The organism is Ruegeria sp. AN11 (assembly GCF_056536005.1).
The window spans coordinates 452,814-563,108 of the sequence record NZ_JBQFJD010000001.1; the positions used below are offsets into that span (position 1 = coordinate 452,814).

The 110,295-nt window shown below is 58.4% G+C and carries 115 protein-coding genes, 3 tRNA genes and 1 riboswitch (1 of these 119 cut by a window edge); of the genes, 56 read left to right on the plus strand and 62 right to left on the minus strand.

Annotated elements, in window-relative coordinates:
• Positions 1-25 precede the first annotated feature (25 nt).
• The 12 genes from ACR3EQ_RS02195 to ACR3EQ_RS02250 all read right to left on the minus strand — a co-directional run bounded on the left by ACR3EQ_RS02195 (position 26) and on the right by ACR3EQ_RS02250 (position 11,149).
• On the minus strand, positions 26-295 hold the full coding sequence (locus ACR3EQ_RS02195; protein ID WP_480491731.1) for a DUF2160 domain-containing protein: 270 nt from the start codon (positions 293-295) through the stop codon (positions 26-28).
• 143 nt (positions 296-438) lie between these two features.
• On the minus strand, positions 439-1,236 hold the full coding sequence (locus ACR3EQ_RS02200) for a carbohydrate ABC transporter permease (RefSeq protein ID WP_170616650.1): 798 nt from the start codon (positions 1,234-1,236) through the stop codon (positions 439-441).
• Positions 1,233-2,096: a carbohydrate ABC transporter permease gene (locus ACR3EQ_RS02205; RefSeq protein ID WP_170616648.1), complete on the minus strand. Its 864-nt coding sequence runs from the start codon at positions 2,094-2,096 to the stop codon at positions 1,233-1,235. Before ACR3EQ_RS02205 ends, ACR3EQ_RS02200 begins: the two co-directional genes overlap by 4 nt.
• Positions 2,093-3,169: an ABC transporter ATP-binding protein gene (locus ACR3EQ_RS02210; protein WP_480489651.1), complete on the minus strand. Its 1,077-nt coding sequence runs from the start codon at positions 3,167-3,169 to the stop codon at positions 2,093-2,095. The genes ACR3EQ_RS02205 and ACR3EQ_RS02210 overlap by 4 nt, the downstream gene beginning before the upstream one ends.
• Position 3,170: 1 nt before the next feature.
• Entirely contained in the window at positions 3,171-4,220 is a 1,050-nt protein-coding gene (locus ACR3EQ_RS02215) for an ABC transporter ATP-binding protein (RefSeq protein WP_170616644.1), read from the minus strand.
• 62 nt (positions 4,221-4,282) lie between these two features.
• Complete coding sequence (locus ACR3EQ_RS02220) at positions 4,283-6,022, minus strand: ABC transporter substrate-binding protein (RefSeq protein ID WP_170616642.1); 1,740 nt, start codon at positions 6,020-6,022, stop codon at positions 4,283-4,285.
• 296 nt (positions 6,023-6,318) lie between these two features.
• Positions 6,319-6,393, minus strand: a tRNA-Glu gene (locus ACR3EQ_RS02225).
• A 22-nt stretch (positions 6,394-6,415) separates the two neighbouring features.
• Positions 6,416-6,490: transfer RNA gene (locus tag ACR3EQ_RS02230), tRNA-Glu, on the minus strand.
• Between the two features lie 109 nt (positions 6,491-6,599).
• On the minus strand, positions 6,600-8,342 hold the full coding sequence (recJ, locus tag ACR3EQ_RS02235) for a single-stranded-DNA-specific exonuclease RecJ (protein WP_170616640.1): 1,743 nt from the start codon (positions 8,340-8,342) through the stop codon (positions 6,600-6,602).
• Positions 8,343-8,435: 93 nt separating this feature from the next.
• The gene (gene glpX, locus ACR3EQ_RS02240; protein ID WP_170616638.1) at positions 8,436-9,419 is read right to left on the minus strand and encodes a class II fructose-bisphosphatase; all 984 of its coding nucleotides are present in this window, start codon (positions 9,417-9,419) and stop codon (positions 8,436-8,438) included.
• A 70-nt stretch (positions 9,420-9,489) separates the two neighbouring features.
• Entirely contained in the window at positions 9,490-10,776 is a 1,287-nt protein-coding gene (locus ACR3EQ_RS02245; RefSeq protein WP_480489652.1) for a homoserine dehydrogenase, read from the minus strand.
• 124 nt (positions 10,777-10,900) lie between these two features.
• A complete protein-coding gene (locus tag ACR3EQ_RS02250) occupies positions 10,901-11,149 on the minus strand; it encodes a hypothetical protein (RefSeq protein ID WP_170616634.1) in 249 nt (82 codons plus the stop codon).
• Positions 11,150-11,249: 100 nt separating this feature from the next.
• On the opposite strand from ACR3EQ_RS02250, the gene ACR3EQ_RS02255 reads away from it, so the two are divergent.
• Positions 11,250-11,837: a TetR/AcrR family transcriptional regulator gene (locus ACR3EQ_RS02255; RefSeq protein WP_170616632.1), complete on the plus strand. Its 588-nt coding sequence runs from the start codon at positions 11,250-11,252 to the stop codon at positions 11,835-11,837.
• Positions 11,838-11,852: 15 nt separating this feature from the next.
• Here the strand turns inward: ACR3EQ_RS02255 and ACR3EQ_RS02260 are convergent, their stop codons facing one another.
• Positions 11,853-12,764: a pirin family protein gene (locus tag ACR3EQ_RS02260; protein ID WP_170616630.1), complete on the minus strand. Its 912-nt coding sequence runs from the start codon at positions 12,762-12,764 to the stop codon at positions 11,853-11,855.
• A 159-nt stretch (positions 12,765-12,923) separates the two neighbouring features.
• Between ACR3EQ_RS02260 and ACR3EQ_RS02265 the strand changes: the two genes are divergently transcribed.
• Entirely contained in the window at positions 12,924-13,394 is a 471-nt protein-coding gene (locus ACR3EQ_RS02265) for a hypothetical protein (protein WP_170616628.1), read from the plus strand.
• 1 nt (position 13,395) lies between these two features.
• Here ACR3EQ_RS02265 and ACR3EQ_RS02270 read toward each other — a convergent pair whose 3' ends face one another.
• Genes ACR3EQ_RS02270 through ACR3EQ_RS02280 form a run of 3 tightly spaced genes read right to left on the minus strand, consistent with a single transcriptional unit; the run spans position 13,396 to position 16,131 of the window.
• Positions 13,396-13,950: a pilus assembly protein gene (locus tag ACR3EQ_RS02270; RefSeq protein ID WP_170616626.1), complete on the minus strand. Its 555-nt coding sequence runs from the start codon at positions 13,948-13,950 to the stop codon at positions 13,396-13,398.
• Positions 13,951-13,963: 13 nt separating this feature from the next.
• Positions 13,964-14,497, minus strand: a complete 534-nt coding sequence (locus ACR3EQ_RS02275) for a TadE family protein (RefSeq protein ID WP_170616624.1) — start codon at positions 14,495-14,497, stop codon at positions 13,964-13,966.
• Positions 14,494-16,131 carry a Tad domain-containing protein gene (locus tag ACR3EQ_RS02280; protein WP_170616622.1) on the minus strand — a complete coding sequence of 546 codons (1,638 nt, stop codon included), beginning with the start codon at positions 16,129-16,131 and terminating at the stop codon, positions 14,494-14,496. The genes ACR3EQ_RS02275 and ACR3EQ_RS02280 overlap by 4 nt, the downstream gene beginning before the upstream one ends.
• 330 nt (positions 16,132-16,461) lie before the next feature.
• Between ACR3EQ_RS02280 and ACR3EQ_RS02285 the strand changes: the two genes are divergently transcribed.
• From ACR3EQ_RS02285 to rpoD, 4 genes are all read left to right on the plus strand, one after another.
• The gene (locus ACR3EQ_RS02285) at positions 16,462-17,892 is read left to right on the plus strand and encodes a Glu/Leu/Phe/Val family dehydrogenase (RefSeq protein ID WP_170616620.1); all 1,431 of its coding nucleotides are present in this window, start codon (positions 16,462-16,464) and stop codon (positions 17,890-17,892) included.
• A gap of 136 nt (positions 17,893-18,028) precedes the next feature.
• Positions 18,029-18,325 carry a hypothetical protein gene (locus tag ACR3EQ_RS02290; protein WP_170616618.1) on the plus strand — a complete coding sequence of 99 codons (297 nt, stop codon included), beginning with the start codon at positions 18,029-18,031 and terminating at the stop codon, positions 18,323-18,325.
• A gap of 78 nt (positions 18,326-18,403) precedes the next feature.
• Entirely contained in the window at positions 18,404-20,353 is a 1,950-nt protein-coding gene (dnaG, locus tag ACR3EQ_RS02295; protein ID WP_480489653.1) for a DNA primase, read from the plus strand.
• 114 nt (positions 20,354-20,467) lie between these two features.
• Positions 20,468-22,456, plus strand: a complete 1,989-nt coding sequence (gene rpoD / locus ACR3EQ_RS02300; protein WP_170616614.1) for an RNA polymerase sigma factor RpoD — start codon at positions 20,468-20,470, stop codon at positions 22,454-22,456.
• 185 nt (positions 22,457-22,641) lie between these two features.
• Here rpoD and ACR3EQ_RS02305 read toward each other — a convergent pair whose 3' ends face one another.
• Positions 22,642-23,664, minus strand: coding sequence for an AraC family transcriptional regulator (locus tag ACR3EQ_RS02305; protein ID WP_170616611.1), 1,023 nt, complete (start codon positions 23,662-23,664; stop codon positions 22,642-22,644).
• Between the two features lie 446 nt (positions 23,665-24,110).
• Between ACR3EQ_RS02305 and ACR3EQ_RS02310 the strand changes: the two genes are divergently transcribed.
• The 4 genes from ACR3EQ_RS02310 to ribD all read left to right on the plus strand — a co-directional run bounded on the left by ACR3EQ_RS02310 (position 24,111) and on the right by ribD (position 26,630).
• Entirely contained in the window at positions 24,111-24,509 is a 399-nt protein-coding gene (locus tag ACR3EQ_RS02310) for a hypothetical protein (protein ID WP_480441964.1), read from the plus strand.
• An 18-nt stretch (positions 24,510-24,527) separates the two neighbouring features.
• The gene (locus ACR3EQ_RS02315; RefSeq protein ID WP_170616680.1) at positions 24,528-24,941 is read left to right on the plus strand and encodes a secondary thiamine-phosphate synthase enzyme YjbQ; all 414 of its coding nucleotides are present in this window, start codon (positions 24,528-24,530) and stop codon (positions 24,939-24,941) included.
• Between the two features lie 121 nt (positions 24,942-25,062).
• A complete protein-coding gene (nrdR, locus tag ACR3EQ_RS02320; RefSeq protein WP_039525240.1) occupies positions 25,063-25,533 on the plus strand; it encodes a transcriptional regulator NrdR in 471 nt (156 codons plus the stop codon).
• Positions 25,530-26,630, plus strand: coding sequence for a bifunctional diaminohydroxyphosphoribosylaminopyrimidine deaminase/5-amino-6-(5-phosphoribosylamino)uracil reductase RibD (gene ribD, locus ACR3EQ_RS02325; protein WP_480489654.1), 1,101 nt, complete (start codon positions 25,530-25,532; stop codon positions 26,628-26,630). The genes nrdR and ribD overlap by 4 nt, the downstream gene beginning before the upstream one ends.
• Here ribD and ACR3EQ_RS02330 read toward each other — a convergent pair.
• The 3 genes from ACR3EQ_RS02330 to ACR3EQ_RS02340 all read right to left on the minus strand — a co-directional run bounded on the left by ACR3EQ_RS02330 (position 26,627) and on the right by ACR3EQ_RS02340 (position 31,146).
• Complete coding sequence (locus tag ACR3EQ_RS02330; RefSeq protein ID WP_480489655.1) at positions 26,627-28,633, minus strand: capsular polysaccharide biosynthesis protein; 2,007 nt, start codon at positions 28,631-28,633, stop codon at positions 26,627-26,629. The genes ribD and ACR3EQ_RS02330 overlap by 4 nt on opposite strands.
• 3 nt (positions 28,634-28,636) lie before the next feature.
• Entirely contained in the window at positions 28,637-29,770 is a 1,134-nt protein-coding gene (locus ACR3EQ_RS02335; protein WP_480489656.1) for a polysaccharide biosynthesis/export family protein, read from the minus strand.
• A gap of 80 nt (positions 29,771-29,850) precedes the next feature.
• A complete protein-coding gene (locus ACR3EQ_RS02340; RefSeq protein WP_480489657.1) occupies positions 29,851-31,146 on the minus strand; it encodes a capsule biosynthesis protein in 1,296 nt (431 codons plus the stop codon).
• 141 nt (positions 31,147-31,287) lie between these two features.
• Here ACR3EQ_RS02340 and ACR3EQ_RS02345 point away from each other — a divergent pair, with 141 nt between their 5' ends.
• From ACR3EQ_RS02345 to ACR3EQ_RS02365, 5 genes are all read left to right on the plus strand, one after another.
• Positions 31,288-31,875 (plus strand): riboflavin synthase, encoded by a 588-nt coding sequence (locus ACR3EQ_RS02345; protein WP_480489658.1) that lies wholly within the window; start codon positions 31,288-31,290, stop codon positions 31,873-31,875.
• A 115-nt stretch (positions 31,876-31,990) separates the two neighbouring features.
• Complete coding sequence (gene ribB / locus ACR3EQ_RS02350; protein WP_480489659.1) at positions 31,991-33,112, plus strand: 3,4-dihydroxy-2-butanone-4-phosphate synthase; 1,122 nt, start codon at positions 31,991-31,993, stop codon at positions 33,110-33,112.
• A gap of 2 nt (positions 33,113-33,114) precedes the next feature.
• Positions 33,115-33,666, plus strand: a complete 552-nt coding sequence (locus ACR3EQ_RS02355) for a 6,7-dimethyl-8-ribityllumazine synthase (protein WP_480489660.1) — start codon at positions 33,115-33,117, stop codon at positions 33,664-33,666.
• The gene (gene nusB / locus ACR3EQ_RS02360) at positions 33,663-34,145 is read left to right on the plus strand and encodes a transcription antitermination factor NusB (RefSeq protein ID WP_170616592.1); all 483 of its coding nucleotides are present in this window, start codon (positions 33,663-33,665) and stop codon (positions 34,143-34,145) included. Before ACR3EQ_RS02355 ends, nusB begins: the two co-directional genes overlap by 4 nt.
• Positions 34,146-34,204: 59 nt before the next feature.
• Positions 34,205-34,510: a hypothetical protein gene (locus ACR3EQ_RS02365; protein ID WP_480489661.1), complete on the plus strand. Its 306-nt coding sequence runs from the start codon at positions 34,205-34,207 to the stop codon at positions 34,508-34,510.
• A gap of 215 nt (positions 34,511-34,725) precedes the next feature.
• Here the strand turns inward: ACR3EQ_RS02365 and ACR3EQ_RS02370 are convergent, their stop codons facing one another.
• Positions 34,726-35,151 (minus strand): SRPBCC family protein, encoded by a 426-nt coding sequence (locus ACR3EQ_RS02370; protein ID WP_480489662.1) that lies wholly within the window; start codon positions 35,149-35,151, stop codon positions 34,726-34,728.
• Positions 35,148-35,468 (minus strand): metalloregulator ArsR/SmtB family transcription factor, encoded by a 321-nt coding sequence (locus ACR3EQ_RS02375; protein ID WP_170616585.1) that lies wholly within the window; start codon positions 35,466-35,468, stop codon positions 35,148-35,150. The genes ACR3EQ_RS02370 and ACR3EQ_RS02375 overlap by 4 nt, the downstream gene beginning before the upstream one ends.
• 113 nt (positions 35,469-35,581) lie before the next feature.
• Between ACR3EQ_RS02375 and ACR3EQ_RS02380 the strand changes: the two genes are divergently transcribed.
• On the plus strand, positions 35,582-36,013 hold the full coding sequence (locus ACR3EQ_RS02380) for an MmcB family DNA repair protein (RefSeq protein ID WP_480489663.1): 432 nt from the start codon (positions 35,582-35,584) through the stop codon (positions 36,011-36,013).
• A 4-nt stretch (positions 36,014-36,017) separates the two neighbouring features.
• On the opposite strand, the gene ACR3EQ_RS02385 is transcribed toward ACR3EQ_RS02380, so the two are convergent.
• Complete coding sequence (locus tag ACR3EQ_RS02385; RefSeq protein WP_170616580.1) at positions 36,018-36,206, minus strand: DUF6324 family protein; 189 nt, start codon at positions 36,204-36,206, stop codon at positions 36,018-36,020.
• A gap of 77 nt (positions 36,207-36,283) precedes the next feature.
• Here ACR3EQ_RS02385 and ACR3EQ_RS02390 point away from each other — a divergent pair, with 77 nt between their 5' ends.
• Positions 36,284-36,766, plus strand: coding sequence for a GNAT family N-acetyltransferase (locus tag ACR3EQ_RS02390; protein ID WP_170616578.1), 483 nt, complete (start codon positions 36,284-36,286; stop codon positions 36,764-36,766).
• Positions 36,767-36,813: 47 nt separating this feature from the next.
• Positions 36,814-36,890 (plus strand) — tRNA-His (locus tag ACR3EQ_RS02395).
• A 113-nt stretch (positions 36,891-37,003) separates the two neighbouring features.
• Here the strand turns inward: ACR3EQ_RS02395 and ACR3EQ_RS02400 are convergent.
• From ACR3EQ_RS02400 to ACR3EQ_RS02435, 8 genes are all read right to left on the minus strand, one after another.
• Positions 37,004-37,810 (minus strand): ABC transporter permease subunit, encoded by an 807-nt coding sequence (locus ACR3EQ_RS02400; protein WP_170616575.1) that lies wholly within the window; start codon positions 37,808-37,810, stop codon positions 37,004-37,006.
• Positions 37,807-38,694 carry an ABC transporter permease subunit gene (locus ACR3EQ_RS02405; protein WP_170616573.1) on the minus strand — a complete coding sequence of 296 codons (888 nt, stop codon included), beginning with the start codon at positions 38,692-38,694 and terminating at the stop codon, positions 37,807-37,809. The genes ACR3EQ_RS02400 and ACR3EQ_RS02405 overlap by 4 nt, the downstream gene beginning before the upstream one ends.
• Before the next feature lie 82 nt (positions 38,695-38,776).
• Complete coding sequence (locus ACR3EQ_RS02410; protein ID WP_170616571.1) at positions 38,777-39,526, minus strand: transporter substrate-binding domain-containing protein; 750 nt, start codon at positions 39,524-39,526, stop codon at positions 38,777-38,779.
• Between the two features lie 33 nt (positions 39,527-39,559).
• Positions 39,560-40,336, minus strand: coding sequence for an ATP-binding cassette domain-containing protein (locus tag ACR3EQ_RS02415; protein ID WP_170616569.1), 777 nt, complete (start codon positions 40,334-40,336; stop codon positions 39,560-39,562).
• A gap of 125 nt (positions 40,337-40,461) precedes the next feature.
• Positions 40,462-41,214: a PhnD/SsuA/transferrin family substrate-binding protein gene (locus tag ACR3EQ_RS02420; RefSeq protein WP_170616567.1), complete on the minus strand. Its 753-nt coding sequence runs from the start codon at positions 41,212-41,214 to the stop codon at positions 40,462-40,464.
• Positions 41,211-41,648: a tellurite resistance TerB family protein gene (locus tag ACR3EQ_RS02425; protein WP_170616564.1), complete on the minus strand. Its 438-nt coding sequence runs from the start codon at positions 41,646-41,648 to the stop codon at positions 41,211-41,213. Before ACR3EQ_RS02425 ends, ACR3EQ_RS02420 begins: the two co-directional genes overlap by 4 nt.
• 20 nt (positions 41,649-41,668) lie before the next feature.
• Complete coding sequence (locus tag ACR3EQ_RS02430; protein ID WP_170616560.1) at positions 41,669-42,118, minus strand: tellurite resistance TerB family protein; 450 nt, start codon at positions 42,116-42,118, stop codon at positions 41,669-41,671.
• A 42-nt stretch (positions 42,119-42,160) separates the two neighbouring features.
• A complete protein-coding gene (locus ACR3EQ_RS02435) occupies positions 42,161-42,454 on the minus strand; it encodes a DUF1330 domain-containing protein (protein ID WP_170616557.1) in 294 nt (97 codons plus the stop codon).
• Positions 42,455-42,718: 264 nt separating this feature from the next.
• Here ACR3EQ_RS02435 and ACR3EQ_RS02440 point away from each other — a divergent pair, with 264 nt between their 5' ends.
• Entirely contained in the window at positions 42,719-43,516 is a 798-nt protein-coding gene (locus tag ACR3EQ_RS02440) for a peptidoglycan-binding protein (RefSeq protein ID WP_170616555.1), read from the plus strand.
• 47 nt (positions 43,517-43,563) lie between these two features.
• On the opposite strand, the gene ACR3EQ_RS02445 is transcribed toward ACR3EQ_RS02440, so the two are convergent.
• Together ACR3EQ_RS02445 and secG are read right to left on the minus strand one after the other, a co-directional pair.
• The gene (locus ACR3EQ_RS02445) at positions 43,564-45,207 is read right to left on the minus strand and encodes a CTP synthase (RefSeq protein WP_170616552.1); all 1,644 of its coding nucleotides are present in this window, start codon (positions 45,205-45,207) and stop codon (positions 43,564-43,566) included.
• A gap of 160 nt (positions 45,208-45,367) precedes the next feature.
• A complete protein-coding gene (secG, locus tag ACR3EQ_RS02450) occupies positions 45,368-45,733 on the minus strand; it encodes a preprotein translocase subunit SecG (RefSeq protein WP_170616550.1) in 366 nt (121 codons plus the stop codon).
• Positions 45,734-45,883: 150 nt separating this feature from the next.
• Here secG and nthA point away from each other — a divergent pair, with 150 nt between their 5' ends.
• From nthA to ACR3EQ_RS02475, 5 genes are all read left to right on the plus strand, one after another.
• Positions 45,884-46,498, plus strand: coding sequence for a nitrile hydratase subunit alpha (nthA, locus tag ACR3EQ_RS02455; protein WP_170616548.1), 615 nt, complete (start codon positions 45,884-45,886; stop codon positions 46,496-46,498).
• On the plus strand, positions 46,495-47,172 hold the full coding sequence (nthB, locus tag ACR3EQ_RS02460; RefSeq protein WP_170616546.1) for a nitrile hydratase subunit beta: 678 nt from the start codon (positions 46,495-46,497) through the stop codon (positions 47,170-47,172). The genes nthA and nthB overlap by 4 nt, the downstream gene beginning before the upstream one ends.
• Positions 47,169-47,498 (plus strand): nitrile hydratase accessory protein, encoded by a 330-nt coding sequence (locus tag ACR3EQ_RS02465; RefSeq protein ID WP_480489664.1) that lies wholly within the window; start codon positions 47,169-47,171, stop codon positions 47,496-47,498. Before nthB ends, ACR3EQ_RS02465 begins: the two co-directional genes overlap by 4 nt.
• Before the next feature lie 218 nt (positions 47,499-47,716).
• On the plus strand, positions 47,717-49,012 hold the full coding sequence (locus ACR3EQ_RS02470; RefSeq protein WP_170616541.1) for an adenylosuccinate synthase: 1,296 nt from the start codon (positions 47,717-47,719) through the stop codon (positions 49,010-49,012).
• Positions 49,012-49,254: a DUF2842 domain-containing protein gene (locus tag ACR3EQ_RS02475; RefSeq protein WP_170616529.1), complete on the plus strand. Its 243-nt coding sequence runs from the start codon at positions 49,012-49,014 to the stop codon at positions 49,252-49,254. Before ACR3EQ_RS02470 ends, ACR3EQ_RS02475 begins: the two co-directional genes overlap by 1 nt.
• A 128-nt stretch (positions 49,255-49,382) precedes the next feature.
• Here ACR3EQ_RS02475 and ACR3EQ_RS02480 read toward each other — a convergent pair whose 3' ends face one another.
• On the minus strand, positions 49,383-51,008 hold the full coding sequence (locus tag ACR3EQ_RS02480) for a hypothetical protein (protein ID WP_480489665.1): 1,626 nt from the start codon (positions 51,006-51,008) through the stop codon (positions 49,383-49,385).
• A 123-nt stretch (positions 51,009-51,131) separates the two neighbouring features.
• Here ACR3EQ_RS02480 and ACR3EQ_RS02485 point away from each other — a divergent pair, with 123 nt between their 5' ends.
• A complete protein-coding gene (locus tag ACR3EQ_RS02485) occupies positions 51,132-51,839 on the plus strand; it encodes a thiamine diphosphokinase (protein ID WP_480489666.1) in 708 nt (235 codons plus the stop codon).
• On the opposite strand, the gene ACR3EQ_RS02490 is transcribed toward ACR3EQ_RS02485, so the two are convergent.
• From ACR3EQ_RS02490 to ACR3EQ_RS02505, 4 genes are all read right to left on the minus strand, one after another.
• A complete protein-coding gene (locus ACR3EQ_RS02490; protein ID WP_480489667.1) occupies positions 51,784-52,698 on the minus strand; it encodes a DMT family transporter in 915 nt (304 codons plus the stop codon). The two genes, ACR3EQ_RS02485 and ACR3EQ_RS02490, sit on opposite strands and share 56 nt — an antisense overlap.
• Positions 52,699-52,736: 38 nt before the next feature.
• Positions 52,737-53,153, minus strand: a complete 417-nt coding sequence (locus tag ACR3EQ_RS02495) for a GFA family protein (RefSeq protein WP_170616520.1) — start codon at positions 53,151-53,153, stop codon at positions 52,737-52,739.
• A gap of 98 nt (positions 53,154-53,251) precedes the next feature.
• Positions 53,252-54,625, minus strand: coding sequence for an L-serine ammonia-lyase (locus ACR3EQ_RS02500; protein WP_170616518.1), 1,374 nt, complete (start codon positions 54,623-54,625; stop codon positions 53,252-53,254).
• Position 54,626: 1 nt separating this feature from the next.
• Positions 54,627-55,328 carry a glutathione S-transferase family protein gene (locus ACR3EQ_RS02505; RefSeq protein WP_170616516.1) on the minus strand — a complete coding sequence of 234 codons (702 nt, stop codon included), beginning with the start codon at positions 55,326-55,328 and terminating at the stop codon, positions 54,627-54,629.
• 167 nt (positions 55,329-55,495) lie between these two features.
• Here ACR3EQ_RS02505 and rpiA point away from each other — a divergent pair, with 167 nt between their 5' ends.
• The 6 genes from rpiA (at position 55,496) to ACR3EQ_RS02535 (ending at position 61,686) form a co-directional block, all read left to right on the plus strand.
• Positions 55,496-56,284 carry a ribose-5-phosphate isomerase RpiA gene (gene rpiA, locus ACR3EQ_RS02510; RefSeq protein ID WP_480489668.1) on the plus strand — a complete coding sequence of 263 codons (789 nt, stop codon included), beginning with the start codon at positions 55,496-55,498 and terminating at the stop codon, positions 56,282-56,284.
• A gap of 129 nt (positions 56,285-56,413) precedes the next feature.
• On the plus strand, positions 56,414-57,772 hold the full coding sequence (gene gor / locus ACR3EQ_RS02515) for a glutathione-disulfide reductase (protein WP_170616512.1): 1,359 nt from the start codon (positions 56,414-56,416) through the stop codon (positions 57,770-57,772).
• A gap of 72 nt (positions 57,773-57,844) precedes the next feature.
• Entirely contained in the window at positions 57,845-58,990 is a 1,146-nt protein-coding gene (hflK, locus tag ACR3EQ_RS02520; RefSeq protein WP_170616510.1) for an FtsH protease activity modulator HflK, read from the plus strand.
• Entirely contained in the window at positions 58,990-59,868 is an 879-nt protein-coding gene (gene hflC, locus ACR3EQ_RS02525; RefSeq protein ID WP_170806106.1) for a protease modulator HflC, read from the plus strand. The genes hflK and hflC overlap by 1 nt, the downstream gene beginning before the upstream one ends.
• Positions 59,868-60,062 (plus strand): DUF2065 domain-containing protein, encoded by a 195-nt coding sequence (locus ACR3EQ_RS02530; protein ID WP_170616506.1) that lies wholly within the window; start codon positions 59,868-59,870, stop codon positions 60,060-60,062. Before hflC ends, ACR3EQ_RS02530 begins: the two co-directional genes overlap by 1 nt.
• A gap of 181 nt (positions 60,063-60,243) precedes the next feature.
• On the plus strand, positions 60,244-61,686 hold the full coding sequence (locus ACR3EQ_RS02535; RefSeq protein WP_170677677.1) for a Do family serine endopeptidase: 1,443 nt from the start codon (positions 60,244-60,246) through the stop codon (positions 61,684-61,686).
• A 223-nt stretch (positions 61,687-61,909) separates the two neighbouring features.
• Here the strand turns inward: ACR3EQ_RS02535 and ACR3EQ_RS02540 are convergent, their stop codons facing one another.
• The 5 genes from ACR3EQ_RS02540 to ACR3EQ_RS02560 form a co-directional block, all read right to left on the minus strand.
• Positions 61,910-62,578, minus strand: coding sequence for a Crp/Fnr family transcriptional regulator (locus tag ACR3EQ_RS02540; RefSeq protein ID WP_170806107.1), 669 nt, complete (start codon positions 62,576-62,578; stop codon positions 61,910-61,912).
• Between the two features lie 159 nt (positions 62,579-62,737).
• Positions 62,738-63,343, minus strand: coding sequence for an inner membrane-spanning protein YciB (locus ACR3EQ_RS02545; protein WP_170616502.1), 606 nt, complete (start codon positions 63,341-63,343; stop codon positions 62,738-62,740).
• Between the two features lie 16 nt (positions 63,344-63,359).
• Entirely contained in the window at positions 63,360-64,262 is a 903-nt protein-coding gene (locus ACR3EQ_RS02550; protein ID WP_170616500.1) for a DMT family transporter, read from the minus strand.
• A gap of 88 nt (positions 64,263-64,350) precedes the next feature.
• Positions 64,351-65,541 (minus strand): signal recognition particle-docking protein FtsY, encoded by a 1,191-nt coding sequence (ftsY, locus tag ACR3EQ_RS02555; RefSeq protein WP_480489669.1) that lies wholly within the window; start codon positions 65,539-65,541, stop codon positions 64,351-64,353.
• A gap of 58 nt (positions 65,542-65,599) precedes the next feature.
• Entirely contained in the window at positions 65,600-66,238 is a 639-nt protein-coding gene (locus ACR3EQ_RS02560) for a lysoplasmalogenase (RefSeq protein WP_170616496.1), read from the minus strand.
• A gap of 142 nt (positions 66,239-66,380) precedes the next feature.
• Here ACR3EQ_RS02560 and ACR3EQ_RS02565 point away from each other — a divergent pair, with 142 nt between their 5' ends.
• Positions 66,381-66,776 carry a hypothetical protein gene (locus ACR3EQ_RS02565; RefSeq protein ID WP_480489670.1) on the plus strand — a complete coding sequence of 132 codons (396 nt, stop codon included), beginning with the start codon at positions 66,381-66,383 and terminating at the stop codon, positions 66,774-66,776.
• A gap of 8 nt (positions 66,777-66,784) precedes the next feature.
• Here the strand turns inward: ACR3EQ_RS02565 and ACR3EQ_RS02570 are convergent, their stop codons facing one another.
• A complete protein-coding gene (locus ACR3EQ_RS02570; protein ID WP_480489671.1) occupies positions 66,785-67,426 on the minus strand; it encodes a glutathione S-transferase family protein in 642 nt (213 codons plus the stop codon).
• A gap of 3 nt (positions 67,427-67,429) precedes the next feature.
• Positions 67,430-68,914: an exodeoxyribonuclease VII large subunit gene (xseA, locus tag ACR3EQ_RS02575; protein WP_480489672.1), complete on the minus strand. Its 1,485-nt coding sequence runs from the start codon at positions 68,912-68,914 to the stop codon at positions 67,430-67,432.
• A 75-nt stretch (positions 68,915-68,989) separates the two neighbouring features.
• Between xseA and purD the strand changes: the two genes are divergently transcribed.
• On the plus strand, positions 68,990-70,252 hold the full coding sequence (gene purD / locus ACR3EQ_RS02580) for a phosphoribosylamine--glycine ligase (RefSeq protein ID WP_480489673.1): 1,263 nt from the start codon (positions 68,990-68,992) through the stop codon (positions 70,250-70,252).
• Between the two features lie 117 nt (positions 70,253-70,369).
• Here the strand turns inward: purD and ACR3EQ_RS02585 are convergent, their stop codons facing one another.
• Both ACR3EQ_RS02585 and ACR3EQ_RS02590 read right to left on the minus strand, forming a co-directional pair.
• Positions 70,370-71,092 (minus strand): FG-GAP repeat domain-containing protein, encoded by a 723-nt coding sequence (locus ACR3EQ_RS02585; RefSeq protein ID WP_170616486.1) that lies wholly within the window; start codon positions 71,090-71,092, stop codon positions 70,370-70,372.
• On the minus strand, positions 71,092-71,415 hold the full coding sequence (locus ACR3EQ_RS02590) for a 2Fe-2S iron-sulfur cluster-binding protein (protein WP_039534845.1): 324 nt from the start codon (positions 71,413-71,415) through the stop codon (positions 71,092-71,094). The genes ACR3EQ_RS02585 and ACR3EQ_RS02590 overlap by 1 nt, the downstream gene beginning before the upstream one ends.
• Positions 71,416-71,542: 127 nt before the next feature.
• Between ACR3EQ_RS02590 and ACR3EQ_RS02595 the strand changes: the two genes are divergently transcribed.
• Together ACR3EQ_RS02595 and ACR3EQ_RS02600 are read left to right on the plus strand one after the other, a co-directional pair.
• Entirely contained in the window at positions 71,543-71,914 is a 372-nt protein-coding gene (locus tag ACR3EQ_RS02595; protein WP_170616484.1) for an OB-fold nucleic acid binding domain-containing protein, read from the plus strand.
• A gap of 234 nt (positions 71,915-72,148) precedes the next feature.
• Positions 72,149-72,640, plus strand: a complete 492-nt coding sequence (locus tag ACR3EQ_RS02600) for a hypothetical protein (RefSeq protein ID WP_170616482.1) — start codon at positions 72,149-72,151, stop codon at positions 72,638-72,640.
• Positions 72,641-72,709: 69 nt separating this feature from the next.
• Here ACR3EQ_RS02600 and ACR3EQ_RS02605 read toward each other — a convergent pair whose 3' ends face one another.
• On the minus strand, positions 72,710-73,408 hold the full coding sequence (locus ACR3EQ_RS02605; RefSeq protein WP_170616480.1) for a glutathione S-transferase N-terminal domain-containing protein: 699 nt from the start codon (positions 73,406-73,408) through the stop codon (positions 72,710-72,712).
• A 118-nt stretch (positions 73,409-73,526) separates the two neighbouring features.
• Positions 73,527-73,604: riboswitch (SAM riboswitch) on the plus strand.
• A 64-nt stretch (positions 73,605-73,668) separates the two neighbouring features.
• On the opposite strand from ACR3EQ_RS02605, the gene metZ reads away from it, so the two are divergent.
• Positions 73,669-74,859: an O-succinylhomoserine sulfhydrylase gene (gene metZ / locus ACR3EQ_RS02610; RefSeq protein WP_170616478.1), complete on the plus strand. Its 1,191-nt coding sequence runs from the start codon at positions 73,669-73,671 to the stop codon at positions 74,857-74,859.
• 45 nt (positions 74,860-74,904) lie between these two features.
• Here the strand turns inward: metZ and ACR3EQ_RS02615 are convergent, their stop codons facing one another.
• Positions 74,905-75,687, minus strand: a complete 783-nt coding sequence (locus ACR3EQ_RS02615; RefSeq protein WP_170616675.1) for a HalD/BesD family halogenase — start codon at positions 75,685-75,687, stop codon at positions 74,905-74,907.
• Positions 75,688-75,959: 272 nt separating this feature from the next.
• Between ACR3EQ_RS02615 and folE2 the strand changes: the two genes are divergently transcribed.
• The 4 genes from folE2 (at position 75,960) to ACR3EQ_RS02635 (ending at position 81,080) form a co-directional block, all read left to right on the plus strand.
• Entirely contained in the window at positions 75,960-77,063 is a 1,104-nt protein-coding gene (gene folE2, locus ACR3EQ_RS02620; protein ID WP_170616475.1) for a GTP cyclohydrolase FolE2, read from the plus strand.
• Between the two features lie 275 nt (positions 77,064-77,338).
• Positions 77,339-78,007 (plus strand): hypothetical protein, encoded by a 669-nt coding sequence (locus ACR3EQ_RS02625; protein WP_170616473.1) that lies wholly within the window; start codon positions 77,339-77,341, stop codon positions 78,005-78,007.
• A 50-nt stretch (positions 78,008-78,057) separates the two neighbouring features.
• Positions 78,058-79,506, plus strand: coding sequence for a TrkH family potassium uptake protein (locus ACR3EQ_RS02630; RefSeq protein WP_170616471.1), 1,449 nt, complete (start codon positions 78,058-78,060; stop codon positions 79,504-79,506).
• Positions 79,506-81,080, plus strand: coding sequence for a thiamine pyrophosphate-binding protein (locus tag ACR3EQ_RS02635; RefSeq protein WP_170619754.1), 1,575 nt, complete (start codon positions 79,506-79,508; stop codon positions 81,078-81,080). The genes ACR3EQ_RS02630 and ACR3EQ_RS02635 overlap by 1 nt, the downstream gene beginning before the upstream one ends.
• 65 nt (positions 81,081-81,145) lie before the next feature.
• Here the strand turns inward: ACR3EQ_RS02635 and ACR3EQ_RS02640 are convergent, their stop codons facing one another.
• Positions 81,146-82,885, minus strand: coding sequence for a serine protease (locus ACR3EQ_RS02640; protein WP_170616467.1), 1,740 nt, complete (start codon positions 82,883-82,885; stop codon positions 81,146-81,148).
• Between the two features lie 205 nt (positions 82,886-83,090).
• On the opposite strand from ACR3EQ_RS02640, the gene ACR3EQ_RS02645 reads away from it, so the two are divergent.
• Positions 83,091-84,020: a glycine--tRNA ligase subunit alpha gene (locus ACR3EQ_RS02645; protein ID WP_170616465.1), complete on the plus strand. Its 930-nt coding sequence runs from the start codon at positions 83,091-83,093 to the stop codon at positions 84,018-84,020.
• Between the two features lie 8 nt (positions 84,021-84,028).
• On the opposite strand, the gene ACR3EQ_RS02650 is transcribed toward ACR3EQ_RS02645, so the two are convergent.
• Positions 84,029-84,661, minus strand: coding sequence for a MarC family protein (locus ACR3EQ_RS02650; RefSeq protein ID WP_170616463.1), 633 nt, complete (start codon positions 84,659-84,661; stop codon positions 84,029-84,031).
• 71 nt (positions 84,662-84,732) lie between these two features.
• Between ACR3EQ_RS02650 and ACR3EQ_RS02655 the strand changes: the two genes are divergently transcribed.
• The 8 genes from ACR3EQ_RS02655 to glmM all read left to right on the plus strand — a co-directional run bounded on the left by ACR3EQ_RS02655 (position 84,733) and on the right by glmM (position 95,654).
• Positions 84,733-85,278: a DUF6446 family protein gene (locus tag ACR3EQ_RS02655; RefSeq protein ID WP_170616461.1), complete on the plus strand. Its 546-nt coding sequence runs from the start codon at positions 84,733-84,735 to the stop codon at positions 85,276-85,278.
• A gap of 10 nt (positions 85,279-85,288) precedes the next feature.
• Complete coding sequence (gene gltS, locus ACR3EQ_RS02660; RefSeq protein ID WP_480441938.1) at positions 85,289-86,500, plus strand: sodium/glutamate symporter; 1,212 nt, start codon at positions 85,289-85,291, stop codon at positions 86,498-86,500.
• 9 nt (positions 86,501-86,509) lie between these two features.
• A complete protein-coding gene (gene glyS / locus ACR3EQ_RS02665; RefSeq protein ID WP_170616457.1) occupies positions 86,510-88,729 on the plus strand; it encodes a glycine--tRNA ligase subunit beta in 2,220 nt (739 codons plus the stop codon).
• Positions 88,730-88,772: 43 nt separating this feature from the next.
• A complete protein-coding gene (locus ACR3EQ_RS02670; RefSeq protein WP_170616455.1) occupies positions 88,773-91,334 on the plus strand; it encodes a pyruvate, phosphate dikinase in 2,562 nt (853 codons plus the stop codon).
• A gap of 186 nt (positions 91,335-91,520) precedes the next feature.
• Positions 91,521-92,162 carry a cell wall hydrolase gene (locus ACR3EQ_RS02675; protein ID WP_170619755.1) on the plus strand — a complete coding sequence of 214 codons (642 nt, stop codon included), beginning with the start codon at positions 91,521-91,523 and terminating at the stop codon, positions 92,160-92,162.
• Positions 92,163-92,358: 196 nt separating this feature from the next.
• The gene (locus ACR3EQ_RS02680) at positions 92,359-93,279 is read left to right on the plus strand and encodes a dihydroneopterin aldolase (RefSeq protein WP_480489674.1); all 921 of its coding nucleotides are present in this window, start codon (positions 92,359-92,361) and stop codon (positions 93,277-93,279) included.
• Entirely contained in the window at positions 93,276-94,274 is a 999-nt protein-coding gene (gene folP / locus ACR3EQ_RS02685; protein ID WP_170619756.1) for a dihydropteroate synthase, read from the plus strand. The genes ACR3EQ_RS02680 and folP overlap by 4 nt, the downstream gene beginning before the upstream one ends.
• A gap of 36 nt (positions 94,275-94,310) precedes the next feature.
• Entirely contained in the window at positions 94,311-95,654 is a 1,344-nt protein-coding gene (gene glmM / locus ACR3EQ_RS02690) for a phosphoglucosamine mutase (protein WP_170616447.1), read from the plus strand.
• On the opposite strand, the gene ACR3EQ_RS02695 is transcribed toward glmM, so the two are convergent.
• Positions 95,651-96,553, minus strand: coding sequence for a DMT family transporter (locus tag ACR3EQ_RS02695; protein ID WP_170616445.1), 903 nt, complete (start codon positions 96,551-96,553; stop codon positions 95,651-95,653). The two genes, glmM and ACR3EQ_RS02695, sit on opposite strands and share 4 nt — an antisense overlap.
• A gap of 79 nt (positions 96,554-96,632) precedes the next feature.
• On the opposite strand from ACR3EQ_RS02695, the gene ACR3EQ_RS02700 reads away from it, so the two are divergent.
• Together ACR3EQ_RS02700 and ACR3EQ_RS02705 are read left to right on the plus strand one after the other, a co-directional pair.
• Positions 96,633-96,947 (plus strand): metalloregulator ArsR/SmtB family transcription factor, encoded by a 315-nt coding sequence (locus ACR3EQ_RS02700; protein WP_170616443.1) that lies wholly within the window; start codon positions 96,633-96,635, stop codon positions 96,945-96,947.
• The gene (locus tag ACR3EQ_RS02705; RefSeq protein ID WP_170616441.1) at positions 96,940-97,395 is read left to right on the plus strand and encodes an SRPBCC domain-containing protein; all 456 of its coding nucleotides are present in this window, start codon (positions 96,940-96,942) and stop codon (positions 97,393-97,395) included. Before ACR3EQ_RS02700 ends, ACR3EQ_RS02705 begins: the two co-directional genes overlap by 8 nt.
• Before the next feature lie 45 nt (positions 97,396-97,440).
• Here the strand turns inward: ACR3EQ_RS02705 and ilvC are convergent, their stop codons facing one another.
• Positions 97,441-98,463 (minus strand): ketol-acid reductoisomerase, encoded by a 1,023-nt coding sequence (gene ilvC / locus ACR3EQ_RS02710; protein ID WP_170616439.1) that lies wholly within the window; start codon positions 98,461-98,463, stop codon positions 97,441-97,443.
• A 131-nt stretch (positions 98,464-98,594) separates the two neighbouring features.
• Here ilvC and ACR3EQ_RS02715 point away from each other — a divergent pair, with 131 nt between their 5' ends.
• Positions 98,595-99,050 (plus strand): Lrp/AsnC family transcriptional regulator, encoded by a 456-nt coding sequence (locus ACR3EQ_RS02715; protein WP_170616437.1) that lies wholly within the window; start codon positions 98,595-98,597, stop codon positions 99,048-99,050.
• Positions 99,047-99,505: an Lrp/AsnC family transcriptional regulator gene (locus ACR3EQ_RS02720; RefSeq protein ID WP_170616435.1), complete on the plus strand. Its 459-nt coding sequence runs from the start codon at positions 99,047-99,049 to the stop codon at positions 99,503-99,505. The genes ACR3EQ_RS02715 and ACR3EQ_RS02720 overlap by 4 nt, the downstream gene beginning before the upstream one ends.
• Before the next feature lies 1 nt (position 99,506).
• Here ACR3EQ_RS02720 and ACR3EQ_RS02725 read toward each other — a convergent pair whose 3' ends face one another.
• On the minus strand, positions 99,507-100,208 hold the full coding sequence (locus ACR3EQ_RS02725; RefSeq protein WP_170616433.1) for a GntR family transcriptional regulator: 702 nt from the start codon (positions 100,206-100,208) through the stop codon (positions 99,507-99,509).
• A 234-nt stretch (positions 100,209-100,442) separates the two neighbouring features.
• Here ACR3EQ_RS02725 and ACR3EQ_RS02730 point away from each other — a divergent pair, with 234 nt between their 5' ends.
• On the plus strand, positions 100,443-101,570 hold the full coding sequence (locus tag ACR3EQ_RS02730; protein WP_480489675.1) for an aminotransferase class V-fold PLP-dependent enzyme: 1,128 nt from the start codon (positions 100,443-100,445) through the stop codon (positions 101,568-101,570).
• A gap of 15 nt (positions 101,571-101,585) precedes the next feature.
• Here the strand turns inward: ACR3EQ_RS02730 and ACR3EQ_RS02735 are convergent, their stop codons facing one another.
• The 3 genes from ACR3EQ_RS02735 to ACR3EQ_RS02745 form a co-directional block, all read right to left on the minus strand.
• Complete coding sequence (locus ACR3EQ_RS02735) at positions 101,586-102,782, minus strand: UbiH/UbiF family hydroxylase (protein WP_170616429.1); 1,197 nt, start codon at positions 102,780-102,782, stop codon at positions 101,586-101,588.
• A gap of 74 nt (positions 102,783-102,856) precedes the next feature.
• Positions 102,857-103,105, minus strand: coding sequence for a hypothetical protein (locus ACR3EQ_RS02740; protein ID WP_170616427.1), 249 nt, complete (start codon positions 103,103-103,105; stop codon positions 102,857-102,859).
• 87 nt (positions 103,106-103,192) lie between these two features.
• A complete protein-coding gene (locus ACR3EQ_RS02745) occupies positions 103,193-103,837 on the minus strand; it encodes a pyrimidine 5'-nucleotidase (protein WP_170616425.1) in 645 nt (214 codons plus the stop codon).
• Positions 103,838-103,937: 100 nt separating this feature from the next.
• On the opposite strand from ACR3EQ_RS02745, the gene ACR3EQ_RS02750 reads away from it, so the two are divergent.
• Positions 103,938-104,585 carry a GntR family transcriptional regulator gene (locus ACR3EQ_RS02750; protein WP_170616423.1) on the plus strand — a complete coding sequence of 216 codons (648 nt, stop codon included), beginning with the start codon at positions 103,938-103,940 and terminating at the stop codon, positions 104,583-104,585.
• A 2-nt stretch (positions 104,586-104,587) separates the two neighbouring features.
• On the opposite strand, the gene ACR3EQ_RS02755 is transcribed toward ACR3EQ_RS02750, so the two are convergent.
• The gene (locus ACR3EQ_RS02755) at positions 104,588-106,468 is read right to left on the minus strand and encodes a glycosyltransferase (RefSeq protein ID WP_480489676.1); all 1,881 of its coding nucleotides are present in this window, start codon (positions 106,466-106,468) and stop codon (positions 104,588-104,590) included.
• Between the two features lie 80 nt (positions 106,469-106,548).
• Positions 106,549-107,715, minus strand: a complete 1,167-nt coding sequence (gene carA / locus ACR3EQ_RS02760) for a glutamine-hydrolyzing carbamoyl-phosphate synthase small subunit (protein WP_480489677.1) — start codon at positions 107,713-107,715, stop codon at positions 106,549-106,551.
• Between the two features lie 183 nt (positions 107,716-107,898).
• On the opposite strand from carA, the gene ACR3EQ_RS02765 reads away from it, so the two are divergent.
• The gene (locus ACR3EQ_RS02765) at positions 107,899-108,378 is read left to right on the plus strand and encodes a GatB/YqeY domain-containing protein (RefSeq protein WP_170616417.1); all 480 of its coding nucleotides are present in this window, start codon (positions 107,899-107,901) and stop codon (positions 108,376-108,378) included.
• 16 nt (positions 108,379-108,394) lie between these two features.
• On the opposite strand, the gene ACR3EQ_RS02770 is transcribed toward ACR3EQ_RS02765, so the two are convergent.
• From ACR3EQ_RS02770 to ctaD, 3 genes are all read right to left on the minus strand, one after another.
• Positions 108,395-108,898 carry a DUF2244 domain-containing protein gene (locus ACR3EQ_RS02770; RefSeq protein ID WP_480491733.1) on the minus strand — a complete coding sequence of 168 codons (504 nt, stop codon included), beginning with the start codon at positions 108,896-108,898 and terminating at the stop codon, positions 108,395-108,397.
• Positions 108,899-108,943: 45 nt separating this feature from the next.
• Positions 108,944-109,543, minus strand: coding sequence for a 2-hydroxychromene-2-carboxylate isomerase (locus tag ACR3EQ_RS02775; protein WP_170676584.1), 600 nt, complete (start codon positions 109,541-109,543; stop codon positions 108,944-108,946).
• A gap of 144 nt (positions 109,544-109,687) precedes the next feature.
• Positions 109,688-110,295, minus strand: the 3' end of a protein-coding gene (gene ctaD / locus ACR3EQ_RS02780) for a cytochrome c oxidase subunit I (protein WP_170616413.1). It continues 1,051 nt past the right edge of the window; only the last 608 of its 1,659 coding nucleotides appear in the window; its start codon lies beyond the right edge, outside the window — the gene reads right to left on this strand; the stop codon is at positions 109,688-109,690.

Here is a 110,295-nt window from a genome sequence, read left to right on the forward strand (position 1 = left end):
GCATCCTTTCGCTGTTTCGCAAAGCTTAAACTTTCCAGAAGACGAAAATGCCCCATCCGACGGACAGGAAAAGTGGTGTCCAGACGGGCTGACCCACGAGGCCCAGCCAGGCAAGAAAGATATAGGCCGAGCCCAGCAGGGTAATAAACAGCCTGTCGCCCAGCGTGGTGGTCAGCCCCAGCACGCCGCGCCGTTCGATACCGTCGCGGAATTTGAACCCTTCCAGCAGGCCAATCAGCGCAATGGCCGAGAAGATGCCGACGAAAACAGCCAGCGTGGCAGGGGTCCAGGCCATCCAGAAGTCGGGCCACAGGGGGTCAGTCCACGAAAACCCTTTTTCCTCTTGCTGGCCGACATTGCCCCAACCGGCCTTCGCCTGTGCAAGGGCCGACGACGGCAGGAAGGGAAGGGTGAGAAGGAGTTTGCGCATATCGAACCTCACACACGTCCCATCGCGAAACCGCGCGCGATGTAGTTGCGGACAAACCAGATGACGATGGCACCGGGGATGATTGTAAGCGTCCCGGCTGCCGCAAGCAGGCCCAGTTCATACCCGGCACTTGAGGCGGTGCGCGTCATCACGGCGGCGATGGGTTTGGCCTCGACCGCAGTCAGGGTCTTGGCCAGCAGCATTTCAACCCACGAGAACATGAAGCAGAAGAACGCAGCAACGCCCACGCCTGCCTTGATGTTGGGCAGAAAGATCGTGACGAAAAAGCGCGGGAAGGAATAGCCGTCGACATAGGCGGTCTCATCCAGCTCTTTCGGGATGCCGCGCATGAACCCTTCCAGAATCCACACGGCCAGCGGCACGTTGAACAGCGTATGCGCCAGCGCCACGGCCAGGTGCGTATCGAACAGACCGATCGAGGAGTAGAGCTGGAAGAACGGCAGCGCAAAGACCGCAGCCGGTGCCATCCGGTTGGTCAGCAGCCAGAAAAACAACTGTTTGTCGCCCAGAAAACGATAGCGCGAAAAAGCATAAGCGGCTGGCAGGGCAACGCAGACAGAAAGTACTGTGTTCAGAGTCACATAGGTGATCGAGTTGATGTAGCCCCAGTACCATGTCGGATCGGTGAAGATGGTGATGTAGTTCTCCAGCGTAAAGGTCTGGGGAAACAGGGAAAAGCCCGACAGGATCTCGTTCGTGGTCTTGAATGACATTGCCACCAGCCAGTAGATCGGCAGCATCAGGAACGCGATATAAAGGATCGGGATGATGGACCGCTTCTTCATTGCGCGTCATCCTTTGTCATCAGAGTGTAGAAGACCCAAGAGACCAGTAGCGTGATGGCGAAATAGATCAGGCTCATCGCGGCCGCAGGGCCAAGGTCGAACTGTCCCAGCGCGATTTTCACAAGGTCGATCGACAGCAGGGTGGTTGAGTTGCCGGGGCCGCCACCAGTCAGAACGAACGGTTCGGTGTAGATGTTGAAACTGTCCATGAAGCGTAGCAGCACGGCGATGGTCAGGACGGTTTTCATCTTGGGCAGCTGGATATATCGGAACACAGACCAGGGGCTGGCGCCGTCGATCTTCGCAGCTTGATAGTAGGCGTCCGGGATCGACACCAAACCCGCGTAGCACAGCAGAACCACCAGCGAGGTCCAGTGCCAGACATCCATGATGATGACAGTGATCCAGGCCGATAGCGGCTGTTGCGTCATGTCATAGTTGATGCCCAGAACGTCATTCAGAAAATACCCCAGCAGACCGATCTTTGGCAGGGTGAAAATGTTCCACATCGACCCGACCACGTTCCATGGGATCAGCATCGGAAGGGCCATCAGTACCAGGCAGACCGGCACCCAGAAGCCTTTGCGCGGCATCGACAGGGCAACGATGATGCCCAGCGGGACTTCAATCAGCAGGATCAGCGCGGTGAACAGGAATTGCCGTCCAAGCGCGGCCTGAAACCGGTCGGACCGCAGGATTTGTTCAAACCAGCCAAGGCCTTCCCAGAAGAACTGGTTGTTGCCGAATGTTTCCTGCACCGAGTAGTTGACCACCGTCATCATCGGAACCAGCGCGTTGAACGCGACCAGCGCCAGCACAGGCAGGACAAAGAACCACGCTTTTTGGTTTTCCGTTCTCATTGCGCCCGCTCCTGAGTTGCGATCCAGCCGTCGCGATAGACGCGGGATTGTTCGGGTTTGAATTGCAGGAAAACCTGTGACCCGGGTTCGGGCACACTATGTTCGGTCACCGCCTTGAGGGCAGTAGTGCCGACCATCGCGCTGATCACATAGTGACGGCCGATGTCGGCGACTTTCGTTACGTGTGCGGGAATGCCGGTGTCGCCAAATCCAACATACTCGGGCCGGATACCCAAATCGGTGCGGCCCCCATCACCATGAGTTGGGCCTTCCAGCATTACCTCATGGCCTTCAAAGATAGCACGGTCGCCTTTCGCCTCGCAGGGCAGGACATTCATGCCGGGTGAGCCAATGAAGTGGCCGACAAACGTGTGCTGAGGGCGTTCGAACAGTTCGACGGGCGTGCCAATCTGAACCACTTCGCCTTCCTGCATCACCACCACCTCGTCCGCGAAAGTCAGAGCCTCGGTCTGGTCGTGGGTTACGTAGATCATTGTCGCTTTGACGCGCTGGTGCAGTTCTTTCAGCTTGGACCGAAGCTTCCATTTCAGATGCGGGTCGATCACGGTCAAGGGTTCATCGAACATCACCGCATTCACGTCGTCGCGCACCAATCCGCGGCCCATCGAGATCTTCTGCTTGTTGTCCGGGCTCAGACCCGAGGCGCGGGTGCCCAGCATATCCGTGACGTCCAGCATCTCGGCAATTTCATCGACACGGCGCTTGATCGTGGCAGCATCCACGCCCCGGTTCTTCAGCGGAAAGGCCAGGTTCTCGCCCACGGTCATTGTGTCGTAGATCACCGGGAACTGGAACACCTGCGCGATGTTGCGCTGATCGGGGGGCAGGGCCGTTACGTCGCGGTCGTCGAACAAAATCTGCCCCTCGGACGGTGTCAGAAGGCCCGAGATGATGTTCAGCAACGTAGACTTGCCGCAGCCCGACGGGCCCAGCAGCGCATAGGCTCCCCCATCGCGCCATGTCACGTCAATTTCCTTCAGCGCATAGTCTTCCGGGCCTTTCGGCGCGGGCATATAGCTGTGTCGAAGGTTTGAAAGTTTGATCTGTGCCATGTCAGGCTACCCTTTTGCCGTCTTGGCCGAAATACCGGCAATGGGCCGGGTTCATGTAGAAACTGTGATCCTCGCCCACCCGATAAGGGTGCACACCGGCGGCCAGCGAAACCCAAGCGTCGTTCCCATGTTGGAAATGCGCGCTGGAATCCGAGCCCGACAGCTCTGTCACGATCACGCGCCCGGTCAGTTCCACATCCGCGTCTGTGGTGCGGAACGGGGTCACACGGTGCGGGCGCACGGCGACCATGTAATCTCCGTCGGCCATGTCAGTGACCGGCCAGCCGCCGCCGCCCGCCAGATGTGCCTGGGCACCGGAAACCGTAATGTGCGCCACATTGATCGGCGGGTCCGAGAAGACACGCGCCGCCGCGATGTTTTCCGGGTTGCGATAGATGTCGGCGGTCGGCCCAAACTGGGTCACGCGGCCGTCTTCCATCAGTGCGGTGTAGCCGCCCAGCAGCAACGCCTCTTCGGGTTCCGAGGTGGCATAGACCACGACCGCGCCACGCCCTGCAAACAGGTCGGGCAGTTGCTCGCGCAGTTCTTCGCGCAACTTGTAGTCCAGGTTTGCCAGCGGTTCGTCGAGGAAGACGGCGCGGCTCTCTTTCGCAATGGCACGCGCCAGTGCGGTCCGTTGTTGTTGTCCACCCGACAACTCATGTGGGCGGCGGTGCAGCATCGGGCGCAGTTGCAGCAGGTCGGCCGCTTCTTCAACGCGGCCTTCGACTTCGCTTTTCGCCATACCCGCCACGCGCAGCGGCGAGGCGATGTTTTCGAAAACGGTCATATGCGGATAGTTCACGAAGAACTGGTGCACCAGGCTGATCTGACGCTTCTGCGTGTTCAGTCGCGTGACATCCTGCCCATCCATCAGGACCCTGCCCGAGGCTATCGGGTCCAGCCCGGCCATCATCTTGATCAGAGAGGTCTTGCCCGAGCCGGTTGCACCCAACAATACATTGAAGTGGCCTGTATGAAGGGTCAGGTTTGTGGATTTGATATGGATGACGTTGCCGACCCGTTTGGTGGCATCTTGAAGTTCGATCATCTGGGAAACTCGCGGGGCATTTTAGGGTAGGCCGGGCTTAAACCCGGCCTACGATGTTGCTGTTACTGGGACTGCCAGCGCTTAACCAGTTCGTCATAGTTGACGGTCTGGCCCTGCGGCTTTTCGTTCTCCAGCTTGGCCTTGGGCGAACCCGCTTTTTCCAGCCAGAAGGACGCATCCTGCGGCTCGTTCAGGCGCGGGCCGCAGCCACCGTAGACACCGGCGCTTTCATCCGCGGCCTGCATACGGGCCATGGTGATGTCCATCTCTTCAGCCAGACGGTCCATCGCCTCTTGCGGGGTGAAGGCGCCCGAGTTCACGTCACCGATTTGCTGCCACCAGATCTGGGCCAGCTTCGGATAATCCGGAACGTTGATGCCGGTCGGCGACCATGCCACACGGTCAGGCGAGCGGTAGAACTCGACCAGACCACCCAGCTTGGGTGCGCGCTCGGTGAAGGACTCGTGGTTAACCGAGCTGTCGCGGATGAAAGTCAGACCCACATGGGACTTCTTCACATCGACAGTCTTGGACGTCACGAACTGGGCATAAAGCCACGCTGCCTGAGCACGATCCTCGGGAGTCGACTTCAGGAAAGTCCAGGAACCCACGTCCTGATACCCAACCTTCTGGCCTTCTTCCCAGTAGGGGCCGTGCGGGCTGGGCGCCATCCGCCACAGCGGCGTGCCTTCGTCATCCACGGTGTTGTTGCCTTCGGACTTCGGCTTCACCATGTCGGCGGTGAATGCGGTGTACCAGAAGATCTGCTGGGCCACGTTGCCTTGGCTCAGCGCCGGCAGCGACTGGTAGAAGTCATAGGACGCCGCACCCGGAGGCGCATAGTTGCGCAGCCATTCGTCCCATTTGCGGATCGCGTAGACCGCAGCCGGACCGTTGGCAGCACCACCGCGCGACACCGAAGCGCCAACTGGGTTACAGGTGCCCGCTTCCATGCGGATGCCCCATTCGTCGACCGGAATACCGTTCGGCTCACCCTTGTCGCCGGCACCAGCCATTGACAGCCAGGCGTCAGTCATACGCCAGCCCAAGTCAGGCGCGCGTTTGCCGTAGTCCATGTGGCCGTAGATCGCGACGCCATCGACTTCTTTCACGTCGTTGGTGAAGAATTCGGCGATGTCTTCGTAGGCCGACCAGTTGACCGGAACACCCAAGTCATAGCCATACTTTTCCTTGAACGCGGCCTTGTTGGCTTCATCGTCGAACCAGTCTTTGCGGAACCAATAAAGGTTTGCGAACTGCTGGTCGGGCAACTGATACAGCTTGCCATCCGGACCGGTGGTGAACTGAATGCCCATGAAGTCATCCAGATCCAGCGTCGGCGAGGTTGTCGCCGCCCAGTCGCCGCCCATCATGTCGGTCAGCGGATAGGCCAGTTGCAGGCGGGAATGGGTGCCGATCAGGTCACTGTCGTTGACGTAGCCGTCATAGAGGTTCCGGCCGGTCTGCATCTGAGTCTGAACGGCCTGAACCACTTCGCCTTCACCAAGGATCTGGTGATTGACCTTGATTCCGGTGATCTCTTCGAATGCCTTGGTCAGAACCTCGGATTCATACGAGTGAGTGGGGATGCCTTCAGACAGGACGTTGATTTCCATGCCCGCGTAAGGCTGTGCAGCTTCGATGAACCACTGCATTTCAGCCATCTGTTCGTCTTTCGACAGGGTCGATGGCTGGAATTCGTCGTCGATCCAGCGTTGTGCTGCGGCTTCGTCGGCCCAAGCAGGACCGTGCCCCGCAATGACGGCAGCCGCCGCCACTGCGGAAAGTAGATGTCTCCGCATCTGTCTCCTCCCAAAAATTTATGGTTCTCCGGTGGGAACCGGATGTCAGATACCATCAGCGATTTTTCGCGCGCCTGTCAAACTAATTTTTTAGTAAATGAAAATGCAGATGCGTAACTCTTTGTTTTTATTATATTGAAAGAGGAATTCGGGAGGGGTCACGGCAAGGATTGCTGACTTCGCCGGAATCGGGAAAGAGCACTCAAAGTCCGGAGAACAACTGACCTAACCTCAAGTGAACCAGCGACCAGGCGCCAGATATTTGGTTCTGAAACTTTGATTAAGGAAAGTGCAAATGGCAGCCCGTAGGGGAATCGAACCCCTCTTTCCAGGTTGAAAACCTGGCGTCCTAACCGATAGACGAACGGGCCACTTGGTCCAGTCAAGCACAAGTGGCAGCCCGTAGGGGAATCGAACCCCTCTTTCCAGGTTGAAAACCTGGCGTCCTAACCGATAGACGAACGGGCCACGCTGGCTTGTGGAGGGCCTTTTACGGTTTACCTCCCACCCCCGCAAGCCGAAAAACGCAGGGATGTGAAACTTTTTTGGCGGTGCTTTCAGGGTCAGGAAACAGCCTTCAATTTACCTCGGCAGCATCCTCAAGCCGAAGCTGAACGTTTTGACGTCCGCCCCATGTGTTGACCTCAAGTCGGCCCGCGAAATGAAAGCGGGCTCCTCCGTGATTCAACAGCTTCTCGCCCATGGGGCCGTCGAACGCACCAAATGCAATGGCGTCCAGACCGCCGTTCAGCCCATCGGACAATGAAAGCTTGAGGTGCGTCTCGCCGACGCGTTTGGCAAACCGCACCTGAAGCTCAGGCAGGGCATAACGCGGGGCAGGGGCGCTGGCGCCGAACGGGCCGGCCTTTTCGATCTGTTCGATCAACTCGACCGAGGCCGCTCCGGGCATCAACGCACCGTCCAGCTTCAGATCCGCCGGGCCGCCCTGACCGGCCCCCTGTTTGGCCAGCAATTCACTCAGCCGTTCCATCGCCGCGTCCAGTTTATCGCGCATGACCGTCAGACCCGCCGCCATCTTGTGGCCACCGCCCTTGACCAGCAGACCCTCGGCGGCAAGCTTCTGGATCGAAGCACCCAGATCGATGCCCGATACGGATCGACCAGACCCCTTGCCCTCATCCCCGTCAAAGCCGATGACAATGGCAGGGCGGTTCGCCATTTCCTTAAGGCGAGAGGCAACGATGCCCACGACGCCGGGGTGCCAGCCTTCACCCGCTGCCCAGACCAGCGGCGCATCCAGTCCGCGTTCTTCCGCCTGATCAAGCGCAGCGGCACGCACCGCGTTTTCAATATCACGCCTTTCGGTGTTCAACTCATCCAACCGCTGCGACAAGGCCTCGGCCTCTGCTGTCGATTCCGTGCTCAGCAGGCGGGCACCCAGATCGGCCTGACCAATGCGACCACCGGCGTTGACACGAGGCCCCAGCAGAAACCCCAGATGATAGGAATTGGGTGCCGCGTCCATGCGGGACACATCCGACAGTGCAACAAGCCCGGGGCGTTGACGTCTGGCCATGACCTTGAGTCCCTGACGAACAAGGGCCCGGTTGGCACCGATCAAAGGTGCTACATCCGCAACCGTCGCCAGGGCGACCAGATCCAGCATCGACATCAGGTCCGGACCTTTGATACCGGCGTCGCGCAATTGCCGCCCGGCCTCGACCAGCATCAGGAAAACGACACCCGCCGCGCAAAGATACCCCAGATCGCCACTTTCATCCTGCCGGTTCGGGTTCACGATCGCGGCGCAGTCGGGCAGGGTTTCTCCGCCAAGGTGGTGGTCCAGAACGATCACATCCGCGCCGTTGGCTGCCGCGATGGGCTCATGGCTCAGCGTTCCGCAATCGACACAAATGATCAGGTCGTGTTCAGCAGCCAGCGTCTGCATGGCAGGAACATTTGGCCCGTAGCCTTCGTCGATGCGGTCCGGGACATAAAGCGTGGCGCTGATCCCCATCTGTCGCAGCCAGACCAGCAACAATGCGGCCGAGCTTCCGCCGTCCACATCGTAATCCGCGAACACGGCGATCCGTTGCCGCGCCCTGACGGCCTGTAGGAACCGCGTTGCTGCCTTCTCCATATCCAGCATCGAACGCGGGTCCGGCAGCAGTTCTTTCAGCTTGGGCTCAAGAAATCCTGCTGCTTCCATCGCTGGCACGCCGCGCCGTGCCAGCACCTGACAGACAGCGCGGGGCAACCCGGCCTGCTGCACCAGCATTTCTGTTGCCCGCTCGATGTCCGGCGTAGGTCCGATCCAGCGGCGTCCGGTCAATGACTGCTCGACCCCAAGAAAGCTCATCCCATGCCCCTTATGCGCCAAGGCCGGACCCTCGCGGACCCGGCCTCTTCATCTTTTTACAAATACTCCCGCCGGAGGCAGCGGCGCAAGCCGCTATGCGTCGCTATGTGGCCACATCGGTGTACGATAGGACATACGCCGCACCGAACCGGTTTTCGACCGCATCAGCAAAGTGGTCGTTTCAACCCAGCCCGGCTCGCGTTTGATACGCGGTAGCAGTGAGCCGCCGGTTACACCGGTCGCAGCAAAAATCACGTCCGCTGTCACCATTTCGTCTCGCGCATAGACGCGATCCAAATCGGTAATACCTGCCTTGGCGGCGCGGCCACGCTCGTCATCGTTGCGGAACAGCAGGCGGCCAAAGATCTGCCCGCCCATGCATTTCAGCGCAGCTGCAGCCAGAACGCCCTCGGGTGCGCCGCCCTGGCCCATATACATATCGATGCCGGTTTCTTCGCTTTCTGCGCAGTGCATGACACCGGCCACATCACCGTCAGTGATCAGCCGGATCGAGGCTCCGGTGTCACGAACTTCGGCAATCATGGCCTCATGACGCGGGCGCTCCAGAATACAGACGGTGATGTCCGCCGGATCACAGCCTTTGGCCTTTGCCAGCGCTTCGACGCGTTCCCGCGGGCTCATGTCCAGATTGACGACGCCTTCCGGGAACCCTGGGCCAATGGCCAGCTTATCCATGTATACGTCCGGGGCATGCAGCATCGACCCGCGCGGGCCCATTGCGATCACGGTCAGCGCGTTCGGCATGTCCTTGGCGGTCAGGGTCGTGCCCTCAAGCGGGTCCAGCGCAATGTCGACGCCGGGGCCGTTTCCAGTGCCGACTTCTTCGCCGATAAAAAGCATCGGCGCTTCGTCACGCTCACCTTCGCCGATCACGACGACACCTGCGATGTCCAACAGATTCAACTGCTCACGCATTGCGTTGACGGCGGCCTGATCGGCAGCCTTCTCATCGCCTCGTCCGACAAGCGAGGCGGATGCAAGCGCGGCCTGTTCAGCCACACGGGCAAGGCCCAAAGAAAGCATTCGGTCGTTGAAATCGGTCTTGGCAGCGTTCATGTGTCGGTATCCTTGGGTCAATAAAGGCGTTCTGTCCGGCATAGCCTGCGTCTGGCACAGGCCGCAAGGGTCAAACCTCTTCGATGCGCAGCGCGACAGGTTCCCCCGAAACCACGTCAGTGGACCTGAACCCCTCCAGCGCCACATCAAGTGTCGCGCGCGTGGTCTTGTGAGTTACAATCAGGACGGGTGCCGTGTTTTCAGAATGGGCATACTGGCGCATCCGGTCGATGGAAACTCCGGCATCACCCAGAATGGCCGCAACTTTCGCCAGCGCACCGGGTTTGTCCAACAGGGCAAGGCGAAGGTAATAGGGCGCGGGCAATCCGGTTCGCGCAGGCGTAGCCTCTTGCAGCGTCGAGGCCGGTCGGCCGAATGTCGGAATATGCAATCCGCGTGCCAGATCACAAACGTCACCCATGACAGCGCTGGCGGTTGGGCCTTCACCGGCACCGGGTCCGCGCAGAACAACTTGCTCGATCGAGTCACCCTCGATCACCACCATGTTGGTGCCGCCTTCCAGTTGCCCCAGAGGTGAGCCGCTTGGCACCAGGCAGGGCTGCATGCGCTGTTCCAGTCCGCGCCGGGTACGCTGTGCCACGCCCAGCAGCTTGATCCGGTATCCCATGTCGTCCGCCTGATGAATGTCATCCAGGCTGATATGCTGAATACCCTCGATTTCGATCCCGTCGAAATTCGGCTTGGTTCCAAAGGCAATCGAGGACAGAAGCGCCAGTTTATGGGCCGCGTCAATGCCACCCACATCCAGATTAGGGTCAGCTTCCAGATACCCCAGTTGGGCGCATTCTTCGAACAGCGCGTTGTATCCCAATTCCTGGGACTGCATCCGGGTCAGAATGTAATTGCAGGTTCCGTTCATCACGCCCATGACACGGGTGATGTCGTTCCCGGCAAGCCCTTCGGTCAGGGATTTGATCACAGGTATGCCACCCGCGACCGCCGCCTCGAACCGGATGACACGGCCTGCGGCTTCGGCCTGCTCCGCCAGTTTCTGACCATGGACGGCCAGCAGCGCCTTGTTGGCGGTTACCACGTCTTTACCGGTCTCCAGCGCCGCCTCGACCGAGGCCAGAGCCGGGCCGTTCTCGCCCCCCATAAGCTCGACATAAACGTCAATGTCGTCTCGGCGGGCCAGCGCGACAGGATCACTTTCCCAAGCGTAGTCGGACAGGTTGACACCGCGATCCTTGCCGGAGTCCCGGGCGGAAACGGCCACGATTTCAATTGGTCTGCCGGTCCGGGCCTGCAACAGATCCGCATGTTTGCGGACGACCCGGATCACACCCACGCCGACGGTCCCCAAGCCAGCAATTCCCAGCCGCAGCGCCTGTGTCATTCGGTGGATTCCTTTCCGCTCGTATTCGCCAGTCTGGATTTTTCATCCGTCAGGCGCTGCCTTAGCGGGTTCATGGGGTCGGTGCAATGCGTCAGAGGACAGCGCGGCCAATGAAATCCGGCAATCAGTCGATTTCTGCGTTCTGAAGTGCCTGCGCTTTATTCGCCAGCGCTTCGGCACGCGCATTCAGGTCCTCTTCGACCTCGGCCGCTTCGCTTACGGGATCAACCGGTGGGCCCAACGCTTCGCTCAGTGGGATCAAGCGGGGAAACGTGGACTTGCGCACGGTTGGCGACTCGCTGCCTTCCAGCTCAGGAATGTCCGCGCAGGCGGCGAAGACAAGCATCAAAAACAGCAGGGGCAGGGGTTTCATGACAAGCCGGTTGTTGTTGCAGTCGCCATTGTGATGCACCTTTTGCCCGTTCGGTTCAAGCGGGGTTCTATTTGAACAAACGTTCAGATACTGTCGGCCTATGGCTCGTACCCAAGGTTCACACTCTGACATAACCGGCCCGCGGATCCGCAAGGCAGCGTTGGCTTTGTTCGCCCGACATGGGTATGCGGCGGTTTCAATGCGCCAGATCGCGTCCGAGGTCGGTGTGCAGGCCGGTGCTTTGTATAACTACACCCCAGATAAGCAAAGTCTGCTTTTCCGTCTGATGCGTGACCATATGCAGGAGCTTCTGTCGGCGTATGAGGCACAGGACAAATCCGAAGATCCACGCGATGCCTTGCGCCGCTTTGTCGGATTTCACATTCGCTTTCACCTGGAACGCCCGGACGAGGTGTTCATAGCGTATATGGAGTTGCGAAACCTGACGCCCGAGAATTTCACGGAAATCGAAGATCTGCGCCGCAGGTACGAGGATTCACTGGAAGGTATTCTGCGTGACGGTCATGTCGCCGGCCTGTTCAAAGTACCCGACACCAGGATCGCAAGCTTTGCTGTGATCGCAATGCTGAATGGTGTGATGACCTGGTATCGGGCAGGCGGGAGGTTGTCACTGGATCAGGTCGAGCAGATCTACTGGGACATGGTCTGTCGCGCCGTTGCGACGTGATCTGCCCGCCCGTCCTTAGTGTGCTGGCCGGATGAAGGTTCCGTTTCGAAGCTCTTCAAAGGCTTGTTTCAGCTCGGCCCGGGTGTTCATGACGATTGGCCCGTGCCAGGCGACCGGTTCGTTGATCGGCGCACCGGAGATCAGCAGGAACCGAACTCCTTGCGGCCCCGCCTGAACCGTAATTTCGTCGCCAGACCCAAAGCGGACCAGCGTCCGGTTGCCTGACATGTCGCGAATGTTGACCTCTTGCCCCGCCACCTCTTTTTCCAGCAGAACGCCGGTGGGTTGTGACGCGTCGGCAAACGCGGCCTGACCATCGAAAACATAAGCGAAGGCCCGGCGATAAGTGTCTATGGGAAAAGTTTTTTTGACGCCTGCCGGGATGCGGATATCCAGGTATTGCGGATCAGCCGCAATGCCGTCGACAGGGCCGGTTTTCCCCCAGAACGTACCCACGATCACACGAACCGTGGTGCCGTCATCATCCGTGATCTCGGGGATTTCCCGGCTTTGAACGTCCTGATACCGGGGTGCAGTCATCTTCTGGTCAGAGGGCAGGTTTCCCCACAACTGGAACCCATGCATCTGACCACTGGCGTTTCCATGTGGCATTTCCTGATGCAATATCCCCGAACCTGCCGTCATCCACTGCACGTCACCGGCGCCAAGTGTTCCGGTGTTGCCCAGTGAATCCGAGTGTTCGACGGTCCCGGACAGAACATAAGTAATGGTCTCAATTCCGCGATGCGGATGCCACGGAAATCCTGCTTGGTAGTCCTGCGGGTTCTCATTCCTGAAATCGTCGAAAAGAAGAAATGGGTCGAGTTCGGACGGGTCCTGAAACCCGAAGGCACGATGCAAATGCACACCGGCGCCTTCCCGTGTTGGAACGGATTGTCTGGTTTCCAAAGTAGGCCTGAGGGACATTTTTGCCTCCTGATTTACATGACAACCATGTAATTTGTGCGCCTGCGCGGTCAATTGACAAAAACGCGCGCGCAATGTGCGACGCCGCGCAGGTCGGGACCCCCTGTCCATTATTTCGCAAAGCAGGTAAGGGAAGTCGAGGCAAAGAAAGAGGGCCCCATGCAGGACGAAGTGCTGGCAACAGTTCAGGCATCATCACCCAGACGATGGGCAGGTGTAGGAATGCTGGGCACAGTTGGAGCGTTGGTACTTTACGTCGCCTTGGCGGCACCACCTGCCTTGGGATGGCAGGTTTTCCTTTTCGTGATCGCGGGCGGGGCGTTCTGGCTGGCACATCGCATGTGGCACGCCACAACAGACCGTATCGAACTGACTCGAGCTGAGTTGCGCACCGGAGCGGGGCAGGTCATTGCCAATGTCGAAGATATTGAAACTGTTGATCGCGGCGTGTTTGCCTTCAAACCATCAAACGGGTTTCTTGTTCGCACGACCGGCAAGGGAAAAAACACCTGGGCGCCAGGCCTTTGGTGGCGATTGGGTCATCGTGTGGGGGTCGGCGGCATGACTGCCGCCGCCGAGACCAAGTTCATGTCCGAAATGTTGTCCGCACTTCTGGCTGAAATGGATTGACCTAGACCGAGGCCGCAATTTCGTTGGTAAAACGCGGGCGAGTAAAGACAAAGTTTTCGAAAGTAACTCCGGTTGCGAATTTAAATCCCGTGTAAAAAATCGGAACGTATTCATTTGACGTTTCAACCAGAATCAAAGTGTCTTGGTTGGGCATCGGCGGAAGCTGGGACCGAATTTCGTGAATGCTGTCATCTGTCCACTTGACGTCATAGCCGCGAGTCGACGACCACCGCACATAGTGGCGATCATCTTCTTCATCGAAAACAATCAGCGAAACACGCAAATTCATTTGCGAATTATTGTTGACCATCTTCTCCATCAATTCGTGCAGAGAATCTATGTAAACATCTGTAATAGTTTGAGTTTCACGAGAGATAAGATCGCTTACGGTAAATGCGGCCTTCAGATTTGACGCGCTTTGACGGAAGCCTTCGAACGCGACGAAGGTCATCGATACCGTCCAGAACAGTAGTGGAAAGACCATGATGGCCTCTACGGTAATAATACCACGTTCATCCCGCCGAAACGATTTCAGACACTTTGCCATTTTTGTCATGATCGACGTCATCTTACAAAGGTTCCTGTACGAAGGCTGTCGTAGCCGTTAGCGCATATTGACCGGTTTCATCCACGAGGGTTTTGCCGATTGTCGAGGTCGGAAACACCGGATCAATCCGCGCGCATGCCCGCAGGATCATCAATTCATTGGATTGACCATTGGTGAAGTTCAGAACAGGATCTACCTGTTCGGAGTTGTCCGTGCAGTCAGGTGTATCGGACAGCACGACCCCGGTGAAGGCACTCTGACGGATCATCTCTAGCCGAAGGTTGGAGGAGCAGTTTTTGATGAACTGAGCCCGTGAACAAATGGTGTCTTTTAGTTCGTCGTGCTGCGGATTATTCCCTGTTCCAAGTCGAATGTCGCGAACGGTCTGGTCAACAGCACGTTCCAACATACCCTGCTGTGTCGTCAATAATGTCAGTTCTGCGCCTGCTAGGATGAAAAACATGAACGCCGGAAAGATAATAGCGAATTCAATCGTGGCGTTTCCATCTTCAGACCCAAATAACCGGTGCATCAGCGGCAAAATACTCTGAGTCATTGTGTCAACCTCAGTTTGCGGATCGATGATGCGATCGAAGAAAAGGCGTCTTCAAGCGACAGTCCGCTCACGTCGTAGACATGGCTGTGCGAGCTAGCGCAGTCCCGAAGAACCCGATAGCCACTTCTTGGTGCTTCGAAGGCGATACCATATACGATAATGCCCTCGTCTTTTGCTGCGTCACAGATGTGTTTGGTGTGCTGGTTCTTGGCAGCGGTTTCTACTTTGGAGAACGCTGCAGAGTACCACTCAGCCCAGGCACTGGACTGCCAGTAGTAGTTGTAATTGGCGTTCCAAGCCAAAGACACACGGTTGAACAGTTGCGGGTATGTCAGGCGGAAAGCCGTACCCACCTCTTCGTTGTCGGCAGTTTCGGGCTCAGGGTTGCCGAACGGATGGTCTGCCCACTGGTCTTGCTGAGGCCAGAAAAAGTTCGGCTGTCCCTGCGAGTGATAAACGGTGTATTCTTCTGCTTCGGGGTTGTACCATACGTCCGACATACCTTCCCTCAGTGACGGATTCAGCATGTACTGATCGGTGTTCTTTCCATCGGTCATAACGATCACAATTTTCAGAACGTCCGAGTCATAGTTTGTCGGACGATTCGCAAACTTGGAAGGGACTATTGTCTTCGGCGCATATGCCGCATCCGTTTCAAGGGACAGATCGGAGACAATACCGCTCATGCCGGGATCAAGAAGCGCAACGCCCCATTTCATTCCAACATCAATCGACGTGTTTCCGCCGGGTGAAAGAAGTGCGATCTGGTCAAGCAATTTGCCCAGGTCATCCGTGACAGGTGTGATCGCGCTGCCGGCGCGGACAGGGCAAACAGGCAGAGTGATCGAACCCTCAGAATAAGTGAACGGGTCAAAATGCGCTGTCCGTTCCAGCCTGTCACCCCGCAGGAGATCGGAATCACTGTATTGCTCAGGGATAAAATTCACGCAGTGCGAATAGCTATGCTCCTGCGTGACATTCGTGAATTGGTCCAGCAGGGAAGCGCCCGCATTAACCTGCGTCGCATAGGGTATAAGCGAGATCGATATCTGGCTTTCACCTGGTTTGTCGAGCATCAGTTTAACGAAATCAGATGCTGCTTCTTTCAGAACATCGATTTTGCTGATCCCCGGGGTGGCCGAATTTTCGGACATTGAACCCGAAATATCGAGAACCAGCGAAATTTCAACGGCTCCGATTGATTCTTCAGCGGCGCTGGCTGCGGTCGCGGTCAAAGTTTTGATACCTGACAGGGCCATGAAATTTGTCGGTATCACTGCTTCGGCCGTCGCATAAACTCTTCGCGTACCAAAACTGTCTTGTACGTCGACGGTCTTGAGATTTTCCAAAAGCCCTGCCTTGTCGAGATAGGACTCAACAACGGTCTTCGGGCTTTCTTTCTGATCCAAATCGGCTGCGGCGAGAACGGCGCGGTCCAGAGTGGCCTGTAGTTTGGCTCTGTCGCGTTCATGGTTCATTAAATCGACGCCGACACCCGCTGCGGCCAACATTCCCAAAAAAACAAACAGCACAAAATATGAAAATGTGCCGTCTTCATTTTCGACGAACTGCCGCAACGTGGAAGATTTGCGTTTCTGCAAAATGCTACCGGCAATAAGCGAGAACTTTTTCATTTTGATGCCTCCGCTTCGCACATAACGTGTGCGACATAGGAAAATAAAATTGGGTTAAAGCTAGCTTTGAAACATGGCGTCAATTGGGCAAAAAAGGCCTGGTTTTGACCTTTTCGCCACTCAAGTGAGGATAATATAGGTATGCTAAAGGGTCTGTTTGTGTTTTGGCGACAATCTCCTGCAACTCGGCCAAACCAAACGACTCAGTAACAGTTGCGCATACGCCTTGAGGGCATTCTTATTAAAAAAGTGCAGTTGGGCGTTGCGGCTTTCCATGAAGGGTGCGACAAAAAGTCGTGACATATGTCAGTTTCCGGTACGGAGGAATTTATGACCGGCATTATTGAACCCAGCTTTCGTAAAAGTGTTGACCTGATGTTCAACAGGGCCGCGTCCCTAATGGATCTGCCGCCGGGACTTGAAGAGAAGATCCGGGTGTGCAACGCCACATATACCGTCCGTTTCGGTGTGCGCCTGCGCGGTGATATCCATACATTTACCGGATACAGGTCGGTCCATTCCGAACACATGGAGCCGGTCAAAGGCGGTATTCGCTATGCCATGGAAGTCAATCAGGACGAGGTCGAGGCGCTGGCTGCCTTGATGACGTACAAGTGCGCGCTGGTCGAGACGCCGTTCGGGGGCTCCAAAGGCGGCTTGTGTATTGACCCGCGTCAGTATGAAGAACACGAACTGGAACAGATCACCCGACGGTTTGCCTATGAACTGGCAAAACGCGACCTGATCAACCCATCGCAGAACGTGCCCGCCCCGGACATGGGAACCGGCGAGCGTGAGATGGCCTGGATGGCCGACCAATACGCGCGCATGAATACGACGGATATCAATGCGCGTGCTTGTGTGACGGGCAAGCCTCTCAACGCGGGTGGTATCGCGGGGCGCGTCGAAGCAACCGGTCGCGGAATTCAGTATGCGCTGCGTGAATTCTTCCGGCACCCGGACGACATCGAGAAGGCCGGCTTGTCCGGAAGTCTGGATGGCAAGCGCGTGATCGTTCAGGGGCTTGGAAACGTGGGCTATCACGCCGCAAAGTTCCTGAGCGAGGAAGATGGCGCGCGCGTTATCGGGATCATTGAGCGGGACGGTGCCCTGCACAATCCGGATGGCATCGACGTTGAATCGGTGCGGAACTGGATTGTGAAGCATGGCGGCGTCAGCGGCTATCCGGATGCGGCGCATACCGCAGAGGGCGCTGCCGTCCTTGAGGCCGAATGTGACATTCTGATCCCGGCGGCACTGGAAGGTGTCATCAACCTTTCCAACGCAGAAAGGATCAAGGCGCCGTTGATTATCGAGGCCGCGAATGGTCCGGTGACTGCCGGTGCGGACGATATCCTTCGGAAAAAGGGCGTCGTTATCATTCCGGACATGTACGCAAACGCGGGCGGTGTGACCGTTTCTTATTTCGAATGGGTCAAGAACCTGAGCCATATCCGGTTTGGGCGGATGCAGCGCCGGCAGGAGGAAGCTCGCCACGAACTGATTGTCAGCGAACTTGAGCGGCTGGACAGATATCTGGGCGACGCGTGGTCAATGTCCCCGAACTTCAAGTCCAAGTACCTCAGGGGCGCGGACGAACTGGAACTGGTTCGCTCGGGGTTGGATGACACGATGCGTATCGCCTATCAGTCGATGCGTGAGGTCTGGCACAACCGCGATGATGTCGAGGACCTGCGGACTGCGGCGTATATCGTCGCCATCGACAGAGTTGCCAAAAGCTATCGGGCCAAGGGACTTTGATGCATTGAGGCGATCCGGGCGCAAGGTAACCCGGGTCGCCTCCGATCAATTCAACGAATTCGGGAAATCGGTTGTGGCGGGCGCTTTGGCGCACAGGTAAGTTGCCGCGAGTGAAACGAATCCCGGGGGACTTTCAATGTTGCGCATCGCCATCGCCGCCATTCTTTTGGCAACGCCTCTGGCCGCGGCTGAGACCAAAGAACAAAGCTGCAAGTATCAGGCCGACGTGGTGGCCGCTATTCAGAACGCCCGCCTGGATCGCGTCAAGGAACGCGATGTTGCGAAGGCGGTCGCTGACAGCGGCCCGACCTGGCCCGAAAACTACAATGCAGCGATTCCGTTGATCACCCCTTGGGTGTATGAGCAAAAGATGCGCGACGTTCGCAAAAAGGATCTGGGCGCGGCCTGGCTGGAGCTATGTCTTCAGCAATAATCCACAGCTGGCTATATTCCTTGTGGATAAGCGCGCCATCCTCTTGGCGCGCGTTTTCATTTCTGGCAGGTTCGACACATGTCATTGCCCCCCGGTTTCCTGGATGAATTGCGCACCCGGCTAAGCCTGTCTCAGGTCGTCGGACGCAAAGTCATGTGGGATCAGCGCAAGTCCAATCAGGGCAAGGGTGACATGTGGGCGCCGTGCCCGTTCCATCACGAAAAGACGGCTTCGTTTCATGTCGACGACCAGAAGGGGTTCTACTACTGCTTCGGATGCCACGCCAAAGGCGACGCGATCAGTTTTGTGAAAGAGACCGAGAATGTCTCGTTCATCGAAGCAGTCGAGATTCTGGCGCGCGAGGCGGGTATGCCCATGCCGCAACGCGACCCGAAAGCACAGGAAAAACAGGACCGCCGCGCGCAACTGGCTGATGTGATGGAGCAGGCCGCCCAGTTCTTTCGCCTGCAACTCAAGACCGGGGCAGGTGGGGCCGCGCGGGATTATCTGACGCGTCGCGGGCTTAACGAACAGGCGTTGGACCGGTGGGAAATCGGCTTTGCCCCGGATGGCTGGCAAGCGCTGTGGGATCATCTGCGGGGCAAGAACGTGGCCGAGGATCTGATCCTCGGGGCCGGGCTGGCCAAACCCTCGAACAAGGGCAAGAAGCCCTATGACGCATTCCGCAACCGGATCATGTACCCGATCCGTGATCCTCGCGGGCGTTGCATTGCGTTTGGTGGCCGCGCGATGGACCCCAATGACAACGCGAAGTACCTGAACTCGCCCGAGACGGAGTTGTTCGACAAAGGCCGGAGCCTTTACAATCAGGGTCCCGCGCGGCAGGCGGCCGGGAAGGGGCAGCCCCTGATCGTGGCCGAAGGCTACATGGATGTGATCGCGCTGGCCGAGGCTGGATTTGAGGCGGCGGTTGCGCCGCTGGGAACCGCGATTACCGAACACCAGCTACAACTGCTGTGGCGCATCTCGGATGAACCGATCATTGCGCTGGATGGCGACACGGCCGGCCTGCGGGCGGCGATGCGGGCCGTCGATCTGGCTTTGCCGCTTCTGGAAGCCGGAAAATCCCTGCGCTTTGCACTGATGCCCGAAGGCAAAGACCCCGACGATCTTTTGCGCGCCGAAGGGCCTGCGGCTGTGCAGGCCGTGTTGGAAGGTGCCATGCCCATGGTCAAGCTACTGTGGCAGCGTGAGACCGAGGGAATAGTTTTCGACAGCCCGGAGCGTAGAGCGGGTTTGGAGCGTGCTCTGAAGGACAAGACGGCGTTGATCCGAGATGCATCAATACGCTCTCATTATGAACGGGAAGTCAAAGACCTGTGCTGGCAGCTTTTCCGTCCGCAACGCCAACCGCAAAACCGCCAATGGCAGTCGGGCGGCAAATGGAAGCCACAAAAACAGCCTGCTTCGCCGGGCGCGCGCGCCTCGTTTCTGGCCTCGTCCGAGAATGCAGATATCCAGATGCGCGAAGCGGTCATTCTGGCCATCGCCATTCTGAACCCCAAGGTTGTCGTGCAGTTCGAACACCAGTTGGAGGAGATGGACTGCCACGATCCAGACCACTCGGCGCTGCGCGAGGTCATCCTGCGCCACGCAATTGATGACCCGGACAATCTGAAAGATCACATAGTGGGAACTTTGGGGGCCGAACCCCTTGAAAACCTTCTGGCCCTTCGCCATGTCGCAGTCATCCCCTGCGTGCACAAACCGGGCGACGTGGAAAAGGCCGAGATGACGCTGGCCGAGGAACTCGCAAAAATCAAAGCGCTCCGGGGGTTGGATGCTGAGATTGCCGAAGCTGCGGAGGAACTGTCCGAACTGGCAGATGAGGCGCTGACCTATCGGCTGGCGCAAGCCGCCGAAGAGCGCAACCGTACAAGCCGCAGCCAGAATGAGGACAGGGCCGTTTTTGACATCGCCGACAACGGCGCGCGGATCAACCGCGACGAGAAAGACGCGTTCGAGGCCATCATGTCCGGCATCAAATTCGAACGGAAACGCCGCTAAAGTGATGTTTTCGTAAGGCACTGGAAAAGAAAAACGGGTAAACGGGTGGCCGAATCACTTCTACGCGCTAATGATTCGGTTCAAACGAATCACCCATCCCTGCAGGAGCATTGAATGGCCGCCAAAGACACGTCCGAAGATCGCAAATCAGACGAGCAGGAACAGGAAATCTCGCTGGACATGAGCCAGGCCCAGGTCAAGAAGATGATCGCCGAGGCCCGCGAGAAGGGCTACATCACCTACGACCAGCTCAATCAGGTTCTGCCGCCTGATCAGGTCAGTTCGGAACAGATCGAAGACGTTATGTCGATGCTGTCCGAAATGGGCATCAACATCATCGAAGATGAAGAGGCCGAAGAAGAAGAGAACAAAGGCTCGACCGAGCTGACCACAACGGAAAGCAACCGTGAGGTTGCGTTGTCGGGTGCCGCCACCGAGAAACTGGATCGCACCGACGACCCCGTGCGCATGTATCTGCGCGAGATGGGCAGCGTCGAACTGCTGAGCCGGGAAGGTGAAATTGCAATCGCTAAGCGGATCGAAGCCGGCCGCAACACGATGATCGCCGGTCTATGCGAAAGCCCGTTGACCTTCCAGGCCATCACCATCTGGCATGACGAACTTTTGTCCGAAGACATTCTGCTGCGCGACGTCATCGATCTGGAAACCACGTTCGGCAACCAGATGGACGAGGACGGCGATGTCGAGGAGCCGGTGGTGGACACGTCAGCGGTTCAGGCTGCCAAACCCGCCAAAGACACCGGGCCCGAGCTGGACGCGGATGGCAACCCAATTGCCACCGACGACGACGACGATGAAGACGAACAGGCCAACATGTCGCTGGCGGCGATGGAGACGGCGCTGAAAGAGCAGGTTCTGACCACGCTTGAGCGGATTTCGTCTGATTTCGCGATGCTGTCCGAAATGCAGGACAGCCGTATTTCGGCAACGTTGAATGAAGATGGATCTTTCACCGCCAAGGATGAAGAGACCTACCAGAAGTTACGGGCCGAGATCGTTGTGCTTGTGAATGGTCTGCACCTGCACAACAACCGGATCGATGCGCTGATCGACCAGCTTTACGGCATCAACCGCCGCGTCATGTCGCTGGACAGTTCGATGGTGAAGCTGGCGGATCAGGCGCGTATCAACCGCCGTGAGTTTATTGATGAGTATCGTGGTCGCGAACTGGATCCGAACTGGCTGGCCGAGATGGCCGAAAAACCGGGCCGCGGCTGGCAGATGTTCATCGAACGCTCGACCGACAAGGTCGAGGAACTGCGTAACGATATGGCTCAGGTCGGGCAATATGTCGGTCTGGACATCAGCGAATTCCGCCGCATCGTTCAGCAGGTTCAAAAGGGCGAGAAAGAGGCACGTCAGGCCAAGAAGGAAATGGTCGAGGCCAACCTGCGCCTGGTGATCTCGATTGCCAAGAAGTACACGAACCGTGGCCTGCAATTCCTTGATCTTATTCAGGAAGGGAATATCGGCCTGATGAAGGCGGTCGACAAGTTCGAATACCGTCGCGGCTACAAGTTCTCGACCTATGCGACCTGGTGGATCCGTCAGGCGATCACGCGCTCGATCGCGGATCAGGCGCGCACCATCCGTATTCCGGTCCACATGATCGAAACGATCAACAAGCTGGTTCGCACCGGTCGCCAGATGCTGCACGAAATCGGTCGCGAGCCGACGCCGGAAGAATTGGCCGAAAAGCTGCAGATGCCGCTGGAAAAGGTTCGCAAGGTGATGAAGATCGCCAAGGAACCGATCAGCCTTGAGACGCCGATCGGCGACGAAGAAGACAGCCAGTTGGGCGATTTCATCGAGGACAAAAATGCCGTGCTGCCGCTGGACAGCGCCATTCAGGAAAACCTCAAGGAAACGACCACACGGGTTCTGGCCTCGCTTACCCCGCGTGAGGAACGCGTTCTGCGGATGCGCTTTGGCATCGGTATGAACACAGACCACACGCTGGAAGAGGTTGGCCAGCAGTTCAGCGTGACGCGCGAACGGATCCGCCAGATCGAGGCGAAAGCGCTGCGCAAGCTGAAGCATCCCAGCCGGTCAAGAAAACTGCGGTCCTTCCTGGATCAGTAACTACAAAGGCGCCCCGATCGAGGCGCCTTTTTCTTTTCCCGGGGCGTTCACATCTTGTTGTCCTGTCTGAAAGTCAAATTGGCGAGAACTCACAAGAAGAGGGACAGCGGGATTTCTATATCCGTCTGGTCCACTCATGGGACGGGCCGGGGCGTGATGGTCTCATCGATGACCCCCGGCTACGCTCAAACGCGGTTCAGCGGGCGATCGACGCGGCCGCGAAATGTGGTCGGAGGCTGGCCGGTCCAACGTTTGAACGCCGTCGAAAACGCGGCCTGATCGGCATACCCCAGAGAATAAGAAATCTCGGACAGGTTCATCCCGTTTCGCAGAAAGGTCTGCGCAAGATCACATCGCAGGTCTTCAACGATGTTGCGATAGCTGGTCCCTTCATCGGCCAGCCTGCGGGCCAGTGTGCGAGGGCTAAGACCCAAATCGGCAGCTGCCTGATCTGCCTGGATAATGTTTCCGGGCAGGGACCGGGTGATCAGTCCTTCAACCCTTGCGCGTGTCTTCTGCCTTTGGGATTGCCGGTCGGCCAGCAGACGCTCGGCATAATCAAGCAGATGGGCGCGCAGTGTAGGGTCGTAAGTTGGAATTGGAAGATCAAGCGAGGACAGAGACAGGACGATGCACATCCGTTCGGCGCCGAAAACTACTGGAAACCCTCCTATTTTCTCATATTCCGGCGCGCGTTGACCGATTTCGTGCTGAAAGCGCATCTCGACGGGGTGAAAATCTGACTGGGTCAGGGCGCGCAGTCGGGCTATGGCCGCAAATAGCAGGAACTCGGTGCGTCTGTGGTAGCGGGAATAACTGGCGTCCTTCCAGTCGATTTCAAACACTGCCGAGTCGTCTGAAAGGCGCAGATTGAAAATCAGTGCAGGATCAATCATCCAGTGAAAGTAACACGTGTTCTCAATGGCTTGGCGCAAGTTCCTGGAGTATTTACTGATATAGGCCGTAAGAGTAGATGACTCATCAAATCGGATGCCTGCCCGGGCGGCGAAAGTGATGTCATTGACCGCATCGCATGCATACCGGACGAACTGGGCTTCTTTTATTGCATGATAAGTGGTTGCCGGCGGGGCAATTCCAGCCCGACTGAGCCCGCTTTGCCGCAGGACGTGATCCGTAAGCGCAGTTTGTCCGGTTTCTTCGTCCAGCGTCTTGGCCAATCGCTGAATGCGGCAAATATCAACTTCCATGGCTCGGCGTAATCCGTTCTCAAATCTGAAGCTGATCTTAATACCAATGATGAGCCGCGCACCAACTTTTGTGGCGGAAGCCGAGTTCTGAGGGGCGGATTTCGGTGCGATTGGCAAATTCACACAAGGATTTGACTGGTGTGCACATGACCGAGTTTTGACAATTCTTATGTACATATTGCTGTCGGGTCCGCGCCTTTTGGGGAAGAGGCCAGAGCCCAGAGAGCCGGACTACCACCCCGGTTCAAAGGGTTCCCCGACACGCTGCACCCACAAGATCGTTTTCTTTTTATTGAGTTTTTTGGCTTGGCCGGAATATGCTTGGGCGGGTCCGGGGCACCGGTTCACAGATTTTGGCTGCGCGTCTGAATAGATCGTGAGGACCACTGTTCCGCCGATTCTGGCATACTAGTCTATGCGGCAGTCAGAAACAGGAAAGGTCGAAAATGATGAAACGGGTCATGACTTCAATGGTTCTTGCCACTGTGGCGATTTCCGCTCCGATGACAGCCGGGGCCGCGCCCAACGGGTTTCAGACGGTCGCCGTCAACAATTCGGTTTTTGAGGTGATCCCAAGAGCACGCCAGGATGTAGACGGTTATTGGTGCGCCGCGGCCGATTTCGCGCGTCGGACGCTTGGGGCCGGTTGGCAGCAACGGGTGTATGTTGTCCGGGGTTATGGCCCAAGCGAGGCGACAGGTCGCCGAACGGCTGTTCAGTTTTCCCTGACACCACCGAAAAACGCACCTCAGCAAAGCAGTGTGTCGCTTGGCTTTCAGGTTGGTGAAAGCATGTCAGTTCAGGGCGCAAATGGACGGTGTAACCGCCGGCAGTTCATAAACTAGGTAATGGTAAGCAGAGCTTTGCAGATCGAATTCACCATCTCAACGCGCGGCGCCGGTCTCTATGAATTTACAGGCGACGTTTGCCGATGGGTGAATTCGGTTGCGGGCGACGGTTTGCTTACGCTGTTCGTCAGGCATACATCCTGCTCTCTGCTTATTCAGGAAAACGCGGATCCCGAGGTTCAGACCGATCTGCATGCGTTCTTTGAACGGCTCGTGCCTCCGTCAGATCATCCTTCGATGGCATATTTGAGGCACACCTACGAAGGCCCTGACGACATGCCCGCACATATCAAAGCGGCCCTTATGCCGGTTTCACTTTCCATACCTGTTGCGGCGGGGCGGCCTGTGCTTGGGACGTGGCAGGGGATCTATCTGATCGAACACCGTACTGCACCGCATGAACGTCGGGTCGCTGCACATTTTGCATGACCCCTTTATATTGCGGTGAAAAATTCCGACTACCCAAACCCTAGCGGCTGCCCTATAGTTGTGGATAAGTAAGCCGCAGCGCTTACAAAAAGAGGCGGAACAAGGGACGAGGAGACGGCGGATGCGCTGCCCGTTTTGCGGAAATATCGATACTCAGGTCAAGGATTCACGCCCGGCAGAGGATCACGTCGCGATCCGCAGGCGGCGGTTCTGTCCGGCCTGTGGCGGACGCTTTACCACCTATGAACGGGTGCAGTTGCGCGATCTTGTGGTGATCAAGACCAACGGCAAGCGCGAGGATTTTGACCGGGATAAACTGGAGCGTTCGATCCGGATCTCGATGCAGAAACGCCCCATCGATCCGGACCGGATCGATCAGATGATCTCGGGTATCGTGCGGCGCCTGGAAAGCATGGGCGACACGGATATCCCGTCCAACAAAATCGGTGAAATCGTCATGGAAGCGCTGGCCCGGATTGATACGGTGGCGTATGTTCGCTTTGCGAGCGTTTACAAGAATTTCCAGGCGGCCGATGATTTCGAGGAGTTTGTCCACGAACTGCGCCCGCCGCAGCCTTCGACGGACGAGTGAGCGAAACAGATAAGCGATATATGGCGCTGGCTTTGTCGTTGGGTCAGCGCGGACAGGGCACGTGTTGGCCCAACCCTTCCGTAGGGTGTGTCATCGTGCGTGATGGCCGGATCGTCGGTCGCGGGTGGACGCAGCCGGGCGGGCGCCCTCATGCCGAGACCGAAGCCCTGAAACAGGCCGGAGATGCCGCGCAGGGCGCAACGGCCTATGTATCGCTGGAACCTTGTGCCCATCATGGCAAAACACCCCCTTGCGCGCAGGCCCTGATTGACGCCGGTGTGGCGCGGGTCGTTTCAGCTATCGAAGACAGCGACCCGCGTGTGGCCGGGCAGGGCCTGGCCATGCTGCGTGAGGCCGGTATCAAAGTGATAACCGGCGTGCTGGATGAACATGCGGCCAAGGCCCATGCGGGTTTTTTTCTGAAGACCGAACAGGGCCGCCCATTCGTGACGTTGAAACTGGCCAGCAGTTTTGACGGTCGGATTGCAACGTCCAGCGGTCATAGCCAGTGGATTACCGGACCCGAAGCGCGGCGTCTGGTCCACGCCATGCGGGCGCTACACGACGCGGTACTGATCGGCGCAGGCACCGCGCGTGCGGATGACCCATCCCTGACAGTGCGTGATCTGGGCATTGCGTCACAGCCGGTTCGGGTCGTTGTATCGCGCCATCTGGACCTGCCGCTGATGGGGCAGCTTGCGCGCACGGCCTCTGACGTTCCTGTCTGGATATGTCACGGCCCGCATCCGGATCCGGATCGTGCCAATGCCTGGCAGGGCATGGGCGCGCGCCTGATCCCGTGTGCATTGCAGGAACACCACATTGATCCGGCGGACCTGTTGCAGCAGCTTGGACATGCCGGCCTGACACGTATCTTTTGCGAAGGCGGTTCCGCTCTGGCCGCGTCGTTACTGGCGGCGGATCTGGTCGATGAACTGGTCGGGTTCAGTGCCGGGCTGACCATCGGTGCGGAAGGCCTGTCTGCGATTGGGGCGCTGGGTCTTGATAAACTGAACGAAGCGCCTCGGTTCGACCTGATCGAAACACGCGCTGTTGGCGCCGATATTTTGCATCGCTGGTCGCGGGCCTTGCGCTAGCGCCCGCGCCACAGGTGAGCATGGGTTGCGAATGCACCCTGAAGCTTTGACAGCAGACGATTCAAAGGCCCGTGTGGAGCATCATACCCCTCGGCCAGTCGTTGCAGTACGACCTCAACCGGGCAGGGCTGGCCCGTTTTCGGATCAAGATAGCGGGGGTAGTCGATAAGGACCGCATGAACCAGGCCCGACAGACTGGGTCGCGCGCCTCGCCGGGCGGGAACTGTGCCCAGATCCTGCGTCAAACCCCATCCTGCATAGAACGGCGCGCCGAGCGTTGTCACCGGGACACCACGCAAAAGGGCCTCGAACCCCATGAGTGACGTCATGGTCCAGACCTCATGTACCTGTGGCAACAGAATGCCCGGGTTTGTGTGCGGAACAATGAAATCTGCCTGACCTTCGGCTTCGATTGCGCCTTCCCGAAGACCCGCCTCGACATCTGGATGAGGTTTGTAAATCAGGATCGCGTCCGGGTTTGCTTCACGCGCAGCCCTTAGCAGGTCCATATTCGTGCGCACCGCTCCACAGCCCAGCAGGATGGAGGCGTCGTCCTCGACCTGACCCGGGATCAGGATGCGGTGCCCGTCCGGCAAATCGGGCGGGTGGGTGCCGGTATTGTATTTGCTCAGACTGTTCGAGATGATTTGGGCAACCAACCGCTCGGCCCGGAGCGCCTGATCGGGCCGCAGGTTTTCCCGGGCCGTGATCAGGTTTTCCAGTTGGCTGGGGCGCGTCGGGTCATAGTAAATTCCCAGATCGTCCGTCACCAGCGACAGCGGAGGCACAAGATTGGCGCCCAGCCCCCGTGATCGCAAAAAACCGTCTTCAACCCTGGTAACGCCGTCCAGATCCCGCGCCTGATTGGCCCACACCATATGAGGCCGTTGCGAAGCGCCAGGAGGATCGGCAGTGAAACGAATTTTGCGCTGTTGGCCGAACATCCGCTGCAGGTGCGGTCGTTTCCACAGTCGCATGCCCGATGCGGTCCAGCCGCCATGATCCTGCCGCCAGGCGCGTGACTGCGCCTCGAGCGTGTTTAACAGGGTCTCAAGCTCGCACAACTGGTCGCGGTACGGATCGTACCATGTTGGATAAAGCAGCATCGCAGCGGCGAACAATTGCGCGCGGGTCAGGTTTCTCTGGCGTCTTGCAAGAGGTGTTTCATCCTGAGTGAGCCCCCATCCGGCGTAAAAGGGTTGCCCGAACACCCGGGGCTTATGACCTGCGAGAATGGCTTCGAACCCCAGTTGTGAAGACAGCGTGTAGACACCAATCGCGCCTTCCAGCAGGATCCAGGGGCTGACCGGATCATTGAAAAACCGCACCCTGCCAGACAGGTCCTGATCGGTAAAGTGGCCGGGCCGGTGCCCTGACTGCGTTTCCGGATGTGTCTTTATCAGGATTTCGGCACCCGGGTTTTCCTCTTGCGCGATGACCAGCATCTCGCGGAAGCGGGCCGCGTCGCCCTTGCTGGCAGTTACGGCGGCGTCGCCCATGGTCTGGTCGACAACCAGAACATAGCCGGGGTCCGGGGCTTGGATGTTTGGATCAAAGGCTGAATACTTGCTCAGGTGCAGTTCCTGCATTCGCGCCATCGCGCCGCGCGCACGGTCCAGCAGGGCCGTGTCGTCCAGCGGATGTCTGGCCAGCAGGGTTTCCAGATCCGACGGTTGATCAGGGTCGAAGTGCAGACCTGAACGGTCCAGCAGCAAACCCAACGGCGGTTCGCCTGAGCGCCCCGGGTGCAAGGACCGAAGAAAGGCATCCTCGACCCGCAATGCCGGTGTCTGGTGCTTCGACGCGATCTTCAGCCCGCGATGCGCGGTTGGGCTGTTGCCCCAGACACCAACCAGATCACCGGGCTTCGGCAGGCCCAGACGAATATCAAACCCGGCCAGAGACAGTATCCGCCTGATGCGCCGTGATGTGAGAAGCCCGCCGTTGTAGACAAACAGCCGGGTGCGTTCAGCCCCGGCTGCGGTGTCCTCTTGCGGCAACATGCATCAGTAGCCGGTCAGTGTTGCGACATTGGCGATCGGGGTCAGGCCACCCGCAATCAACGAAATAGACTTACTCCATTGCGCATAGGGCGCTTCGGTCACGTAAATCGTGTCATCGTCGCGGATCACGAAGTCCCGCGCAATGAACAGGCCGTTCGGGGCCGTCAGATTAAGCAGATAGATCAACCTTTGATCCCCTTGCAGATCTGCCCGGCCCATCACATTGCGCGCCACATCCTGACGTTCTCTGCGAAGAACGAAGATGCCGGTCGGGTCCGACGACAGCGACTGAAGACCGCCAACCTGCGCCAGGGCTTCCAGCGCGGACAGGTCCTGACTGTCAAATGCGACGCGGGATTGTCCTCCGGTTGCGCCCAGCGCGATATAGGAGCGGCTGTCTTCTTCAACCAGAATGCGGTCGCCGCCGCGCAGGGCGACGTCCAGCTTGGGGTTGCGGAACAGATCATCGTACCAGATTGTCCCGCGCTGATCGCCACGGATCAGCGTGACCAGCGCAATGTCGGACGAGACAGTGACGCCTCCGGCCTGCGCCAGCATCCCGGACAATGAGCGGGTCGGGCGCTGGATCGCGTAAATCCCCGGTGCGCCAATGGTTCCGGTCAGGGATACGGTCGAGCCGTCACCGGCAGCACGACGAACTTCGACCTGCGGATCCGGGGTCTGGTCCTGCAGTTTGCTGGTGATCAGGGTGCGCAACTCTTCCGGTGTGTTGCCGGCAGCCCGCAAACGACCGGCATAGGGAACAAAGATGAAGCCTTCGCTGTCGACCTGAACTTCGTCGAGTGTCGTGGCCGGTCCCGTCTCGCTGGCCAATAAGCCGTCATCCACGTTTTCCCAGATTGTCAGCCCCAGAACATCGCCGGGTCGAACGGTGTCTGCGGTCAGGTTCGGGGCAGTGCTGAAGGCGGCAGAGAAGCCGTATTGGGGCACGGCAGATGTTGCCTTGGCGACGCGGTCATCCACTTCCACGACAAATGCATTCCCGCCATTCTGCACAGAACCTGCAAGGATTTCAGATTTGTTCGGGCCGGACTTGGGAAGCTGGCATGCAGCCAGAAAGCCGCAAGCCGCCACGAGAGTTACCCCCCGTATCCACCGGATTGGAAAGCGCTTCACTGCCGATATACCTCAATTATCTTTCTTTCTGCGCAGGCTACCCGCAATGTGGTGTGACTTCCAGAAACAACCGTCCAGATTCACTGAACGATTCTCAACTGTGGCGTCAGCGCCGCTTTGCCTGACAGAACTGTCTGATATGGATCTTGCGGCCGCAACATCATGTCGACAGCCCGTCGCAACAATTGCCGCCGCCCCCGGCGTGAATAGAACCCACCGGGCACCTGGCTGGTTTCCAGAAGAAACCGGCGATAGATCCGATAGGCGCCGCTGTCTGGGGCGACCGGGTTCGCGAAGAAAGCCGTCAGGGCCTGCCCGGACACGAATTCGGGTTTGTCATAGACGGACTTGCCGAAAATTCGCAGGGGAATGCCGCGCCATAACACTTGCTGGCCGGCGGTCGAATTTATCGTGACCGCAGAATTCGCGTCATCCAGAAGCCCGGCAAGCTTGCCACCAGGAACATAGTAGACGCGATCGTCAATCCCGTACCGGGACGACAGTTCACGCACGCGTCGTCGCAATGGTTCGCGATGATTTTCCAGCGGATGTTCCTTGATCACCAGCCGATGATGCCTTGGCGCGCCCTTTGCGAAACCTTCGAGAATTTGATCCAGAAAATCGCTCATGCAGGAATACCCGGAATGCGCCTGTACCGAGCTGTCATGACCCAGTTGCAGCAGGACCATGTGATAGGGGTGACCGCCCAGCCGAACGCGGGTCGTTGCCCAGATCCGCTGTAGCCGGTGAAATGGCATCAGGGACAAACGTTTGAAGTACAATCGAAATTCCTTCGATACCGGCAGGTCCCGATGAGGTCTGAAATTGCGATAGCGGCGGTTCAGGAACAGCACAAACCAGTGATACAGGGCACCGTAAAAGATATGTTGCCTCATATCGCCCCAATGGGACGGTGGTGGTGATTGCGTGTCCGACTGAGCCAGGGCCTGCTGCATTTGGTCAACGTTCAGGTCCATCAGCCGGGAATTTCCGTTCGAGCCCGTGCGTTCATATGTGACCCACCAGGGGCGCAGATAGCCTTCTTCGAACACGTGGACGGTGATGCCCCTTTCCCTTGCGATTTCGACTGCCTGAGCATGGATTGGACGCGTGTCGCCATAGAGTACGATGTCTGTGACATCCCGGTCGTTGATCAGCCCGGTCAGGGTTTCCGGCCACTGCTCTGGCGTGTCCAGGAACGGAATGTAGGTTGAGCGATCGAACCAGAACGCGTGGTCGCCGGCATTGAAGCCGACGCGCCAGACCTGCGCGCCGGATGCGCGCAACATGCGCCCAAGGGCGTTGAAAAACGGGCCATGAGGTCCCTGCAGAAACAGGAACACACGGCGATCCGGGGCATGGGGCAGGTGGGTCATCGGGACTGCTGTATTCGTATTAATTGTCAAAACTATGCCCGTTTGGCGATTTCCCGGCAAGCCAGGGCTTGCCCGAGAAGCCGCTTGGGCTTACCTCGGCTGTGGAAGCGAGACACAGGTTAGGAACTGAGGGTTAACAGAATGTTCACAGGGATCGTCACCGATGTTGGCACTGTCACCGAGCTGGAACAGCAAGGCGATCTGCGGGCCCGGATCAGCACCGGCTATGATACTGCGGGCATCGATCTTGGCGCTTCGATTGCCAGCGACGGGGTCTGCCTGACCGTTATCGCGCTGGGCGACGACTGGTACGATGTCCAGATCAGTGCTGAAACCGTGTCAAAAACCAACCTCGACGCCTGGCAGGTTGGCAAGCGTGTCAACCTTGAACGCGCCTTGAAGGTTGGAGACGAACTGGGCGGGCATATCGTCTCGGGCCACGTGGACGGGGTCGCTGAGGTGGTTGGCATTGAAGACGAGGGCGACAGCACCCGTGTCACACTGCGCGCACCCGAGCATTTGGCCAAGTTCATTGCGCCCAAGGGATCGGTTGCTCTGAACGGCACCTCGCTGACTGTCAACGCGGTGGAAGGTTGCGACTTTGGGATCAACTTCATCCCGCACACCAAGGAGGTCACGACCTGGGGTGATGTTCGAATGGGCGACCGCGTCAATCTCGAGATCGACACGTTGGCCCGATATGTTGCGCGGCTGGCGGAAATGTCCTGAACTTTAAGGCCGAACAACGCCGCGTTCTAGTCCGCTGACGCCGCATGTGGTCTGGCCTTTGGGCGAATGGTGGTCTATCCAGCCGCTCATACGTGCTCTTGCGAAAGGCTGCCCCATGAGCTTTGAAACCCCCGGCCCGGTCGAGGCCCAGTTGCGTGACGCGATAAGTCCGATCGAAGAAATCATCGATGAGGCGCGCAAAGGCCGGATGTATATTCTGGTCGATCACGAAGATCGCGAGAACGAGGGCGATCTGGTCATCGCCGCCGAATTCGCGGATGCCGAGGCAATCAATTTCATGGCCACCCACGGGCGCGGCCTGATCTGCCTGCCGATGACCGCCGAACGGGTCGACGCGCTGGGCCTGCCGATGATGGCGGTGAACAACTCGTCCCGGCATGAAACCGCCTTCACCGTGTCGATCGAGGCGCGTGAAGGTGTTTCAACCGGTATTTCCGCAGCTGACCGCGCACTAACTGTGTCGACCGCAATCAATGAGCAGAACACGATGGCGCAAATCGCCACCCCCGGTCACATCTTCCCGCTGCGGGCCAAGCGGGGCGGGGTGCTGGTGCGTGCCGGTCATACCGAGGCTGCCGTGGACATTTCGCGTCTGGCGGGGCTGAACCCCTCGGGCGTGATCTGCGAGATCATGAAACCGGACGGCACCATGGCACGCCTGCCTGATCTGGTCGCCTTTGCTAAAGAGCACAACATGAAGATCGGTACGATCAGCGATCTGATCGCGTACCGGTCACGCAATGACAACCTGGTGGTCGAAACCTCACGCGAAATGGTGATGTCGGAATATGGCGGCGAGTGGGAGATGCGTCTGTTCACGGACCAGACCCACGGCATTGAACATGTGGTCATGACCAAGGGCGACATTACCACGCCCGAGCCTGTCCTGACCCGAACCCACGCCCTGCACGAAGCGCCGGACATCCTGGGCCTAGGTCCGAAATCGTCGCGGGAACTGCCCCGCGCGATGGAAAAAATCGCCGAGGAAGGGCGTGGGGTCGTCTGCCTGTTCCGCCAGCCGCGCAACTCGCTGTATGCGGCCGAGGACGAAGGCCCGCGCACCATCAAGCAAACCGGTCTGGGCGCTCAGATTCTGTCCAAAATGGGCGTTCAGCAACTGGTGTTGCTGACGGACTCGCCGGAAACCGTTTATCTGGGGCTCGATGCGTTTGGCCTGTCCATCGTCGGCACCCGCTCCATACTCAAGGATGACTGATCGTGGCTGAACAAGACAAACATGGCGTTCTGCCGACGCCGACATTCGATGAACCGGTGAAACTGCTGATCGTGGCCGCGCCTTTCTATCGCGCGATTGCCGACAACCTGATCGCCGGAGCCAAGGCCGAGATCAAAGCGGCAGGTGGAACTTGCGAGGTTGTCGAGGTGCCCGGTGCGCTGGAAGTCCCAACCGTCATCGCAATGGCCGACCGTCAGTGCAACTTTGACGGCTATGTCGCGCTGGGCTGCGTTATCCGCGGTGAGACCACGCATTACGAAACGGTATGCAACGATTCCAGCCGGGCCATTCAGCTCATGGGCTTGCAGGGCCTGTGCATCGGTAACGGTATCCTGACTGTCGAGAATGACGATCAGGCAGAAGTCCGCGCAAACCCTGAAAAGATGAATAAAGGTGGCGGAGCGGCCGCTGCGGCCTTGCATCTGATCGCGCTCAGCCGTAAGTGGGGCTCTTCCAAAAAGGGCGTCGGCTTCAAGCCTCCGTCCGAGTCCATCCTTGTGGCGGGCGACAGCAACGGACCCACGACAGCATGACCCAGACAGACGCGCCGAAACCGGCCAATCAGAAACGCTTGATGAAATCCGCAGCCCGGCTTTACGCCGTGCAGGCGTTGTTCCAAATGGAGCAGTCGGGACAAACGACCGAACAGGTTGTTAATGAGTTTCTGGATCACCGGTTTGGCGCAGTTTACGAGGGCGAAGAAATGCTGGATGGCGACATCAGCGTTTTTCGAAAGCTCGTGGATGATGCCGTGAACTATCAAGCGCCGATCGACCAGATGACCGATCGCGCATTGGTCGCGAAATGGCCCATCGCGCGCATCGACCCAACTTTGCGTGCAACCTTCCGTGCTGCAGGTGCCGAACTGACCCAAAGCGATACGCCGCCCAAAGTGGTCATCACCGAATTCGTCGATGTCGCTCGGGCTTTTTTCCCGGAAGGCAAGGAGCCGAAATTCGTCAACGCCGTTCTGGATCACATGGCGCGCGAGGCCAAGCCCGAGGCGTTCTGACGCCTTTACCGGCGACCGACAAGCGCTAGATTGAATGTCAGAGCGCAAGGAGGCCCGCAATGCCCAAACTGATACGGTTGTACATCACTCAGGTTGCCTGGGGATTTGTCATCTCGGCTGCTTTCGTTACGGTGCTTTTGGTTTTCAACGTCGCCAATCTGCGCAGTCTGATCACCGGGTCGGAACTTGGCCTGATTGCGCTGCTGATGATCTGGTTCATGAATGGAATCGTTTTTGCCGGGGTGCAATTTGCCTATGCCGTTATGAGCATGGCGGAAAAGCCGCAGGGGCCACGCCGGGGAACCCCGGTTGTCCACAAGTTTGAACCCGCTTTGGTGAAGCAGGAAACTGGCGCAGAGCGCTGATTTTTTAGCGGAAAATGTGGCGGGACCACCAGTCAACCGTGCGGTGTGATTCCCGAGGACCTGTATGTACAGGTGGGCGCCGGGTAATCAGGCCAGGACCTGAACAGAGCCAGCCCCCTCGGAATTGCTTAAGGCCACCAGAATGCTACCAGTCACAAGAAGGGCAGAACCCGCCACGCGCCTAAGTAGGGGTTGCAGCGGGTTTGCACAAGGGGTCAGGCATCAACTGTTTCGTGCAATGCGGTGCGCATCTTGCCGAAATGTTCATCCCAACCGTTATCCAGCGCCAGGATCAGGCCGAAGGCCTCGGCGCCCTGTGGCAGGCCTTCGTGCAGCAGGCCAAGCTGCGTGCCCCCGGCAACGGGTTCCAGGGTCCATTTTACTATACTGACGGCGTCTCCCATCGGCTTCACGGTGAACGTGTATTCAAGGTATTCGAAAGGGCGTGCCTTTTTGACTTCACCCCAGATCAGCAGATCGCCGCTGGTGGTTCCAAACATCTCCAGCTTGCCGCCCTCGGTCAGGGGGTGTTTGGGTTTGTGAAACCACTCTGCCAAGCGGTCAGGGTCGGTCAGATAAGCCCAAACCGTTTCAGGTTCGGCACGCAGGAAGATTGTTTTCTGCAAAACAGCGTTGGTCATTTCTTTTTCCCTTCAATAGCTTCCTTCAGATTGTTCAGACGGTCATCCCAGAACTGATCAAAATAGCTGAACCAGTCCAGAACGGGTGCCATGCCTTGGGGTTCCAGGCGGTTGATGCGCTCTCGCCCGCGAGCCTCGACCGTAATCAGACCGCCATCGGACAGAACGGTCAGGTGTTTCTTGACGGCAGCTCGGGTCATGTCGAACCGGTCCGTCAACTGGCCTATCGTCAGATCCTCCGATGCCAGCATTCTTACAATGTCTCTGCGGGTAGGGTCGGCCAGCGCCCGGAATGCAAATTGTGTTTGTGTGTTCATTGGTCACCTCAAAGAGATACCGATTGGTATCACGTTATTATGATACTGAATGGTATCATGTCAACATGTTTGAGGGGCTTGATATTTGTTCATGAATTGTTCACATATTTTGAATGACACTGGAAATGCAGCCCGGCCAGAAACTGGCCCGCGGGGTTTCACGCCACCTTCTGACCCACGGGTATGTTTCAATTGAAGAATTTGTTCCCGCGCGTGGATTGCGGGTGGACGTGATGGGGCTTGGCCCTAAGGGCGAGCTTTGGGTTGTGGAATGCAAATCCAGTTGGGTGGACTATCAGTCAGATTCCAAGTGGCACGGCTACCTGGAGTGGTGCGACCGGTTCTTTTGGGCCGTCGATACCGAATTCCCGACCGAGATGCTGCCGCCGGAAACCGGCCTGATCATTGCCGATGCCTATGATGCAGAAATCGTCCGAATGGCGCCAGAGGACAAGGTTGCCCCGGCGCGGAGAAAAAAGATGATCCAGAAATTTGCCATGGACAGCGCCCGCAGGCTGAACGCTTTTCGCGACCCCAGGCTGTAAAGGCTCAGCCCTGAACCGCGCGGGCAGCCTGTGCTGCGGCCAGAATTTCTTCCGCGATTTCTTCAGCTTCTTCCGGGTCAAAATCCATCGGAATCTCGACGCCATCGGCTTCGATGAACAGGCGGACCATGCCGTGATCGGTCGGACCGATCTGCAGGTTAGCCTGAATGTCGCGTTCGGTATTGATGCCCATAAGTGCCTCCGGGACTGAGCATTCGTGCTAGCGCGCAAAGGGTTGAGAATCAAGTCGCCTTTGCGGTCAGATGGCTTATGAAAGATGCGCTTATCAGACCGTTTCGTTCCGACGACGCATCGTGGCTGGTTGACCAACACGACCGTCTCTACACGCGCGACGAAGGCTTTGACCACACATTTGCACCGCTTGTTGCCGGTATTCTGGACGCATTTACCGCATCGCATGATCCGGCCAGGGAACGCGGCTGGATTGTTGAACAGGCGGGCGAAAGGCTGGGAAGTATTTTCTGCGTGTCGCTGGACCGTGACACGGCAAAGCTGCGGCTGTTTCTGCTTGTGCCGCAAGCAAGAGGGCAGGGGCTGGGCAAACGGCTACTGGACACCTGCATGAGCTTTGCGCGCACTGCCGGTTACAAGGAAATGGTCTTATGGACGCATGAAAGCCACAAGGCCGCGTGCGCGCTTTACAAGGCGCACGGTTGGCAACTGACGGGCAGCAAACCGGTGCATTCATTCGGCGTTGATCTGGTTGAACAAAGCTGGAGAATTCAGCTTTAATCCTCTTGCAATCCCGCTGCGCGTTCGGTACATCGCCCCTCACGAGTGCCGCCTTAGCTCAGTTGGTTAGAGCGCTGGATTGTGGATCCAGAGGTCCCCTGTTCAAGCCAGGGAGGCGGTACCACTTCTCCCTATTTTCTCAGGTACGGATTTTCGCAACCTAACCCGCATCGGGCTAGGGCCAATAGACGTTCGGGCCTAGTTGTCCAGACCCGGTCATTGATTCAAAAGCGTTTGTTAACGCGCCAGATTCAGGCGAAGCCGCATTTTGGACCGTTTGGCCTGCGGCAGGTGCCGGTTCAGGTGCTTGTTCACCCTGCCGAACCCCCAGACGATCACCAGTGTTAGCAGGATGAAATAGAAGGCCAGAATCGGATAGGGAACAAACGGGTTGAACGTTTTGTCCGCAAAATAGCTGGCGTAGTACAACGCGTCTCCGCGTTGTTGCCAGGCCGGGAAGGCCGAGAAGAACACCAGCGTGGTTGCGTGGAACAAAAAGATCGCCTCGTTTGTGTAGGCAGGCCATGCTAGGCGCAGCATCGTAGGCCAGACAACGCGGCGGAAACGGGACCACCCGGTCAGACCGTAGGCGTCGGCCGCCTCGATATCGCCCTTTGGGATCGAGCGCAGGGCGCCATAGAAGATTTCGCCCGTATAGGCGGCCGTGTTCAGGAACAGAACGATCAGCGCCCCAAGCCATGCCGAGGTCAAGGCGTCGAACATGGGGTAGGATTTCTTCAGCGACAGGAAGAAGAAATAGGCAAAGAAGAACTGGATGAACAGCGGCGATCCCCGGAAGATGAAGATGAACCATTCAGACGGTTTGCGCAGCCATTTGTTGGCGGACGACTTGCCGACGGCCAGTGCGGTGGCCAGAAAGAACCCGGTCGCCAGCGCCATCAGGCCGAAATAGACGTTCCAGATCATCCCCGATCCGATCAGGGTGAACTGTTCGCACAAGGTAAAATCGTTGCGCGGCAGCAGGCGCTCGCCGAAGCCGATCGAACGCAGGGCATAGTCCTGGATGGTTTGCAGGCAGCTCATGCGGTGGTCTCCTTGCGCAGCAATTCTCCGCCGGATGTTGCCTGACCGTGCGACAGTCGCCGCATCAGTCGTTCAAGCCCGATTTCGGATACTCGGGTCATGCCCAAATAGAAAAGCAGGAGGAACAGGAAATACCACATGCGCCAGTCACCATGCGGGTATTGCGTGAATTTCGACGTCTTGGTGCCACCCAGCTCACGCGCCCAGTAGACGATATCCTCAATCCCCAGCAGGAACAGCAGGGGCGTGGCTTTGATCAGCACCATCCACAGGTTCGACAATCCGGGCAGGGCATAGACCCACATTTGCGGAACAAGCACGCGCCAGAAGGTCTGACGGCGGGTCATGCCATAGGCCTCGGCGGTCTCAAGCTGGGCGTGCGGCACGGCGCGCATCCCCCCAAACAGAACGTTGGCGGCGAATGCACCGAATACGATCGAGAATGTGATGATGGCCAGAAAGAACCCATAGGTTTCATGCACCCATTCCGGCGAAGTGCCCAACGGCAGCTTGGCGGCCTGACAGACGATGAAATCATTGCCCTGTCGAATCGGATCGGTCCAGTCGGGGCAGAAGACCTTGTGGCGGGTCCATTCGAACGCCTGATCCAGTGCAATCACGAAGAACAGGAAAAACGCGATGTCGGGTACGCCTCGAACGATGGCGATATACCCCTTGCCCAGCCAGCTGAGCGGTGGGAAATGTGACCGGGCGGCCATGGCTCCTGCGAAACCAAAGCTCAGCGCGACAGGGGCGGTGACAGCCAGAAGGGCCAGTACCTTGACGAACGAAAGATAAAACGACCAATGCACGCCATTGGTCAGATAGCAGGAAAACCAGCGGAAAGTGCCGAGCGTGTCGGGATCGGTACAGTAGGAGAACATAAGGCGTCTTTCGAACGTCGGATCCGGCGCGGGGCCAAGACAGGTTCGGCGCCAAGAGGCGCCGAACCATCAGACAGAGTTTTTAGTTGGTAACGACTGAGCCGTCAGCGTTGTATGTCGGAACGCCTTCGCCGAACCACTTGATGATCAACTCGTTCAGGCTGCCATCCGCCTTCATCGAAGTAATGGCTTCGTCGAACTTGCCGCGCAGCTCGCCGTCGGATTCACGGATACCGAGACCGATGCCGCCGCCAAGCGGAACATCGTCGCCGACAAATACCAGTTCACCGCTGGATTCTTCGACGATCGGCACCAGGAAGTCCTTGTCTGCAAATACAGCGTCAGCCTCGCCGTTGCGAACCGCAGCGATGGTTTCTTCAGGGGTTGCAAACTCGACAAGGGTCGCGCCGGATTCGGCCACGTGGCCGGCCTGGATCGTTGCGGTTTGCGCCGCTACGATGCCGCTGCTTACGTCAACACCTTCGGATGCCCCGACATAAGCCGATGCCGCCGGAGGGAAGTAGTTCTGGGTGAAGTCGATAACCTCATCACGCTCATCGGTGATCGACATGCCCGCGATGATGGTGTCGTAGTTGCCCGAAACCAGGTTCGGAATGATCGAATCCCAGTCGTTCTTGACCCATTCGCATTCCAGACCGGCGCGCTTGCACAGTTCATCGCCGACTTCGCGCTCGAACCCGTCGATCTCGCCGGAGTCATTGATGAAGTTATACGGAGGGTAGGCGCCCTCGGTCCCCATGCGGACGGTGTCGGCCATTGCCATGCCTGCGGTCAGCGCCAGTGCTGCAGTGGTCAGAATCAGGTTTTTCATTGGTTACTCCCCATTAGTGATTCTATCGATCAGTTAAGCCGCCTTGGTGGCGGAGAGAAAGCCCCGAAGCCGTTCGGATTCCGGGGTGGTAAAGATATCTTCGGGCAGGCCTTCTTCTTCGATAAGGCCCTGATGAAGAAAGACAACGTGGCTGGAGATGTCAGCAGCCATCTTCATGTCGTGGGTTACGATGATCATGGTGCGGCCCTCGGCGGCCAGATCCTTGATCACCTTGATGACTTCCTGCTCCAATTCGGGGTCCAATGCCGAAGTGGGTTCGTCAAACAGCAGCGCCTCGGGTTCCATGCACAGCCCGCGCGCGATAGCTGCGCGCTGTTGCTGACCGCCCGACAGTTGCGCCGGATAGACGTCACATTTGTCGCCGATACCCACTTTTTCCAGGTATTTGCGCGCGCTGTCTTCAACCTCGGCCTTGTTGCGGCCCAGAACGGTTACGGGTGCTTCCATCACGTTTTGCAGAATGGTCATGTGGGACCAAAGGTTGAACTGCTGGAATACCATCGACAGGTTGGTCCGGATGCGCAGGACCTGTTTGGGGTCTGCGGGCCGGCGATGATGGCTGTCACCACTCCAGCGAACTGGCTCACCCTTGAACAGGATTTCGCCCTCCTGACTGTCTTCCAGGAGGTTGCAGCACCGCAGCAGGGTCGACTTTCCGGAACCGGAGGATCCGATGAGCGATACAACGTCCCCGCGCCTGGCTGTAATATCCACCCCCTTCAGCACCTCCAGATGCCCGAAGCTTTTGTGAAGGTTCTTGATCTCGATAACGGGAGTGGAATCTGTCACGGGTCGTCCAGTTGTTGTGAGTGTTAGTGCGGTAATAGGGCGCAAAATGTTGGGCAATGCAATGCGCAAATAACATGTTCCCATCGGGAAACGACCAAATTGAACAATTCAGCTGTTCAATTTGTTCAGTCGTGCGACCCGAACGCTTGCGGGGCCGGGGGCGTGGAAACCGCCAGGTAGCGCTCGGCCGGGATGTCGACCAAACCGTTGATGTGCAGTGCCTGGCGGTCGGCATCTGACAAACGGTTAATGGCCCTTCTGACGGCCCCGGCGATGCGACCGGCGTCTTGCCCAAGGGCAGTTATGTAGGGCAGCGTCGGTGTCGGTTCCGTTCTTGCGACTTCGCGCAGTTGCGATCCCAGTTCTGTGTGTTCCCTGAGCAGCGTCCAGGTCAGCAGGTCGAGCGAGGCATAGTCGGCCCGTTCGTCCGCGACCGCGTTGGCGGAGCGCGCGTGGCCGCCGGTTTCAAGCAACTCACCCGGGCGCAGGCCCAAAGCGGATAGATGAGTAACAGGTGCGGACCACCCAGATTGGGACAACGCCTCGTTATAGGCGAAGATGCCGGTCGCCAATTCGGACAAAGGGCGTGTGTCATCGGTGCGGGCCACAAACACGGAGCAGTAATAGCCGGTTGGGCAGTCGGGCAGGCCATAATCGGGCGTGCCGACCAGTTGCACTTTTCCGTGCAGGCTTGTGCGGTAGGGCATTCCGCAGGTTTGCGACAAAACCAGATCGGGGTCTTGCCAGACCTCCCAGAAATCCTGGTCTCGGGTCAGGTGCGTCGGGCCGAACCCAAGTTCCGCACGAATCAAGCTCCAGAACCGGTCATTGGCCGCGTGAAGCGCGGGCATGTCGTACATGCCCAGCATCGCCGTCACGATTTGGCAGCCTTTTGTCTGGCTAGCGCGGAGTCCACGTCGCTGACACCCAGAAGACTGACCACTAATCGCAGAAGCGAATCCTCTTCTCCCGAGCGCTGCCCATCGGCAAGAGCCACAGACCACATTGCCTGAACGACGGCCAGCCGGTCGTCATAGGCGACGGCTTCCTTGATGGCGCGGGTAAAGCGCACGGTGTCGGGTGCCTCGCTTTCAAGGTCTTCCGCGCGGGCACGAAGACCGGCGGCCTCGAAAGGGGACAGGCCGTAGCGTTCCGCCGAAATCCGGTCGATCCGCGCCATTTCAGAGTCTGCATAGTCGTTGTCGGACCGCGCGATACGAACCAGCAAGGCGGTCAGCGCCAATCGGGCATCGTCTTCGGCAAGCGGGTCGGGCTGAGGCTGGGAAAGCCGTGACAGAAAATCCTTGAACATGAGAGAGATATAGATCCGGTTTATTCAGCTTCCAAGCGTGACAGCACCCGTTCGCGGGCAATCTGGCTGTCCTTGAAGCTAAGGCCCATGGCAATCCGGGCCTCTTCCACGATTTTCATTTCACCTTCGTCAGAGTTGCCATCGGCCAGCACGATCTCCCACAAGGCATCCAAAGCCGCCAACCGTTCTTTCAGGTCTGTTGTTTCGCGGATCAGCTTGCCGAATGTGTCGGTGTCGGGGGCCGCCGCGTGCAGCTTTTCGCAAGTTGCCCGCACTTTTGCAGCCTCGATCGCGTTGTGCTGGTAGAGGCGGGCCAAAATCCTGTCGATCAGGCTGATTTCTTCAAGCTTATAATCCCGATCCGCCTGTGCCACCCGCACCATCAGGGCCCCAAGAGCCAGTTCGGCATCCGGGTCGGGCAGGGTCGTCTGCTGGGGTGGGCGAAAGGCCTGAAAAAGCTTTTTTAGCATGAGCGCAGCTTATCCCATATTTTGTAGGTCGCCAAGCGTGGACTACCCGTCATAGCCCTGAACAATCACCAGATCGCTGGTCGCGACCGGGTCACGCAAAGCCTTGGCACATTGATAGGCGTCGCTATCATAACAGGCCAGCGCGTCCTCATAGCTTGGAAATTCAATCACGACCGTACGCGACCGCGAGGTGCCTTCCTTGATTTCGTATTCACCACCGCGGACCATGAACTTTGCCCCATAGGCGTGAAAAGGTTCGGCGTTTGCCGCAATGTAGTTTTTGTAGGTTTCAATGTCGTCCACATCGACGTGAGCGATCCAGTATCCTTTGGTCATAACTTGCCCTCTGATTCACGCTAAACGTGGCCTGATTGTGTGGCACATGGCAATCCCGCAAATGACGAAAACAACCCTTCGGAGTTTATTTGCCGGATTTGCCCGATTTGCGGAAATCGTGTATGCATAATGATGCATTAGACAAAGCAATTTTCGCCTCACGTATTCAGCGGAGCGTTGCTACGATTAAGTCTCCTTTTGAGAAACTGGCGCGGGCCGGACACGCTTTGATGTTGTGAGATGCGGTATTTCAGGAGGTCAGAAATGGTTAAGCCCAAGAAAGTTGTCGACATACCGAAAAAGATCAACAAAGGGCTAAGCTCTGCCAAGCGGTCCACAATGTTGGCTATCCTTGGCATGCCGCGGCCTGTGCTGGACAACAAGTGCCGAGGGATTGCAGGAAACGACAAGCTCAAATCGCTGATGGTCACAGACGACGTGGGGCCGTTCAAAGCGACCGGCCTGAAACCCGCTATTGCTTCGCTGCGCGGCGTTATGGCGGATGTGAAAGATGCTCATCCAGAAGTGTTCAAAACCCTTGGGAGTTCGGGGATGCTGTGTGTCCGAAAAATCAAGAACAGCAACAATCCGTCCAATCATTCATGGGGTTGCGCAATCGACATCAATATCGAAGGTGCATTGGATGGTATCGGTGTCAAAGGGGGAACCGCTGGTAAGGACGGCAAGACACTGGCGGGCCTTGCCGCGATGGCACCGTTTTTCAACGCGGCTGGCTGGTTCTGGGGCGTGGGTTTCAGCAGTTTCGAAGATGGAATGCACTTCGAGATTGCGGACGAGACCATACGCAAGTGGCACAAGGACGGTGTTTTGGGAGAGGCGATTTCAAACCGGACCGTCCCCAACGCGAACCTTTCCATTGGCGATATCGGGGCCGAAGTTCAGGAACTGCAAAAGCGGCTGGCGGAATTGGGCTACGACATTATTGCGGATGGTGAATTCGGCCAGATCACGCATGCAATTGTGATTGATTTCCAGGCAGAAAACGGTCTGGAACCGGACGGGATCGTCGGGCCCAAGACCCGCAAAGCACTAAAGCTCTGAATGGTGCAGTAGCCGGGCGCTGTTCAGCGCCCGGTCAGTCTGTTGTGTCAGACCAGGCGCGACGTTTCCTTGGCCGCGCGCACGAAATCGCGGAACAGCGGATGCGGGTCAAACGGCTTGGATTTGAGTTCCGGGTGGTATTGCACCCCGATGAACCACGGGTGATCCGACCATTCGACAATTTCCGGAAGACGGCCGTCAGGTGACATGCCCGAGAAGTTCAGGCCCGCCTTTTCAAGCTTGTCCCGGTACTTGATGTCCACTTCATAGCGGTGCCGGTGGCGTTCCTCGATATTGGTGTTGCCGTAGACCTCGGCCACTTTCGATCCTTCGGCCAGCACTGCGTTGTATGCGCCCAGACGCATGGTGCCGCCTTTGTCGTCACCGACTTTGCGTTCGATCTTGTGGTTGCCCTGCACCCACTCTTTCAGGTGGTAAACCACGGGTTCAAAACGTTTCTTCCCGGCCTCGTGGTCGAATTCCTCAGAGCCCGCCTCGGTGATGCCGGCGGCGTTCCGCGCCGCTTCGATGACGGCCATCTGCATGCCCAGACAAATACCCAGATAGGGCACCTTGTGCTCGCGGGCATACTGCGCGGCCTTGATCTTGCCTTCTGTCCCGCGCTCTCCAAATCCGCCGGGGACAAGGATGGCATGGTAGCCTTCCAGATAGGGCGCGGCATCCTCGGTGTCGAAGATTTCCGCATCAACCCATTCAATCTTCACCTTCACCCGGTTCGCCATTCCGCCATGGGTTAATGCTTCGGCGATGGACTTATAGGCATCTTCCAACTGAGTGTACTTGCCGACGATGGCGACCTTCACTTCACCTTCGGCGTTGTGGATGCGATCGCTGACATCTTCCCATTTCGCGAGATCCGGTTTGGGGGCCGGGCTGATCTGGAACGCATCCAGAACGGCCTGATCCAGCCCTTCATGGTGATAGGCCAATGGCGCGTCGTAGATCGTGGAAAGGTCTTGCGCCGCGATCACGCTGTCCGGGCGCACGTTGCAGAACAGGGCCAGTTTCTCGCGCTCTTTTTGGGGGATCGGACCTTCGGAGCGGCAGACCAGAATGTCGGGGGCCAGCCCGATGGAACGCAGTTCCTTCACCGAGTGCTGGGTTGGCTTTGTTTTCAGCTCACCCGAGGCCTTTATATAGGGCAGCAGCGTCAGGTGCATAAAAATGCACTGGCCGCGTGGTTTGTCCTGGCTAAACTGGCGGATGGCTTCAAAGAAGGGCAGGCCTTCGATGTCACCAACGGTACCACCGATTTCGCACAGCATGAAATCGACCTCATCCTCGCCGATGGCGATGAAATCCTTGATTTCGTTGGTAACGTGCGGGATCACCTGAATGGTCTTGCCAAGGTAATCGCCACGGCGCTCTCTCTCGAGCACATTGGAATAAATTCGCCCCGAACTGACCGAGTCGGTTTTTCGGGCGGCAACACCGGTGAAACGCTCATAGTGACCAAGATCCAGATCGGTTTCGGCCCCGTCATCGGTGACGAAAACTTCGCCATGTTCAAACGGCGACATCGTGCCGGGATCGACGTTCAGATAAGGATCCAGCTTGCGCAGACGCACCGAATATCCCCGGGCCTGCAACAGCGCGCCCAAGGCCGCCGACGCCAGTCCTTTGCCCAAGGACGAAACCACACCACCAGTGATGAAAATAAATCGCGCCATGTTTTTTCGGCTGCTCCCGTGAGACGTCAAAATCAGCTGCCCGGCGGTTCCGAAAAACCGCTGCATCACGGGACTTCACGTATAAAGGATTCGCGCCAATAGCGCAAGAGAACCGCAAGATGCTGTTGCAGTTCTCTTTCAGGTTTCTAGGTCTAGTGAATCAGTCGGCTTGCGGAATCAGCGGCGCGTTGTCGCCCTGCGCCGGTGGCAGAAGATCATCCGCTGACGGAACCGCTGGTGTGCTGTCTTCTGTTGCGGCCGGTGCCGGAACGCCCAGACGATCGATCACCGAACTGCCCGAGGATTTCTGAGCCGCCAGAATGGTCAGCGTGATCGAGGTTACGATAAAGCATGCCGCCAGGATCCATGTCAGCTTGCCCAGCGCGGTTGCAGCCGCACGACCGGTCATGGCGCCACCACCACCCCCGCCCATGCCAAGGCCGCCGCCTTCGGACCGCTGCATCAGGACGACGGCGATCAGGCCCAGAGCCAAAAGAAGATGGATGATGAGAACGACGTTTTCCATGGTGGTCCTGTACAGCGTGGCGTGTATCGCGTGGTATCTATGCAAGTTTGATGCTGGGGGCAAGGGAGGAGTTGGCATCAAGAACCCTGATGCTTCAGATCACGTCAAAGGGACTGGACAGCAGGGCTTTTCCTCGCGCAGGCTGCGGCCATGCCACATGATGATCACGATCACCCGCACGCCCTTTTGCCGCCCGAACCCGCGCTTCGCGTTAAGGCACTTGAGACGATTCTGACACGCAAGGGTTTGATTGATCCAGCCGCGCTGGATGAGATCATAGATACGTATCAGAATAGGATCGGCCCTCAGAATGGTGCCCGCGTTGTCGCCAAGGCGTGGAGCGATCCGGCCTTCAAGGCCGCGTTGCTGGAAGATGCCACGCCGGTTGTTGCCGAACTGGGATACTACGGGCGGCAGGGTGAACATATGGTGGTGGTGGAAAACACGCCCGATCAGCACAATATGGTCGTCTGTACATTGTGCAGCTGTTACCCTTGGCCGCTGCTTGGAATACCACCGGGCTGGTACAAGTCGGATGCCTACCGGGCGCGTGCAGTGCGAGAACCTCGCAAGGTACTGGCGGATTTTGGCGTGACGCTGCCCGATAACACATCGGTCCGGGTTTGGGATTCCACGGCCGAGGTTCGATACCTTGTACTGCCGATGCGTCCGCAGGGAACGGAGGGGTTAGGCGAAGACGAACTCGCCACGCTTGTCACGCGGGACAGTATGATCGGGACCGGATTGCCGAAGGTGCCGGCATGACTCGCGTGCACGACATGGGTGGACGTTTCGGCGACGGACCGGTTCGCCCCGAGCCCGAGGACGGCCCTGTATTTCCCGAAGACTGGCACGCCCGGGCGCTGGCGCTGACCCTGGCAGCCGGATCACTGGGACAGTGGAACATCGACATTTCCCGCCACGCACGGGAACGCCTGTCGCCCAAGGATTACACCCGGTTCTCGTACTATGAAAAGTGGATCTCCGCCCTTGCCGATTTGTTGGTGGAGCGCGGCATCCTGACGCCTGATGACCTGCAGGGGAACCCGTCTGAAAGCCCACATCCGTTGGCAGGCAAGGCCATGAAAGCCGAAGCAGTGGCCCGTGTACTATCCAGTGGTGGTCCCGCCGATCGTCCGTCGGATATTCCGGCCAGGTTCGTGGCAGGCCAGGACGTCGTTACCTCGCATCTGGCGGCCAATCGTCTTGTGGACGGCGGTCACACGCGTCTGCCCATCTATGCCGCCGGTGCAAAGGGGCGCATTCTGAGACTGCACGGAACGCATGTTTTTCCCGATTCAAACGCACACGGTCTGGGAGAAGCCCCTGAACCGCTTTACGCAGTGGTCTTCCCCGCATCTGAACTCTGGGCCAACCCGGAACACCCGAGGGATGAGGTGGTTTTGGACGTCTGGCAGAGCCATCTGGAACCCGCATGAGCACCTGTCTGACACATTCGGCACCTCAGCCCGTTTTTGACCAGCCATGGCACGCACAGGTCTTTGCGATAACCATGGCCCTGAACGAAACCGGTCGGTTCGGTTGGTCAGATTGGGTCGCCAGGTTTTCGGCGACCTTAAGAAAACATGGGCTGAGCAAAGAGTTGGATGGCGGAGATGATTATTTTCACGCCTGGCTCGAAACGCTGGAGGCGCTGTTGGCAGAGCATGGTGATGCTGCCCCGGATGAACTCCTGTTGCTGCGACACGCTTGGGAAGACGCCTATCTGACGACGCCTCATGGTGTGCCCGTTTGCCTCAGGTAAGGGTGAGGGGGCGCTGCCCCCGCCGCCCACCGGGCGACTCCCCCGGGATATTTCGGGCCAGATGAACAAGGGATCCGGACTTCATCTGGCCCAAAAATATCCCCGCCGGAGGCATCGCGCGCAGCGCGATTTGCGGATGCGTCGAATTACCTGTTTCCCTGCTGCTGTCACCTCGCTATACGAGCCGGGTTTGATAAATCAGCACAAAAGGACCTGGTATGGCCAATGTGGTTGTTGTCGGAGCCCAGTGGGGCGACGAGGGAAAAGGCAAGATCGTCGACTGGCTCAGCGAACGGGCGGACGTGATCGCGCGTTTTCAGGGCGGGCATAACGCCGGTCATACTTTGGTTATCGATGGCGAAGTCTACAAGCTTCATGCGCTGCCATCCGGTGTTGTGCGCGGCGGCAAGCTGAGTGTCATCGGCAATGGCGTGGTTCTGGATCCGTGGCATCTGGTCAAAGAGATCGAAACGGTCCGGGCACAGGGTGTCGATATCACGCCCGATACACTGATGATCGCAGAAAACACACCGCTGATCCTGCCGATTCACGGCGAACTGGACCGCGCGCGCGAAGAGGCTGCAAGCAAGGGTACCAAGATCGGCACAACCGGGCGCGGCATCGGGCCGGCATATGAAGACAAGGTCGGTCGCCGTTCGGTCCGTGTTGCGGACCTGGCGGACGAGGCAACTCTTGAAGCTCGGGTTGACCGGGCGTTGCAGCATCACGACCCGCTGCGCAAAGGCTTAGGGATCGAGCCGGTTGACCGCGACGGTCTGATCGCGCAGCTCAAGGAGATTGCGTCGCAGATTCTGCCGTTTGCCGCCCCGGTCTGGAAGGTGCTGAATGAAAAGCGCAAGGCGGGCAAACGTATTCTGTTCGAAGGGGCGCAGGGCGCCTTGCTGGACATTGATTTCGGAACCTATCCCTTTGTGACCTCGTCCAACGTGATCGCAGGGCAGGCTGCAACCGGGGTCGGCATCGGCCCGGGGTCCATCGATTTTGTGCTGGGTATCGTCAAAGCCTATACGACGCGCGTGGGCGAGGGGCCGTTCCCCACGGAACTGGAGGATGATGACGGTCAGCGCCTTGGTGAGCGTGGTCACGAATTCGGCACGACCACTGGTCGTAAGCGCCGGTGCGGTTGGTTTGACGCCTGCCTGGTGCGCCAGACCTGCGCGACCAGCGGTGTGAACGGTATTTCGCTGACCAAGCTGGATGTTCTGGATGGTTTCGAGACGCTCAAGATTTGCGTGGGTTACGAACTGGATGGCGAGCGCCTGGATTATCTGCCCACGGCGGCAGATCAGCAGGCGCGCTGCAAGCCGATTTATGAGGAAATGCAGGGTTGGAGTGAATCGACCGAAGGCGCGCGCAGTTGGGCGGACTTGCCAGCCAATGCGATCAAATACGTTCGCCGTGTCGAAGAACTGATTGAATGCCCTGTCGCCCTGTTGTCCACCAGCCCTGAGCGGGAAGACACCATTCTGGTGACAGACCCGTTTGCCGACTGATGAGCGACGAACAAAAAACCGGCCTGAGCTACAAGGCGCGCCGCCGCTGGTCACTGATTATTCTGCTGGTTGGCTTGCCCGTTTACGTCGTTGCCGTGGTGACGGTTGTGAACTGGCTGGATCGCCCGCCAATCTGGCTGGAACTGCTGGTTTACATCGTGCTTGGTATCTTGTGGGCATTGCCGTTCAAGTTCGTTTTCCGTGGCGTTGGCAAAGAAGATCCGGACCAGGGATCAAGTTAGCCACGCTGGCCAAAGCAAGTGTGTTGGAACGACAGAAACGTACGCGTCTTCCGGTTCGTTCCCAGATCGTTAAACAGAAAAAGGCCGGAGGTGTCCTCCGGCCTTTTTCTGACTAAACCTTTTGCGGATCATCCCGCTGCGCGCTCGTCGCTGGGGCGAAAACCGATCTGGTTCGAGGCGGCAAAGCGGCCTCCGCCAGCCTTTTCGATTTTTCCATCCCGCAACAATTGACCGAACGAACGCAGGCTTTCTTCGCGGTTGAATTCGTCCTGCTTGAGGGACCGGACCTTGTTCATCAATTGCGGGCGCGAGAACTGTTCCTGACCCTCGATAAAGGACAGGTATGCAGCGGCGGCTTCCAGCAGATCAGGCAATGACTGAGCGCCCTGTTCCTGGGCGAACGTCGCGAAACCACCTTCGTCAGCAGACTTTTCTTCTTGCGGGGTGGTGACACGGCGGGGCGTGACGGGGCCAGATTCGTTTTGCTGATTGTCGATGCGCTGTTCCGCCACCAGTTTAAGCGGTGCAGCGGCATCGGATTCCGGACGCATGCTGGTGACCTGAATTTCCGGGCGGCGCGGGCTGACGACCGACGCCAGATCCCCACGGTATTCCTGATCCTGAGCTTTCTCGGCAGATTCACCCTTTTCCTTGCGCTCGGCTTCGGTGGCCGCAACCGCGGTGCGCAGGTGGGAATATGTCTCGCGCTGATCATTTGCTGCCGGGTCATCAAGTTGTTCGTCGGCTTTGTCCATCAGGCGGGACACGTCCAGATCAAGGCTCGAATGATCCTTCGGCTTTTGGTCTTCGGCCCGCTGCGCCAGTTCTGCCTCGACGGCCGAGATCTCGTCCAGCAGTGCAACTTCATCTTCGGCAGTCAGGAGACGCTTGTTGTCTTCCGCTGCTTCCTCTTGCGACTCAACTGCTTCGGATTCCTCTTCCTGCTCTGCCACGTCTTCTTCGCTCAGGATGTTTACGATCTCGTCTTCTTCTGCTTCTGCTTCCGGCTGTTCGTCTTCCGTCAGATCATCAAGGTCCGAAAACAGCGCGTCCGCTGCCGGAGCTTCAGCCTCGTCTTCAAACTCTTCGGATACAACAGGCTCCGGTGCGGGAACAGGTTCTGGAGCGGCGGGTGGGGTAGCCGCTTCGGGTGCAGGCATCGAGACAGGGGGCACAGGCTCGATGTCTGCCGGGTTCAGCGCGCCCGCCTCAAAGGCTGCGGCCACGGCGTCAACCGGGGCAGCGCCACCTTTCAGCAAGGTGCTGTCTTCGTCTTCCGAGTATTCGACAGGATTGTCAGTCGAGTGCGAAACCACCGCGCGGATCCGCTGAAGTTTGGCGGCGATGCTGTCAGCAGGGGGGGCTGGCGCAGCATCGAAGGGTTCGGCAGTGGCAACGGGTTGCGCTGGTTGCGGTGTATTGACGACGTTGAGATCGGGGGCACTGATGGTTGGTTCCTGTGCTGGCGGCGTTGCGGGCGTGGCGATCGTGGCTGAACTTTCGGTTGCGCGCAGCAGCAGGCCAGTGTCGCTCTGTCTGGCTTCCACACGTTTCGAGGCGTCCCGCTGTGCGATCCGGGTCAGCATTTCGGCGTCAGGCTGTGGCGGTTCCGAGCCGAAGTATCGATCATCTGCTGCAAGGTCGCGAAAGTACTCGGCAATCGCTTTCATCGTTTCAAACGAATCGTCAAAGCCTTCTAATGTGCAGGAGAAGGTTCCATAAGAAACGGTCAATACCTTGTTATTCTGTACCATCAGACGCACGTCCTTTACAAACTACCTGAACCAATTCGCCCGGAATCAGGCACACGTATTGGTTCGAAACTCTCTATATGAACCTATCATTTTGTGGTCTGAATGTGTCCAAATCCGGGAAAAATGATCAATCTTAGAAAAAATGCGCCGATTGTGCGGTCGTCCGAGCCAATCTTACTGGTTGGCGGAGGGCAAATCGGGCCCGATGATCTGAATCTGGCGCTGAATCGCGCCAATTTGGCCGTTGCAGCGGATGGTGGTGCGACGGTTCTCAGGGAATCGGGGCGTATTCCGGATGCCGTCATCGGTGATTTCGATTCGCTTTCCGCATCAGACCTTGAAGAGATACCGGCGGACCGCCTGTTTCCCATACCTGAACAGAACAGCACGGATTTCGACAAGGCGCTGCGCAATATCGAAGCCCCGGTGGTCTTGGGCGTTGGCTTTCTGGGCGGGCGTCTGGATCACCAATTGGCGGTCCTCAGCGTACTGATCAAGCGTCAGGACCAATCATGCATATTGCTGGGAGAGCACGAGGTCGTGTTTCATACGCCGCCTAAGGTTTCCCTGAACTTGCCGAAGGGGAGCGTGGTATCCCTGTTTCCCCTGCAAAGGGTGACAGGACGCTCGCAAGGGCTGGAGTGGCCGATCGATGATCTGGTTCTGGAGCCGGACGGTCAGATCGGCACGTCCAACCGGGCGGTATCCGAAGTCACGTTGCAGATGAATGGCCCGGGTCTGGTTGCAATGGTTCCCCGCGGCGCGCTGGATCAGGTCATGCACGCGTTTCTGTCGGCGCAGACCGGGCGCTGGCCCGCTCGCGCAGAATGACGTAAAGACCTGCCGCCATCGTGATGCCGATCCCCAATGCGGCGATGCCGTTGGGCAGGTCGTGAAAGATCAGCCAACCGAACACGGTCGCAACCGGGATTTCCAGATACTGCATTGGCGCCAGTGTTGCTGATGGGGCATAGCGTAACGACCAGGTCATCAACAGGTGGGCGACGGTGCCCAGAACACCGATACCCAAAAGCAGCCAAACCGCGTCTTTGTCAGGCAGGCTGAACTTCAGTTCCGGAACGTCAATGGCGCTTCCTAGGGTCAGCACAGGCAGCAGGATCAGCGTTGCCATCGCGCCCGAGACAGCCTGGAGCGAAACCGGATCGGTTTCCTTGGCGATCTGCCGCGTGACAAGCATGAACAGCGCAAACACCACGGCCACGATCAGCGGCAGCAGGGCAGGCGCTCCGACCTGAGCGAAGCTGGGCTGAATGACGAGAAGCGTACCGGCAAACCCCACGACGCAGGCCAACAATCGCCTTATGCCAACCTCTTCATCCAGAACGAACCTGCCCAGAAGCAGCATGATGAAGGGCATAACGAAGGCGATAGCGATGGCATCGGCCAGCGGCAGGAATTGCAAGGCGCTGAACATCGCGGTGATGCCAAGGATGTGCAGACCGGTCCGGATCACGGTCAGTTTCAGAATACGCCCCCGCAGACGCCAAGGACGACCTGTGAGGGCGACCAGAGGGATCAGGATCAGTGCCTGCACGGCAAACCGGGTGAAGACCAGTATGCCGATCGGAGTTGTCTCACCCAACAGTTTGGCCATGGCATCACCCAGCGGGGCGAGCATGCAAAAGCCAAGCATCAGAATGATGCCGAGTACGGGTCGGTCCTGAGTCATGTTCGCGACGCTAACGATTTGCTGCGGACGGGGAAAGGTCAGCTTTCCGGAAGCGGTTGGTATTTGGTGTAATCGGGTCCGATGCAGCAGGGCAGGCCGTCATTCAGCTTGAGCCAGCTGAGTTTCTCTTCATGGGCGACGTGCAGGGTAGGCCGCAAAGCCTCGGGATCCTCAAGTGCGGCGACGTACATATGCATCACGTCGGACATAGACTGCGAGCGAAAGGACATTGGTGTGCCGCAATGCGGGCAAAAGCTGCGTTCCACGCCCGGAGAGGAATGAAACGTCTTTGGTGTTTCACCCGTCCAGCGCCATTGGCTGTCCCGGATGCCGAAATAGGCGGTCATCGGGGCCGAGCATTGCCTGCGGCAGCTTTCGCAGTGGCAGGTGACGCAGGACAAAACAGGTGGACTGACTTCAAAGCCGACCTTTCCGCAAAGACAACGTCCACGCATGAAACACCTTCCTTTCAGGAACAGATTTGCACCGCTTTTGGTGCAAATCCATCCAGAAAACGCGGAAATACGGACGCTTTGCGACGTCGCCGTTTGCCTCAGCAGTTCGGAACATTGACGGCCAGGCCGCCCAGAGACGTTTCCTTGTAGCGTTCGTGCATGTCGTGCCCGGTCTGGCGCATGGTTTCAATGACCGAATCCAGAGGAACGAAATGCTTGCCATCGCCGCGCAGCGCCAGCGAGGCCGCTGAAACCGCCTTGATCGCACCCAGACCGTTCCGTTCGATACAAGGCACCTGAACAAGTCCGGCAACCGGGTCGCATGTCATTCCCAGGTGATGCTCCAGCGCGATCTCCGCAGCGTTTTCGACCTGTTCGGGCGTGCCGCCCATCACTGCGCATAAACCGGCGGCCGCCATCGCCGAGGCGCTGCCAACCTCGGCTTGGCATCCGGCTTCTGCGCCCGAGATCGAGGCATTGAACTTGACCAGCCCGCCAATCGCGGCAGCCGTCAAAAGGAAATCTTCCACATGGCTTTCGGACGCGCCGGGTACGTGATCCAGATAGTACCGCAAAACGGCCGGCAGAACGCCTGCGGCCCCATTGGTGGGCGCCGTGACCACCTGGCCCCCGGCAGCGTTCTCTTCGTTGACGGCCATGGCGTAAACGCTCATCCAGTCGTTGATCGTGTGCGGAGCGTTCAGATTCATGCCACGCTCGGCCACCAGTGCGTCATGGATGCCTTTGGCACGGCGGCGAACCTTGAGGCCACCGGGCAGAATGCCATCTGTGACCAATCCACGTTCGATACAGTCATTCATTACCTGCCACAGGCGCGCGGTGCCCTTGGCAAAACTGTCCGCGCATCCACGCGCGATTTCATTCGCGCGTTTCATGTCCGCGATGCTTTTGCCGCTGGAACTGGCCATCTCAAGCATCTCGACCGCAGTTTTGAACGGAAACGGCACCGGATCACCTTCATCCGTTGCCTTGCCCTCGGCCAGTTCTTCTTCGGTCAGGACAAACCCGCCACCGATCGAGTAGTAGACCTGCCTGAGGATCACATCGCCCTGCGCGTCTGTGGCCATCAGGATCATACCATTGGCGTGGCCCGGCAGGTTGTTTTCATAGTCGAACACCAGATCCGATTTTGGATCGAACTTCAGCGTCGGCAGCCCTTCCGGCGTGACAGTATGCGAGTCGGATATGGCGGCCAGCGCTTCTTCGGCCTTGTTGTTGTCATAGGTGTCCGGAACAAACCCGGCCAGCCCGAGGATCGTGGCGCGGTCGGTCGCGTGGCCCACACCTGTGAACGCCAGTGAGCCATGCAATGACCCCCGAAGCCCCGAGAATTCGAACGGCGAGGCGCGCATCAGGTCCAGAAAGCGGGCCGCGGCAACCATTGGTCCCATGGTGTGGGACGAGGACGGGCCGATGCCCACTTTGAACATATCGAAGACAGATAGAAACATATCAGGTAGCTGAGCCTTCTGGTGGTGTAGCGTATGATGGTGCAGTGAACGGTGCAACTCCCAGCCCTTCCGCTGCGATTGCTGCGCGCGTTGCGGGGCGGGCTTCCAGTTGCAGCAAAAGCTGCCTCAGATGAGGAGTGTCAGTCAGTTGGAACCAGCTGCGATCGGCCTCGGCCGGATACAACGCCATCCATCGCATCATGCAGGCGATGTAGTATGACAGGGCCGACGGTTGGTCTGAGCCAAACCAGCCCGGCGTGTCCTTCGCCTGCTTTTCGAGGATTGAAAGATGTCGTTTCAGGCGGGTCCGGATACCAGCCCGCAGCGCTTCTGTCTGCGCCGCCTCAATGTACTTCTCGGCATAGAACAAAATGCGCAGGTCGGCGTGCAGCGTGTTCGACGCAAAAAAAAGCCATTTCAGATACGCCGCGCGGTCCGGATGCTGCGGAGCCGGTGCGAGTTGCCCGTGTGTATCGGTCAGCCACAGCAAAATGGCTGCAGTTTCAAAGATCGGTCCCTGCGGCGTCTCCAAAACAGGGATAAGGCCGTTGGGGTTCAGTTGCTTATAGGCAGCACTGTTTTGCTCATCACGGGTCCGATCGACCAATGCGGTCTCATAAGGCAAACCCATCTCTTCCAACGCCAGTCGGATCACTAGCGAGGCGTTGTCAGGGGCGTAATGCAGGCGGTAGCGCGGTTCCATAATGCATATCTATTACGCACCTTTCCCGCAGGACACGCCGATTGCGACGTTTCCAATAGGAAACGCGTATTTTCGCGACAGGGCGCCCCGTTGAATTGGCGTTTTGGGTCTCGAAGTTGAGTGTGGCATTTCGTATAAGGCCCGCAGCAACTTGGGGGAAAGCTGCCATGACAGGGGATCTGTCGCCCATCGACAGGGCGAAATATGTAGCCGCGCACCGTGCCGCGGAAATGGTTCAGGACGGCATGCGTGTCGGATTGGGAACCGGATCAACGGCCGCTTGGCTTGTGCGTCGGCTCGGCGAACGGGTGCAAGTGGAAGGGTTGCGGATCAAGGGCGTGCCCACTTCGACCCGCACGGCACAGCTGGCGCGAGAGGTCGGGATCGAAGTCGTCTCGCTGGATCAAGCGGGGTGGCTGGACCTGACCATAGACGGTGCGGATGAATTTGACGGCGAGTTGAACCTGATCAAGGGCGGCGGCGGAGCGCATCTTCAGGAAAAGATCGTGGCAACGGCCAGCGATCAGATGGTGGTCATCGCCGATGCAGGCAAAGAAGTTGAAACCCTGGGGGCATTTCCATTGCCGGTCGAGGTGATCCCGTTTGGCTGGCAAACCACGCGAACCCTGATCGAGGAGGCACTGGATACGATGGATGTGCTTGGCACCTCGGCTGCGCTGCGAATGAACGGCCAGGCCCCTTTTGTCACTGATGAGGGCAACCACATTCTGGATCTGCATCTGCAACGCATCGGAAATGCCCGTCAGTTGGCGCTGGTGCTGAACCAGGTTCCCGGAGTGGTCGAGAACGGGTTGTTCATCGATATTTGCGACAAGGTCGTAATTGGCCACGGTGACGGGCGGGTCGAACTGCGCGACATCAACGAAGGAACCCTGGAACTGGACCAGTTGGCCGATGGCGAAAGGGACAATCTGTTTTCGGACCTCTCTGATTGAAAATTGCGGCTGGATTTTCTGCAAATGGCGAGAGAGAAACCCGAATTCCTGATCCTTAGGGGTTGGCAGACGATTTTCCGCGCCCAGATATCCAGAACCCTTCAGGCAAACTGAACAAAGGAACCCGGTATGAGCTTTGACTATGATCTTTTCGTTATCGGTGGCGGCTCGGGCGGGGTCCGTGCAGCACGCGTGGCCGCTGGTGAGACCGGCGCCAAGGTGGCGCTGGCGGAAGAGGATCGGTATGGCGGAACCTGTGTGATCCGGGGCTGTGTTCCAAAAAAGCTGATGGTTTTCGCCAGCGAGTTTTCCGGCATGGTAGACGATGCGCAGGCCTATGGATGGGATGTTCAGCCGGGTGCGCTAGACTGGAATACATTCCATGGCAAACTGGTGGCGGAACTGGACCGGCTGGAAGGTATCTATCGCAACATTCTGAAAAACAACGGTGTCGAAAGCTTTGACCAGCGCGCCACTGTGGTCGATTCCCACACGGTTGAGCTGGCGGATGGGACACGCAAGACGGCCAAGCACATCCTGATCGCCACCGGCGGACGCCCTGTGGTGCCCGAATTTCCGGGCTCTGACCTAGCGATCACATCAAACGAAATCTTCCACCTCGACAAGCTGCCCGAATCCATCCTGATCGTTGGTGGCGGCTATATCGCCAGCGAGTTTGCCGGGATCATGAACGGGATGGGGGTCAAGACCACCCAGTTCTATCGCGGTGCGCAAATCCTGCGTGGCTTCGATGAAGAAGCGCGTGGTTTGATCTGCGAAGAGATGCGCCAGAACGGCATCGATGTGCGCCTTGGCACCAACGTGCTGGAGATGACCAAGGAAGGTGACAAGATCCGGGTAAAGGCCACTGACGGCACTGAAGATCGGTTCGATGTTGTCATGTACGCGACTGGCCGGGCTCCGAATGCGGATAATCTGGGGCTTGAGGCGCTGGGCGTAGAACGGGGTCGCAAGGGCGAGATTGTGGTGGATGAGTACAGTCAGACCGGCGTGCCCTCGATCTATGCCATCGGTGATGTAACTGATCGCGTGAACCTTACGCCGGTCGCCATTCGCGAGGGCATGGCCTTTGTGGAAACTGTGTTCAAAGGCAACCCGACCCCGGTTGATCATGAACTGATCCCGACGGCGATCTTCACGCAACCGGAATTCGGAACCGTCGGACTAAGCGAGGAAGAGGCTGCGGCACAGGAGCCGGTCGAAGTTTACGCGACATCCTTCAAGCCGATGCAGAAAGCCTTCGCCGGCGGCACGCAGCGGGTATTGATGAAACTGATCGTCAGCCAGGCGACCCGCAAGGTGCTGGGCTGTCACATCGTCGCGCCAGGTGCGGGCGAGATGATTCAACTAGCCGGGATCGCCGTCAAAATGGGCGCGACCAAAGAAGATTTCGACCGTACGGTTGCGGTTCATCCGGTAATGGCGGAAGAACTTGTTACAATGCGGCAACCTGTGCGCACTGCTTGATTTGCAACCGCGCGCACACAAGTTACAAGGGACCCCGTGATCACACGGGCCTAAACGAAGGAATAGACACATATGGCGGGCAACAGCGGCGGCCCCTGGGGGGGCGGAGGCTCCTCGGGCGGCGGAGGAAATCGGGGTAACAACGGTGATGGGCGCAAGCCCCCCGAAGGAGATGGCCCGCAGATCCCCGAGATCGACGAGCTGATGAAGAAAGGCCAGGAGCAGCTGCGCGTGCTGATGGGTGGTCGTGGCGGCGGTGGCCGTGGCGGCAACGGTCAGGGCGCAGGTGGTGGTGGCCCGGTCTTTACCAAAGGCACGGTAGTCATCGGCGCTCTGGTCGCAGTGGGCCTTTGGGCGGCTGCCAGCTTCTATACCGTGAAACCGGAAGAACAGTCGGTTGAGTTGTTCCTGGGTGAATTCTCGGCCGTTGGGAACCCGGGTCTGAACTTTGCACCCTGGCCGGTTGTGACCGCCGAGGTTATTCCGGTTACCCGCGAACAGACCGAGGATATGGGCGGTACGCGCGGCAGTGATGATGGTCTGATGCTGACCGGCGACGAAAACGTGGTGGATATCGACTATCAGGTCGTTTGGAACATCAACGATCCCGCCAAATTCCTGTTCAACCTGCGCGATCCACGCCAGACAATTCGCGCGGTGTCGGAATCGGCGATGCGGGAAATCATCGCGCAAAGCGAACTGGCCCCGATCCTGAACCGCGACCGCGGTATCATTGCTGATCGTTTGCAAGAATTGATCCAGGCGACGATGGACAGCTACGACTCGGGCGTGAACATCATTCGTGTGAACTTCGACAAGGCCGACCCGCCGCAGGACGTGATTGCTTCGTTCCGCGACGTTCAGGCCGCCGCGCAAGAGCGTGACCGCCTTCAGAACGTCGCCGACGCCTATGCGAACCGCGTACTCGCCGAGGCGCGCGGTGAAGCCGCACAGGTTTTGGAAGAAGCCGAAGCCTACCGAGCCCAGCAGATCAACAGTGCGATGGGTGAAGCCAGCCGCTTCAGCGCCGTTCTGGAAGAGTATTCCAAAGCCCCGGATGTAACCCGCAAACGTCTGTACCTTGAACGGATGGAACAGGTTCTGGGTGACGTGGACAAGATCATTCTGGACGAGAACTCGACCGGGCAGGGGCAGGGCGTTGTGCCGTATCTGCCGCTGAACGAGCTGCGCCGTAATCAGGCCGAGGGGAGCAACTGATGCGTAAGTCACCCATTATTCTGATCGTTCTCGTCATCCTGGTCGTTGCCGGACTGTCGTCGATCTTTATCGTCGACGAACGTGAACGCGCCCTTGTTCTGCGTTTTGGACGGGTCGTTAACGTCAAGGAGGAACCGGGCCTCGCGTTCAAGCTGCCGGTTTTCGACGAAGTGGTGCGTTATGACGACCGCATCCTTTCGATCGACGTGCAGCCGCTTGAGGTGACACCACTGGACGATCGCCGCCTTGTGGTCGATGCCTTCGCCCGTTATCGGATTGCCGATCTGAACCAGTTCCGTCAGGCCGTTGGTGTCGGTGGCGTTCCGGTGGCCGAGGATCGTCTGGACCGTATCCTGCGCGCTGAAACACGCGAAGTTCTGGGTTCGGTTTCGTCGCGCGACATCCTGAGTTCGGACCGTGCTGCCCTGATGCTGCGCATCCGCAACAGCGCGATTGCCGAAGCGCAGGCGCTGGGCGTTAACGTGATCGACGTGCGCCTGAAGGCCACCGATCTGCCGCAGGCGAACCTTGAGGCTACGTTCGACCGGATGAAAGCCGAGCGGGAGCGTGAAGCCACTGACGAACGCGCCCGTGGTAACGAAGCGGCGCAGCGTGTGCGCGCGCAGGCCGACCGGACCGTGGTCGAACTGGTCTCGGACGCCAACCGTGAAGCCGAGATCATTCGTGGTGAAGCTGACGCTGAACGCAACGCGATTTTCGCCGAAGCCTTTGGCAAGGATCCGGAGTTTTTCGAGTTCTATCGCTCGCTTTCCGCATATGAGCGCGCGCTGGGCGGCGGCAACAGTTCAATGGTGCTGAGCCCGGACTCGGATTTCTTTAATTACCTGAAATCGCCTACAGGTCAGGGCGGCCGGTAATGGGTATGATCCTTCTGGCCTTCGGGCTGGTGCTGATTGTCGAGGGGCTGGCCTATGCGCTGGCCCCTTCGCTTATCGAACGGATGCTGGAAACCCTGCGGACCCTGCCCGAGCAGGCACGGCGAATTACGGGTCTTTTGTGCGTGATCAGCGGGCTGATCCTTCTGTGGGGTGCCTATCAGCTGGGCTTTTGAGCAGGACATCTCACTTGCCGGTGATTTCCACGCGATCCTGAGTTGCGGGACGGGTCAAACTGACTACATTAGTCCGTAAGAAGGGCCGCGCGAGAGTGGCCACCTGAATAATTCGACAAGGAGACCCCAGGTGCAGGCAAAAGCACGCAGTATTTCCCTCGGGCGTGAAGACGCGGTTTTTATGGTGCGGTGGATGTGGTTGGCCTTTGCTGCAATGGTGTTGGTTCTGGCCCAGACCGTTGCCGTTCAGGCCCGGGGCGAAAGCCTTGCGCCGCTGGCAGAAAAGATCAGCCCCGCGGTTGTCAACATCACGACCAGCACGCTGATCGAGGGACAGACCGGTCCGCGCGGGATCGTGCCCGAAGGGTCTCCGTTCGAAGACTTCTTTCGCGAGTTTCAGGACCGTAACGGTGACGGCGATGAGAACCTCCCACGCCGCAGCAATGCGCTGGGTTCCGGGTTTGTGATTTCCGAAGACGGGTTCATTGTAACCAACAACCACGTCATCGCCGAAGCGGACGAAATCCTTGTCGAATTCTTTCCCGGTGACGGGCAACCCGTAAAGGAGTTGCCGGCCAAGGTGATCGGCACGGACGAAAAGACCGACATCGCACTGCTTAAGGTCGAAGCGACCGGTCCGCTCAAATATGTAAAGTTTGGTGACAGCGACACGGCGCGCGTTGGTGACTGGGTGATTGCCATGGGCAATCCGCTGGGGCAGGGATTCTCGGTCTCGGCCGGTATCGTATCGGCGCGCAACCGCGCGCTCAGCGGCTCTTACGACGACTACATTCAGACTGATGCAGCTATTAACCGGGGCAACTCGGGTGGGCCGCTGTTCAATATGGATGGTCAGGTCATTGGTGTGAACACCGCGATCCTGTCACCCAATGGCGGGTCCATCGGTATTGGCTTTTCCATGGCCTCGAATGTGGTGGTCAAGGTTGTCGATCAACTGCGCGAATTCGGCGAGACACGTCGCGGTTGGCTGGGTGTGCGCATTCAGGACGTGACCGAAGACATGGCCGAAGCCATGGGGCTGGAGAAGCCCGGTGGCGCCCTGATCAGCGACGTGCCCGAGGGGCCGGCAAAAGAAGCCGGGCTGAAGGCGGGTGACGTGATCCTGAGTTTTGATGGCGTCGAAGTGGAAGACACGCGCGGGTTGGTGCGTCAGGTGGGGGAAACAACGGTCGGCAAGTCCGTTCGCGTCGTTGTCCATCGCGACGGCGGTACACAGACCGTACTGGTCACTCTGGGTCGTCGCGAGGATGCTGAACGGGTGGAAAACGGAGATGAGCCCGCGCAAACGGACGATGAGGACGAAAACTCCGAGATCCTGGGGCTGACCATTTCCCCGCTGACCGACAAGCTGCGGGAAGACCTTGGTCTGGACGCCGAAGCCGACGGGTTGGTCGTCAGCGAAGTTGATGAGGCGTCTGAAGCCTATGCCAAGGGATTGCGGGCCGGTGATCTGATTACCGAGGCCGGTCAGCAAAAAGTGACATCCGTCAGTGACCTCGAAACACGGATGGAAGAAGCACGAGAGGCCGGGCGCAAGTCCCTGCTGCTGTTGGTGCGTCGCGGAGGTGAACCCCGGTTCGTCGCACTCAGCCTCGGTGAGTGACCCAAGGCGCAAAAAGGTTATCGGGCCGGAGTGTAAACTCCGGCCCTTTTTTGTGAGAAATTGCTGATGGAAAAGGTGAGCCATACGCCTGGGAAGGACGTATGGCTCTGGTACAGGGAGAGGTCAGTGGACAGATATCGGGGATGATTCTCTGACCTCCTACGGTAACAGTTATTAATTTAGTGTTAACGTCGCCGCTTGTATGTGAAACAGGTCACAGGCGTCAGATCAGGTCGGACTCGGCCAGTTCCTGCAATGCATCGAAGTCCTGGATCAGCAACCCCCCCCGCGACGCCTGAACAATATTGTCACGTTTCCAGGTGGATATGGTCTTGGACACCGCTTCGCGCGTGGCGCCCACGAATTCGGCAAGTTCGCTTTGCGACAGGGTTATCCTGTCTGCCGGATTGTCCTGAAGCTCCGAAAGGTGAAGCAGTTTGCGGGCCAGCCGGATCGGCATTGGCAGAAAGACCTGCTCGTTCAGCTGCGAGCCCATCCAGCGCATGCGCAGACCTGCCAGACGGATCATGTCCTCGGCCAGATCGGGGTGCTGTCGTATTTGACGCAGCACATCGTTGCGCAGCACGCGCAGGACACGCGAGGGTTCGGCAGCGGAAATGGTGGCTGTACGCGGGCCGTTATCAAACAGGGCGATTTCGCCGAAGATCTCACCCGGACGCATCAGCGTCAGTGTAAGCTTTCGGCCGCTCATCGCCAGAAAGGACACTTCGAGCGTTCCTTCCAGAATGGCATAGAGCGCGTTGCCCTCGTCACCCTGTTCGAAAAGGGTTTCCCCGTCGTTCAGTGAAATTTCGGTAGCCTGCGCGGTAAGCATGGCTTTCAGGCGGTCAGATGCTTCGGCAAGAAAGCCGCTGTTTGGGAAGGCCGTCATGAGTGTACGGGGCTCCGGATGGGGGTGGTGAGTGGTTACCCCATTCTTCACAGCTTTGGCGCTTAGCCAAGCTGTTTGTGGGTAATTGCCGGATTTCAGACAGAATACTTGGCGCCAATGCGGGCGTGTTCACGGTTTTGTGATGTCCGCAGTCGGAACCTATTGATGATCCGGGTCGTCCATATAGCTTTGCAGCAGGTTGAATTGCAGCATCAGAAAAACCATCAGGGCAATCGGAAACCCAAAGGTTTCGATTTTGACCCATAGATCGGTCGACAAGGTCCGCCAGACAACTTCGTTGGCGACTGCCAAAACGGCGAAGCAGCCACAGAGGCGACGTGTCAAAATCATCCAGCCCTGATGGCGCATGGGCAACATCTCGTCCAGCACATAGGCGAGATAGGATTTCCCCTGCAAAAGACCGATGCCCAGGATGACCGAGAAGAAGCCGTAGACCAGCGTGGTTTTCATCTTGAAAAACCGCTCATCATTGAACCAGGCCGTCAGACCGCCGAAAAAGATCACCATGAAGGCCGTGAAGATCTGCATCCGGCTGAGTTTTCCGGTCAGAAACCACAATATGCCCATGGCACCCAGCATCAGCGGTACAAAGATGATCGTCGCTATGATGAAGCCGGAATATTCGATGCCGCCGATCAGGAAACTGTCGTCACGCAGGCGCAGATAGATGAAGAAGAAGGCCAGAGGCGGGCCCAGTTCCAGCACCTGTTTCAGAAACGGGTTGATTTCTTTGTTACCTGTCATGATTCTGTCCTGCTGCTTACCCGCCCATTTCAACTATTACTGCACCCAATGCAATCAAGGCCATCAGGGCAATACGCCGGGGGCCGACGGTCTCTTTCAGCACCAGCCATCCGATCAGGGCCGCGAACACGGTCGAGGTTTCGCGAAGCACCGCGGCCTCGCCCACTTTGTCCAGCCGTGTGGCGAGCATGATGGCCCCGAAGGACAATGGGGCGATGATACCGCCCGCGAGCCCGCGCAGCATCAGTGGGCCAATCGCAGGGCGATGGATCATGGCCCGCCATCTGAGGAAGGCATAAATCGGCATTGCCGCCCCGTCGATCATGAAAAACCAGGCCAGGAATGTGAACGGATCGGCGGTCGCACGAATGCCATAGGCGTCATAGGTTGTATAAAGCGCTACGAACAGCCCGGTTACGACGGCCAGAAACAAGGCGATACCCAGCGTTTCGCGGTTCGTCTCGAGATAGCGCAGGTTGTATCCGGCCAATCCGAAGATACCGGCCAGTAACACCGCGACGCCGAACCACTGCGTGGTCGAAAATGTCTCGCCGAACAGCAGGTAGGCACCAATAACGGTGAACAGGGGGCCGGTGCCGCGCACCACCGGGTAGACCACGGTGTAGGAGCCTTTGGTGTAGGCCAGGGCCTGCAAGGTCTTGTAGGCTATGTGGATCAGCCAGACGACTGCGAAGATGGGCCACATATAAGGTTCGGGCCAGGGCACGACGAAAAAGGCAAAGGGCGCGGCCATCAGGCAGTAGCAGATGTCAATCGCGCCGCGTGAAAGCCAGGGGTCGTGACGCCCTTTCTGCAACGCTCCGAAGACCGCGTGCAGGAAAGCCGCCATAAGCGCCAGTCCCAGCGCAAGTTGGTGGCCCGCTTCGGTGCCTTCGAGGGAAATCAGCCAGTCGCTCAACTATCGGCCTTTTGCTGGGTGGAAAGGGTGGGGGGCTGTCTGCCCCCCACACCCCCCGAGGATATTTTCAGCCAGATGAAGGGGCGGATCAGCCCTTGTCGAGGCCAGTGAGGGCGGCGGCGAATTCTTCCGGGTCGAATGGGGCCAGGTCGTCGATCTGTTCGCCGACACCAATGGCGTGGATGGGCAGACCGAACTTGTCAGCGAGCGCCACAAGAACACCACCCTTGGCAGTGCCGTCCAGCTTGGTCATCACAAGGCCGGAGACATCGGCCAGTTTGCGGAAGGTTTCAACCTGGCTCAGCGCGTTCTGGCCGGTGGTGGCGTCGAGGACCAGAAGGGTGTTGTGCGGGGCGGTTTCATCGACCTTGCGGATGACGCGGACGATCTTGGCCAGTTCCTCCATCAGGTCGGCACGGTTTTGCAGGCGGCCTGCTGTATCGATCATCAGAAGGTCCGCCCCTTCATTCTGCGCACGGGTCAGGGCGTCGAAAGCCAGCGAAGCCGGGTCGGAGCCTTCGGGCGCGGTCAGGACGGGGACGCCAGCGCGGTCGCCCCAGACCTGAAGCTGTTCGACCGCGGCGGCGCGGAAGGTGTCGCCCGCCGCGATGACCACTTTCTTACCCGCGGATTTGAACTGGCTTGCCAGCTTGCCGATAGTTGTGGTTTTGCCGGATCCGTTGACGCCAACAACCAGAACCACCTGTGGGCGTTTGGGGTAGATGGGCAACGGCTTTGCAACAGGTTCCATCACTCGGGTGACTTCCTGCGCCAGAAGTTGCTTGATTTCCTGGGTCGACAATTTGCGGCCAAAACGACCTTCGGCCATGTTGGCCGTTACGCGCAGGGCGGTATCCACGCCCATGTCCGAGGCGATCAGCAACTCTTCAAGCTGTTCGAGCATGTCATCGTCAAGCGTGCGCCGTACCACGACCTGAGTGTCGCCCCGATTGAACAGCCGTCCCAGAACGCCCTTGCGCTGCGCCGGGGTTGCTTCGGGCGGCGGCGGAGCTGGCGTAGGGTCCGCGGGAGAAGGCGTTTCGACCGGTTGCGGGGCGGGGGCCGGTTCAGGGGCGGGGACTGGTTCAGGGGCGGGGACTGGTTCGGGGGCCGGTTCGGGAACCTCGGGGACGGGCTGAGGCTCCGGTTCTGGCTCGGGGATGACCGGATCGGGGGCGGTCGTTTCTTCGCCGCCATCTTCGACAATCGCATCGAGCCCCTGTTCCAGCCGGGACGAGGATTTGAACAGCCGATCCTTGAGCTTTGAGAAAAACGCCATCTTTGGTCTCCGCAGGTGTTCCCTTCACCTAATGCGGATTTGCGGCAGTTGCAAAGGGTCAGAGAAACGCAAGCAGCAATGCAGCTTGTGCGCCCCAGTAAAGCGGCCAGACCAGATATGGGGTCAGGGCCATTGCGGGATGCCGGGGCGGAAGCAGGAACTTTTCTGTGGCCAGGATCAGGTCGGATGCGATGAAGGCCAGCGCTCCGGGAAGGGCCCAGCGTAATGCTCCGGTCTCGGGCAGGCTCAGAACCGTGATCCCCATGCCCAGAATGATCGGGATATAGCAAAGCACCGGGATTTTCAGATCACCAGCTCGTGGTGCCAGAAGTGTCGCCGCGACAATGCCCAGCAGAACCAGCGACCAGACCAATCCCGGCCGGTCCAGGATCAGCGCCGGATCGCTGCTGGCGTGGGTCAGAAACAGGGCAATATAAGCCAGATGCCCGGCGGCAAAAGCACCGACCCCGGCGATGAAAGTCGCCTCGGTCTCTTGCGACAGCAAAGCATCCCCGACGGCACACAACACCAGGGCCAGGATCAGCAGGGAAGGGGCGCCGGCAACCGCTGCGATCAGCGCCAGGATGGCAACCGATCCGGTCTTGAATGCCGTTCGCACTAGGCTGGCCGGTTTTGGAGACATCGGAAGGTAGGCGACTGCAAACAATGCGGCGATCCAGAACAGCGTTGTTGTCATCCCTTACTCTCCTGCCAGTGTCGGCTGTTGGATCTGATGCAGTGTCAGCCTGATGTGCCGGGCAACTCAACCGGTAACGTCAAGGAAACCGGTCGCAGAATGCTGGTTGGCGTCGAATTGCGGCATCTGACAATATGAAACCATGTTGAGGCATTTGGTGATTCTTCTGATTGCGTCCGCGCAGGCCGCAACCGCGCAGACTGCGCTATCGGCTGCGGAGTTCGACGAATACACACGCGGCAAGACCCTGTTTTATGGGTTCCAGGGGCAGGTATATGGGGTGGAACGCTATCTGCCCGGGCGCAGGGTCATCTGGTCGTTTCTGGATGGCGATTGCAAGGAAGGTGTCTGGTACGAGCAAAATCAACAGATATGTTTCGTCTATGAAGACCGACCGGATCCTCAATGCTGGTTGTTCACCAGATCGGGTGGAAGGCTGATTGCGCAGTTCGAGGGCGACCCTCAGGAGACTGAACTGTACGAGGCTGATGACCGTGGCGAAGAAATGGTGTGCTATGGCCCGGAAATCGGAGTTTGAGACTTTGATTAACGCGCACGCAGGCTTTCGTAGTTTATCGTGACGTGATCGCGATAGGCCGGTCTGGCCGACAGGGTTTCATAGTATCGCCGTAGGTGCCTGAATGGTGCGCGCGGGATGTCGATGTCAAAATACCTGTACAAAATGTGGCCCAACTGGATGTCGGCCAGCGTGAAACTGGTCCCTGCGATATAAGCGCTATGCGACAATTGTTGGTTGGCAATGGCCAGCTTGTCTTCCAGCACATGCAGGGCAGCGGTGATCGCTGTTTCATCCCGGTCGGAGGGCGCGGTTCTAACGACTCGCCAGAAAACCGGCACGGTAAAATTCATGGCGACGTTCAGCTTGGCCCATTCCGCCCATTTATCGACCGTTGCACGTCGGACCGGGTCGTCAGGCCAGAAATGGTCATCAGCATAGCGTGCAGCGAGGTATCGAAGGATCGCGCCCGTTTCCCAAATTGGTGTACCGTCGTTGTCCTGTACCACCGGAATTGTCCGGTTTGGGTTGAGGGCCGCGAAGGCATCGCTGTCCAGCCCGCCAAATTCATGTCCGACGTCATGGCGGCGAAACGGCAGGCCCAGTTCGCCGACACACCACATCAGCGCCTGGACGTTGGATGATGTTTTGCGACCCCAGATTGTCAGCATGAGTCAGAACAGCGATCCCTGATCCGGGGCGTCGGGTTTGGTTTTTTTTGCCGCTGGTTTGGCCGATCCGCCGGTTGTCAGACGACCATCAGAAAATTCGATCTCAAGAACAGGGTGCCCGGCTGCCTGCGACTTGGTGGTGACAACCGCACCTTCTGCGCGAACCACAGCGTATCCTCGTTCCAGCGTCGCTTTGTAACTGAGCGTTTCGCGCAGCCGGTCGGTCGCGTCCAATTGTTGACGCAGCCTGTCCAGCCGGGATTTATGCGCTGTATTCAGACGCTCTGACAGTCGGTTCAGGTTTTCGGTGCGGTTTTTCAGTTCCTGTCTGATCGGGCGCAGAGACAGGCGCGACGTCAGGTTGCGCCATCGGTCGCGGCGGGTTTCGACAATCCCGCGCAGGGTTGACGGGCGTAAATGCGCGGATGTGTCCAGCAATTTGACGCGCCGGTTCTGAACACCGCGGATCAGAGCGTTGGGCAGGCGGTCCGAGACCTGATCCAGACGTTGCCTTGGTGTGTCGAGCAGGCTGTCAGCCCTTGGCAGTGCACGTGACAAATCCCTTAACCGTTGCGAACGGCGTTGCACGGCATCCGTTGCCGCCCGCGACAGACGCGCGCCTTGTCCGCCGGTCCAGGCCAGCAATTCCAGCCGCACTGGTACCGCCAGTTCAGCGGCGGCGGTGGGCGTAGGGGCCCGACGATCCGAGACGAAGTCGATCAGGGTCGTGTCCGTTTCATGCCCCACGGCGGAAATCAGTGGAATCGCGGATGCAGCGGCAGCCCGCGCGACGATTTCTTCGTTAAATCCCCAAAGGTCTTCGATCGAGCCGCCACCGCGCGCAACGATGATCAGATCTGGGCGGGGCAAAGCACCGCCGGGTGTCAGCCGATTGAACCCTTCGATTGCCCGGGCAACTTCGGGCGCGCAGTTGGCGCCCTGAACCGCAACCGGCCAGATCAGCACCTTTCGCGGGAACCGGTCGCGCAGCCGGTGCAGGATGTCGCGGATCACCGCGCCGGAAGGAGAGGTCACAACGCCGATGATCTGGGGCAGGTAAGGCAGGGGAGTCTTGCGTTCGGGCGCAAACAGGCCTTCCGACTCAAGCTGTTTCTTGCGTTTCTCCAGCAAGGCCATCAGCGCGCCTTGCCCTGCAACCGCAACTTCGTCGACGTTCAGATTGTATTTCGATTGCGCGCCAAAGGCGGTCAGCCGTCCGGTGACGACAACTTCAAGACCTTCTTCGGGCACAACGGAGAGGCCGGAAACCTGACCTTTCCAGGTTGTGCAAGACAGGACGTTCCGGTCATCCTTGATGTCATAGTACAAATGCCCCGAACGTGCTTTGAAGACGCGACCGACCTCGCCGCGCACACGGATTCGGCCAAACGCACTTTCGAGGGTTCGTTTCACTTCGCCCGAGATGTCCGAAACAGTGTATTCAGGGGTATTCTGGCCGGGAATTGGGTCGTCTAGCAGGTCGGACATTTCAGCGCCTTGTTTCAAATGCTCACCCAGCTTAGAACGCCGCGCAGGCAAGGCCAAGCAGATCGGAGAGCATTCATGAACATCCTTATTCTCGGCAGCGGCGGGCGCGAGCACAGTCTGGCCTGGGCGGTGCTGCAGAACCCCAAATGCGACCGTCTGATTGTGGCACCCGGAAATGCCGGGATCGCGCAGATCGCCGATTGCGCGGCACTGGATATCGAAAATGGTGGCGCGGTTGTCAGCTTTGCCGAAGAAAACGCGATAGATTTCGTGATCGTCGGGCCCGAAGCCCCTTTGGCGGCAGGTGTTGCCGACCGGTTGCGGGAAGCGGGCGTTCTGGTATTTGGACCGTCGGCCGGTGCCGCACAACTTGAGGCGTCAAAGAGCTTTACCAAGGAAATTTGCGATGCCGCGGGTGCCCCGACAGCGGCTTATGCCCGGTTCACCGAGGCCGGTCCAGCCAAGGACTACATCCGGACCCAGGGTGCGCCCATTGTCGTCAAGGCGGATGGTCTGGCTGCGGGCAAGGGCGTGATCGTGGCAATGGACGAGGACACCGCGCTGGCGGCCATCGTCGACATGTTCGGCGGCGCTTTTGGCGGTGCCGGAGCCGAGGTCGTGATTGAAGAGTTCATGGAGGGCGAAGAGGCCTCGCTTTTCGTGCTGTGTGACGGTGAGGATATCCTGTCCATTGGCACTGCGCAGGACCACAAAAGGGTTGGAGAGGGCGATACTGGGCTGAACACCGGCGGCATGGGCGCATACTCTCCCGCACCGGTTTTGAACGCCGAAGTCGAAGCGCTTGCGATGGAAGAGATTGTGCGCCCGACCATGGCCGAGATGAAACGTCGCGGGATGCCGTTTCAGGGCGTGCTTTATGCCGGGTTGATGATCCGGGATGGGCAGCCGAGGTTGGTCGAATACAATGTTCGTTTCGGCGATCCGGAATGCCAGGTTCTGATGATGCGACTTGGCGCGCAGGCGATGGACCTGATGCACGCAGCCGCCGAGGGGCGTTTGCGCGATACACAAGTGAATTGGGCAGATGATCATGCGATAACGGTTGTCCTGGCTGCGGAGGGATATCCGGGAACCTATGAAAAAGGTTCGGTGATCCGGGGGTTGGATAACCTGCCGGAAGACAGCAAGAACATGGTGTTCCATGCCGGAACCAAGTCTTTTGAAGGGCGGATTGCGGCGTCGGGCGGGCGGGTTCTGAATGTCACGACACGTGGCGGGTCGTTGCAGGACGCGCGTGACAGGGCTTATGCGATGATTGATGCGATAGACTGGCCGGAGGGTTTCTGTCGGCGGGATATCGGCTGGCGGGCACTGTAAGCTCTGGCAGAGGTCTCGTGGCGGGCTGCGCCCGTCACGGGTTCTTGATCAGGGGGCTTTGCCCCCTCGGCCTGCGGCCTCACCCCCAGGATATTTTTGGCCAGATGAAGGGGCGGATCAGCAGTTAAGGGCTTGGGAAATGCTGTCGCGGCCCCGGAACGGTCCCAGATCTGTTGATTGCCAGCCCTTGTCATACGTGACGCTGACAATACGAGACCAGTTGCCGTCGGCCAGTATCAGCGAGGGAGTGTCCCCGCAGAAGCGCAGGCCGCCAGAGATGAAATCTTCGCCGATGCGATGGTTCGTCAGATTGGGAATTGTTGCGATCTCGGTCAGTTGGTTGTTCTCGAAACGCCAGATCCGTAGCGTTTTCGCAAGATGAGGGCGATCGACATAGGCGATTTCGACATGGCCGTCGTTGTCCAGGTCCGCAGCGCCGACCGGTGCGAGCCAGCGGAAACGGGTGCCGATGTAGGGCGTGGCCGCGATCAGGCCGCCGCCGTTGTAGATTGCAAGCCGGGCACCCTTGTCGCGATGGCTTTCGACGACAAGGGCTTCGCGACGGCCGTCGTTGTCAACGTCGACCAGGCGCGGCCGGATGTCTTCGAAAACACGTTCTTCTGGCAGCCGTATAGTATACTGCGTCGATCCGGGTGCGTATTGCAGGACCAGCGCGCCGTATTCTATCTGATCACCCAGAACACCATGGGGGTATCGCGCCGTGGGTTCGGAGTATTCGGCCGAGCCCAGTGGTTCATACTGCCACGGTTGCTGCGATTGTGCCGTGACCGGACATACACCGAGTGCGATTGTGACGGCGACGACCGGTCTGGCTGGCATCAGATCTGTTTTTCCGGCATCTGCACGACCAGACCGTCCAGAGCATCCGTGACCTTGATCTGGCAGGTCAGTCGCGAGCGGGCCGGATCGGGTTCATAGGCAAAGTCCAGCATGTCTTCTTCCATGTCGTCCTTGGCCGGGATTTTCTCGACCCAGTCGGGGTGAATGTAGACATGGCAGGTCGAGCAGGCGCAGGCGCCGCCGCAATCGGCCTCGATGCCGGGAATGTTGTTGTCACGGGCCCCTTCCATGACGGTCAGTCCGTTGGCGACCTCGACAGTGTGTTCGGTACCGCCATGCTCGACATAGGTGATCTTTGCCATTGCGTGCGTCTTCCTTTTGCGATGTTCGAAACCTTCCTTAGTCAAGGCATTTAGCTCTTTCCAGCCTCATTTGCGACTCGGCGTGCCGCGACTGGACTTTCTTGTCATTTGTTCTATTTTTGTTCTCATGCTTGTTGTCCCTGTTCGCCCCACAGATCAAAACAGCGATTGGCCGCGTCCGCCCGCGTGCCTGCCCGCCTGCCAACTGAACGCCCCGCCCGAAGGTGCACGCGTGACGGTGGCGGGGCTGGTGATCCTGCGGCAGAGACCGGGGACGGCCAAGGGGGTGATATTCGTCACGCTTGAGGATGAGACCGGCATCGTCAACGTGGTTGTCTGGCGCAAGATCTACGAACAATTCCGCCGCGCGGTGATCTCGGGGCGGCTGTTACGGGTAACGGGCCGGATGCAGCGGGCGCATTCGGTGACCCATGTGATCGCGGAAGAGATCGAGGATATCTCGGGGATGCTGGATGTGCTGGTGCAGGGGGAGGGGTAGGTCTGCCTTACGGACAAAGTGGACGCTTGCCGGTTGCAAGACTTTCGGTTTGGCGCCCACGGATAAGTGTTTTTTGATCCATATGTGAGTATAAGGCGCTTTTCCGCCGCTTTGACGCCGGTTGGTCGACTCTCCGATGCCGGAAGGGTACTTGCAAGCATCTTTGCGCGTCGGCCTTTGTCAAAGCCTGGGCTTGACTGTGCACCACTCAACGTCTTCTCGAAGTCAGTCCGGATGCCCAACGTAACACAAAATGGATCGCTCAAAAAAAATGTCCGACCGGATGAGAGCCAGATCCACGATCGTTTTGTCGAACTTTCAGAGTTCACGCGATCAAAAGGATATGTACACACCGCCAGAATGATCGAGGAGGCACTGAATGCCTACTCCTTCGAACGCAGGCATCTTGGGATTGCAACAAAGTACCTCTCAGAATTGCAGAAGCTGAAGGGCGTTGAGTTGTCACGGTCGGAGGAAGAAACAGATCGGAAACAGCATTCGGTTCCAAACTTCCGCTCTGCGCGGTCGAAAAAACCGATTGGCGTGGATTTCAAAAAGACAGAGCGTTCAGTCGGCCCAGCTCAAACAACAGAGACAGGGCATGCGGCTTTTGTCCTGACCGCCCGGATGCGTACGGACGGCAGCAATGCTGCGCAAATGCGCAAGGGTCTCCGGAAAAACAAGCTGATGCCTTTGCCGGCGGAGCCTGAATTCCTGTTTCGCTAGCGGTCTTTGGTATGGCCAAGGTAAAATCAGCGATGATCATTGAGAACCCAAAACGACTTCCGAAAACAATCACCGCTTGAATAGCACCCCTTGCGATTGCTTGTCCCGGTGATCGCCGCGCAAATCGGCATGCAGCGCGCGACCGGCCTGCACGCCGGGGCGGGCACTGACGGCTTCCAGCCAGCGCGCAAAATGGGGCTTGTCCTCAAGCACTTGCTGTTGACCTTCCCACAGGCTGGCCCAGCCCCAGATTGACATGTCGGCGATGGAATAAAAATCGCCCGCGACGTACTCGTTTTCCGCCAGCCGTCGATCCAGCACGCCATACAAACGCCCAACCTCTGCCCGGTAGCGGTCCTTCGGATAGGGGTGGTCCTGCGGCGGGTCCATGTTCGGGGCGTATTTCAGGAAGTGGTGCGCCTGACCGGCCATGGGGCCGACGCCGCCCATTTGCCACATCAGCCATTCTTCGACGGCAATGCGATCACGCTCGGTTTCGCCATAGAACCGGCCCGTCTTGCGGGCCAGATACATCAGGATCGCGCCGCTTTCGAAGACCGAAACCGGGGCGCCGCCCGGGCCGTCGGGGTCGACAATTGCGGGCATGCGGTTGTTCGGCGAAATCTTCAGAAATTCGGGGTCGAACTGATCACCCTTGCCGATATTGATCAGATGGGTTGTGTAGGGCAGGCCCATCTCTTCCAGGGCAATGGAAACCTTCCAGCCATTCGGCGTTGGCCAGAAATACAGATCGATTGGGTTGGTCATGGCTCCTCCGTGTATCGGCGATCATGCGGCATTCTGCCGGTTCGGCAAGAGGCGGTTACGAAAGCGTGACAGAACCAAGCGCAGCCTTGACGAATAGCGGCCCGAGGCGTATGGCAGCACAGAGCTACGTGGCGATTTGTTACCGGATTGCGGGCCACGCTAAACAACACCGCTAAAAGGTCAGGATGAAAGACCCCTTTCGCTTGGCCGCGTCTGGGGTTTTTTGTTTGCCTCCCGCGTCGGGGGCGGAAAGGAAAAAGATGAGCGAGACCTGGAACAAACGCACTCAAGCCGTTCATGGCGGTATTCGCCGCAGCCAGTATAACGAGGTCAGCGAAGCGATCTTTCTGACGCAGGGTTTCGTCTATGACACTGCCGAGCAGGCCGAGGCGCGATTCATCGAATCCGGCCCGGATGAGTTCATCTATGCCCGCTATGGCAACCCAACTGTGGCGATGTTTGAACAGCGCATCGCCGCTTTGGAAGGCGGTGAAGATGCGTTTGCCACCGCATCCGGCATGGCGGCCGTGAACGGCGCGCTGACGTCGATGCTGCAGGCCGGTGACCATGTTGTTTCGGCCAAGGCGTTGTTTGGCTCCTGTCTGTATATTCTTGAAAACATCCTGACGCGGTATGGCGTTCAGGTGACGTTTGTGGACGGAACCGATCTGGCCGCGTGGGAGGCTGCGATCCGGCCGGACACCAAGGCTGTTTTCTTCGAATCCATGTCGAACCCCACGCTTGAGGTCATTGATATTGCCGCAGTGTCCCGGCTTGCTCATGCGGTCGGTGCAGTGGTTATCGTCGACAATGTGTTCTCGACCCCGGTCTTCTCGCGCGCGATCGAGCAGGGTGCCGACGTGGTTGTGTATTCAGCCACCAAACACATAGACGGGCAGGGGCGTGCTCTGGGTGGTGTGATCATCGGCACTAAGGAATTCATCCGTGGCACGGTCGAGCCGTATCTCAAGCATACAGGCGGCGCGCTGAGCCCGTTCAACGCCTGGATCATGCTGAAAGGGCTGGAAACGATGTCGTTGCGCGTAAACGCGCAGGCCGAGACGGCGCAGACAGTTGCGGAAGCGCTTGAAGGGCATCCTGCTCTGGTTCGCACGTTGTATCCGGGGCTGAAAACCCATGCGCAAAACGCGCTTGTTCAGGATCAATTGGGCGGCAAGGGCGGAACGGTTCTGTCGTTGGATATCAAAGGCGGAAAAGAAGCAGCCTTTGCATTCCTGAATGCCATGACCATTCCGGTAATCTCGAACAATCTGGGTGATGCGAAGTCGATCGCGACACACCCCGCCACAACCACGCACCAGCGCCTGAGTGAGAAGCAGCGGGATGAGTTGGGCATCACGCCGGGCCTGATCCGCCTTTCAATCGGGCTGGAAGACCCGACAGATCTTCTGGCGGACATTCAACAGGCACTTGCGGTATCGCAAAAGTAGACAGATGCACCCTGTGGCTTGCAGTCGCCGCAGGGTGCACGTGCCTCAGGCCCGTCCGTAGAAACCCATCCGCTCGGTATCCGAAAACGTGACACCGGGATTTTCGTAATAGGAGAACACGGCAATTATTCGTGGCTTGCTTCCTGCTACGGGCGTCACCCGATGGGCGGTATTCTTGCCCTTGAACACGTTCAGGGTTCCGGGGCTCAGGGAAATAACCCGACTGTTTTTATCATTGCCGCTCAGCAGTTTTGCAACGCCGTCATAGTTCGGGTCGGTTTCACTGCGCAGGTCTTTCCGGTACTCAAAAGCGCCACCCTGATCCGGTGCCTGTAACAGCATCGTTGTGGTGAACTCTGACCGGTCAAAATGCCAGTTCAGGGCCTGACCCTCGCGATAGGACATGACGTTCACCCGGGCCAGAGGGTCGTCCATCACGTGCAGTACCGACTTGTTCATCGTTGCGGCCAGAAAATGCGCGAATTCTGGCCATTCGTACAGCCTTAGCAGGGCGGTACCCTGAATCTGATCGGCGCAAAGCGTCCGGTTGGACGTATCGAATTCCTGCAGCGCGGGGTGATCTTCGGGCAATTCCTCAATCTTCTTGAAATAGATATTGTGGCGGCGCTGATGCAGGAAGGCGTCGGTATCAAAGCGTGGTATCATTTCTGACACTGTGAACTCGGCGACCTCCGGGCGCAGCAATCCTTCGAGATTGAACAACCCTTGCTGTGCAAGCTCCTGACTACAGGTCTCGACAAGGCTTTGCCACGCTTTGCTGCCGGGCTGGTCCAGCGGGAATCGCTCCAGATCGAGTATGTCGCGCATAACGGCCTCGTTCATTAGTGGTCTTGGAAGTTTTTACGGACAACCTGTGACTTCGCCACTCGCAATGCTATCCTGTTTGCGACAGGCCCCTGCGGCCGAGCAAGGGGCAAGTTGTCCAAAACGAGGCATCAAATCCTCGCCGCGTTTCGCTGAATATAGACGGTTTCACGCAGATTTATTCAATCCTGTCTGGTATCCGGTGCGTATTAGAGGGGACTGGAAATGAACAGAAACCTGCTATATTCCTGCGTCGACACAAGGAAACCCTGCGTATGAACGTATATCCCCGTGACCTGGACAATACTCCCGACCGTGACGAAGCCGAGGCGGCCTTTAACGTCTTGCGGCGATGGGCGTCATCCGCGACCGAAGCGGAAATCAGCCAGCTTGACCCGTCGATTGCACGTCTGATCCCGGGGCTTGTGCCGGTCAATTATCCGTCTCTTTCGCGGGAATACCCCGAGGATTTCAAGTTTTGTGAGGCGTACAAAGCCTCTCTGCCCGATCTGCAGAACGGTCCGTCCAGCCTGATCCGGGGTGCCAAACAGCGGATTCAGCATGTGGGAATCTCGAATTTCCGCCTGCCGATTCGCTTTCATCGCAAGAAGGGTCAGGACCTGACGCTAGAGACATCGGTGACAGGTTCGGTAAGCCTTGAGGCCGAGAAAAAGGGCATCAACATGTCCCGGATCATGCGGTCATTCTACAAATACGCCGAGAGCACGTTCAGCTTTGAGGTGATGGAAGCCGCGCTCAACGACTATATGACCGATTTGGACAGTCTGGATGCGCGCATCCAGATGCGGTTTTCATATCCGGTTATTGTGGAAAGCCTGCGTTCGGGCCTGTCCGGCTACCAGTATTATGACATCGCGCTGGAACTGGTTGATCGGGGCGGGGAACGCCTAAAGATCATGCATCTTGACTACGTCTATTCCTCGACCTGCCCATGTTCGCTGGAATTGAGCGAGCACGCCCGGTCCACGCGCGGACAACTGGCGACACCGCATTCGCAGCGGTCTGTCGCTCGCATTTCAGTTGTCGTCGATTGTGACGCGGATTGCCTGTGGTTCGAGGATCTGATCACCCTGTGCCGCCGCGCGGTTCCGACCGAGACGCAGGTCATGGTCAAGCGCGAAGATGAGCAGGCGTTTGCCGAACTGAACGCCGCCAACCCGATTTTTGTCGAGGACGCCGCTCGGTTGTTCTGTGCCGAACTGCTTGCGGACCATCACATCGGTGATTTCCGGGTAGTTGCCAGCCATCAGGAAAGCCTGCACAGCCACGACGCGGTGTCCATTCTGACAGAAGGGCCGACCTTTGCGGCGGCCAGTCTGGATCCCCGGCTGTTCACCACATTGTTCCACGTCGGTTGATCTGCCTGATTTAAGGGCAGTTTTCCGAAAATAGGGTGCGTCTTGGCGATTTATTGCCGCACCGCAGCAAAAATTCTGCACAAGCACAAATATTTGGGTAGTCTGCAAGACAATGCAGATGCAGCATGATCGCACCAGGTGGTGCGACACCTTAAAGGATGCCGGGACGTGCAACGCCTTGGATTGCAAATTCGGTCTGCCGCCCAAAGGGCCCGAACCGGGGAACCCCCTTTGCTTTGTCTCTGCCTGCATCGCTTTCAGAGGAGAATTAGTAGATGAACCCGATTTCCGGACCATTGGAACTTCAGGCTGCGGCCGTGCGTGTGGCTGGCTATGCCATGGTCAATCAGATGAAGATCATGCAAATCATGACCCGCTCTGCGATCGAGTTGCCTTTAGTACCCTTGCAGGCACTACGTGCGGCAGCGTCTGAGTCCTCTGTGGTGGAACCTGCTAAGGAAGCAGTCCGCGCAAAGCCAGCGGTAAAACCCAAGATCCGGGCAAAACGTAAAGCGCAGGTAACGCCAAAGGCACCTGTTGTCAGAGCGTCGTCTGTCACGCCCAAACCGGTGGCAAAGAAAGTGGAACCTAAAACAGCGCCGGTCGCCAACGCTGCCACGCCGAAACCGGCCAGTGCAAAACCGTCCGCTACTGTGGCCAAGGCGCCGACGCCCAAAAAGCCAGCGGTCAAGCCGGAAGCGGCAGCAAAGCCTGAAACCGTCAAAGTGGCGGCACCCAAGTCTCAGGCAGGCAAGACGGCCGAAATAGTGACAACCAAACTGCCGGACGACAAGCCAAAGCCTGTCGCGCGTCAAGCAAGCAAGGCATCCGAGGCACCAGCGGCGGCAAAACCTAAAACCGCCGCCGAACAGCCGGTGCGGCGCACCCGGGCACCTTCCAAACCGCCCGCGATGCCAGTTCAGGCACCAAAATCGGACAGTTGATCCCGACATCCGCTTGACACAGTCGTGCAGGCGCGCCAACGCTGCGCCTCATGACGGATATGCGCCCGGTTGGATATGTGATTGGCCTGTTGGTCGCCATTCTAGGGGCGACCATGCTGCTGCCGTTGCTTGCTGACCTGATCGAAGGGCGGGGCGAATGGAATGTGTTTCTGGAAAGCGCCGTCATTACCGTTATGACCGGCGTGGTCCTGGCCATGAGCTGTTCGAACGGTGTGGGCGAGGGGCTGACAATCCGCCAGACCTTTCTGCTGACAACCGGCGTGTGGGTTGCCCTGCCGGTGTTTGGCGCCATTCCGTTCATGTTCGGCGAAACCGAACTGCGTTTCGTTGACGCCTATTTCGAGGCAATGTCCGGCCTGACAACGACAGGGTCCACGGTTCTATCGGGTCTGGACGGCATGCCCACTGGATTGCTGCTGTGGCGCGGAATCCTGCAATGGTTGGGCGGGATCGGAATCATCGTGGTTGCGATGGTGTTCCTGCCCGAACTGCGCGTCGGGGGGATGCAGATCTTCCGCTCGGAAGGCTTTGAGACCATGGGAAAGATTCTGCCGCGCGCGCAAGAGATCGCCGGGCAGATTTCCATGATCTATGTTGTACTGACTCTGATTTGTGCCCTGGTCTATGCAGCCTTCGGGATGAGTTTTTTCGACGCCGCCGTGCATTCGATGACGACCATCGCGACCGGAGGATTTGCCAACTATGACAGCTCATTCGCCGTATTCTCGGGTCCGACGGAGTATGCCGCTGCCGTTTTCATGATTCTGGCTGCACTGCCATTCGTGCGGTATGTGCAACTGGCCAATGGCAACACCGGTTCGCTTTGGCAAGACAGCCAGATTCGCGCCTTTCTGGCGACCATTGCGGTGTTGGTCGTTGTCATGACCGTCTTTCTGACGACCGTGTTCCCGCACCATTGGGAAAGAGCCTTGCGGGAATCGCTGTTCAACATAACCTCGATCATTTCCGGCACGGGCTATGCCAGCGTCGACTACATGGGTTGGGGCAATTTTCCGATTATGCTGTTCTTTCTGATCGGTCTGATCGGTGGCTGCGCTGGTTCTACGGCCTGTTCGATCAAGGTATTCCGGTATCAGCTTTTGTTCGCGTCGATCAAAACCCAGATCAGCCGCATTCGTTCGCCACACGGCGTGTTCACACCGCAATACGACGGCCGCCCCATCAGCCGAGATGTTTTGACCTCGGTCATGAGCTTCTTCATGTTCTTCGTGCTGACGATGGGTGTCCTGTCCTGGGCGCTGGCTCTGACCGGGTTGGATTTCATTACATCCGTGTCCGGTGCTGCAACCGCACTTGCCAATGTCGGACCGGGCCTCGGCAATCAGATCGGACCGGCCGGCAATTTCGCGGGGTTGAGCGATACGGCGAAATGGCTGCTGATCACGGGTATGCTGGTCGGTCGGCTTGAACTGCTGGCGGTTTACGCGATCTTCACCGTTCAATTCTGGAGAAGTTGATGAAAAGAACCCTTGGTGCGCAAATCTCACATATGCTCAGGGATCGTGGCGTAGATGTGATCTTTGGCATTCCGGGCGTACATAATCAGGAAATGTATCGCGGTATCGAAGAAGCGGGCATCAAGCACGTGCTGGCGCGGCACGAGCAGGGGGCGGGCTTTATGGCCGACGGATATGCTCGTGCTACCGGGAAACCGGGCGTGGCTTATGTGATTTCCGGACCAGGGTTGTGCAATATCATGACGCCGATGGGGCAGGCTTATTCCGATTCCGTCCCGATGCTGGTCCTGTCCTCCTGTCTGGATGAGGTAAATGCCCAGCGGGGCCAGTTGCATCAAATGAAGGATCAGCGCGCCGCCGCGGAAACCGTGGCGGACTGGTCCTGCCTGGCTAACACCGCCGACGCGGCCTTTGGCCTGGTCGAACGCGCGTTCGAAGAGTTTGAGTTGAAGCGCCCCCGCCCCAAACACATTCAGGTGCCGATCGCACAGCTTGAGGCTGAGGCTGACCCGGCGCCGTTCCCGAATCAGCCCGGGCTCAGAACAAAAGTGCTGCCACCTGATATCGCGCCGGTCCTGTCGATGCTGAATATCTCGCGCCGCCCCCTGTTCATTCTGGGCGGAGGGGCGCATTCAAATCTGTGGCGGCAGATATTGACGCAACTGGGGGCGGCATGCTTCACAACTTTTGCGGGGCGGGGCATGGCTGGCACCGGTTACGCTCTGGATTTCGGGGCGATGCTGACACGACCGGGCAGCGCCGATGTGATTGCGTCAGCGGATCTGGTTGTCGCCGTTGGGGCGGAACTGGGGGAAGTAGATCTCTGGCGCGACAAACTTGGGCACACATCGCAACTGATCCGCGTCGATCTGGACCCCGAGGTTCTGTCAGACCGGCATCGTGCAGCGATCAAGCTGCAGGCGGATGGTGAAAGCTTTGCGAAAACGCTTTGGGCGGTGTTGGATAAGGTGAAACCGGCAACTGGTTGGACTGCCGAGGAGGTGGCCAGCGCCCGTACCAAGTGGCGGGCCGAAATCGACGCCGAACGCCCCGGGATCGCCGCAGCGATTGATGTGATGCGCGCGGCTTTGCCTGCAGACACGATGATTTACTCGGATATGACGCAGTTTGCCTATGTCGCAAAGGAACTCTGGGACATGGCCTATCCGTATCACTGGCATCACCCGACCGGGTTCGGCACGTTGGGATATGCGTTGCCTGCGGGCATTGGCGGCGCGATTGCCCGACGCGGCAAGCCCACGGCCGTGATCGCCGGGGACTATGGGTTCCAGTACACGATGCAGGAATTGGGCGTGGCGGTCGAACTGGGTTTGTCCCTGCCAATCATTCTGTGGGACAATGGCAAGCTGAAGGAAATTGAAGACAGCATGGTGCGCAGCCAGATTGCGCCGAATGCCGTTGAGGCTCGCAATCCAGATTTCTGCAAGCTGGCCGAAGCATTTGGCGCGTTGTCGTCCCAACCCAACTCGGGGGTCGGCCTGCAATCCGCCATCCGTGCGGCGTTTGATGTGCCGGTACCCACGCTGATCCGCGTCACACCGGACATATTCTGAAGCTTCGGAAAACAGGTATGGCGCCGCCTGGTCTGGCGACGCCATTAGTGGAACCTAACGGTTTCTTAGTCCCAGCAGTGAACCAGAACAGTCATTCCGGTTGCGCGGCGGTTCAACTCGTTTGGTGAAATTTCACCGACCGCCTGCCCAGGCTGACCTGCAACACCGGCTTTATCCAGGACTGTACGCAGTCGATCAACCGAGGCGGCAAGACTGACCGAGTCGGGCAGGGTGCGACCGTCAGAGCTTTTAGGCAGAAGCATCCCGACCACGTTTCCGCTGTCGTCGAACACCGGACCGCCTGCATCGCCGGGCTGTGCGACCAGTGTAAGACGTTTTATTCCATCTTCGCCATTCAGGCCCCGCACATCGGCGACTTGACCGAAAGTCAGTGTTGGTGCACCCAATGCGCCCAGATAGGAAAAGCCAGATACGGCCACTTCGGATCGGATACGAGGCTCATCTGCGCTAAATTCGGCCACGCTCATGGGGGCAAGTGCCCGGCTTGGGCGCAACACGGCCACGCCTAGATCGGCATCGTCCCACGCCACTTGAACCTCCTGATCGTCGTCCAGGGTCATACGGGTGCAGTTGTTTGCCACTTCCGAAACCGTCAGAACCGTACCGTTGGCAGCGGCGAAGAAGCCCGAGCGGGACAAGCGCGGTTTACGCACCTGCAAGCCTGAAACCAGGTCGATCCGCTGTTCCGCATCCGCGCCGGCACCGGCGTCAAGGACCGCATCCCTTGTGGTAAAGCTGGCGTTGATGGAGGCCAGTACGCGTGCGCGGCGCGCCTCGTCCCCTTCCGGCCAGACCAGGGTGAAGCCCTTGATCTTGCCATCCTTCAATGCGGCCTGCGTGTAGGATACAATCCCTTTCCCGCGGCCTTCCAGCGTGAAGCGATCGCCCCGCAGGGTGCGCGGGCCGTTCAGCGGAACAATTTCCAACGACTGCATCACCTCGTACAAAGCGCGCAACGTCGCCTTGTCACCTTCCTGGCTGATCAACAGCACCTGTGCATTCAAATCTGCGGTCGCATTGAAATGCGCAAACGGTGCTTCGTAGCGGTCAAAGGTCACAACACCCAGCGGTAAGTCCAGTTCAATACCGGCCTGCGGGTCTGCGTAACGCTTCATGCCAACGCTGATCAGCGGTGCATTGTAGCCGTCCATCAAGGCCTTGCGCTGCTGCGTCGTCAGAACGCCGGTGGTTTCAAACCCATTGAAGCGCTGCCATTCGGCCATGGAACGGCGTGTACCCTGACCAAAAGCCCCGTCAATCGTCGAGTCATAGAACCCCTCTGCCTGCAATGCTGACTGCAGGTCTTTGCGTTCCTGCGCGGTCAGCAGGCGTTCACCCTGCAGAGCTTGCGATCGGGTTTCATCGGCATCTTGCGGAACCGCTGCAGCTTGCGGCTGTTCTGTTTGCGCCTGGGTTTGAACCGGCGGCGTTACCGCGCCCCGATCCAGAACGTTCGCACCAACTGGCCAGAATTGCGGCCCCAGTGCGTTCGAAAAGGCAATGAAACTGTCCGACGGGATTTGACCCTCAGCCCGGTAAACCTGCAGAACCTGATCCGCATCTGATCGTAAATAGGGTCCTATTACAATGGCATACCAGCCGCTGTTAAGGCGAAACCCATTCACGTCGGGCAGGGTATTTGCATAGATCTGCGCCCGATCCTGCGCCGCCTGCAAGGTCGGTTGTGCCTCGATCTGGACCCAGACACCCGTATCCTGTTGCGCAAAAACGGCGCGCACACCCAGTAGAAAAAGAAATGCAATTGAAGTGAATATGCGTGCCATTGTCCGCCTGTGTTTCGCAGAGTTTTTTCAGCCCGGAGAATACGCCAAATCAGCCTCGGAACGCCATGGCCAGATTAAGGGGAATTTCCAGTGTGGCCGCACAGAGACATGACGAGCCCACTGGCCCGTTGACGCCCCCGGACCCCTTGCATAGGAAGGGCAAAACCGACCGGAAACGGATGCTGCGGCGTCCAGGGGAAATGTCATGACCGAACCGTCCAGCGCTCCACGTTCATTTCAGGAGATCATCCTGAGGCTTCAGACCTACTGGGCCACCAAAGGATGCGCCATTCTGCAGCCCTATGACATGGAAGTTGGAGCTGGCACGTTTCATCCTGCCACGACGCTCCGCTCGCTGGGGTCCAAACCCTGGGCTGCGGCCTATGTGCAGCCCTCGCGCCGTCCCACTGATGGTCGCTATGGCGAAAACCCGAACCGGTTGCAGCACTATTATCAGTATCAGGTGCTGATCAAACCGAGCCCGCCCGATCTGCAGGAGTTGTATCTGGGCAGCCTCGAGGCGATCGGCATCGACATGGAATTGCACGACATCCGATTTGTCGAAGATGACTGGGAAAGCCCAACTCTGGGCGCATGGGGTCTTGGCTGGGAAGTCTGGTGCGACGGGATGGAAGTCAGCCAGTTCACCTATTTCCAGCAGGTCGGCGGACATGATTGCGCGCCGGTCTCGGGTGAACTGACCTATGGGCTCGAGCGTCTGGCGATGTATGTGCTGGGCATCGATCACGTGATGGATATGCCGTTCAACGACCCGCAATCGCCCAGCCCTTTAACCTATGGCGACATCTTCAAACAGACCGAAGAGGAATACGCCCGCTGGAACTTCGATGTGGCCAATACCGAGGTATTGCTGCGTCAATTCGAAGAGGCCGAGGCAGAATGCGCCGCCATTCTGGCGCAGGAACATGACGATCCCAAGACCGGGAAGCGTATCATCATGGCGCACCCCGCTTATGACCAATGCATCAAGGCCTCGCACATCTTCAACCTGCTTGATGCCCGTGGCGTGATCTCGGTAACGGAGCGTCAGGCGTATATCGGGCGTGTGCGGGCGCTGGCCAAACAATGTGCGGATGCGTTTGTTCTGACCGGGGCCGCCGGTCACGCGGGCTGATGGGCAGGTCAGGCCAAACCGGGAAGCAATGCCTTCAGGCCATCCGCGATCATGCCGATTGCGATGGCCGACAGGATCATGCCCATGAACCGGCTCATGATCACGCGCGCGTTGTCAGACAGCCGCTTTGCCAGGGCCGTGGCGTTCCAGAACGTGATCAGAAGCAACAGCACGACCGCAAGAAAAACACATGTGTACACAATGGCTTCGGTCGGGCTTTTGATACGATGAGCATACAGGATCAGGGTTGTAATCGTTCCGGGACCAACGAGAATGGGAAATGCAAGCGGGTAAAAAGCGACCGCTTCAAGCGTCGCATAGGATTGCTTTTCATCCTGCGTGCCGTGGTGCGAACTGCTTTCGTTACCATTCAGCATGTTCAGCCCGAACATCAGAACAACAAGGCCCCCGGCAACGCGCAGGTCGTCGACGCTGATTCCAAAAAGACCCAAAACCTGACTGCCGATGACGGCAAACCCTCCACCCAGGATAAGGCAATAGACAGCAGTCTTGATCGCAACTTTTCGCTGGTCGGCGACGGACAGGCTCTGAGTCACGCTCAGGAACACCGGCAGGTTGGTGACTGGGTTCATGATCGCGAAAAGCGCGCCAAAAAAGCCGATGGCAAGGGTCGTTTCCATTCAGGGTGCCTCGATCAGTTCTGCAATCTGCGCGAGGTTGTCCTATTTTCAACGATGAATGAAGGGGCAGCATGAGCGAAAAAAGAAAAAGTTCGGCCGGAAAGGTCATTGTTGTCATTCTGTTGCTGTGCACGGCCATCGCGGGCATCAGCATGTATTACTTGCAGATTTACGGGTTCTACTATGATGTCGAAGCGAAACCGGGCAAGGATGTCGTTCTGACAGAAGTCGAAACGAACCAGCCGGTTGCCATCAGTTACAGCGCATTTCAGGCGATTGACGCGGATAGTTCTCCGATCCGCTATCGGGCTTGTTTCGAAACAGAACTGACATTGGACGAATTGTCCGCTGCCTTCATGCCTGCTGACGATCCCGAACCGCTAACCGCGCCCAGCTGGTTTGGCTGTTATGATGCCGTGGCCGTCGCCGACGCGCTGAAGGCCGGACATGCGCGGGCGTACATAGCCATCAAAAACGTCCATTTCGGGGTCGATCGCATTGTGGCCGTGACCGATGGCGGGCAGGGCTATGTCTGGCACAGGCTGAACAATTGCGGCGAGAAGGCTTATGACGGGACAGTTGTGGGCGAAGAATGTCCGCCGCGGCCACAGGAGTAAGAGGTTCATTTTGGTTGATACGGTCCAGATCCCCGATTTCCTGACAGCGACGCTGGGATTTGCGGTTTACCTGATCGGTGCCGAGATCAACGCCCGGGTCGCAACTCTGCGTCAGTTCAACATCCCCGAACCGGTAACAGGGGGGCTGCTGGCATCGCTCGTTGTGTTGCTGCTGTATTTGGTGGCGGGTCTTGAACTGTCCTTTGGTTTGGCGGCGCGGGACTTCCTTCTGGTGCTGTTCTTTGCCGGGATCGGATTGAATGCCCGATTGTCGGATCTGATTGCAGGCGGCAAGCCTTTGTTTTTGCTTCTTGTCCTAACTCTGATCACAATTGTCGCGCAAAACGCCATTGGCGCGGCTGGGGCTGTCGTGTTCGGCTACCCTATGCAATCCGGAGTATTGTTTGGCTCTGCGGCGCTGATCGGCGGTCACGGTACTGCAATCGCATGGGCCCCGGAAGTGGGCCGGGCCACCGGTCTGGAAGGCGCGACCGAACTTGGGGTGGCCGTGGCCACGCTGGGTCTTGTTTTAGCTGCGCTTGTTGGTGGCCCCGTCGCTCGGTTTCTGATCGAAGGGCGCAAGCTTAGCCCGGATCGGCCGGAAGAAGAGCATACCGTCGGTCTGCCGGACAATCCGGATGAAGCGAGCGCCGGAATAGATCACCTGACGGTGATGCGCGTTTTGCTTCATCTGAATCTGGCCATCATTCTTGGTTACGCACTCAGCGAAGTCATCACGGCAGCCGGGCTCAAACTGCCATTGTTCGTGCCCTGCCTGATCATGGGCATCGTGATCGCCAACGTCCGATCGGCCATCGCGCCCTCAGCCCCTCCGGTTGCGCGAACGCCGTCGCTGGCGCTGATCTCCGAGTTCGCGTTGGGTGCCTTTTTGGCCATGTCACTGATGAGCCTGCAATTGTGGACCATTGCGGAGCTTGGAATTGCCATCGCCGCAATCATGACCGCGCAAACCCTGTTTGCGGTGGTATTCGTTATCTGGGTGCTGTTTCCGATTATGGGTTCGAATTACCGCGCTGCGGTGCTGGCTGCCGGGTTCGGAGGTTTTGCGCTGGGTGCCACTCCGACCGCCATCGCAAATATGACCGCCGTGACCAAGCGATATGGGCCGTCGCCTATTGCCTTTATCGTGCTGCCCCTTGTATCCGCATTCTTTGTGGATATCGCCAACGCCATCGTCATCCAGACGATCGTGAATTTCTAAGGACCGAAAATGCCCGACCTGCTGATCGAACTGTTTTCCGAGGAAATCCCCGCACGCATGCAGCGCCGTGCGGGTGAGGATCTGAAAAAGAAGGTGACAGATGGTCTGGTCGAGGCCGGTCTGACGTATGCCGGGGCCGCAGCAATGACAACTCCGCGCCGTCTGACACTGGCGGTCGAGGGGCTGCTGGCCGAAAGCCCCACTATCCGGGAAGAGCGTAAAGGCCCGAAGGTCGGCGCGCCGGACAAAGCCATCGAAGGGTTCCTGCGCGGCGCGGGCCTGACCCGCGATCAGTTGGAAGAACGCGAGACACCCAAGGGCGAGGTGTATTTCGCAACCATCGAAAAGTCAGGTCGCCCGGCTGCCGATATCGTGTCCGAGGTGCTTGACGCCACGATCCGCAATTTCCCTTGGCCCAAATCAATGCGCTGGGGCAGTGGCCCGATGCGCTGGGTACGCCCTTTGCATTCGATCCTGTGCATCCTGACCGACGAGGCCGGTGCGCAGGTGGTTCCGCTTGAGGTCGAGGGGATCACCGCCGGTGACAGAACCGCCGGTCATCGCTTCATGGCGCCGGATCGTTTCTCGGTTTCGTCTTTCGAGGACTATTCGGCCAAGTTGAAGCGAGCCTTTGTTGTATTGTCTCCCGAGGTGCGCGCCGAACATATCTGGAATGACGCCCAGAACCTTGCTTTCGCTGCCGGTCTTGAAGTGGTCGAGGATAACGGGCTGCTGGCCGAGGTCGCCGGGCTGGTCGAATGGCCGGTCGTTCTGATGGGCAAGATTGACAGTGAATTCCTGGATTTGCCACCCGAGGTTCTGCAAACCTCGATGAAGGAACACCAGAAGTTCTTTTCGGTCCGCAATCCCAAAACGGGTCGGATCGAACAGTTCATTACCGTTGCAAACCGTGAAACCGCTGACAACGGGGCAACCATTCTGGCCGGGAACCAGAAGGTTCTGTCGGCGCGCCTGGCAGACGCCAAGTTTTTCTGGGAGAACGACCTGCGCGTTGCCAAATCGGACATCACCCAATGGACCCGCGCGCTGGAGAATGTGACCTTCCACAACAAGCTGGGCACGCAAGCCGAACGGATCGACCGCATCGCAGCGCTGGCCCGCGAACTGGCCCCGGTGGCGGGGGCGGATGCGGATCAGGCCGAGAAAGCCGCGCGTCTGGCCAAGGCCGATCTGAATTCCGAGATGGTCTACGAATTCCCCGAACTTCAGGGGCTTATGGGCCGCTACTACGTCGCGGCCGCAGGCGAAGACGCGACCGTGGCCGCCGTGGCACAGGAGCACTACTCGCCGCTGGGTCCGTCGGATGACGTGCCGACCGCGCCGCTGTCGGTGACCGTAGCGCTTGCCGACAAGCTGGACACACTGACCGGGTTTTGGGCGATTGATGAGAAACCGACGGGGTCCAAAGACCCTTATGCACTGCGTCGTGCGGCGTTGGGCGTTATTCGGCTGGTGCTGGATAACAATCTGCGTGTTCGGATGGACCGTTTCTTCGACAGCCAATTGGTTCGAGCGGAAAGTGCTATCAACGACGCGCTGCCGGAAGCGAATACACGCGTTCTATTGGAAAAAATCGCCGAGCACGGCGTATTTGGTGCGGCCTTTCAGACAGTCAAAGAAGGGCTTGAAGGATCACCAGCGGCGGCGTTTCTTGAGCTGGAGAAAAAGGTTCCAGACGCATCTGACGACCTCCTCTCCTTCTTCCATGACCGCCTCAAAGTCTTCCTGCGTGACGAGGGTATCCGCCACGACATCATCGACGCCTGTATCGCGATGGACGGCAATGACGACCTCAACCTGCTGGTCAAACGCGCCCGCGCGCTGAATGCGGTGATTGCGACCGAGGATGGAGAGAACCTCGTGCAGGGGTTCAAACGCGCCAACAACATCCTGACACAGGCCGAGGAGAAGGATGGCGTCGAATACTCCTATGGCGCCGACATAAAATTTGCGGAGACCGACAGCGAAAGGGCGCTGTTTGCTGCCCTGGATCAGGCGCAGGCCGAAATCGAACCTGCGCTGAAGGCCGAGGACTTTCCAAAGGCGATGGCTACCATGGCCGCGTTGCGCGGCCCGGTCGATGCGTTCTTTGACGAGGTTCAGGTGAATACCGACAATGATATTCTCCGCCGCAACCGTCTGAACCTGCTCAGCCAGATCCGCCGGGTTTGTCTGGGTGTCGCCGACCTGAGCAAGATCGAAGGCTGACCCAGAACTCACTTGCGCCAACAGTGTTTGCGCTTATGCTGCGGTGAAATCAAAAGGTGCCGCAGTGCAGAATAACCCGCATACAACGCTGATCACATCCGACGCGCCCGTCGCCGCCCATACCCATGGCGGCCGGGCGAAATGCCTGCAACGTCTGGTCCGGCTTGACCTGCCGGTCCCGCGCACGGTCGCCTTGTCATTCGATGCGGTCCACCGGATCGCCGAAGGTCATATCCCCGACATCGCCGCCATTCTAGAACAGTTCGAACCGACTGCATTGCTGTGTGTGCGTCCCAGCTCCGAGGACCCCGACTGGGGCGGGCCGGGCGCGGTTCTGAACATCGGCATGAACGACGCCCGCTATGTTGACCTGTCCGACAAGATGGGAGCTGAAGCAGCGGCCGCACTGTATCTGCGTTTTGTCCAGAGTTATGCCATCCATGTCGCCCGGCTGGACCCTGACCTGTTTGATGATATCGATCTCACCGGCCGCGAGGGGTTGCGCCAGTCCTTGCGCGCTTACGAAGATGAAGCCGAAGAGGCCTTTCCGCAGGATCGGGGCGAGCAACTAATCGGTGTTCTGCGTTCGATGGCCCGAGCCTGGGATGGCACTTCCGCGCGTTTGCTGCGTCAGGCCAAGGGCGCGCCGGCCGATGCCGGCCTTGGCCTTGTCATTCAGGAAATGATACCGGGCGTCGGGCAGGGGGAATGCGGTTCCGGAGTTCTGCAGCTTGTGGATTCCACGACCGGGCTGCCGCAGATCACGGGCCGTTACCTGAGTCAAAGCCAGGGTCGGGACGCTTTGGGCGAAGACGTGGCGGCGCTGTATCTCGAAAAAGACCCGCGCGGCTTGTCACTCGAAGAGCTGGCCCCCGATGCATTTAACGACCTGAAATCTCATGCCGCGCTGATGCGCGAAAAGCTGCGTGAGGAAATGCAGGTCGAATTCGTTATCGAAAACGGACACGTGCATATTCTGGACGGGGTACGCGTTCAGCGCAGTGCCCGCGCCGCGATGCGGATAGCCGTGCGTCTGGCCGAAGACGGTATTGTGCCGCCGCAGGACGCGGTGATGCGCGTTGATCCGCACTCATTGAACGAGTTGCTGCACCGGCAGGTACACCCCAAGGCAGAGCGGGACATCCTGACCACCGGGATCGCCGCCAGCCCCGGTGCGGCAACAGGCAAGATTGTTTTTACCTCCGCCGAGGCACAGGCCAGCGCCGCGCGGGGCGAGCCTTGCATTCTGGTACGGCGCGAAACAGCGCCCGAGGATGTGCGCGGCATGCATGCCGCAGTGGCCGTGCTGACGGAAAAGGGCGGCATGACCAGCCACGCAGCGGTGATCGGGCGTGGTCTGGGCCTGCCGTGTATCGTTGGCGCTTCGGAGATGCGGTTCCAGACAAAAAAGAAGCTGCTGACCGCTCCGGACGGGCGTGTTTTCCAAACCGGTGACGAACTGACAATTGATGGCAGTTCGGGTCAAGTTCTGGCCGGTCGGCCCGCGATGCTTGAGGCCGCGCTGGACGATTGTTTCCAGACACTGATGGGTTGGGCCGACGCCGAGCGCGATATTGCAATCCGCGCCAACGCAGACACGCCGGCGGACGCACAGACCGCGCGGAATTTCCAAGCCCAGGGCATCGGCTTGTGCCGAACCGAGCATATGTTTTTCGATCCCGGTCGGCTTATTGTCATGCGCGAGATGATATTTGCGCAGACCTCGTCGGGTCGTGCGGCTGTGCTGGAACGTTTGCTGCCGATGCAACGCGAAGATTTCGTGCAGCTTTTCCGGATCATGGAAGGGCAACCTGTCTGCATCCGCCTGTTCGACCCGCCATTGCACGAGTTCCTTCCAACCACTCGTACAGGGCAACGTGAACTGGCCGAAGCACTTGATCTGCCGGTGTCGGATGTCGAGCGGCAGGTCAATGCGATGACTGAATACAACCCGATGCTGGGCCTGCGCGGCGTGCGTCTGGGGGTTACGGTGCCTGAAATCTATGACATGCAGGCGCGGGCCATCTTCGAGGCCACGATCGAAGCCAGTATGGATGGTGCGGCCGTCGTGCCCGAAGTCATGATTCCGCTGGTTTCCGCCAGGCGCGAGGTCGAGCTGGTGAAGTCCCGTATCGACTCCGTGGCTGCGGCCGTCGCCTCGGAAAAGGGGCAGGAATTCGAATACAGACTGGGCGTCATGGTGGAAACACCGCGTGCGTGCCTGCGTGCGGATGAGATCGCGCCACAGACCTCGTTCCTCAGCTTCGGAACAAACGACCTGACCCAGATGACCTATGGGCTGTCACGCGACGACGCGGGAAGGTTCATGTCCGCCTATGTGCGCCAGGGCGTGTTTGTCGAAGATCCGTTTCATGTACTGGACCGCGACGGCGTCGGCGAGCTGCTGAAACTCGGGGCTGAACGCGGGCGTGCCGCGCAGCCGGATGTCACGCTTTCGGTCTGCGGCGAACATGGCGGAAACCCCGAATCAATCTCGATTTGCCGCGATCTGGGTTTTGACTATGTGTCCTGTTCGCCCTTCCGGGTGCCTGTCGCTCGGCTGGCTGCCGCTCAACTGGCGATTTCGTCCAGACTTGGGGGTTGACAAGGGTCGCAAGCCCTAGGAATAGTGGTTTTGGAAGGACCTGTGGTCGAAAAAACTCGACCCCGCAGGCAATTTTCCTCTTGCATTTTTTTCAGATGTAGACCTTTCGCCCTCAGTGCGTTAAGAGCCTGATCGCGCCCGCCGGGGGAGGGTATGGCGCGAGAAGTGCCTGTGCGAGGTTATCTGATGCTACGTTACATAATGGCTGTTGCCACTGTGGCAGCAACCGTGCTGCCGACTGTATCCTTCGCCGAGAAGGAAGAGACTCATTCCGCCAAGGCTGAGCTGGTGACTCGGAGTGAACTGCCGGGTCAGGTTTTTCGTGATTACCTGAAGCTATTTACGCCCCGAAAAGAAGCCAAACCGCTGGACGTATCCTATTCCAAGGAATGGTTGGACCAGCAGCCCAAGGCAACCGGCGATGAGCATTGGAAGTGTCTGGCCGAAGCGCTGTACTTCGAGGCACGCGGCGAAAGCGTCCGTGGTCAGTTTGCGGTGGCCGAGGTTATCTTGAACCGGGTTGAAAGCAGCCGCTTTCCGGATGATCTGTGCGGTGTCATCCAGCAGGGAACGGGCAAGAAGTACCAGTGTCAGTTCACCTACACCTGCGATGGCCGCAAAGAGGTCATTCACGAAAAGAAAGCCTATGAGCGTGTCGCTAAAGTTGCCCGCACGTCCATTGATGGGATTGCAGATCAACTGACCGAAGGGGCAACGCATTATCACACCAAAGCCGTACGCCCGTCTTGGTCGCGGGTGTACAAGGAAACCGCCCGGATCGGTGTGCACATCTTCTATCGTCACAATTACCGTACCGCGAGCAACTGACCTGCTTCCGATTGGTGACTAAGCACCGCGAATGCTGAACCGGCATTCGCACGCTCGGGTTTCGCAAGTTCTCGCCGGTGCAAATGGCCCAAGTGGCGTTTTAGGCGGTTGGAATGGCGTTTGTATGAATGTTATAGGCCTGCGCACCGCCTATGATAGGCAACCTGCACTGCCCGAGCCCGAAAAGGCCATACCCATGAGTTCTGAAATCCGCCTTGCCTTTGCGCACCCGTCCGAACGCTCGGAAGCGACAGCGTCCCGGGGTCCTCTGGACCGTATTTCACTGCGCGATCATATCGTCGAAGTGGAAATCGGCGCATTTCAGGCCGAGCGGGGAACAACGCAGCGCATCTGTTTCAACATCGTGGTCGAAGTGCGCCCGATCAGCGATCCGATTGATGATGATGTAGACCGTATATTGTCCTACGACCGCGTCACAGAAGCCATTGCATTTGAACTGGCTGCTGAGCGGTTGAACCTTCTGGAAACTTTGGCCGACCGGATCGCCGAGCGTATCTTGCTTGAACCTCAGGCTGTAAGAGCTTTTGTCAGAATAGAAAAGCTGGACCGGGGTCCAGGTGCTTTGGGCGTCGAGATCGTTCGCGGCAAGGACACGGCCCATCATGACCTGATTGAAGAAGAGCGGCCGCATCCACGTCTGGTTTATTTGTCGAACGAGGCGATGCAGTCGAAAAATCTGACCGGATGGATCGATCAGCTTGAAAGCCGTCAGCGCCCTCTGATCCTGTGTGTCGGGGCATCGGACCTGACTGTTCCAAAAACCGGTCATGCAATGACACAACGTCGGATCGACCTGCTGGCCATTGAACAAAATGCATGGGTATTGGCGGCGCGCGATCACCGGTGCGTGGTGATGTCAACGCGGACAGAGCTGGATTGGGCCATGAAGAACGGCCAGATTTGTGTCTGGGCGCCGTCCAAGATCGTTCTGGATGCGGTGGATGGCCCGTCAGCGGCGCCGTCCGATTCGGTTGCGTTGGCAGCTTGGTTCGCGGCAACATTCGAAGCCAGCGAGATGTTGGTCATAGGCGGCGATCTTCCAGAGGCTCCCAAAACTCCCCTGCGGGCGGTGCCGGTGGATCAGGCCAAACTGTGACCGGGTATTTTCGTCCTCTTGTACAGCACGGACCGACGCGCCCGGCCCACGCGGTGTCGTTGGCTGGGCAGGATTTGTGGTTCACCCATGCGGAAAAACTGACACGCGACGGCGACCCGGTTTTGGTCGCCGTGAACGACATCCCGGAAGAAGTGATCAGCCGCCTGACCCGTAAAAGGGCGGCAGTTGCAGGTCTGGACATGGCGGTCCCGCAGATCATGGGCATTTTGAACGCAACGCCCGACAGCTTCTCGGACGGAGGTCTGCACAATTCGGTCGAAGCCGCTGTGTCTGCGGCCAAATCCATGGTCACGCATGGCGCCAGCATTCTGGACATCGGTGGGGAATCCACCCGCCCGGGTGCCCCATATGTTCCGGAAGCTGAAGAGATCGAGCGGACGCGCCCGCTGATTTCCGCGATCTGCGCGGAAACGGATGCTTTGGTTTCAATCGATACGCGCAAGGCCAGCGTCGCCGAAGCCGCCTGGGCAGCCGGGGCTGGACTGATCAACGACGTTTCAGGGTTTACCTTTGATCCGGATCTGGCCCCGTTTTGTGCCCGGGTCGCTGCCCCGGTCTGCCTCATGCACATGCAGGGTGATCCCGCGACGATGCAGGATGACCCGCAATATGATGACGTCCTGCTGGATGTATACGATTTCCTCAATGGACAGATCGAACACCTTGAGGGCCTTGGCCTGAACCGGGACCAGATCATTGCCGATCCGGGCATTGGGTTCGGCAAAACCGAGGCTCATAACTTGACCCTGTTGCGGAACCTCAGCCTGTTTCACGGGTTGGGTTGCCCGATCCTGTTGGGCGTGTCGCGCAAGGGATTCATCGGTCAGATCGGCAAGGAACCGCGCAAGGATGCGCGTGCGCCAGGATCAATTGCTGTTGCGTTGGCCGGATTGTCGCAAGGTGTGCAGATCATTCGGGTCCATGATGTGGCCGAGACGGCTCAGGCCTTGCGCTTGTGGACTGCCGTCCGGTAATCCGGTCCCAAGGCTGGAATTTTGGAGAAAACACCGATGCGCAAATTGTTCGGAACCGACGGGGTGCGGGGCACTGCCAACACGCATCCGATGACGGCGGAAATGGCTTTGCGCATTGGTGCGGCAGTCGGGCGATATTTCCGGCGCGACGCCTCCGGCGTGCACCGCGTGGTCATCGGCAAGGATACGCGCCTTTCGGGCTATATGCTGGAAAACGCGCTGACGGCAGGTTTGACTTCGACCGGTATGAACGTGTTGCTGCTGGGCCCGGTGCCAACGCCTGCGGTGGGTCTGATGACCCGGTCGATGCGCGCTGATCTGGGTGTGATGATTTCTGCCAGCCACAACCCGGCTGAAGACAATGGGATCAAGTTTTTTGGCCCCGACGGCTTCAAGCTGTCGGATCAGGCAGAAATGGATATCGAAGACCTGATTGAACAAGGCGTCCACCCCGCCAAGGCCCAGAATATTGGCAGGGCGCGTCGCGTGGATGATGCGCGGTTCCGCTATGGCGAGCGTGTGAAATCCTCGTTGCCACGTGAATTGCGGCTCGATGGTCTGAAAGTTGTGATCGACTGCGCCAATGGCGCTGCGCACCGCACCGCCCCGGAGGTTCTGTGGGAGTTGGGTGCCGAGGTCATTCCGATTGGCATCGCGCCCAACGGCAAGAACATCAACCTCAACTGCGGGTCGACCAAACCGCAAATGGCGGCGGAAACCGTGGTTGCCCACGGTGCCGATGTAGGGATTTGCCTGGACGGTGACGCTGACCGGGTCGTGATTGTCGATGAACAGGGGCAGGTTGCCGATGGCGATCAGTTGATGGCGCTGCTCGCCAGCAGCTGGGCCCGTGCTGATCGGCTGACCGGCGGGGCGTTGGTGGCAACGGTCATGTCCAACCTCGGGCTCGAGCGGCACCTGGCTGCGCGGGGGCTGCGACTAGAACGCACTGCGGTAGGCGACCGCTATGTTGTCGAACGCATGCGCGAAGGCGGGTTCAATCTGGGCGGCGAGCAGTCGGGTCATATCGTGATGACAGACTACGCAACCACCGGGGACGGGCTGATGGCAGGGCTGCATTTCCTGGCGGAAATGGTTCGGGCTGGCCGCAGCGCCTCTGAGATCTCGCAGCAGTTTGAGAAAGTTCCGCAATTGCTGAAAAACGTCCGCTACGAAGTTGGCCAACATCCCCTGGAAGCTCAGAACGTCAAGACGGCGATTGCCGATGCCGAAGCGCGATTGAACGGACAAGGGCGTTTGTTGATTCGCATGTCCGGGACTGAGCCGCTGATCCGTGTCATGGCCGAATGCGAAGATGATACCCTGTTGAATCAAGTCGTTGACGGCATCGTCTCCGAGGTCGAGGCGGCGGCTGGCTAGCGTCTGAAAAGCAGTTTCTGCAGGCTGAACCATTGGCTGATGGCCAGCCCCGTCAGGATCATTGCCAGCGCCAGATAGAACCGGAAAGGCAGCGCCTCGGACAGGATCCAGGCGCCAAACACCATTGACCAGATTGGAACCTGATAGTTCACCAGGGTCAGGAAAACGGATCCGGCGCTGCGAATGATGGAAACCCGCAGGAGCGTTGCAAAGGCAGTGGGGAACAGGCCCAGCACGATGATGGCAAGACCGGGCCGGGTGCCTTCCCAACGGGGAATACCTTCGTAAACCAACATGATCGGCAGCAACAGCACAGCACCGACCACAAGCGTCAAGGCGGCCAGGACAACCGGATCAACGGGCGGGCAGCGGCGGGTGAAGATCGAGGCCAGGGCGTAGGACAATGCCGCACCGACGCAGGCCAGTTGAGCCAAGGGTTCAGCCCCCGACCCCAATTGTGCAAGACCTGGCCCGATCAGTATCAGCGCACCGGTGAACCCAAGGGTTACGCCGAACAGTCTGCGCGCGTTCATCGGTTCATCGGAAAAGAAATGGGCAAGCGGCAAAACCATCAACGGGATTGCGGCCATGGAAAGCCCGGCAAAGGCTGACGGAACAAATTGCTGTCCCCAGCTTAGCAGGACAAAGGGCAGGGCCGTCGACAGGATGCCGATGATTATGATCGACCACCAGAGTGCCGGGTTGCCAGTGGGAATTTTTCGGCCCGTCGCCGCCATCATCAACAGCAAAGTCAGTGCACCCAGTGTCGTTCGGGCGGTTGCCACGGTGATCGGGCCGTAGCCTTCCAGGGCCATGGCAACGACCATGAAAGTGCCGCCCCAGATCAGGCCAAGCGTTACAACGCCGCTCCAGTCGCGTGAATTGGGGCTCTCTACCATGGCTTCCCCTTATCTTGCGCATCCGGGGATGTCACGCCGCCATATTTGACAGTCGGTAAGCTTTCACTTACGGTAAGTGATGGCTAACCAATATGTATTCTCTGCTTTAAGTGATCCCACCCGGCGACAATTGTTCGAAGCGATTGCAATCAAGCCGCAGGCAGTTGGGGATTTGGCTGAAAACATGCCTGTCAGTCGTCCTGCCGTGTCCCAGCATCTTCGGGTTCTAACCGATGCGGGCCTCGTGGTGTGCCGTGCCGAAGGGACCCGGCGGATATATGCTGCCCGCCCCGAGGGGCTTGCCGAGTTGCGGGATTGGCTGGATCGGTATTGGTCCGAAGTGCTGGAAAGTTATGCGGCCGAATTTAACGAAAGCGGACAGAACAATGACTGATCCCATCGTCAAAACGGTGATTGTAAATGCGACGCGTGAACAGGCATTTGATGTTTTTGTGAACCGGATTGCAAAATGGTGGCCGCTGCATGGCCATGCCGTGTCCGCCGCACACGGTAAACCGGCACTTGCTGTCTCGATCGAGCCGTTTGTAGGTGGCGCGATTTACGAAACAATGTTTGACGGCACACGTTCGGACTGGGGAGAGGTTCTGTTGTTTGCGCCCGGGCAAAAGGTGGCGTTTACCTGGCATCCCGGAACAGACGAAAAGCGTTCCACCCTGGTGACAGTCGAATTCGAAGACCACGAGCTGGGGCAAACAAAGGTAGTCCTTACCCATTCCGGCTGGCAGGCCTGGGCAACAGAAGCACCGGACAAACGCGGCAGTTACGACGGTGGCTGGGATTACGTTCTGGGCGAGTGCTATCGAAATGCGGTTGCAAACTGAAAAGGGCGGCCACCGGGGCCGCCCTTGTGCTGACAGAAGTCAGGCTCAGTTCTTTTCCTGATCGACCAGTTTGCCGGCCGAGATCCAAGGCATCATGTCGCGCAGTTTCTTACCGACCTGCTCGATCTGATGTTCATCGTTGTGACGGCGGGCCGCTTTGATGGTCGGTTGGCCAACAGCGTTTTCCAGCATGAAATCACGCACGAACTTACCGGTCTGGATATCCGACAGAGTCTCTTTCATCGCCTTCTTGGTCTGCTCATAGGGCAGGATCCGCGGGCCGGTGACATATTGGCCATACTCGGCGGTGTTCGAGATCGAGTAATCCATGTTCGCGATGCCGCCTTCATAGATCAGGTCAACGATCAGCTTGGTTTCGTGCAGACACTCGAAATAAGCCATTTCCGGTGCATAACCTGCCTCGACCAGAGTCTCAAAGCCGCAGCGGATCAGTTCGACGATGCCGCCGCACAGAACGGCCTGCTCGCCGAACAGGTCGGTTTCGCACTCTTCGCGGAAGTTGGTCTCGATGATGCCCGAGCGGCCGCCACCGATGGCCGAGCAATAGGACAGACCGATTTCCAGCGCCTTGCCGGTGGCGTCGTTGTTCACGGCGACCAGACAGGGCACGCCGCCGCCTTTGACATATTCGCCACGCACGGTGTGTCCGGGGCCCTTGGGGGCCATCATGATGACGTCGACGCCTTCTTTCGGCTCGATCAGGCCAAAGTGAACGTTCAGACCATGGGCAAAGGCAATGGCCGCGCCGGGCTTGATATTGTCATGCACATATTTCTTGTAGGTTTCGGCCTGCAGCTCGTCGGGCATGGTGAACATGATGACGTCGCACCATGCGGCGGCTTCGGCAATGCCCATCACCTGCAGACCTTCGGCTTCGGCTTTCTTGGCCGAGGGCGAGCCTTCGCGCAGGGCAATGACCAGGTTCTTGGCACCCGAGTCGCGCAGGTTCAGCGCGTGTGCGTGTCCCTGGCTGCCATAGCCCAGGATAGCCACTTTCTTGTCTTTGATCAGGTTGATGTCGCAATCGCGATCGTAATAGACACGCATTTTGCCGGTCCTTTCAGTTTCGATTGCGGTGGTTCTATCTGCCCGTCGGCGCAATGGCGATAGTAATGGGGTTGAGTATTTGAAAAAAAGATGAAGAATAATTCGCAAAACATCTATATTGTGAAAAAATCATGCTTGACGATACTGACCGTCGCATCCTGCGTCATTTCCAGGCCGATCCGAGCCTGACCACAGCCGAACTCGCCGAGCGGTGCAGGATCAGTGCAGGGGTGTGCTGGCGGCGGATTGAAAAGATGCAGGCCGCAGGAATCATTCAGGGGCAGGAGGCCGTGATCGACTGGGTCGCGCTTGGGTATGCGGTTGAGGTTTCGCTGCGGATTACGCTGGACAAGACACAGCCACGTGCCTTTGACGAGTTCACCGCAGCTGCGCGCAAAGTGGCCGAAGTGATCGAGATTCAGACCTTCCTTGGGCGGGTCGACGTGCGCTTGTCCGTTTTGGCGCGGGATATGTCCCACTACCAGCAAGTATATCGTGACCGCATTCTGACGTTGCCGCACATCGCTGACATCGAAGCGCTGATGCATATTGCCCGGGTGAAACGGGACGAGGTGCTGCCGGTATGACGGAACTGGACGAAACCGACCGCAAGATATTGCGTGCGTTGGCGCAAGACGCGGCGCAAAGCGCGGGCGCGCTGGGGCGACGGTTTGGCCTTTCGCAACCGGCAACCTGGCGGCGTATCCGCAGGCTTGAGGAGGAAGGTATCATCAAGGGGCGCCGGCTACGGTTGAACGCCGAGGCCTTGGGGTTTGGGGTGACGGTGTTTCTGGGTGTGAAACTGGCGCGCAAAGGGCAGGTCAGCCTTGAGGATTTCGAACGTGCCGTAAGCGCCATTCCCGAGGTTCAGACGGTCGAGCATGTGCTGGGTCTTTATGACTACCGACTTCGGGTCGTCGCGCGGGATCTGTCGGACTTTGAACGCGTCCTGCGGCGGCGCATCATGACATTGCCTGGGGCCGGTGACGTCGAGGCCAACGTGCTGCTGAGTGAAGAGCGTCTTCCGGGCCCGATCGGATAGGTCAGTATTTTGAGCGGATGCAGAAACCCGGGTGATGCGTCATGCGGGCAAACGCCATCGGCTCTCCGTCTTTCCAGGTTGTACGCTCAAGCTGAATCATTGAGGTACCGGTCGTGGTCCCCATGAATTCGGCCAGTCGCCCGTCAGCGGAAACGGCACAGAACGCGATTTCGGCTTCGGTAAAGGGTGCGGTCTTCAGCAACCATTCATGCGGCCCGTTTTGGTTCAGATCGGCGTGTTCCACATCCGGAACGGCCTCGATATTGATCCAGCGTTCTTCTAACTGAAAGGGGCGGTTGTCCGCGTAGTGCATGCAGATGATATGAAGGACACGCGCTTCCGGCGAAACACTCAGTTGCGATGCCAGCCAGCCAGGGCTGGGCACGACGCTTCGTTCGACCAGAGCATACCGATAGGTGGCATTCTGGTTTTCCACTGTCTGGCGCGCTAGCGAAATTTCCAGCTTGGCATGTTTGCTGGGTTCTTTTTTGACCCGTGTCCCGCTTTTCCGCTTTCTTTCGACATAGCCTTGTTCGGCCAGTTCCCGAAGGGCCCGGTTTACGGTCGCGCGGGCGCAATTGAACTCTTCGGCCAGCTGCGTCTCGGTCGGCAGCAAAGATCCCTGCGGCCAGATACGGGCTTCGATCCTTCTTTTGACTTCGTCGCGAACTACCTGAAAACTTATCCGTTTTTGCCCTGTCACCTGCGAAATTACCTTTCTTGTACAAAGTGTATGTATCTGGTCAGAAACACGTCAAAGTGTAAAGTAGGGGTGACCCTAATTGGCGTCATTTGTGCCTTGATCGGGCCGTGCGAGACGCAAAAAACAATCTGAAGAGAAAGGTTCCGTTGCGTCAACATGTGACGTGCGTAAGGTGCTTTACGAAATTCACCAAAAGGTTCAGAACTTCAGGAACCTCTCAGGAAAGGAACAATCATGCCCGCGTTGCTGGACAGTGTTGACCCAAACGGTCTCGAAGAATTCTCGGTGGTATTTACGGACCGATCCCTAAACCACATGTCGGCATCCTTTCAGCAGGTGATGCGCGATATCTCGGATATGTTGAAACAGGTCTATAACGCTGACGGTGTCGCGGTGATCCCTGGGGGCGGAACCTATGCTATGGAGGCCGTTGCCCGCCAGTTTGCACAGAACGCCAATGTTCTGGTGGTTCGCAATGGTTGGTTTTCGTACCGCTGGAGCCAGATCATCGAAACCGGTGGATTGACGGCCTCGGCCACTGTGATGAAAGCGCGCCAGACCGGAAATACCAGCCCGTCGCCCTTTGCACCGGCCCCGATTGACGAGGTCGTGACGACCATTCGTGAACAACGTCCGAATGTCGTGTTCGCGCCGCATGTGGAAACCGCTGCAGGTGTGATTCTGCCTAACGACTATGTGGCGGCCATGGCTGCAGCCGCGCACGAAGTCGGCGCGCTGATGGTATTGGACTGCATCGCTTCGGGGTGCGCCTGGATCGACATGAAGGCAATCGGTGTTGATGTTCTGATTTCCGCGCCACAGAAGGGATGGAGCGCGTCGCCATGCGCCGGTTTGGTCATGTTGTCCGAACAGGCCGAAGCGCGACTTGAGCAAACGACGTCGGACAGTTTTGCTATCGATCTGAAAAAGTGGCGCCAGATAATGCAGGCTTACGAAAATGGCGGTCACGCCTATCACGCCACGATGCCAACGGATGCGCTTCGTGCGTTTCGTGAAACAATGATTGAAACCCGTGATTATGGTTTCGAAAAGCTGCGTGATGCGCAATGGGCGCTGGGGAATGGTGTGCGGGCGATTCTGAAGGACAAGGGAATTGTCTCGGTGGCCGCCGACGGATTTGGCGCGCCCGGTGTTGTCGTCAGTTATACATCGGATCCCGATGTTCAGAACGGCAAGAAATTCGCAGCGCTGGGTATGCAGATCGCGGCGGGCGTGCCGCTGCAATGCGACGAACCTGAAGGGTTCAGCACGTTCCGCCTTGGTCTGTTTGGGCTGGACAAGCTGTATGACGTGGACGGTACCATCCAACGTCTGAAACGGGTTCTGGATCAGGTGATTTGAGCCGGAGACCGGGCCTCAGCGCATGCCGAGGCCCATCTGCATAAGCGTTTTGCGCACCGGCGCCAGTGAATAAAGGGCATTCAGGCTCATTGCGCGGGCGTCACGCAATGGGCGCGCTTCGATCATGGAGGCGCGGTTCAGCAGGTCGATTCCTTTGACACGCAATTCGATCTCGGTGTGGCGCGCTTTGTGGTAGGCCGCCAGCATCTGGGCATCACCCAGCCCGTCCGGTCGCGCCTGCGCCAGATCCAGCAGGCACCGCAGATCCCCCAGCGACATGTTCAGACCTTGCGCCCCGATCGGCGGAACCACATGTGCGGCCTCGGCCATCAGGGCGAGTCTTTCACCGGACAGATGCTCGGCCGATTGACTGATGATCGGCCAGATCGTGCGACGCGACGCTAACTTGAGCGGTCCGAAGAGTTCGCAGGATCGACGGGTCATGGCTGCCTCGAAATCCGGGGCGTCGAGCTTCATGAGCTCGACCGCACGAGGACCACGTTCCATCCAGACAATCGCAGAGGACGGCTGACCCTGCCAGTCGGGCAATGGAACCAAAGTGAATGGCCCGCCGGACCGGTGGATTTCGGTTGATACGTTTTCGTGCGGGATTGGGTGCGTGACCGCAAAAGCCAGCGCTTTCTGACCATAGCGTGTTGTCCGGACGCCGATACCAGCAGCTTCGCGCATGGGTGAATTGCGCCCGTCTGCCGCGATCACAAGTCGGCAGCGAACCCGGGCGCCGTCACTAAGCCCGACGCGGGCTTCGGCGGTGCGGGTAAACAGACTGGTGGTGCCGGTTCCGGGCCTGAAATCCAAATTGGGCAACTCGGCCAGCCGCGCCACCATTTCCCGGCGCAGCAGCCAGTTGGGAAGGTTCCAGCCGAAAGGCTGGTCGGAAATGTCCGAGGCATCAAAGTCGCGAACGACACGCGGTTCAGGCACGTCACCGCCGGCATCCACGATGCGCATGATCTGCAAAGGGGCGGCGTGCGCATCCAGACGTTGCCACAGCCCGCATTGTTCCAGCAAAACCCGGGCGGGTTGCAGAAACGCCGTTGTTCGAAGATCTGACCCTTCAATGTCGCGCTCGGTCACGGGCGGGGCAGGGTCGACGCAGATTACGTCAAATCCGGCTGCCCCAAAGGCAGCGGCGGCGGTCAGACCGGCGATACCGCCACCTGATATCAGGATGTCACAACTGTCAGTCATCGCGAAATTCTCCGTTGTCCGCAGACCCTAGTGGTGTTGCGGCCCGGGCGCCAAGTGACATCCTGTCCCGGTTCCTAACCCCGCGAAATCAGCAACAGGATCAGGAACATCACCGGCACCATCGCAAGTGCGGGCAGATACAGGCCGGGAAGACCGAACAGAAGGATGGAACATCCCCACATGCTGACGATGGCGGCGGCGGTATAGCCCAGATCCTCGGGCGCGCCGTCTTTCACATCGCGGGCCATCCATCCAAACAAGGGAATGGCAAACAACAGGCGCTGCCACACAGGCAGGCGCGGGGACATTTCGATCGCGCTCATTGGAGATCTCCGTTCTGTTCGTCGCTAAGGCGGATATAGGAACGATGATGCAGGTGCAGAATGAGCAGATCGTCGCAGGTTGCCCTGTCAGACCAGGCGTCCGAGAAACTGGGTCAGATCGTCTGTATGGTGGTGGATATGCTCCGCAGTGTGCGGTTCAGGTGCCACATGGACCGTGCGCATTCCCATCTCGTGCGGGGCTGCCAGATTGCGCGGGTCGTCCTCGAACATCGCGGCCTGTTCGGCGCGAATGCCGTCTCGCGCGAAAATCGCCTCGAACGCGGCTTTTTCCGGTTTTGGGCGGTATCCGGCGTGTTCGACGCCATAGACCGCATCAAACAACCCGCTCAGACCGCGTGCCGCCAGAACGCGTTCCGCATAGGGCGCACTGCCATTGGTATAGACGATGCGGCGACCGGGTAGAGAGCGGATATGGGCGGCCAGTTCCGCGTCCGGATCCATATGACTCATGTCCACCTGATGGACCGCATGCAGATATGGATCAGGGTCCAGGTCGTGCTCGGCCATCAACCCGGCCAGCGTAGTGCCGTACCGGCGCCAGTATTCTGACCGCAAACGATCCGCCTCGGCCTGGTCCACACCCAGAGTGCGCACGACATAATCCGTCATCAGCACCTCGATCTGATCGAACAGGCGCATATGGGGCGGATACAGCGTATTGTCGAGATCGAACACCCACTGGGTGACATGAGCAAATGCAGGTTTGACCATGGTTATGGTTTAGGGTCCGGTGCTGCGGATTTCAATGCTTCACTTGATTGGAAGGCCAAGTGGCGGATAGACATGACCGAAGGAGGAGACGAAAGACAAAATGAGCCAGACCCGCCAACCCAACAAAGATGCCTACAGCCTGATTCTCGAAGCCATTGATGTTGGCGTGTACAAGCCCGGCGATCGGCTTGTCGAAAGCGAACTGGCGGAACGTTTTGGCGTATCGCGCACCCCGATTCGCGAAGCGTTGCAGCGACTGGAAACACAATCCCTGCTGGAAAGGGACGGGCGATCACTTATCGTGGCATCGTTGGATCACAACCAGATGGCTGAATTGTACGTCGTGCGCCGCGAACTCGAGGCGTTGGCAGCCCGTCTAGCCGCCAAACACGCAACGGAAGAGGAAATTAAAGTTCTTCAGGACATGGTTCTGGCAGATGACGAACTGGTCGATGATCCGACGGCCCTGTCGCGTGCCAACCGTCGGTTTCACGAACAGATTCATTTGGCGTCGCACAACCGATATCTGGTTCAGCAACTGGATCTGGTGCATCGCACGATGGCCCTAATGGCCACGACATCGCTTGCCGTGCAGGGCCGGGGTGAAATCGCCCAGAATGAACACAAGGGAATTGTCGAAGCGATCGCGGCACGTGATGAAGATGCTGCAAGTCAGGCGTTGCGGGAACACATCTCGATCGCGTTCATGACCCGCCTCAAACAGGATGCGGTCCGGCGCGAGTCCTGAACTCAGGAGGGCAGCTGTTCCTCGGCCGCTTGTCCGTGTTGGGTCTTGTCCCAAAAAAATGGGTTCCAGATCAGCTCCCATAGCGCTTTGTAGGCCGCCAGAACGCCCAACGGGTAATACAGGATCATCGTCGGCACCCAAGGCAGCAGGAAACGCCTTTCCCTTGCTGCGACGGCGACAAGCCCGACCATGACGTTGGTCAGTTCGGCTGCAAGAAACAGGCTGAAAAGGGCTGTGACACCTTCTTGCGTCAGCCCCTGCGGCAGCGGTACGGATATACCCATCGCCAACAGCCAGAACACCCAAAGGACAGGGGCAAGAAGGAATTGCCCCAAAGTTCCCAGAAAAAACGCCTGAACGCCCAAAAAGCGAAGCAATCCCAGATCCCGCAACAAACCAACCGGTGTGCGCATGTGGACCAGATAGGTCACCATGAAACCCTTCAGCCAGCGCGAGCGTTGTTTGACCCAGGGCCAGGTCCGAAAGTTCGCCTCTTCAAAGGTTGTTGTGTCCACCATCTCGGTCCGATACCCGGCGCGGTACAACCGGACACCCAGATCGGCGTCTTCGGTGACATTGTGCGCGTCCCAGGCGCCCAACTCCTCCAGTTTGTCCCGGCGAAAAAAGAAGGTGGTGCCGCCCAGCGGGACCACAAGGCCCAATCGGGCAATACCGGGCAGGATTACCCTGAACCAGCTGTTGTATTCGATTGTAAAGCAGCGTGATCTCCAACTGGTGCGCGGGTTGTAGTAATCCAGCACGCCCAGCAGACATACGACATCGGGCGGCGCATGTTGAAAGTGATCCACCACGCGTTCGATCTGATCCGGTTGCGGCGCATCCTCGGCATCCCAAACCCCGATCAAATCGCCGCGGCAGAAATCTAGGGCGTAGTTCATCGCGCGGGGTTTGGTGGTCAAGCCGTTCAATTCCGGGACTTCCACGGTGCGCATCCAACTGGGCACATCAACGTGTGACAGTGTTTCGCGGGTAACGGCGTCGTCTTCTTCGAGCACCAGAATAACGTCCAACAGTGCTTTGGGGTATGTCAGCCGCCGCAGTCGTTGGATCAGCGCGTCGGCAATCTCGGTTTCTTTGTATAAAGGCACCATGATCGACACATAGGGCTGACGAGTGCGTGACACCCTGGGTCCTTCCTGTTCCGATGTCCGAGCTGTCTTTGACGTCAAGAAGGCCAGCAACCCGGACAATCTCAGGACCCAGAACAGGAACAACGTGCAGACCGCCGCAAACACCAGAACGGACCAACCGATCGTTGGGATTGCGATCATTGTCGCCAACAGGGCGATTGCGCCTGCGACTGGTCCGGTGCGTGCCCGGGCTGTCCAGGTGCGGCAACTGTGCAGCGGGTCCACACGGGTTTCGGCCGCCCGGGCCAGATCTCGTGAGAATAGTCGGGATATCGCCGTGCCAATCTGATCTGGTGCCGCCAGAACGGGAATCACTGTATATCGGCTTGCCTCAAATTCTGCTGCAATGGCATCGAAATGGTCTGGCCGGGCAGTGGCAACCAGAAGGATCGGACCCAGTCTGACCCACGGTATGACATGGTTCTTAAGCCAGAAGGACGCAGGTTTCAGATCGACCAGATCAGGGGATGGCGGCGTTTCTTCCAGATCCGCGATTTGCAGGCCTGTTTGTTTGGACAAGGCCAGCAAGACATCCTGCCGGCTGACGCAGCCCTCGCTCACCAATATCTCGCCCAAGGGGGCCTGCTGTCGTGATTGGAGCAGCAATGCGTGATCCAGTTGCGCGCGGGTGATCAGGCAGCGTTCCATCAAATAGAGGCCGAGAGGTTTGCGCAGCCCCAGTGCCGGTACCGGTTCTGCCGGGGCAAGTTGCTGTAAGTTCAGTTCGACCATTAATAAACCCTGACGCGATTACGCACGTCAGGGTTGCTTCAACATAGTTAATGGCCGGTTAATCCGGCAAAGGCAGGCGGCTAAGCCTTTTCTTTTCGCGCGGTCATTGCATCCGCAAAGCGTTCGAACAGGTAGAAACTGTCCTGCGGCCCCGGCGATGCTTCGGGGTGATGCTGCACTGAATAGACCGGGCGGTCCGTCATGCGAATACCGCAGTTCGATCCGTCAAACAGCGACCGGTGGGTTTCAATGACGCCATCTGGCAGGGATTGAGCGTCAACGGCGAAACCGTGGTTCATCGAGGTGATTTCGACCTTGCCGGTTTCCATGTCCTTGACCGGGTGGTTTGCGCCATGATGACCGTGGTTCATCTTGACGGTTTGGCCGCCAAGCGCCAGCGCCAGCATCTGATGGCCCAGACAAATGCCAAAGATGGGCAGGTCCGTGGTCTCGAGTACCTCTTTGATCATGGGAACAGCATATTCGCCGGTGGCGGCGGGATCGCCCGGACCGTTGGACAAGAATACGCCGTCCGGATCGTGTGCAAGAACCTCGGCAGCGGTTGCCGTCGCGGGCAGAACGGTCACGTCACATCCGGCCGAAGCCAGACAGCGCAGGATGTTTCGCTTGGCGCCATAGTCCAGCGCCACGACTTTGTGCAAAGGGGCCGTCTGCCGGGTGTAGCCGTCAGGCCAGGCCCAACGCATTTCGTCCCAGCGATAGCTTTGCGCGCAGGTCACGTCCTTGGCCAGGTCCATGCCCTCCAGACCGGCAAATCCACGGGCTGCGGCGACCAGAGCCTCGATATCGAAATTACCGTCCGGATCGTGGGCCAGCGCCACATGAGGCGCACCTTGCTGCCGAATGGCACGGGTCAGTCGCCGGGTGTCAATGCCGCCAATCGCAATTCGCCCGCGTTGCGTCAGCCAGGTTTTCAGTTCGTCCGCGGCACGCCAGTTCGAAGGCTCGGTCGGGTCCCATTTGACCACCATTCCCGCCGCAACCGGATCGCCGGTCTCGTCATCCTCGGGGTTCACACCTACATTCCCAATATGAGGGAATGTGAAGGTCACGATCTGTCCCGCGTATGAGGGGTCGGTCATGATTTCCTGATAACCGGTCATGGCGGTGTTAAAACACAGCTCGGCTTCGGTCTGGCCGGTGGCGCCAAAGCCTGTGCCGTAGAACAGTGTTCCGTCGGCCAATGCCAGACATGCGGTGGGCTTGGACGGGGCGTTCTGGGCCATGGCGCGACTCTCCTGCAGGGTAAATCGGCGCATTCCTAAGGGGGTTGGGCCGCTGGGTCAAGCCTGTTCAATTTTTGGGCAATCATTTAATATCAATGGCTTAGATATATTCGCCCCCGGTTGTGTCGCGCTTTTTGTTTCGATATGGTCGGGGTTCCTTCATCTTGGGGATGGATTGAGCAGATGGATATGCGATCAAGGGTGAATGCAGCCCTGAAGCAAGCAATGAAAGACAAGGAGGCCGAGCGTCTATCGACGCTGCGGCTGATCAACGCGGCGATCAAGGACCGCGACATCGCAACTCGGGGATCGGACAACGAAGAAGCAAAAGGTTGCGGTGATGCCGAGGTACTTGAAATCCTTGGTAAAATGACCAAGCAGCGCAAGGAAAGCGCACGCGCCTATGAAGAGGGCGGGCGCTTGGATCTGGCAGAACGCGAGCTGCGCGAAGTTGATGTGATCGAGGAATTTCTTCCAAAGCAGCTGGATGATGACGAGGTGAACCAGGCCATTCTGACCGCAATCACCGCGACAGGCGCCGGTTCGATCCGTGATATGGGCAAGGTGATGGGCGAACTCAAAACCCGCTATACCGGCCAGATGGATTTCGGCAAGGTCGGACCGATGGTCAAGGATCAGCTTTGCGCGGCCAGCAACAGCTGACCTGTCACTTCGACGTTTACTGCGCCAATTGCTGCGCGACAGGTTCGCGCAGTTTTTGTATCAGCTCGTCATAAAGCGCGATGCGCTCTTCCTCGGACAGAAATGAGCCGATTTCCACCTGGCGGCCGTCGCCGGTCAGGGTGACGTAATGTGGAACAGGCCCGCCGCGTTGGTGCATTTCAGGCCGGGCCCAATATCGGTTGCACTTCCATTCCTGACGACCGGTTCGGGGGTGGTGGTGCACCAGCCGGGCCTGGCTGCCGCTCAGCGTCAGAACCTCAAAGACGCTGCGGGCGCGGTAGTTTGTCTGAATGGCCAGCCACAGGCCCAGAACGCTGAGTAGCATGAAAGGAAGCAGCCCCCACAGCAGCACCGACCCCAACACCGCCAGCATCGGGATAAGCCCGAAGGCAAACACCAACAGGATGAACCGCATCGCCCATCGGGGCGGCAGCGAATTATGCGGCCAAAGGCGCAATTCCTGCTCTGTGTCTGATGTCTGCGTCCATTGATAAGGCATGGTGAAAAAATAGCGCATCGACACCCGGAGTCGATGGCCAAAAGATCAGATCACGTGACCGACACGCGCCCACGACAATGCATCATCCAGCCGGTCATCGCCCCAGAACACCTCACCGCGCACGACAAGGCTCGGCGCGCCAAATACGCCTAGCTGGGTGGCGTTCTTGGTCTCGGATTCCAGCGCCTCCGAGATTTCCGGGCTGCGCGCACGGGACAGTGCAAGGCGCGGATCCTGCTGACATCTGAACAGGGCCTCGGACAGGGCAGTTTCGCTGCCTGCTTCGACGCCATCTTCAAACCAGATGCGATAGAGGTTCTGGGTAAAGTCCTTGCCCCAGCCCTCGCGCATACCCAGAAGGGCGACCTGATTGGCAAGGGCAAGATCGGAAATCGGATAAGGGGCGGGCAGCTTGGCATGAAGCCGGTACTTTGCCGCGCGCCGTCCGATATCCCGCCACATGTAAGCTGACTTTGTGGGTTTGCCGGCAAAAGGAATGTTTTGTTGTTCGGACATGATGGTTCGCACGTTGAACGGTTTCCAATGCACTGTCGCATCATGTTCTGCACACCATTCATCCAGACGCATCACCGTCAGAAAACTGTATGTGCTACCTATTGAGAACCAGAAATCAATCTCGGGCATTGCGTACCTCCGGATTGCCGGATGACCAACCGCAAACAGAATAGCCGATTTTTGGCCTTCTGGCGATATTCCCGAAATGTCCGAAGGTTTCAAAAGAAAAGCCCCGCCGAAATTGGCGGGGCTTCTAAGTCGTGCTTTCAGGGATTAGTGGGCGTGGCCCTTGTCCCAGACTTCCTGCTTGGGCAGCTGCTCGAACGTGTGCTCGGGCGGCGGCGTCGGCAGGGTCCATTCCAGCGTATCCGCGTATTCGTTCCACGGGTTCGGACGTGTCTCTTTCGCGCCACGTAGCAGGGCGTAGATGACAATGCCGAAGAACAGCAGGAACGAGGCGAACGAGATGAACGCGCCAATCGACGATACGAAGTTCCACTGCGCAAATGCCTCGGGGTAGTCGATGTAGCGGCGCGGCATGCCTTGACGGCCCAGGAAGTGCTGCGGGAAGAAGGTCAGGTTGGCGCCAATGAAGAACATCCAGAAGTGAACCTTACCCCAGAACTCGGAGTACTGACGGCCCGTCATCTTGCTGAAGTAGAAGTAGACACCGGCAAAGATCGCGAACACGGCACCCAGCGACATCACATAGTGGAAGTGCGCCACAACGTAGTAGGTGTCGTGATAGGCACGGTCCACACCCGCCTGTGACAGTACAACGCCGGTCACACCGCCGACGGTGAACAGGAACAGAAAGCCGAAGGCGAACAGCATCGGTGTCTTGAACTCGATGGAACCGCCCCACATCGTCGCAATCCACG

Bases quoted from the DNA above. Each gene is read 5' to 3' on its own strand.
- ACR3EQ_RS02195 (WP_480491731.1), bottom strand. From the start codon at position 295: ATGGCCTGGACCCCTGCCACGCTGGCTGTTTTCGTCGGCATCTTCTCG.
- ACR3EQ_RS02200 (WP_170616650.1), bottom strand. From the start codon at position 1,236: ATGAAGAAGCGGTCCATCATCCCGATCCTTTATATCGCGTTCCTGATG.
- ACR3EQ_RS02205 (WP_170616648.1), bottom strand. From the start codon at position 2,096: ATGAGAACGGAAAACCAAAAAGCGTGGTTCTTTGTCCTGCCTGTGCTG.
- ACR3EQ_RS02210 (WP_480489651.1), bottom strand. From the start codon at position 3,169: ATGGCACAGATCAAACTTTCAAACCTTCGACACAGCTATATGCCCGCG.
- ACR3EQ_RS02215 (WP_170616644.1), bottom strand. From the start codon at position 4,220: ATGATCGAACTTCAAGATGCCACCAAACGGGTCGGCAACGTCATCCAT.
- ACR3EQ_RS02220 (WP_170616642.1), bottom strand. From the start codon at position 6,022: ATGCGGAGACATCTACTTTCCGCAGTGGCGGCGGCTGCCGTCATTGCG.
- recJ (WP_170616640.1), bottom strand. From the start codon at position 8,342: ATGAGCTTTCTTGGGGTCGAGCAGTCATTGACCGGACGCCGCTGGATC.
- glpX (WP_170616638.1), bottom strand. From the start codon at position 9,419: ATGAACGCTGCCAAGACCGATTTCAACGACCGAATGCTTTCTTTGGGC.
- ACR3EQ_RS02245 (WP_480489652.1), bottom strand. From the start codon at position 10,776: ATGACACAGGCGCTGCGGCTGGGAATTGCTGGCTTGGGGACCGTCGGC.
- ACR3EQ_RS02250 (WP_170616634.1), bottom strand. From the start codon at position 11,149: ATGAAACCCCTGCCCCTGCTGTTTTTGATGCTTGTCTTCGCCGCCTGC.
- ACR3EQ_RS02255 (WP_170616632.1), top strand. From the start codon at position 11,250: ATGGCTCGTACCCAAGGTTCACACTCTGACATAACCGGCCCGCGGATC.
- ACR3EQ_RS02260 (WP_170616630.1), bottom strand. From the start codon at position 12,764: ATGTCCCTCAGGCCTACTTTGGAAACCAGACAATCCGTTCCAACACGG.
- ACR3EQ_RS02265 (WP_170616628.1), top strand. From the start codon at position 12,924: ATGCAGGACGAAGTGCTGGCAACAGTTCAGGCATCATCACCCAGACGA.
- ACR3EQ_RS02270 (WP_170616626.1), bottom strand. From the start codon at position 13,950: ATGACAAAAATGGCAAAGTGTCTGAAATCGTTTCGGCGGGATGAACGT.
- ACR3EQ_RS02275 (WP_170616624.1), bottom strand. From the start codon at position 14,497: ATGACTCAGAGTATTTTGCCGCTGATGCACCGGTTATTTGGGTCTGAA.
- ACR3EQ_RS02280 (WP_170616622.1), bottom strand. From the start codon at position 16,131: ATGAAAAAGTTCTCGCTTATTGCCGGTAGCATTTTGCAGAAACGCAAA.
- ACR3EQ_RS02285 (WP_170616620.1), top strand. From the start codon at position 16,462: ATGACCGGCATTATTGAACCCAGCTTTCGTAAAAGTGTTGACCTGATG.
- ACR3EQ_RS02290 (WP_170616618.1), top strand. From the start codon at position 18,029: ATGTTGCGCATCGCCATCGCCGCCATTCTTTTGGCAACGCCTCTGGCC.
- dnaG (WP_480489653.1), top strand. From the start codon at position 18,404: ATGTCATTGCCCCCCGGTTTCCTGGATGAATTGCGCACCCGGCTAAGC.
- rpoD (WP_170616614.1), top strand. From the start codon at position 20,468: ATGGCCGCCAAAGACACGTCCGAAGATCGCAAATCAGACGAGCAGGAA.
- ACR3EQ_RS02305 (WP_170616611.1), bottom strand. From the start codon at position 23,664: ATGGAAGTTGATATTTGCCGCATTCAGCGATTGGCCAAGACGCTGGAC.
- ACR3EQ_RS02310 (WP_480441964.1), top strand. From the start codon at position 24,111: ATGATGAAACGGGTCATGACTTCAATGGTTCTTGCCACTGTGGCGATT.
- nrdR (WP_039525240.1), top strand. From the start codon at position 25,063: ATGCGCTGCCCGTTTTGCGGAAATATCGATACTCAGGTCAAGGATTCA.
- ACR3EQ_RS02330 (WP_480489655.1), bottom strand. From the start codon at position 28,633: ATGTTGCCGCAAGAGGACACCGCAGCCGGGGCTGAACGCACCCGGCTG.
- ACR3EQ_RS02340 (WP_480489657.1), bottom strand. From the start codon at position 31,146: ATGACCCACCTGCCCCATGCCCCGGATCGCCGTGTGTTCCTGTTTCTG.
- ACR3EQ_RS02345 (WP_480489658.1), top strand. From the start codon at position 31,288: ATGTTCACAGGGATCGTCACCGATGTTGGCACTGTCACCGAGCTGGAA.
- ribB (WP_480489659.1), top strand. From the start codon at position 31,991: ATGAGCTTTGAAACCCCCGGCCCGGTCGAGGCCCAGTTGCGTGACGCG.
- nusB (WP_170616592.1), top strand. From the start codon at position 33,663: ATGACCCAGACAGACGCGCCGAAACCGGCCAATCAGAAACGCTTGATG.
- ACR3EQ_RS02365 (WP_480489661.1), top strand. From the start codon at position 34,205: ATGCCCAAACTGATACGGTTGTACATCACTCAGGTTGCCTGGGGATTT.
- ACR3EQ_RS02370 (WP_480489662.1), bottom strand. From the start codon at position 35,151: ATGACCAACGCTGTTTTGCAGAAAACAATCTTCCTGCGTGCCGAACCT.
- ACR3EQ_RS02375 (WP_170616585.1), bottom strand. From the start codon at position 35,468: ATGAACACACAAACACAATTTGCATTCCGGGCGCTGGCCGACCCTACC.
- ACR3EQ_RS02380 (WP_480489663.1), top strand. From the start codon at position 35,582: ATGACACTGGAAATGCAGCCCGGCCAGAAACTGGCCCGCGGGGTTTCA.
- ACR3EQ_RS02385 (WP_170616580.1), bottom strand. From the start codon at position 36,206: ATGGGCATCAATACCGAACGCGACATTCAGGCTAACCTGCAGATCGGT.
- ACR3EQ_RS02390 (WP_170616578.1), top strand. From the start codon at position 36,284: ATGAAAGATGCGCTTATCAGACCGTTTCGTTCCGACGACGCATCGTGG.
- ACR3EQ_RS02400 (WP_170616575.1), bottom strand. From the start codon at position 37,810: ATGAGCTGCCTGCAAACCATCCAGGACTATGCCCTGCGTTCGATCGGC.
- ACR3EQ_RS02405 (WP_170616573.1), bottom strand. From the start codon at position 38,694: ATGTTCTCCTACTGTACCGATCCCGACACGCTCGGCACTTTCCGCTGG.
- ACR3EQ_RS02410 (WP_170616571.1), bottom strand. From the start codon at position 39,526: ATGAAAAACCTGATTCTGACCACTGCAGCACTGGCGCTGACCGCAGGC.
- ACR3EQ_RS02425 (WP_170616564.1), bottom strand. From the start codon at position 41,648: ATGTTCAAGGATTTTCTGTCACGGCTTTCCCAGCCTCAGCCCGACCCG.
- ACR3EQ_RS02430 (WP_170616560.1), bottom strand. From the start codon at position 42,118: ATGCTAAAAAAGCTTTTTCAGGCCTTTCGCCCACCCCAGCAGACGACC.
- ACR3EQ_RS02435 (WP_170616557.1), bottom strand. From the start codon at position 42,454: ATGACCAAAGGATACTGGATCGCTCACGTCGATGTGGACGACATTGAA.
- ACR3EQ_RS02440 (WP_170616555.1), top strand. From the start codon at position 42,719: ATGGTTAAGCCCAAGAAAGTTGTCGACATACCGAAAAAGATCAACAAA.
- ACR3EQ_RS02445 (WP_170616552.1), bottom strand. From the start codon at position 45,207: ATGGCGCGATTTATTTTCATCACTGGTGGTGTGGTTTCGTCCTTGGGC.
- secG (WP_170616550.1), bottom strand. From the start codon at position 45,733: ATGGAAAACGTCGTTCTCATCATCCATCTTCTTTTGGCTCTGGGCCTG.
- nthA (WP_170616548.1), top strand. From the start codon at position 45,884: ATGCCACATGATGATCACGATCACCCGCACGCCCTTTTGCCGCCCGAA.
- nthB (WP_170616546.1), top strand. From the start codon at position 46,495: ATGACTCGCGTGCACGACATGGGTGGACGTTTCGGCGACGGACCGGTT.
- ACR3EQ_RS02465 (WP_480489664.1), top strand. From the start codon at position 47,169: ATGAGCACCTGTCTGACACATTCGGCACCTCAGCCCGTTTTTGACCAG.
- ACR3EQ_RS02470 (WP_170616541.1), top strand. From the start codon at position 47,717: ATGGCCAATGTGGTTGTTGTCGGAGCCCAGTGGGGCGACGAGGGAAAA.
- ACR3EQ_RS02475 (WP_170616529.1), top strand. From the start codon at position 49,012: ATGAGCGACGAACAAAAAACCGGCCTGAGCTACAAGGCGCGCCGCCGC.
- ACR3EQ_RS02480 (WP_480489665.1), bottom strand. From the start codon at position 51,008: ATGGTACAGAATAACAAGGTATTGACCGTTTCTTATGGAACCTTCTCC.
- ACR3EQ_RS02485 (WP_480489666.1), top strand. From the start codon at position 51,132: ATGATCAATCTTAGAAAAAATGCGCCGATTGTGCGGTCGTCCGAGCCA.
- ACR3EQ_RS02490 (WP_480489667.1), bottom strand. From the start codon at position 52,698: ATGACTCAGGACCGACCCGTACTCGGCATCATTCTGATGCTTGGCTTT.
- ACR3EQ_RS02495 (WP_170616520.1), bottom strand. From the start codon at position 53,153: ATGCGTGGACGTTGTCTTTGCGGAAAGGTCGGCTTTGAAGTCAGTCCA.
- ACR3EQ_RS02500 (WP_170616518.1), bottom strand. From the start codon at position 54,625: ATGTTTCTATCTGTCTTCGATATGTTCAAAGTGGGCATCGGCCCGTCC.
- ACR3EQ_RS02505 (WP_170616516.1), bottom strand. From the start codon at position 55,328: ATGGAACCGCGCTACCGCCTGCATTACGCCCCTGACAACGCCTCGCTA.
- rpiA (WP_480489668.1), top strand. From the start codon at position 55,496: ATGACAGGGGATCTGTCGCCCATCGACAGGGCGAAATATGTAGCCGCG.
- gor (WP_170616512.1), top strand. From the start codon at position 56,414: ATGAGCTTTGACTATGATCTTTTCGTTATCGGTGGCGGCTCGGGCGGG.
- hflK (WP_170616510.1), top strand. From the start codon at position 57,845: ATGGCGGGCAACAGCGGCGGCCCCTGGGGGGGCGGAGGCTCCTCGGGC.
- hflC (WP_170806106.1), top strand. From the start codon at position 58,990: ATGCGTAAGTCACCCATTATTCTGATCGTTCTCGTCATCCTGGTCGTT.
- ACR3EQ_RS02530 (WP_170616506.1), top strand. From the start codon at position 59,868: ATGGGTATGATCCTTCTGGCCTTCGGGCTGGTGCTGATTGTCGAGGGG.
- ACR3EQ_RS02535 (WP_170677677.1), top strand. From the start codon at position 60,244: ATGGTGCGGTGGATGTGGTTGGCCTTTGCTGCAATGGTGTTGGTTCTG.
- ACR3EQ_RS02540 (WP_170806107.1), bottom strand. From the start codon at position 62,578: ATGACGGCCTTCCCAAACAGCGGCTTTCTTGCCGAAGCATCTGACCGC.
- ACR3EQ_RS02545 (WP_170616502.1), bottom strand. From the start codon at position 63,343: ATGACAGGTAACAAAGAAATCAACCCGTTTCTGAAACAGGTGCTGGAA.
- ftsY (WP_480489669.1), bottom strand. From the start codon at position 65,541: ATGGCGTTTTTCTCAAAGCTCAAGGATCGGCTGTTCAAATCCTCGTCC.
- ACR3EQ_RS02560 (WP_170616496.1), bottom strand. From the start codon at position 66,238: ATGACAACAACGCTGTTCTGGATCGCCGCATTGTTTGCAGTCGCCTAC.
- ACR3EQ_RS02565 (WP_480489670.1), top strand. From the start codon at position 66,381: ATGTTGAGGCATTTGGTGATTCTTCTGATTGCGTCCGCGCAGGCCGCA.
- ACR3EQ_RS02570 (WP_480489671.1), bottom strand. From the start codon at position 67,426: ATGCTGACAATCTGGGGTCGCAAAACATCATCCAACGTCCAGGCGCTG.
- xseA (WP_480489672.1), bottom strand. From the start codon at position 68,914: ATGTCCGACCTGCTAGACGACCCAATTCCCGGCCAGAATACCCCTGAA.
- purD (WP_480489673.1), top strand. From the start codon at position 68,990: ATGAACATCCTTATTCTCGGCAGCGGCGGGCGCGAGCACAGTCTGGCC.
- ACR3EQ_RS02585 (WP_170616486.1), bottom strand. From the start codon at position 71,092: ATGCCAGCCAGACCGGTCGTCGCCGTCACAATCGCACTCGGTGTATGT.
- ACR3EQ_RS02590 (WP_039534845.1), bottom strand. From the start codon at position 71,415: ATGGCAAAGATCACCTATGTCGAGCATGGCGGTACCGAACACACTGTC.
- ACR3EQ_RS02595 (WP_170616484.1), top strand. From the start codon at position 71,543: ATGCTTGTTGTCCCTGTTCGCCCCACAGATCAAAACAGCGATTGGCCG.
- ACR3EQ_RS02600 (WP_170616482.1), top strand. From the start codon at position 72,149: ATGCCCAACGTAACACAAAATGGATCGCTCAAAAAAAATGTCCGACCG.
- ACR3EQ_RS02605 (WP_170616480.1), bottom strand. From the start codon at position 73,408: ATGACCAACCCAATCGATCTGTATTTCTGGCCAACGCCGAATGGCTGG.
- metZ (WP_170616478.1), top strand. From the start codon at position 73,669: ATGAGCGAGACCTGGAACAAACGCACTCAAGCCGTTCATGGCGGTATT.
- ACR3EQ_RS02615 (WP_170616675.1), bottom strand. From the start codon at position 75,687: ATGCGCGACATACTCGATCTGGAGCGATTCCCGCTGGACCAGCCCGGC.
- folE2 (WP_170616475.1), top strand. From the start codon at position 75,960: ATGAACGTATATCCCCGTGACCTGGACAATACTCCCGACCGTGACGAA.
- ACR3EQ_RS02625 (WP_170616473.1), top strand. From the start codon at position 77,339: ATGAACCCGATTTCCGGACCATTGGAACTTCAGGCTGCGGCCGTGCGT.
- ACR3EQ_RS02630 (WP_170616471.1), top strand. From the start codon at position 78,058: ATGACGGATATGCGCCCGGTTGGATATGTGATTGGCCTGTTGGTCGCC.
- ACR3EQ_RS02635 (WP_170619754.1), top strand. From the start codon at position 79,506: ATGAAAAGAACCCTTGGTGCGCAAATCTCACATATGCTCAGGGATCGT.
- ACR3EQ_RS02640 (WP_170616467.1), bottom strand. From the start codon at position 82,885: ATGGCACGCATATTCACTTCAATTGCATTTCTTTTTCTACTGGGTGTG.
- ACR3EQ_RS02645 (WP_170616465.1), top strand. From the start codon at position 83,091: ATGACCGAACCGTCCAGCGCTCCACGTTCATTTCAGGAGATCATCCTG.
- ACR3EQ_RS02650 (WP_170616463.1), bottom strand. From the start codon at position 84,661: ATGGAAACGACCCTTGCCATCGGCTTTTTTGGCGCGCTTTTCGCGATC.
- ACR3EQ_RS02655 (WP_170616461.1), top strand. From the start codon at position 84,733: ATGAGCGAAAAAAGAAAAAGTTCGGCCGGAAAGGTCATTGTTGTCATT.
- glyS (WP_170616457.1), top strand. From the start codon at position 86,510: ATGCCCGACCTGCTGATCGAACTGTTTTCCGAGGAAATCCCCGCACGC.
- ACR3EQ_RS02675 (WP_170619755.1), top strand. From the start codon at position 91,521: ATGCTACGTTACATAATGGCTGTTGCCACTGTGGCAGCAACCGTGCTG.
- ACR3EQ_RS02680 (WP_480489674.1), top strand. From the start codon at position 92,359: ATGAGTTCTGAAATCCGCCTTGCCTTTGCGCACCCGTCCGAACGCTCG.
- glmM (WP_170616447.1), top strand. From the start codon at position 94,311: ATGCGCAAATTGTTCGGAACCGACGGGGTGCGGGGCACTGCCAACACG.
- ACR3EQ_RS02695 (WP_170616445.1), bottom strand. From the start codon at position 96,553: ATGGTAGAGAGCCCCAATTCACGCGACTGGAGCGGCGTTGTAACGCTT.
- ACR3EQ_RS02700 (WP_170616443.1), top strand. From the start codon at position 96,633: ATGGCTAACCAATATGTATTCTCTGCTTTAAGTGATCCCACCCGGCGA.
- ACR3EQ_RS02705 (WP_170616441.1), top strand. From the start codon at position 96,940: ATGACTGATCCCATCGTCAAAACGGTGATTGTAAATGCGACGCGTGAA.
- ilvC (WP_170616439.1), bottom strand. From the start codon at position 98,463: ATGCGTGTCTATTACGATCGCGATTGCGACATCAACCTGATCAAAGAC.
- ACR3EQ_RS02715 (WP_170616437.1), top strand. From the start codon at position 98,595: ATGCTTGACGATACTGACCGTCGCATCCTGCGTCATTTCCAGGCCGAT.
- ACR3EQ_RS02720 (WP_170616435.1), top strand. From the start codon at position 99,047: ATGACGGAACTGGACGAAACCGACCGCAAGATATTGCGTGCGTTGGCG.
- ACR3EQ_RS02730 (WP_480489675.1), top strand. From the start codon at position 100,443: ATGCCCGCGTTGCTGGACAGTGTTGACCCAAACGGTCTCGAAGAATTC.
- ACR3EQ_RS02735 (WP_170616429.1), bottom strand. From the start codon at position 102,782: ATGACTGACAGTTGTGACATCCTGATATCAGGTGGCGGTATCGCCGGT.
- ACR3EQ_RS02740 (WP_170616427.1), bottom strand. From the start codon at position 103,105: ATGAGCGCGATCGAAATGTCCCCGCGCCTGCCTGTGTGGCAGCGCCTG.
- ACR3EQ_RS02745 (WP_170616425.1), bottom strand. From the start codon at position 103,837: ATGGTCAAACCTGCATTTGCTCATGTCACCCAGTGGGTGTTCGATCTC.
- ACR3EQ_RS02750 (WP_170616423.1), top strand. From the start codon at position 103,938: ATGAGCCAGACCCGCCAACCCAACAAAGATGCCTACAGCCTGATTCTC.
- ACR3EQ_RS02755 (WP_480489676.1), bottom strand. From the start codon at position 106,468: ATGGTCGAACTGAACTTACAGCAACTTGCCCCGGCAGAACCGGTACCG.
- carA (WP_480489677.1), bottom strand. From the start codon at position 107,715: ATGGCCCAGAACGCCCCGTCCAAGCCCACCGCATGTCTGGCATTGGCC.
- ACR3EQ_RS02765 (WP_170616417.1), top strand. From the start codon at position 107,899: ATGGATATGCGATCAAGGGTGAATGCAGCCCTGAAGCAAGCAATGAAA.
- ACR3EQ_RS02770 (WP_480491733.1), bottom strand. From the start codon at position 108,898: ATGCCTTATCAATGGACGCAGACATCAGACACAGAGCAGGAATTGCGC.
- ACR3EQ_RS02775 (WP_170676584.1), bottom strand. From the start codon at position 109,543: ATGCCCGAGATTGATTTCTGGTTCTCAATAGGTAGCACATACAGTTTT.